Origin of the sequence: Neptuniibacter sp. 1_MG-2023, assembly GCF_030547185.1 — a bacterium.
Lineage (GTDB): Bacteria > Pseudomonadota > Gammaproteobacteria > Pseudomonadales > Balneatricaceae > Neptuniibacter.
Window position 1 is genome coordinate 230687 of record NZ_JAUOQR010000002.1, and the last position, 115343, is coordinate 346029.

The window sequence follows — 115343 nt, forward strand, 5'->3', positions numbered from 1 at the left end:
CTACGGCTTAGTTTTTTGATTTTATAGATTTGGTTATACAGAAAAGCACCTTAGGGTGCTTTTTTTGTGTAGAAGGCCAGCCCTCTGGCCGAAAGGTGGGTTTGAATCGGAGCGTAATTCATTCGCTCTGGCACCCGTTCCGGGTATAAAGGGTGAGCTCCTACATAGGTACGTAGGAGGCCAGCCCTCTGGCCGAAGGATGGGTTTGAATCGGAGCGTAATTCATTCGCTCACGGGGTGAGCTCCTACACCGGTGCGTAGGAGGCCGAAGAGGTGTTGTTGGGTTTTCGGGGCTGGTTCTAGGTTTATTGTAAATTTACCTTGCGATAGGGCGGGTCCATCTTTATAATGCGCGCTCCCAAGTTTAGGTGTTGCTTGAATTTTGGGCAAAAGAGAGTTGTCGAACTGTAGGTTGGGCAACAAATAATTATAAGTCAGGTCGGTATTTTCTAGCTAAGTTGGTTGGTTGATACGAGATTTGAGTAAAGTTGAAAGGCTATACAGATGAAAACATTCGTCGCTAAGCCAGCCGAAGTAAAACGCGACTGGTACGTTGTTGACGCAGAAGGTAAAACTCTGGGTCGTCTGGCTACTGAAATTGCACGTCGTCTACGTGGCAAGCATAAGCCAGTTTACACTCCGCACACTGATACTGGTGACTACATTGTAGTTATCAACGCTGAAAAAGTAGGCGTTACTGGTAACAAGCGTAAAGATAAAATGTACTACCACCACACTGGTTTCCCAGGTGGTTTGAAAGAAGCATCTTTCGAGAAAATGGTAGAAACTTTCCCTGAGCGTACTATTGAACTTGCTGTTAAAGGCATGCTACCAAAAGGCCCATTGGGTCGCGCTATGTACACTAAGCTGAAAGTATATGCTGGTGCAGAACATCCGCACCAGGCTCAGCAGCCTAAAGAACTGAACATCTAAGGGGAAGGAAGATTATGTCTACTACACAGTATTACGGTACAGGTCGTCGTAAAACGTCTACTGCACGTGTTTTCCTACGTCCAGGTACAGGTGTTATCACTATTAATAATCGCACAATCGAAGATTACTTCGGTCGTGAAACTGCTCGTATGATCGTGCGTCAGCCTCTAGAATTGACTGGCAACACTGAATCTTTCGATGCTGTTGTTACCGTTAAAGGCGGTGGTGGTTTTGGTCAGGCTGGTGCAATTCGTCACGGTATTACTCGTGCGTTGTTAGCTTTTGATGAAACCCTACGTCCTGCACTTCGTGAAGCGGGTTATGTAACTCGTGATGCACGTATGGTTGAACGTAAGAAAGTTGGTCTACGTAAAGCACGTAAGAAGCCACAGTTCTCCAAACGTTAATTCGATTTCTCTGCGGAGTTTTTCGAATTCAGAAAAAGCGCCTCTCTCATTTTTGGGATGGGCGTTTTTTTTGCGCTGCACCAAGTCAATACTTTGGCCTAATCTAGAGCGAAAAGCAGTAATTCACCTTGTAAAAATGGGGTGTTTTCATTACTATTTGGGCCATTTTACAGATACATGTTTCCGTAGTTTTATAATTCTTAGCGGCCAGGGCATTTCTGCACCTGCAGATATGCAAAATAAGGTCGATTGAGGGGAGATAGTCTTAATGAGCAATGATGGCGTGAATAAGGGTCGGCGCCGTCTCCTGATCGGTGCTACATCCGCAGTTGGTGCGGTTGGTGCTGTAGGAGCCGCTGTCCCATTCGTAGCTTCCTGGAATCCAAGTGCTAAAGCTCGAACTGCTGGTGCGCCTGTGAAGGTGGACATAAGCAAACTTGAGTTTGGACAGCAGATGGTTGCCAAGTGGCGTGGTAAGCCTGTGTGGATCGTTCGTCGTGACGAGGAAACATTGGCTAATCTAGCAAAGTTGGAAAACTTACAGGATCCAAATTCTGAAGTTCCACAGCAACCCGCTTATGTACCAACGACACCTGCGCGTGCTATCCGTGAGGATATTGCAGTGCTGGTTGGTATTTGTACGCACTTGGGTTGTTCACCGACATACCGTCCAGAGATTGCGCCTGCTGATTTGGGTGCTGATTGGGTTGGTGGTTATTACTGCCCATGTCATGGTTCTCGTTTTGACCTATCTGGTCGTGTAATGAATGGCTCCCCGGCGCCAACTAACCTTGTGATTCCACCTCATCGCTATGAAAGCGATAACGTGATCATTGTTGGTGTAGATCAGGAGAACGCATAATGGCTGGTTCACGTAATAAAGGTAACCCAGGTATCATGGGTTGGATTGACGATCGTTTCCCTGCGACAGCGATGTGGGAAGATCATCTTTCAAAATACTACGCACCAAAGAATTTTAACTTTTGGTATTTCTTTGGTTCTTTGGCGCTTTTGGTTCTTGTTAACCAGTTATTGACAGGTATTTGGTTGACCATGTCATATAATCCTTCTGCGGAAGGTGCATTTGCGTCCATCGAATACATCATGCGTGATGTGGAATATGGTTGGCTGCTGCGTTATATGCATTCTACTGGTGCTTCTGCATTCTTTGTGGTTGTGTATCTGCATATGCTTCGCGGCATGATGTATGGCTCTTACCGTAAGCCTCGCGAGTTGGTTTGGTTGTTTGGTATGACTATCTATCTTGCATTGATGGCTGAGGCATTCATGGGCTACCTATTGCCATGGGGTCAGATGTCATATTGGGGTGCACAGGTAATTGTATCGCTTTTCCAAGCGGTTCCTTTTATCGGTCCTGACCTTGCTGAGTGGATCCGTGGTGATTACCTGATTTCAGGTATTACTCTGAACCGTTTCTTCTCATTGCATGTTGTTGCTTTGCCTATCGTTCTTCTTGCCCTTGTTGTATTGCATATCATTGCGTTGCATGAAGTGGGTTCTAACAACCCAGATGGTATTGAGATCAAAGAAAAGAAAGATGAGAACGGTGTGCCATTAGACGGTATCCCATTCCACCCTTACTACTCTGTAAAAGATATTGTGGGTGTGGTTGTGTTCTTGTTTGTTTTCTGTGCGGTTATTTTCTTCTTCCCAGAAGGTGGCGGTTACCTAATTGAAGCGCCAAACTTTGAGCCTGCGAACCCGCTGAAAACACCACCGCATATTGCGCCAGTGTGGTACTTTACGCCATTCTATGCGATGTTGCGTGCGATTCCGCCTCTATTCGGTTCCCAGTTCCCTGGGGTGATTGTAATGGGTGGTGCGATAGCGATTTTGTTTGTTCTTCCATGGCTTGATCGTAGCCCAGTTAAATCTATCCGTTATAAAGGCATGCCTAGTAAGATTATGTTAGTAATCTTCTGCATTAGCTTTGTGATTTTGGGTTATCTTGGTGTTGTAGCTTCTACTCCGGGACGCACCATTGTTGCTCAGGTCTGTACAGCGCTTTACTTCGCGTACTTCTTCCTGATGCCGTTCTACACCAAAATGGAAAGTACTAAACCGGTTCCAGAAAGGGTTACAGGCTAATGAAAAAGTTTCTAATCACATTAGTAATGGCGGTGCTGCCTCTTACAGCTAATGCCGCTGGTGGTTCTGGTCACCTGGACCACATGGATGTTGATCTGCATAATCAAGCGTCATTGCAGCGCGGCATGAAAACATTTGTTAACTACTGCATGGGTTGCCACTCTGCTGAATATCAGCGTTATGAGCGCGCTGCTATTGATTTGGGTATGAATCCAGAAGTGGTTGCTGAGCATCTGATCTTTGGTGATCTGAAGGTTGGCGAGCAGATGACGATCTCAATGTCTAAAGAAGACGCTGGTAAGTGGTTTGGTAATCCTCCACCGGATTTGACGCTTGAAGCGCGTTTACGTGGTGGTGATTGGTTATACACTTATCTTCGTAGTTTTTATGCTGATGATTCGCGTCCATGGGGCGTAAACAATGCAGTGTTTAAAGATGTAGGTATGCCGAATGTGTTAGGCTCTCTACAGGGTGTTGTTAAAGCCAACTGTTCTTGGGATGAGATGAATGCCCATGGTTTGGCAGGTCATGGTATTGACCCTCTAACTAATACGCCTTTGAATAGTTGTGCAAGTGTTGTTGACGGTACTGGTGAGTTGTCGCCTCAGGAATTTGATAAGGTTGTTTATGATCTTGTGAATTTCATGGTGTATATGGGTGAGCCTTCTAAGTTGGATTCCCATCGCATTGGTACCTACGTATTGATCTTCCTATTCTTATTCTTCTTCTTAGCATATGCGTTGAAGAAAGAGTTCTGGAAAGATATACACTAATAGCGTTGTGGTATAATCACATCGTTTCATGCGCGGCTCCATTTTGGGGCCGCGTGTCTGTTTCTGAAAAGGGGAATAGTTAATGGGTGTCGTGGCAAAACGTTCTTCCATGTCGTTCTACTCTAATGGTGAAAACCAGTATAGTCATCGTGTTCGTATTGTTTTGGCTGAAAAGGGTGTGGCTGTAGAGATTCACGATTGTGATGAAGATAATCTTCCAGAAGATTTAACTTCGATGAATCCTTACAATAGCTTGCCAACATTGTTGGATCGCGATTTGGTTTTGTATGAGCCAAACGTAATGATGGAATATTTAGATGAGCGTTTCCCTCATCCACCTCTGTTACCTGTATATCCGGTAGCTCGTGCTGAAAGCCGTCTTTATATGTACCGCATTCAGCGTGATTGGTGTGATCTTGCAGATCAAATTATTGAAGCATCTTTAGCTGATGATGAAGAGACTGCAGAATCTGTTCGTAAAGAGTTGCGTGATAGTTTAGTAACAACGTCACCAATTTTTGATGATAAGCCTTTCTTTATGAGCGAAGACTTTACGTTGGTTGATTGCTGCCTTGCTCCGCTATTGTGGCGCTTGCCTCTATTGGGAATCGATATTCCTGAAGAGCAGTGTAAGCCTTTAGTGAAGTATATGGAGCGTTTGTTTGAGCGTGAATCGTTTCAGGTTAGCTTATCTGAAGCTGAGCGTGAAATGCGCGACTAGTCTTTACGCCTAGTCTATAAAAAGGGATGATGTTTCATCCCTTTTTTTGTGTCTGTTTAACTGATTGTGAGTATTGAAAATGAAACCAAGTCGTCCTTATATATTGAAAGCGTTGTACGATTGGCTGCTAGATAGTGATTTGACGCCCCATCTTTTAGTTGATGCAACTCAAGAGGGTGTCACTGTGCCAACGCAATTCGTAGAAGATGGTCAGATTGTAATGAATATTACACCTTCTGCCGTGCGTGATTTCTATATGGATGAGCAAGCTGTTTCTTTTAATGCACGATTTTCAGGGCAACCGATGGATGTTTATATTCCGGTACGAGCTGTATTAGCTATTTATGCCCGTGAAAATGGTCAAGGTATGGGGTTTGGCGGTGAGCCTGGGGTTGAGGTATATATGCAGGATCAGGTCGCTGAAAGAAAGCAGCCAGAGAGGGACGAGGTTGAGGCCAATAAAGAGAAGCCGAAGCGCCCTAGTTTAAAAGTAGTAAAATAGTTTTTAAAAAAGCGCCGCAAGCAAATGGCTGCGGCGCATCTCTCTATCTCTTAACGGCTAACGTATTCGAATACTTTTACGATTTTTTCTACGCCCGGAATTCCGCGTACAATGCTAATTGCGGTATCTGCTTCCTGTTGGCTGACGAGTCCCATTAAGTAAACTGTACTGCTGTCAGTTACAACTTTAATGCGTGAGCCTTCTACGCTTTCGTTGGTTAGTAATTCGGCTTTAACTTTTGTTGTTAACCAAGTGTCATTTGTTCTGGCTAATGCAGATGATACGCCGGAGAGCTTAATTTCATTGTGGATTTTTCGTACTTTTCGTACTTGGCTAACGATCTGCTCAGCTTCGCTGCGCGCAGCTTCACTTGGTGCTTGGCCTGTGAGCAGTACTACGCCATTGTAGCTGGTTACACTGATATTGGTGGCTTTCATCTGCTCTGAGCCTTTGGCTAGATTGACCATTGAGAGCGTTTCAATCACTTCGTCATCAAGGTAAGAGCCAACGGTTCGGTGCCCCGGATCTTCTTGGATCGGTTCTTCGCGGGCAACACTTATAACGTCAGAGCAGCCGCTAATAATAACTGATAGGCTTAGACCTGTAATTAGTACAAGAGTTTTGCTGTTAATCATCACTCGTCGCTTCCAAATAGTTGATAGTCAATTAAGTCACATAGTGCATGTAAAACTAGCAGTTGTGCATGATGAACTAAAGCACTGTCGTCGCTAGGCACGCAGATTTCAATCTCTTCTGGGCTCAAGAGTGCGGTAATATCACCGCCATCAGCGCCGTTTAATACAATAACGGTCATATCACGGTCATGTGCAGCCTGAATGGCTTGAACTAGATTACTCGATCGTCCGTGGGGGGTAACGAGTAATAGTATATCGCCAGGTTGCCCTAGAGCATGAATCTGTTTCGCTTGTGCATCCATGAAGCTAGTGTCTTCACATATAGCGCTAAGAGTTGAACCATCAGAATTTAAGTTGATCGCTGGAAGACCAGGTCGCTCGTGTCTGAAGCGGTTCATTAGCAGTGTAGTGAAATGCTGACCCAAAGATGATGAGGCTCCATTTGCACAGCAGAGAATCTTATTCTCACTGACAAGGCAGTGAAGTAAAAGTTCGCCAGCATGGGCTATTAACGGAGTATATTGTTCAATGGTAATCGCATTGATTTCCATTGAATTGTGAAACTGGCTGACAATGCGGTCTTCGAGTTCCATGCTGTCCTTAATTATGCCTTAAATTCTAAAAGCATCTTTATACCACAGAGGGTGTGAAGGTGCTGCATCATATTCAAAAGCGATCACATCAAAGCGACAATTTTTATTGGCCAGCCTTGGCTGTTGGCTTAAATAAAGTTGCGCTGCCTTGATTATCTTTGCTTGTTTCGTTGGAGTAACCGAAGCGGCGGCTCCTCCATATCTTTTTGTGTTTCTGTAGCGAACTTCGATAAAAACGATGGTTTGACCATCTTGCATTATTAGATCGATCTCGCCAAATCTGCAGCTGAAATTACGATTAAGCAGTTTTAGTCTTTGAGTCTGTAAAAATTTTTCAGCCTGTTTTTCGGCATCCTTGCCGGTTTTGTTTCTATCCATAGATTGTCTTACTCAATAATTGATGGAGTGCCTTCCCTGTATTCTGCCCATATAAGGTTGCGTTTAATGATGCCGTCGTGGCTAATGCTTAACTTACCGGTTTCACCTTCGATCTCAGTGCCGGGAAGCGCGCCAAGTTGCTGAAGGTAGGGGAATAGGCGATAAGCATCGAGACCTAGTGCATATAAGCGTCCAAAACGGGTGTTTGTATCCGCGCGCTCTTGTGCGATGAGTACTTTGTTTTGTGAGGGGGCGTTAAGGCTCCAGGGGGTGTCTAAGAATTTAATTCTATTTAGATCTTGATCTTGTATTGGGTCGCTATTACCGCTGTAAATATGTGATGTTGCATAGATCGGTAGATCTCCAGCGAAATGGAATGCAAGTATAGGCGTTAGCTGACGCGCATCATTAGGTAGTGCGGTCAATATGATGGCATCTATATCTTGCCTGCGATGCTCTTCAAATTCTATTTTTCGGGTGTAGATAGCTTGTCTGACTTTTTTGTAGCGCTCAGTGCTTTTGTCTGTGCTGAGAAAAGCGGCAATATCGGCGGAGAAATTGCTCGTTTCTCCAAACGCTTGTGTGCTGACGACTTTACCTCCGAGGGCAGTGAAATGCTCTGTGAATGATGTTGCTATGCGTTCGCCCCAAGCTCGGTTTGGAATTAGAATGGCTGCGTTTCTTATGCCATCATTCCATGCGGTTTCAGCAATTTGTCGTGTTTCATCATCGGCTGAAAGGCCAAATTGGTAAAGTCCTTCTCTGCTTATATTGTCTGTGTGGTTGAGTGCTAAGATCGGCGTGTTGATGTGTGTATCGCTGGCAATGTCGTTGACATACTCCTTAGATAGAGGGCCAATAACTAGATCAACCTGTTCCTGTTCCAATATTGCAGAGAGCTGAATCGGTGTGTTGATCTTTTCAGAATCAAGAAAAAGTAATTCAGGTGATGGGGTGTTAGGTTGCTGTTGGCGGAAGTGGGCCATCAGGATACCCTCTTTTATCGCTGCAGCGGGTTTGGCTAATTCTCCTTCGAGCGGCAATAAAATCGCAATTTTTCTAGCGTTTAGTGTTTGCGTGTTTAATCCACGGAGTGAGCTGGGTGGTAAACGTTTGGCTGGATGCCCTTCCCAGAGTACTGACCAATTGTTAATGGCTTGGTATTGAGTGTCGAGCTGTTTGTTGCTCGATAGTTCGTTAATCAGTTCTAGCCAACCTTGTTCGTAATAGCTATTGCTACCGCTTCTTAATAAAGAGGAGCGTGTAGTGTCGTCAAGCTGTATAAGGCGGTTCCAGATTTCGTCATGTATCTGTTGTTTTTCTTCATCATTGTCGAGTAGAAGGCTTAACTTTATAAGTGATTGTGCTTCTGAAAATAAAGCACTTTGCTGATTAAAGGCTTGTGCTTCTAAATGTAAAAATTGAATCTCTTGCTCTTTCGGAAGGCCTGTTTGGCTAAGCGCTTTAAGTTGAGCTAAGTTGTCTAATGCTTTTTCAGGCTGATTTTCTTCAATGGCTGCTTCGGCTTTGAGTTTTGCAATATCAAAACGCATAGTGGGAGGTAGTAGGCTGATATCAATATCATTCAGCACCTGAAATGCATTTTCTTTTTGGTTGATAGAAAGCAGTATTTGGGCGGCTTCTGCACGTAGTTCAGCAGCTTTGATCGGTTTTGCTTTCTTCGCTTTTTCGAGAAGTTCTGTTGCGCTATTTCTGCTCTGCTCAGTTGCACTGATCGGTGGTTTTGAAGGTGATTGTACCGAACAGCCCGAAATAATCGTTCCAAGGAGTATAGCTAAAAGAGGCAGGCGCCACTGAAATTTCATATACTTCACAACCCAAGTTTGAGGATGGTATCTGTAATGTTAGAACCGGCACTGTATGTTGTAGCAACACCGATTGGAAATTTGCAGGATATGACTCCTCGCGCAATTGAAGTATTGCAGCAGGTTGAGTTGATTGCTGCAGAGGACACGCGTCATAGTGCCCGTTTAATGGCGCATTGTGGAATCGATACCCGCCTTGTTTCCGTTCATGAGCATAACGAACGCCAGCGAATTGAGACGATTGTACACCAGTTGCAATCTGGTGCCAGTGTTGCGCTTATTTCTGATGCCGGAACGCCATTAATTTCTGACCCTGGGTATGTGGTTGTTAAGGGGGTAAGGGAAGCTGGATTTAGAGTGGTGCCTATACCGGGCTGCGTTGCTTTTATTACAGCGTTGTCGGCAGCTGGTTTGCCTACGGATCGTTTTGCTTTCGAAGGTTTTTTGCCGCATAAATCGAGTGGTCGTAAGCAGCAATTGAAAGGCTTGGTGGGTGAATCGAGAACATTAATTTTTTATGAATCTCCTCATCGTATATTGGCTTCATTAAAAGATATGCAGGAGGTGTTTGGGTCTGAGCGAGTTGTGGCGGTTGCCAGGGAACTTACAAAAACTTATGAAACCATTCATGTGGATCAACTATCGTCATTAATTGAATGGATGGAGGCCGATACAAATCAGCAGCGAGGGGAGTTTGTTGTACTCGTGCATGGGGTTGAAACTAAAGGCGAAGTCTTGCTGGATGCTAAAGCCTTAGAGGTGCTAGATATTCTTTTGGCAGAGTTGCCTGCGAGTCAGGCGGCGTCTTTAGCGGCTAAAATTACAGGGCTAAAGAAAAAGGTGCTTTATCAAGCAGCTTTAAGTCGTTAAGCATCGCTAAAGCTGAATCTCTCTGTTAGAATCCGCGCCGAGGAGTTTGCCAGGCAGTCGCTGTCCTTGTAAAAGGATGGAGGAAAGTCCGGGCTCCAAAGGGTAGAGTGCCAGATAACGTCTGGGCGGCGCGAGTCGACGGAAAGTGCAGCAGAAAATATACCGCCTAAGTATACTTCGGTATAACGGTAAGGTTGAAATGGTGCGGTAAGAGCGCACCGCGTGGGTGGCAACATTCCACGGCATGGTAAACCCCACTCGGAGCAAGACCAAATAGGGTTCCTATAGGCGTGACCCGCGCTGGAACCGGGTAGGTTGCTTGAGGTGCGTAGTGATGCGTATCCCAGATGAATGACTGTCCACGACAGAACCCGGCTTACCGGCAAACTCCTCAATTTTTATTTTTTCATCTTAGAAATCCTTTTCTTTCAGCTTTACTTATTGTTTTTCTCGTTAAACTTTCTAATTCCTTGTTTTTAAAGTGTCTTTCTTGATGCTTTTTCTGATGCTTGTTTCTCATTATTAAATTATCTAATAAACCATGTGATTAAACCCTTCTTGGATGCTTATTCTGTCTTGCTTTAATTGGGGTTCCTTTCTATAGTGTGCTTTAGTGGGATAAAGTGGGTAAAAGTGGGTAATTTTGTAAATCAAGTGGGTTTAGAGAGCGATAAATGTTTAGAGGCGTAAATCAAATCAATCTAGATGCTAAGGGGCGCATGGCGATCCCAGCACGGTATCGTGAGAAAATCACGACCTGCTGTGATGGGCAGCTCGTAGCAACGATTGATACTGAAGAGCGCTGTTTATTGCTTTATCCACTACATGAATGGGAAGAGATTCAAGAGAAAATTGAGGCCCTGCCTAGCTTTAATCCGGCAGCAAGACGTATTCAGAGGCTTTTGATCGGTCATGCTACTGATTTGGATATGGATGGTAATGGTCGTTTGTTGCTACCAGCGCCACTACGTGAATATGCAGAGTTAGATAAAAAAATTGTATTGCTTGGTCAAGGTCAGAAGTTTGAAATCTGGGATGAGTCCAGGTGGTTAGCTACACGTGAAGAGTATCTTCAAGATGTGGATGGTGGCATGGCAATGCCTGAAGAGTTACAGAACCTTTCATTGTAATAATGAAAGCTAACGAGATTTATCGATGAGCCAGGAATTTAAACACATTACCGTTCTGTTGCAGGAAGCTGTTGATGCTTTGGTGCAGGACGCATCTGGTTTTTATGTCGATGGAACCTTTGGTCGCGGCGGTCACTCAGCGTTAGTGCTTGAGCAGCTGGGAGCCGATGGTGAGCTTTTAGGTATTGATAAGGATCCGCAAGCGATCGCTCATGCGAAAGAGCGTTTTGCGGATGAGCCTCGTTTTTCGATTGCACATGGTAGTTTTGCGCAATTGGAGCAGTTTGTTACTGAGCGAGGTATGGCGGGGAAAGTTGATGGTGTATTGCTTGATTTAGGGGTTTCCTCCCCTCAATTGGATGATGCATCAAGAGGTTTTAGCTTTATGAATGATGGTCCGCTTGATATGCGGATGGATACTTCGTCAGGCGAAAGTGCCGCTGAGTGGATTGCGCGAGCAGATGAAACAGAGATCGCGGATGTTATTTATACCTATGGCGAGGAGAAGTTCTCCCGTCGAATGGCTAAAGCGATTGTTGCTAAGCGACAAGAAGAAGCTATTACAACTACGGCTCAGCTTTCTAAAATTATTGCTGAAGCTAATCCCGCTTGGGAAAAAGGTAAAAATCCAGCTACCCGCGCCTTTCAAGGGATTCGTATCCATATAAATAAGGAGCTGGAAGATCTGGAAAGTTGTCTAGATCAGGCTTTGGATATGTTGAAAGTAGGTGGGCGTTTAGTCGTGATCAGTTTCCATTCGCTTGAAGACCGTATTGTTAAACGCTTTATTCGTAAACATGTGAAAGGTGATGAGCATTTACCAAGAGGTATCCCTTTTACTAACGACATGCTTGAGATTCGTTTAAAGAGTGTCAGTAAAGCAGTTAAAGCGAGTGATAGTGAGACGCAAGATAACGTTCGTGCGCGTAGTGCTGTTATGCGTATCGCGGAGAAGGTGGCTTAAGTGCGGGTTGGTTTTTTTCAGCGGTTGTTGAAAAAAAAGCTAGCGCCTGAGGCTGATGTCGCTGAAGCCAGTGAATTTTGTAACTTAGAAACCTTGCTGAGGCCTTTTTTAACTGTTTTTGTTTTGGTCGTTTTGCTAGTGGCTACGTGTCTTGTTGTAGTGCTGAGTGCGTTTGAATATAGGACGCTTTTCAATCACCACCAAGAGCTAGTCGAGCAGAGAGATGAGTTGCAGGTTGAATGGGGGCAGCTTTTATTAGAACAAAGTGCTTGGGCGGCAAATAACCGTGTTGAGCAGCAAGCCGCAAGTAAATTAGGCATGAAGGTGCCTGAAGTGAATCAAATAGAGATTATTCGCAATGAGCGATAACAACGAAGTCAGTGATAGTGCTGAGGCTACAGTAGGACGAGGATGGCGCCTGTGGTTGGTGCTGATTCTTTTGCTGCTTGTTGCGGTCGGTATTACTGCGCGTATGTTGTCGCTCTATGTTGAAGATCAAGCGTTTTTACAGACGCAAGGGGATGAACGTACTTTACGAACGGTTCAAGTACCTGCGCATCGAGGGATTATAACGGATCGCAATGGCGAGCCTTTGGCTGTCAGCGCACCTGTCGCGACGATTTGGGCTGATCCTAAGATGATGGATTTACAGCATGCAGGTATAGCTAAATTAGCGGCCTTACTTAAGAGTAATAAGAAAAAACTGATTGCTAAGTTATCTGCCCATCGTACTAAGCGTTTTCTTTATTTACAGAGACAAGGGACTCCTGAACTAGCTGAGAAAGTAAGAGCGTTGCGGATTCCTGGTGTACATGTGGATAGAGAATATAAGCGTTACTATCCTGCGGCAGAAGTGACTACTCACTTAGTGGGTTTTACTAATTTAGATGGTAAAGGTCAGGAAGGGTTGGAGTTGGCCTATGAAGATTGGTTGAAAGCAGAATCAGGTAAACAGTTGGTGATGAAAGATCGACTGGGTCGAACAATTAAGCATGTTCGAGAAGTAAAGTCGGCTCAGCATGGAAACAATATAGAGTTAAGCATTGACCTGCGCTTGCAGTATTTAGCATATCGAGAGCTAAAAACGGCCGTAAAGGCGCATAACGCAGATGGTGGTTCGTTGGTTATGTTGGATGTTAAGACGGGCGAGGTATTAGCTATGGTTAATCAGCCATCTTACAACCCTAATGATCCGCGCCAGCGAGTCTCAACGGCTTTGCGTAATAGATCTTTAACCGATACGTTTGAACCGGGATCAACGGTTAAGCCTATGACGGTTGCAGCTGCTTTGATGAGTGGGCAGTACACACCGGATACTTTGGTTGATACATCACCAGGGTATTTTAGAGTTAAGCGTAAAACCATACGTGATCACCGTAATTATGGTGAGATCGATGTATCAACAATTATTACAAAGTCGAGCAATGTGGGTGTGACTAAGTTGACGCTCAGTTTGCCAGAGGGCTCCGTGCGAAACCTATTTCATAATGTAGGATTAGGTCAGGCAACAGGAATAGGCTTTCCCGGTGAAAGTTCAGGTTATTTGCCATATCTGAATCAGCGCCAAGTCGTTGAGCGAGCAACATTATCATATGGCTATGGCCTTTCTGTGACGCCTTTGCAGTTAGCGCAATCATATTTGGCTTTGGCGAATGATGGTGTGATGAGTCCGGTTAATCTTATTCGTCAGAAAGAAGCGGGTAAGCCTGTGCGCGTTATGCCGGCTAGTGTGGCGAAAGATGTACGCGTCATGATGGAGACTGTTATTAGCAATAAAGGTACAGGGCGTAGAGCCGCAGTACCTGGCTATAGGGTCGCTGGGAAAACAGGCACAGTGCATAAAGTCGGGCCCGGCGGTTACATTGATGACCAATATATGTCTACGTTTGCAGGTATTGCACCCGTTAGTAATCCGCGTTTAGTTACCGTCGTCATGATTGATAACCCAAAAGGGCAAGAGTATTACGGCGGTGAAGTTGCAGCGCCTGTTTTCTCAAGAGCCGTTGGGGGCGCGTTAAGGCTGTTGAATGTTCCGCCTGATAATTGGCCCGAAGTAAATAAGCAGATTGCTCACAGGCATTAAATAAGAGATTAATATGCTGAAAATAGAGAAGACGCTAGTTGAGATAATACCGGAGTGGGTTGATGAAACCTACGCCGATCTCATTGTGTCTGCTCTATCTCAGGATAGTCGTACCGTTAGTCCGGGAACGCTCTTTCTAGCGCGCTCAGGCTTACAGTATCGGGGTGTGGATTTTGTTATAGGTGCCGTGGCCGCTGGTGCTGTTGCTGTATTGCTTGATGAGAGTGAAAAAGATGATTGCCCATGTGTGAATGTGCCGATTATCTTCATCCCTAATTTAATGACTCAGCTAGGCACTATTGCTGCCCGTTTTTATGATGAACCTAGCAAAAGCATGACTGTGATTGGCATTACCGGGACGAATGGTAAAACCTCCTGTGCGCATTTTTTAGCTCAAGCGATGAATGCCTTGAAGGTTAAAACCGCGATTGTTGGTACGGTTGGGAATGGTTTTCCTAATGACCTAAATAAAGCAACACATACAACGCCGGATGCTATTGGTTTGCAGAAGCTGTTGGCTGAATTAAAAGCATTGGGTGCTGACGCGGTTGTAATGGAGGTATCAAGCCATGCTCTAGAGCAAAGGCGAGTCGATGCCGTTGAATTTGATTATGCAGTTTTTACTAATTTAACCCGTGATCATTTGGATTATCACGGTTCCATGGAATCTTATGGCATGGCTAAAGCTAAGTTATTTAGCAAGGCCTCTTTGAAAAAAGCGATCTTAAATATTGATGACGCGTTTGGACGTCAATTAATGTCAGATTCAGAGATTAAATGCCAGAAAATATCAGTTGGTAGAGTTCATGGTGAATACCGTTTAGCGGCTTACCGGTTAGCTTTACATGGTATTGAAGCGGAAATAAAAACAGATAAAGGTGGTTTTGCTTTTTGTAGCAAAGTGATCGGTGATTTTAATTTAGATAACTTATTACTAGTGGCTGCGGTGTTAGTTGAACAGGGCTTTAGTCATGAGCAACTAGTCGATGCACTGTCTAAATTAGAATCTGTACCTGGCCGAATGCAAGCAGTCGTTGCTGCTAATAAGCCGCTGGTTATTATTGATTATGCTCATACACCGGATGCTTTAGAAAAAGCGTTGCAAGCGGTTCGAGCGCATACCAGTGGGACTTTATGGTGTGTCTTTGGTTGTGGTGGCGATCGGGACATTGGTAAACGTGAGTTAATGGGCAAAATTGCGGACCGTTTTGCTGATCATCTGGTGGTGACGAGTGATAACCCACGTGGTGAACAGCCTCAGAAAATTATAGAGATGATTGAAAGCGGTATTAGTCAGCATATACCTGATATTAAAGTGGATAGAGCTGAAGCTATTCAGTTAGCCATTATGCAAGCGTCCCCAGAAGATGTTGTTCTGATCGCTGGTAAAGGCCATGAAGATTACCAAGAGATTGCCGGTAAACGTCACCCGTTTAGTGATTTAGTCATGACGCGGAAAATTTTAGGGGTGGCAGCATGATTGGTGAGTGGAACTTAGGTCAGTTACAACAGCAATTTGGTGGTGAAGTTACGGCCGATATTTTGTTTCAGGGTGTTAGTACAGATACGCGTACTATTAAGCAGGGTGATCTTTTTGTTGCATTGGTAGGTCCGAATTTTGATGGGCATGAGTTCGTGGAGCAGGCATTTGCTAAAGGTGCGGTAGCTGCAGTTGTCTCACGACCTCTTGATCAGCCTATTGCCCAGTGGCGGGTTAAAGATACGCATAAAGCGCTAGGAGAGATAGCACTGGCTAATCGACAGCGTTTCAATGGTTGCGTCTACGCTGTGACAGGGAGTAGTGGCAAGACGACTGTGAAAGAGATGCTACATAGTATTTTGTCCCAAAATGCATCGGTACTGGTGACACAGGGCAACCTTAATAATGATATAGGGGTGCCATTAACATTATTTCGTTTAAATGATGAGCACCAAATAGCTGTGATTGAACAGGGTGCAAGTGCGGGCGGTGAGATAGCTTATACGACAGCTCTATCTTTACCTGATGTAGCCATTTTAAATAATGCTATGGATGCCCACTTAGAAGGGTTTGGTTCTTTATTAGGCGTTGCTGAGGCTAAAGCGGAGATTTTCTCCCAGCTCACGAAAACCCATGGCTACGCCATTATCAATGCCGATGATAAATATGCCCAGTTTTGGCTCGGTGGTACTGAAGGGCAGAAGCGGAAAACATTCTCCGCTGAATCTGATTCTGCTGATATTTATGCATCTGATGTGAAAGCATCTGATACAGGCTGTTTCTCATTTGTGTTGCATCGTGGTGAACAAACGGTGCCGGTCCAGTTAAGTGTTATGGGGCAGCATAATATAGCTAATGCGCTGGCGGCGGCTGCAGCGGTAAGTACGCAAGATATTCCTTTGCAGCAGATTGCGGATGGTTTACATAGTTTTGTTGCGGTTAAAGGGCGCATGTGTCCGATGAAAGGGCCGCAAGGTGCACTCATTATTGATGATACTTATAACGCAAACCCAGGATCAGTGAATGCGGCAGTCGACCTATTGGTTAGTTTGCCGGGTGAATCTATCTTGGTTTTGGGGGATATGGCTGAGTTGGGGGCGGACGCCGTCAAACAGCATGAAAGAGTAGGCTGCCGAGCAGCGCAGAAGGGGGTTGGAAGCCTATGGGCGACCGGCGCGCTGTCTCGGCACTCTGTTTTGGCATTTGATGCCGAATCAAAAGATTGTGGTCAGTATTTTAAAACACAACAAGAACTAATCGCTGCGCTGTCGGGCGTAGCACGTCAGGGTATTAATATCCTGATTAAGGGCTCACGTAGCGCAGCAATGGAACGGGTTGTTAACAGCCTGTCTAAAGAGGAATAAGAAGAAATGCTACCACTAATAGCAGAATATCTATCAGAGTATTACAGCGGTTTCGCTGTATTTCAGTATCTGACGTTAAGAGGGATTTTGGGGGTGTTGACCGCTCTGCTGATATCCCTTTTGGTGGGGCCTTTTGTTATTAATAAGTTACGCAGCAATCAGATTGGGCAGGCAATTCGTGATGACGGTCCGCAAAGCCATTTGAGCAAAGCTGGGACCCCGACTATGGGCGGTGCACTGATTCTAGTTGCTATCGCTATTAGTACGTTACTTTGGAGTGATCTTAGTAATATTTATGTATGGATTACACTAAGTGTGACATTGATTTTTGGTGCTGTAGGTTGGGTGGATGACTACCGAAAAGTAGTTGAGAAAAACCCTCGTGGTTTACCTGCAAAATGGAAGTATCTTTGGCAGTCTGTAGGTGGTATAGGTGCCGCCGTGGTTTTATATTCAGTTGCTTCTACGCCGGTAGAGACTTCACTACTTATACCTTTCTTAAAAGATGTGTCGATTGAATTAGGCATTTTCTTCATTGTATTTACCTATTTTGTCATTGTCGGTAGCTCCAATGCGGTCAATTTAACGGATGGTTTAGATGGCCTCGCAATCCTTCCTACCGTTCTGGTTGCGGGCGCATTAGGCGTTTTTGCCTACCTGTCCGGTAATATTAAATTTGCTGATTACTTACTGATCCCGTACATCGAAGGTTCGGGTGAGTTGATTATTTTTTGCGGTGCAATTGTAGGTGCTGGATTAGGTTTCTTATGGTTTAACACTTATCCGGCTCAAGTGTTTATGGGGGATGTGGGGGCATTGTCTTTAGGCGCAGCTTTGGGTGTGATCGCTGTGATTGTTAGACAAGAGTTTATTCTCTTTATTATGGGGGGGGTCTTTGTCGCTGAAACTGTATCGGTCATTCTACAGGTGGCTTCATTCAAGTTAACAGGGCGTCGTATCTTTAGGATGGCACCTTTGCATCATCATTTTGAATTGAAAGGTTGGCCAGAGCCGCGCGTGATTGTGCGTTTTTGGATTATTACAGTTGTATTGGTGTTAATCGGTTTAGCATCGCTGAAAATTCGTTAAGAGTAAGGTTGAGTCATGGGATTAATCGCCAGTGATAATTTTAAAATTGTGATCGGTCTAGGACAGACTGGGCTGGCGTGCGCACGATTTTTGGCGACTAAAGGGATCTCTTTTGCTGTTGTAGATAGCCGAGAGAACCCTCCAGGTGCTGATGAGCTTAAGCAAGAGTTTCCTGATGTAGATCTACGTTGTGGTCCTTTTGACAGTGATTACTTAAAAAGAGCAACTGAGCTTATATTGAGCCCTGGCGTGACTCAGAAAGAGCCCGCAATTCAATCGGCGGTATCGCAAGGAGTACAGCTAAGTGGTGATATCGATCTTTTTTGCCGAGAGGTGAAAGCGCCGATTATCGCTATTACTGGCTCGAATGCGAAAAGCACAGTAACTACCTTAGTCGGTGAGATGGCTCAAGCAGCCGGTCTGGATGTAGGTGTGTGTGGCAATATTGGCACCCCTGTATTGGAGATGTTAGGCCAGCCAGAAAAAGATCTTTATGTGCTGGAGCTCTCGAGTTTTCAGTTGGAAACAACCCATGAGTTACGTGCCGAAGTTGCAACAGTTCTTAATGTTACACCAGATCATTTAGATCGTTATGACAACCATATACAGGGCTATTACCAAGCCAAGCATCGAATATTTCGCGGTGCTAAGCATGTCGTTATTAATAGGGATGATGCGTTAACAGCACCGCTCTTATCCAAAAATGTAGTTACACATTCTTATGGCTTAGATAAACCGGATATTAAAGCGTTTGGTTTGCTTGAGGAGCAGGGTGAGCATTGGTTGAGTCTTGGGTTTGAAAAACTATTACCCGTTTCTGAATTGAAAATACGTGGTAGTCATAATATTGCGAATGCATTGGCATCGATGGCTATAGGTCATGCTGCAGGACTGCCTATGGAAGCGATGATTAAGGCGCTGAAATTATTTTCAGGTTTGAAGCATCGTTGCCAATGGGTGTCTGATAAAAACGGTATTAGTTATTTTAATGATTCTAAAGGTACGAATGTCGGTGCAACAGTCGCAGCACTGGTTGGTTTAGGTGAAACATTGTCCGGAAGTCAAAAGCTAGTCCTGATTGCCGGTGGTGTAGGTAAAGGCGCAGACTTTTCTGATTTAGCGTCACCCTTGCAGCGTTTTGGGCGAGGGGTGGTGTACTTAGGTGAAGATGGCGAGCGTTTGGCCACTGCCTGTGGAAACCTTGAAAAAGTAGCGGCAATAAGCATGACTGATGCGGTTGAAAAAGCGGCTGACCTAGCTGAGTCAGGGGATATAGTGTTGCTCTCACCTGCGTGTGCAAGCTTTGATATGTTTAGTGGTTTCCCTGCGCGTGGTGATGCGTTTATTGATGCGGTAGCGGCACTCTGATGTTTAGTGCATTTTGGCCATCATCAAATCTGCCGCCGCAAACGAAATTGGGTGTTTTACCCTTTGATCCGTGGGTGTTGGGTTGCGCTATAGCATTAGTGCTAACTGGATTTGTGATGATCAGTTCTGCCTCCCTAGATGTTGCAATGGAGAATAATGGAACGCCTTATTATTACGTTATTCGTCAGGCTTCCTTTATGTTGATCGCTTTGCTTGGTGCTGTGATTGTGTGGAACTTCCCTATTAGTTTTTGGGAGCGAAGTGGACACTGGTGGATGCTTGCTGCGGGCTTTCTATTAATTTTGGTCTTAATCCCAGGTATAGGTAAAGGGGTTAATGGGAGTCACCGTTGGTTACCTTTAGGGCCTTTAAACTTGCAGGCTTCGGAAGTCGCGAAGTTTTGTATGGTGATGTACATGGGAGGGTATTTGGTTCGTCGCCTCCATGAAGTAAGAAGTAGCTGGAAAGGCATCGCTAAACCAACGCTACCTTTAGGTATTTTTTGTGTGCTGCTCTACTTTGAACCAGATTTTGGTGCACTGGTTGTGTTGATGGGTACCGTCATGGGCATGATCTTTTTAGGAGGGATGCGTTTTTCTCAGTTCCTAGTGGTTATTGTTAGTGTGGTGGGTTTGTTAGGTGCGGTTGTTGGTTTACAGCCCTATCGTGTTGCACGTTTACAAAGCTTTCTTGATCCGTGGCAGGATCCTTTTGGTACAGGCTATCAACTGTCGCAGGCGCAAATCGCTTTTGGTCGTGGCGAGTGGTTTGGAACAGGCTTAGGTAACAGCGTTCAGAAGTTATTTTATCTACCTGAAGCTCATACGGATTTTGTTTTTTCTGTATTAGCTGAAGAGCTTGGTTTTGTCGGTGCCGCTGCGTTGATTGTGCTATATGCGATATTAGTTGTGAATATCTTCCGCATCGGACGGCGTGCAGAGAAGATGAAGGCTTTCTTTAAAGCATACATCTGTTATGGGTTTGGAATTATTTTTGCTGGGCAGGCATTAATTAATATTGGTGTAAATGTTGGTGCCCTACCAACTAAAGGGCTAACACTGCCTTTAGTTAGTTATGGAGGAAGTAGTTTGTTGGTGAGTTGTGCCATGTTGGCTGTGATTTTAAGAGTCGATTACGAATTGAAGAAAAGCCAATTTTCACCATCTGCTGCAGATGGCGATAGCAAACTGAATAAAACAGGAAAAAGTTCTGGGAAGAGAACTCAGTCTAGATCTAAACCGGAGGCGCAAGTATGAATCAAAGTAAAGCGCCTGTTGCGCTAGTTATGGCGGGTGGTACGGGTGGTCATGTTTTTCCTGCGCTATCAACAGCGGAAAAAATGCAGGCTCAAGGGGTTCATGTGGAGTGGTTAGGTTCTCGCCATGGTATAGAAGCTGATTTAGTACCTGCGGCAGGCTTAAAACTGCACTCCATTGAAGTGAGAGGGTTGCGCGGTAAAGGTAAGTTAAGTCTTCTGTTAGCGCCATTTAAATTGCTTATTGCTTTTTGGCAGGCCCTAAAAGTTGTGCGAAAAGTAAAGCCCGATGTTGTGCTTGGTATGGGCGGTTTTGCATCAGGTCCGGGGGGCGCTGCTGCATGGTTGTTAGGTATCCCTCTTATTATTCATGAGCAGAATGCTGTCGCGGGGATGACAAATAAGGCTTTATCTCGATTTTCTAAACAGGTTCTGGAGGCATTTAAAGGGGCTTTTGGTCCATCTTTGAAAACCGAATCGGTGGGTAATCCTGTGAGGGGCGCCATACTTGACATGTTGCCTCCTTCTGAGCGAATGGATAATCGTAGCGGGAAGATCAGATTACTGGTTGTTGGTGGTAGCTTAGGTGCAAAAGCGATCAATGATCTTTTACCCGAAGTGCTATCTGAGATTCCAGAGGAACAGCGACCTGATGTTTGGCATCAGACGGGTAAACGTAATATTGAAGAGACGTTGGAGCAATACAGAAAATTCAATATCTCTGGTTGTAAAGTCGAGCCGTTTATTGATGCAATGGATGAAGCTTATGCATGGGCTGATGTGGTGTTATGCCGAGCGGGTGCTTTGACTATAAGCGAACTCAGTATTGCGGGTGTTGCATCAATTCTGGTGCCTTTCCCTCATGCTGTGGATGATCATCAGACCAAAAATGCAGCCTTTTTAGCAGATAATGATGCGGCAATTTTGATACAGCAAAGTGATTTGAGTCGAGATGTTTTGAAACGTTTACTTACAGAGCAGTTAAATCAGCGTGATCGATTGATTGAAATGGCGAATAAAGCGCGAGCTCTTGGTAAACCAGAGGCGAGTGAGAAAGTGGCAATGGTTTGTCTTGAGGCGATAAAAAAATGAAAGAGCAAAATGCTTTTACACGATTTGAAATACCTGAAATGCGTCGAATTAGCCGTATACACTTTATCGGTATTGGCGGTGTGGGTATGTGTGGTATTGCTGAGGTGTTACTTAACCAAGGCTATCAAATTTCCGGTTCTGATTTGAAAGCATCTGCCACAACGGATCGTCTTAAAAAATTAGGCATGTCTATCTTTATTGGTCACGGTACAGAAAATGTGGCTGGCGTTGATGTGGTTGTTGTATCGACTGCGGTAAATGAGGAAAACCCAGAAGTTAAAGAGGCCCGAGCGCAACGTATACCTATTGTACGCCGTGCTGAAATGTTAGCTGAATTGATGCGTTATCGCCATGGTATTGCTGTTGCTGGTACGCATGGGAAAACGACTACAACAAGCTTGCTTGCTTCTGTGTTTGCTGAAGGGAAATTGGATCCTACGTTTGTCATTGGCGGGCGTTTAAATAGCGCTGGTACAAACGCAAAAATGGGCACAAGTCGTTATCTAGTGGCAGAAGCTGATGAAAGTGATGCGTCCTTTTTACACCTACAGCCGATGGTGTCCATTGTTACTAATATAGATGCAGACCATATGGAAACTTATGGTAATGATTTCTCTGTATTGAAGAAGACCTTTATCGAATTCCTCCATAATTTACCGTTTTACGGTTTGGCTGTTATGTGTGTGGATGATCCTGTTGTGCGTGATATTTTGCCAGAAATTAGTCGTCCAATAATTACTTATGGCGTGTCAGACGATGCGGACTATCGCGCCGAAAATATTTGCCAAAAGGGAATGTATACCCGTTTTACAGTGAAGCGCCCAGAAGGTTTTGCTGATCTGGATGTGTCGTTAAATATGCCGGGTCATCACAATATGCTAAATGCACTGGCCACTATAGCGGTTGCTACAGATGAAGGTATTTCTGATGAAGCTATTTGTAGTGCTTTAGCAAAATTTGAAGGTGTTGGGCGTCGATTCCAAGTATTGGGTGATGTTGCTGTTAAGGGCGGAAATGCGATGCTGGTGGATGATTATGGGCATCATCCGCGTGAGGTTAGTGCGGTTATAAAAGCGATTCGTGAAGGGTGGCCAGACAAACGATTGGTAATGATTAATCAACCCCATCGCTATAGCCGTACACGTGATCTTTATGAAGACTTTGTTGAAGTGTTATCTGAAGTTGATGTGCTGTTGTTGTTAGAAGTTTATGCAGCAGGGGAAGAACCTATTGCTGGCGCCGACAGTAGAAGTCTATGCCGAAGTATTCGTCAGCGTGGTCGTATAGATCCAGTTTTTATTAGTGATAAAGATTTAGTGGCTGATGTTTTAAAAGGTATTTTGCAGCCTGGTGATCTGCTGCTGACACAAGGGGCTGGCGATATCACGGCGTTAGCACATCAATTAAATCAGTTGTCTTTAGTTGCTGAGGATTGAGATAGATGAGTTTTGTGATCGATTCGCATTTGAGAGAGTCTTTTGGACGTGTTGCGGTTATTTATGGTGGCAACTCATCTGAGCGTGAAGTGTCTCTAAAAAGTGGTGCAGCAGTGCTTGCTGGATTACAGCGTGCGGGTGTGGATGCTTTTGGGATCGATTTATACGGCCCGTCTGCGGACTTGGAACCATTACGCCAGCTGCAAGAGGAAGTATTTGATCGTGCTTTTCTTATTCTTCATGGCCCAGGTGGTGAAGATGGGACGCTTCAGGGTGCTCTAGAGATGCTAGGCAAACCTTATACAGGCAGTGGAGTAGCTGCATCCGCTATAGGTATGGATAAGTTACGAACTAAACAACTTTGGTTAGGCGCCGATTTACCAACGCCCCCTTTTGCTGTTTGCAGCGGAGAAGAGTCTTTCGAAGATGTAATCGAGCGTTTAGGTGTTCCTATCATTGTAAAGCCAGCACATGAAGGCTCGAGCATAGGCATGAGTAAGGTTGATAGTGTGTCGGGTTTAACTGAGGCACTAAAAACGGCTGCAAAATTTGACCGTACTGTCATTGCTGAGCGGTGGATGAGCGGTGATGAATATACAGTGGCTGTTTTAGATGGTGAAGCGCTATCCCCAATATTATTAGTCACTAATCATGAGTTTTATGATTTTGATGCTAAATACGTAGCTAACGATACAGAGTACCGATTTGATCATGGTTTAAGTATCGAGAAAGAGAAAGAACTGCGTGAGCTTGCGGAAAAAGCCTTCGCTGCAGTGGGGTGTGCCGGCTGGGGACGTGTCGATGTAATGCAAGATGAACATGGTGATTTTCAGCTGCTGGAGGTGAATACGGCGCCAGGAATGACGGATCATAGTTTAGTACCAATGGCAGCTAAACAGCAGGGCATCTCTTTTGAGCAGCTAGTTGTTGAAATTTTAAAGACGGCTCATTGAGATGAAGTTTTTTGACTTTTTTAAGTCTAAAGAGAATGTGCAGAGTGAAGAAGAGCCTGTTTTAGCGCCCCGTGGGGCCAGCCGTGAGGCAGTAGTATCTGATGTTAACAAGGGCTTTAAGAGAGAAGTTGATTTAGAAGGCTGGTGGAAGCCCTTTTGGACGATCTCATCGTTGATTATTTTTATCGGTGTTGTATGGGGTGTTAGTCATAATTTGTGGAAATGGTTAGATCAACCTGTAGAGCAGATTGTTGTCATTGGTACAGCTCAGCATTTAGATAGGAAAGGCTTGGCAGAAGATATTGCGGCAGGGTTAAAACAAGGCTTGCTTAGTACTGATATCGGGGTGATACAAGAGCTTGTTCGTGAATACCCTTGGGTGCGTGTAGCAGCGATTAAACGTGATTGGCCAAACCAGTTGATAGTTGAAATTGAAGAAGAAGTACCTGTTGCGCGTTGGGGTGAGCGGGGCTTATTAAATCATCAAGGTGATATTTTTTGGCCGGAGTTGAAAGAAGAGTACCGCTCTCTCCCACGATTAAGTGGACCAGCTCCTGAAACAGAACGAGTGATGGCTCAGTTTCATGATTTTAATCAGATGCTGAGGCAAGTTGGATTGAATGTGGTAAGCCTTAATTTAGAAGCTCGAGGTGCGTGGACATTCGAGCTTGATAATCAAATTAAGGTGATAGTGGGACGTGAAGCCATTAATGAGCGTTTGCGGCGGTTTTTGGATCTTTATCAGCTGAGGTTGTTAGAGCAAGTTGATGAGATAGAAGCAATTGATATTCGTTATACCCATGGTGTAGCGGTTAAGTGGCGAGAAAAACCCGAAGATGAAAATGCAGGGTAATGAAAATGAGTAATTCGATGGATAACAATATGATTGTTGCCTTGGATATCGGTACATCTAAGGTGTTATGCCTAGTAGGTGAGATCGGTGTTGATGGCGCCATCGAAATTATAGGCATAGGTTCTCATGCCTCAAGAGGTCTTAAAAAAGGCGTTGTTGTAAATATAGAGTCGACAGTTAGCTCAATCCAGCGTGCAGTTGAAGAAGCTGAATTGATGGCTGGGTGTAAAATTCATTCAGTGACTGTTGGTATTGCTGGTAGTCATATAAGCAGTTTGAACTCGCACGGTATTGTTGCTGTACGTGATCGAGAAGTAACTGAATATGATCTGGAACGTGTAATCGATGCTGCAAGAGCTGTAGCGATTCCCGCAGACCAGAAGATCTTACATATATTGCCTCAAGAGTATGAGATTGATAGTTCAGAGGGCATCAAAGAACCATTGGGGATGTCAGGTGTTCGTTTAGAAGCCAAAGTTCATTTGGTGACGGGATCCGTGAATGCTGCCCAAAATATTGAGAAATGCGTACGCCGTTGTGGTTTAGAGGTTGATAACTTAGTGCTAGAGCAATTGGCATCAAGTTACTCTGTATTGACCGAAGATGAGAAAGAGCTCGGCGTTTGTATGGTGGATATTGGTGGTGGGACGTCCGATATATCTATTTTTACTGGCGGTTCAATTCGGCATACCACAGTAATACCTATTGCCGGTGATCAGGTTACTAATGATATAGCTATGGCGCTGCGTACGCCGACTCAGCATGCGGAAGAGATTAAGATTAAGTATGCCTGTGCCTTAGCACAACTTGCGACGGGTAGTGAAACAGTCAAAGTTCCCGGTGTTGGAGATCGTCCTGCAAGGGATCTATCAAGGCAGGCACTGGCTGAAGTTGTTGAGCCCCGTTATGAGGAGCTGTTCAGCCTTATTCAGGCGGAGCTGCGTCGTAGTGGCTTTGAGGATCTAGTTGCGGCGGGCATTGTTTTAACGGGCGGCACATCAAAAATGGAAGGGGCTATTGAGTTAGCGGAGGAGATCTTCCATATGCCCGTGCGTTTGGCATCACCTCATGGGGTGCGAGGTATGGCAGATATTCTCAACAGCCCGATTTACGCCACTGGGATAGGGTTGTTGCAATACGCACAGCACGATCATGTCGGCGGTAGTGTAGAGACGATTAATCAAGATGTGGCTGCGGTTCCGCGGATAGGCGTTTTGGAAAAAATGAAAGCTTGGTTTAAAAGTAATTATTAAACCAGCTTAACTCGATTTTAATGTTTTGGCTGCCAACAATAATTGGTGGCGAATTAGGTGATAGTGCTTGGCTTGAGCACTCAAGGAGCTAACAATGTTTGAACTGTTAGATAGCGTTCCACAAAATGCAGTAATCAAAGTGATTGGTGTTGGTGGCGGTGGCGGCAATGCTGTCAAGCACATGGAAAGTGGTGATTTGGAAGGGGTTGAATTCGTATGTGCGAATACAGATGCGCAAGCGCTTTCATCAATGTCTTCTCAAACGGTTATTCAGTTAGGTAATACGCTGACAAAAGGCTTAGGGGCTGGGGCTAATCCTGAAGTAGGTCGTCAAGCGGCGATGGAGGACCGGGATCGTATCGGCGAGATGCTGAAAGGCGCGGATATGGTTTTTATTACAGCAGGAATGGGCGGTGGTACAGGTACAGGTGCGGCTCCTATTGTAGCTGAAGTTGCTAAAGATATGGGCATTTTGACGGTCGCTGTTGTAACTAAGCCGTTTCCGTTTGAAGGCCGTAAGCGTATGGCTATAGCTGCTGATGGCATTAAAGAGCTGCGTGAGAGTGTCGACTCGTTAATCATTATCCCTAATGAAAAACTGATGCAGGTTCTTGGGCGTAATTGCAGTTTGTTAAATGCATTTGAATCAGCCAACGATGTACTTAGAGGTGCGGTACAGGGCATATCTGACCTTATTACTCGTCCAGGCATGATCAATGTGGATTTTGCCGATGTGCGTACGGTTATGTCCGAAATGGGCATGGCGATGATGGGAACCGGTCATGCTAGAGGTGAAAATCGTGCTGCAGAAGCTGCAGAAAAAGCGATTAAAAGTCCTCTGCTGGATAATGTTGATCTTCGTGGTGCGAGCGGCATTTTAGTAAATATCACTGCTGGCATGGATCTGAGCTTAGGTGAGTTTACTGAGGTAGGTAATCAGATTGAAGAGTATGCCTCTGAGAATGCGACTATAGTCATTGGTACGGTTATTGAACCAGAGATGTCTGATGAGTTGAAAGTAACGGTAGTTGCTACCGGCTTAGATAAACCGCAAGAAACTGTACGTCCTGTGCAAGATAATATGAAAAAAGTGGACGGAAGTTTGAACTTAGAGCAGATTGACTTGCCTACTATTCTTCGTAGAAGAAAGAATGAAGCGCTTGATGGTCCAGCAGAGTTTACCGAAGACGTATTGAAGCAAACAGGTACTGAAGGCGATGCTGGTTATTTAGATATTCCTACATTCTTAAGGAAGCAGGCAGACTAAATTGCATAAGCGTAGAGTGGTAAAGGATTCACCTTTCTAAAAGGTGATTTTTTTGTTAATATTGCGCGGTAGTATGGCCCTTTTTATTTTTGGCAGATGGCATGATTAAGCAGAGAACGTTAAAAAACAGTATTAAAGCAACAGGTATCGGTTTACATACAGGTCAGAAAGTTTATCTGACACTTAAGCCGGCGCCCGTGAATACCGGTATAGTATTCCGTCGTGTTGATCTCGATCCAGTGGTTGAGATTTTAGCGCACGCACACAACGTTGCTGACACAACGCTGTCTACAAACTTAGCCAAAGATGGTGCACGTATTGCGACCGTTGAGCATCTGCTTTCTGCAATGGCTGGTTTAGGTATTGATAATGCGTATGTGGAGTTGAGTGCCGAAGAAGTGCCTATTATGGACGGTAGTGCTGCTCCATTTGTATTTCTTATTCAATCGGCAGGCCTTGAAGAGCAGAATGCGGCGAAAGAGTTTATCCGCATCACTAAAGAGGTCACTGTTGAATCGGACGGTAAGTCAGCTACATTTAAACCGTTTGATGGCTTCAAAGTCGGTTTTAAAATTGAGTTTGATCATCCTGCATTTGAAGGGCGTAAGATGGAGTCATCATTGGACTTCTCTAGTACCTCTTTTGTGAAAGAGGTGAGCCGTGCGCGTACTTTTGGTTTTATGAGTGATTATGAATACCTTCGTTCACAAAACCTTGCTCTGGGCGGTAGTTTTGATAACGCTATAGTTGTTGATGATTACCGTATTCTTAATGAAGATGGTCTTCGTTATGACGATGAGTTTGTTAAACACAAAGTACTTGATGCCGTTGGGGATTTATACTTGTTAGGAAAAAGCCTAATTGGCGAATTCTACGGTGATAAATCAGGCCACTATTTAAATAATCGTTTATTGCGTGAGCTGTTAGCTAATGAAGAGGCGTGGGAAATTGTCACTTTCGAAAATAATGAAGAAAGTGCTCCTATCTCCTATCAGAAGCCTGTTTTAGCTGTTTAAACTTCGAATTTTTGTGAAAACCGAACTCTATGTTCGGTTTTTTTTTTGCATTTTTATGTAAGGTTTTTATTTATTCGCCCTTTTAGATTCAATTTCTGCCCCAAATAAAGGTAGAATGCTGAGTTAATTTTTTCCTCCTCGAAGAGTTGAGGATCGTTTTAGACTTCATAGGTATAAGTCAAGATATGCTGACAGGATTGTTAAAGAAAGTTTTTGGTAGTAAGAATGATCGTGAACTAAAACGCATGGGTAAAATCGTTAAGGCGATTAATGCATTAGAAGTCGATCTTGAAAAACTAACAGATGAAGAACTGGCAGCAAAAACTGTTGAGTTTCGTCAGCGTCTTGATGAAGGTTCTGACCTTGATCAGTTGCTGCCAGAAGCGTTTGCTGTTGTTCGTGAAGCGTCCAAGCGTGTTATGGGTATGCGCCACTTCGATGTTCAGTTAATCGGTGGTATGGCTCTACACGATGGTAAAGTAGCAGAGATGCGCACGGGTGAAGGTAAAACACTAGTGGCAACTTTAGCTGTATATTTGAACGCATTGAGCGGTTTAGGTGTGCATGTTGTTACGGTGAACGACTATCTTGCGAGCCGTGATGCTGAATGGATGCGTCCATTATATGAAGCATTAGGTTTGACAGTCGGTGTTGCGCTTTCTGGACAGGATCCAGCTACAAAGCGTGCTGCTTATGCGGCTGATATTACCTATGGAACCAATAACGAATTCGGTTTTGATTACCTTCGCGACAATATGGCATTTAGTCTTGATGAGAAGGTGCAGCGAGACTTTAACTTTGCGGTTGTGGATGAGGTCGACTCGATTCTTATCGATGAGGCGCGTACACCTTTGATTATCTCCGGCCCTGCCGAAGATAGTTCACAGATGTATGTCACGATTAATCAATTAATTCCACAGCTTAAAAAGTTTGATGGTGAGATTGATCCGCAGGATGAGTCGCAAGATATTAGTGAGCACTTTGCGGTTGATGAGAAAAATCGTACCGTTGAATTAACAGAGGCCGGTCATGCTGCTGTTGAAGAGTTGCTAACAGAAAAAGGCTTGCTTAATGAAGGGGAAAGTCTTTATGCCCCTCATAATCTAAACTTGCTGCATCATGTTTTGGCGGGTTTACGTGCTCACTACTTGTTCCAGAAAGATGTGGATTATATTGTTCAAAATAATGAAGTTGTCATTGTTGATGAACATACCGGCCGTATTATGCAAGGTCGTCGTTGGTCTGAAGGCTTGCATCAGGCGGTAGAAGCTAAAGAGGGCGTGTCTGTACAAAATGAGAGTCAGACATTCGCATCTACAACATTTCAGAACTACTTCCGTTTATACACAAAACTGTCAGGTATGACAGGTACAGCTGATACCGAAGCGTTTGAGCTTCGTCAGATTTATGGCTTAGATGTTGTCGTAATTCCTACTAATAAGCCGATTGCGCGTAAAGATGAAAACGATCTTATCTACATGAGTGTAGAAGAGAAGTATGAAGCGATCGTTAAAGAGATCCGTGCCTGTCAGGAAGCTTTACGTCCTGTTCTAGTCGGCACAGCTTCGGTGGAATCTTCTGAATTAATCTCGACGCTCTTGAAGAAAGAGAAGATTGTTCATAATGTATTGAACGCTAAAAATCATGGTGGTGAAGCATCCATTATTGCTCAAGCAGGCCGTCCTGGAGCTGTAACAATTGCAACCAATATGGCGGGTCGTGGTACTGATATCGTTTTAGGCGGTAAGTTAGAGGCTGAGTTAGCTGAACTTGATAACCCAACGGATGAACAGATTGCAGAAGTGACTGCAGCTTGGGAAAAGCGTCATCAACAAGTTCTTGATAATGGCGGCTTACATATCATTGGTACAGAGCGTCATGAATCACGTCGTATCGATAATCAGCTGCGTGGTCGTGCAGGTCGTCAGGGTGACCCTGGTTCTTCACGTTTCTTCCTTTCGTTGGAAGATGATCTTATGCGTATCTTTGCTTCAGATCGTGTTCGTCAGCTGATGCAAGCGCTGGGTATGGAACGTGGTGAGGCGATCGAGCACAAGATGGTGAGTAACGCTATCGAAAAAGCACAACGGAAAGTTGAGGGGCGTAACTTTGATATTCGTAAATCGCTTCTTGAATATGATGATGTTGCTAATGATCAGCGTACAGTTATTTATGATCAGCGTAATGAAATTATGGCAACGGATGATATATCTGAAACCATTGATGCTGTTCGTGAAGAGGTTGTTGCTAACAAGTTTAGTGAATTTGTTCCTCCTCAAAGTTTGGAAGAACAGTGGGATATTGCTGGTCTTGAGCGCTCGCTTGAAGCTGATTTCTCAGTAAAACTGCCGGTTCAGGAATGGCTTGATCAAGACGATAGCTTACATGAAGAAACGCTTTATCAAAAAGTTCAGGACGAGATCTTAGCGGTTTATAAACAGAAAGAGCAGCAGGTGGGTGAATCCACTATGCGTAACTTTGAAAAGCAGGTAATGCTGCAAGTTCTTGATACGCTGTGGAAAGAGCATCTGCAAACTATGGATCACCTACGACAAGGTATTCACTTACGTGGTTATGCTCAAAAGAATCCTAAGCAAGAATATAAGCGCGAATCTTTCCATCTATTTCAGGAGCTATTGGATAATATTAAACGTGATGTTATTCGTATTATCTGTCATGTACAGGTACAGCAGCCTGAAGAGATTGAAGCGATGGAGCAGCTGCGCCGTGAGCAAGCAGAAAGTCTGCAGATGGATTTCACCCATGATCAAAGTTCAGCAATGTCTGATGATAGTGATGCTGAAGCAGTAGATGAGCAAGGTGAAACCTTTGTTAGAGAGGGACGAAAAGTAGGTAGAAATGAGCCTTGTCCTTGTGGCTCAGGTAAAAAATATAAGCAGTGTCACGGTAAACTATCTACATAATTTAGATGCAGTTTTAATACAGTTAAGAGAGCAGCCTGTTGGCTGCTTTCTGCGCTAAGGAGATTACTAAAATGGCTGTTGGTCCAGCAACTTTCCCAAGTACAATGCACTCTGTTAAAGGTTTTGAACTCGGCACTGCCTCTGCCGGTATTAAAACACCGGGCCGTAAAGATGTTGTGTTAATGCATATTTGTGAGGATGCCAGTGTAGTCGGTGTTTTTACCAAAAATGCTTTTTGTGCAGCGCCTGTTTCCATCTGTAAAGAACATCTAAGCAAAGCCGCGGCTCGCTATCTTATAGTCAACACAGGTAATGCGAATGCCGGAACAGGACAGGAAGGTTGGCAAGATGCTGTTGCTACTTGCTCTGCGGTAGCTGAGCTCTGTGATGTAGATGTGGCTGCAGTACTGCCATTTTCTACAGGTGTTATTGGTGAAAAGCTGCCGGTCGAGAAACTTATTTCTGCTTTGCCTAAAGCAAAAACCGTTTTATCAGAAAGTGGCTGGTTAGATGCGGCGGAAGGTATTTTAACGACAGATACGCGCCTTAAAGGTGCTTCGCTACAATACACGTATCAAGGTCAGACGGTTACTTTAACTGGAATATCTAAAGGCTCGGGCATGATTAAGCCCAATATGGCAACTATGCTAGGTTATGTAGCTACTGATGCGGATGTTGAACCTGAATTGCTGCAAAAATTATTGATAGAAGCGACGGACTGTTCATTTAATCGTATTACCGTCGATGGTGATACGTCGACCAATGACTCTTGCATGCTTGTGGCAACAGGGAAATCTAGCGTTGTTGTCTCTGAGAGCGACCAAGAGGGTCTTTTGACGTTCAGGCAGGCTTTGGCTTGCGTAATGCAAGAACTCGCTCATGCGATTATTAGAGACGGTGAGGGGGCGACTAAGTTTGTAACGGTTAAGGTCGAGTCGGCAGCGACTCAAGATGAAGCGCTACGTACAGCCTTTGATATTGCTCATTCGCCACTGGTTAAAACAGCGCTTTTTGCATCCGATCCCAATTGGGGCAGGATTTTGGCTGTTGTAGGTCGTGCGGGTATTGATAATTTAGATTTGAATGCATTGCAGATCTTTCTGGGCGACGTCTGTATTGTCAGTGAGGGAGGGCGCGATGCGGGCTATACCGAAGAGGCTGGCCAAGCTGTGATGGATGCTGAGGAGATACTGATTAGAGTTGTACTTAATCGCGGTGATGTCACTGAAACGGTATGGACAACAGATCTTTCTCACGATTATGTCAGTATTAATGCGGATTACCGCAGCTAAGTTGTTCTTTTGTGTCTTGCTATTGGTTACTAAACGGGCGTTGTAAATAGATGAAGCGTAAATTGATTCATGTTGCTGCGGCAGCTATTAAAAACTCAGCAGGAGAAATTTTAATAGCAAGACGCTCGGAAGATCAGCATCAGGGAGGCTTGTGGGAGTTTCCCGGCGGTAAAGTGGAGCAGGGTGAAAGTGCGCTGTCGGCGTTATCACGAGAGCTGCATGAAGAGCTAGGTATTGAGGTAAAAGAGGCTAGACCGCTGATAAAAGTACCCTATCATTACACTGATAAATCGGTTTTACTGGATGTGTTTGAAGTAAGCGCGTTCGATGGCGAGGCTTGGGGGAAGGAGGGGCAACCTATACGTTGGGTTGCTAAAGGTGAGCTTGATAGTTTTGCCTTTCCAGCAGCAAATGCACCTATTCTTAATGCATGCCTTTTACCTAAATGTATCGCGATAACACCTGATTTATCTGATGTCGATGCATTGGTTGACTTTGTTGAGCAGGCTTTATCTAACGGCGCTGAAGGGGTTATGTTGAGAGCTCATCATCTGCCTGTGGATGATTTTGAAGGCGCGTATAAGCGTATTAAAGGGATGCTTGAGGGAACAGCTATTCCGCTTATTGTGAACAGTTCACTTGCAGTTGCTGAAACGTTGAAAGCGGATGCGTTACATCTTAGCTCATCACGTCTTTTAGATCTTAATAAGCGTAGCCAATTTTCCGGTCGCTGGCTAAGTGCGTCATGTCATAGTTTAGAGCAGATTGAGATGGCGGTTACAAAAGATTTGGATTTTGTTAGCTTATCACCTGTATTAAAAACGCGCTCACATCCTCATGCGATCCCATTAGGTTGGGAGCTGTTTCAGCAGATTGTTGATAGTTGCTCTATTCCGGTTTATGCCTTAGGAGGGGTAAGTTCTCGTTTGCTTGGGCAGGCTGTTAACTGCGGTGCTCAAGGTGTTGCGGGGATTAGTGCATGGTCTCAGGATCTTGAGGAATAGGACCGTCTCGGTCTACATGTTCTTCATTTTCACCACTGCTATAGTCACTGGCGGATTTTGCTTCAGGAATTTGATACTCCTCATTTGCCCAGGCACCTAGGTCAATTAATTTGCAGCGTTCACTGCAAAAAGGTCTAAATGGGTTATCACTGCTCCATACCTTTTTTTTCTGGCAAGTTGGGCATTTTACTTGGGGCTTAGTCACTATAAGGGGCCTGTTTAGCAAGGGTAAGTAGTTTGGAATGTAAGGCGGCAACTTCTTTTTTAAGGGTTGCTAAGTCTGCGCTATTATCAATGATCGTATCAGCTTTTACTATCTTTTGGTCTCTAGGCATCTGTGTTTGGATGATAGATTTTACTTGTTCTGCATTGTTCTTGTCGCGAGAGATTGTTCGCTCGATCTGTATTGCCTCAGGCACATCAACAACCACGATATGATCGGTGAGTTGATGCTGATCTGTTTCAAGTAGCAGGGGAGAGGCGAGTACAGCATAGCTAGATTGTGTGTTGTCCAGTTGTTGAATAATGCGTGCCCGGATCACTGGGTGAAGTAGTTGCTCTAACCATTTTCGCTCTTTTGGATCGCTGAAAATTTTTACTCTCAGTTCTGCACGGTTTAGCTCGCCGGAATTTGTCAGTATTTGCGAGCCAAAGTGCTGAGCGATCTTCTGAAGCGCTTCTTCTCCCGGTGCTACTACTTCTCGCGCGACTATATCGGCATCAATAACGTTAATTCCGAACTGCTCTAATTGGCGAGTAACGGCGCTTTTGCCTGAGCCTATCCCGCCTGTGATCCCAACAATAAACATCTATAAGCCAGCAAATTGAAGGTAGAGACCGGTAATATTATCACCCCAGATTAAAGCAACCCAACCGGCAATGGCGAGATAAGGCCCAAACGGCATAGGGGCCTGCTGCTCATGTTTTTTCGCTGCGATCATAGCGATGCCTAATATAGCACCAACCAAAGAACTCAATAGAATAATAAGGGGTAACTGTGCCCATCCGGCCCAAGCTCCGAGCGCGGCTAGTAATTTAAAATCACCATATCCCATTCCCTCTTTGCCTGTTAGTAGTTTAAAAGCCCAATACACAGTCCATAAACTTAAATAGCCAGCGATAGCACCGTATACAGCACTTTCCAGTGAGGTAAATAAACCAAAGCTATTTACGAATAAGCCTAACCACAGTAAAGGTAGTGTAATGCGGTCAGGTAAAAGTTGATGGTCTATATCGATAAAGATAAGACAGATCAAGCACCAGGTTAACAGGGTGAGGCTGAAACTAACCTCGTTTAGGCCATAGATATAAACAATAGCAGCACCGCTTATAGCGGTTAATAATTCAATAAATGGGTAGCGAAAAGGGATATGTAGACCGCATGAAGCGCATTTTGCTTTTAGGTACAGGTAGCTAATAACCGGTATATTTTCATACCATCTGATTTTGTGCCCGCATTGTGGGCAAGTGGAGGCTGGTGCGGAAAGGTTAAATGTTTCTTTTTGTTCCGTATTTTCAGCTTCATGTTCAGATAGCCACTCCCGTTCCATCATAATAGGGATACGGTGAATAACCACATTTAAAAAACTGCCAACGCAGAGGGACAAAATAAAAGCGCAGGCTATAGCCCACGCTGGATCGATATTAAAGATCATTAGTAATCTTCTAAATGATTCGTTTGCTAGGGAGCTTTTTGTAATATTTCTCTCAAAAAGCGTTTTCTAAACCACATTACCCAGCTGGAAGATAGGTAAGTACATGGCGATAACTAAGCCGCCTACAAGTACCCCTAGAACAGCCATGATAAGAGGTTCTAGTAAGCTAGAAAGGTTATCAACAGCGTTATCAACTAGCTCTTCGTAGAAATCTGCCACTTTCTCTAGCATCATTTCCAGTGAGCCGGCCTCCTCACCGATGGCGATCATCTGCACAGTCATATTTGGGAAAACCCCTGTCATCGTGACTGCATCTTTTAGTGATTGCCCTGTTGATACCCCATTTCTGATCTGGAGTATGGCATCTCGGTAGAGTGCGTTACCCGAGGCCCCTGCAGCAGAGTCTAGTGCATTAACTAAAGGCACACCGGCAGCAAAGGTTGTAGCTAAGGTTCTAGAAAAGCGAGCAATTGAGGCATTGTGTAAAATTTGGCCAATAACGGGAATTTTAAGCATCGCTTTGTCGACGGCGTCCCTAAATTTCTTTGACTTTGTTTGGGCTTTGTTAAAGGCATACCCGGCGAAGCCTATAGCAATAAGTACAATCCACCACCATTCTTGGGCAACTTCGGATAGATGAATTACAAAGAGAGTAAAGGCGGGGAGGTCGGCGCCAAAGCTATCAAATACCGATTCAAATTGCGGCACCACTTTTACCAGCAAAATAGCGGATACGACAATACCAACAATAATAACGGCTGTTGGGTAGGTGAGGGCTTTTTTGATCTTGGCTTTTAGGCTTTCCAGTTTCTCTTTGTAGGTGGCAATACGGTCAAGCATCTGTTCTAAAGCACCCGATTGCTCACCAGCACTGACTAAACTGCAGTAAAGGTCGTCGAAGTGCTCAGGATATTTGGTTAAGGCTGTGGAGAAATCAAGCCCCCCATTTACATCATTTTTAATGCCATAAATAATATCTTTAAGCTTATCTTTCTCAACCCCGCCGGCGGTAATGTCTAGGCCTTGTAGTAGAGGAACACCAGATTTAAGCATAGTAGCCACTTGGCGAGTAAAAAAAGCAATATCTACAGGCTTAATTGGTTTGCCTTTCGCGCTAAAGAGGCCCGCTCCTCTCTCTTTGGCTACCTTGGAGGGTAATATACCCTGTTTACGTAGTTGAGCTTTAGCCATGGCAATATTGCTGGCATCAACTTTCCCTTTACTGGCATTGCCGCTTTTATCTTTTCCCTGCCAGGTAAATGTATGTAACTTGGCTTCTTTGGCCATAGCAAATATATCCTGTTATTAAACCTTAATGACGCGATTCATCTCTTCGAGGCTAGTCACACCTTCGGCAACTTTCTTTAGACCTGAACGTCTTAAGCTTTGGAATCCTTGAGTGTTGGCGACCTTTAGTATATCCAGAGAGTTTCCGTTTTGCATAATGACTTCAGCAATCTCTGGCGACATGGAAAGCATCTCATAGATACCAACCCTACCTTTATAACCTCTGTTACACTTATTGCAACCCTCATGATTTGCTTCGAAGAGGGTCATATTCTTGATCTCTTCGTCGGTAAAGCCCTCCTCACGTAGGGTAACTTCAGGTAGTGTAATGGGTTGTTTACAGCTTTCGCAGAGCCTTCGTCCTAAACGCTGAGCGATAATTAAACTCACCGAAGTGGCAATATTGAAGGCGGGTACTCCCATATTACGGAGTCGAGTCAGTGTTTCGGGTGCGCTGTTTGTATGGAGTGTGGAGAGAACCATATGGCCGGTTTGTGCTGCTTTAATCGCAATTTCGGCGGTTTCCAGATCTCGAATCTCACCCACCATGACAACATCAGGGTCTTGACGAAGGAAGGCGCGCAAGGCCTCTGCAAAGGTAAGGCCTACTTTTGAGCTTACATGAACTTGGTTGATCCCCTCCAAGTTAATCTCTACAGGGTCTTCAGCCGTAGATATATTACGCTCTTCCGTGTTAAGGATATTTAGACCGGTATAGAGGCTGACGGTTTTACCACTACCTGTCGGACCGGTGACGAGCACCATGCCTTGTGGTTTATGTAAGGTGGAAAGGTACATCTCTTTTTGGAAGTCAGCAAAGCCTAAAGCTTCAACGCCCATTTTAGCACTGCTCGGGTCTAATATACGCAGTACAATTTTCTCGCCCCAAAGGGTCGGTAGGGTGTTAACACGGAAATCGATCGACCGGTTTTTCGAAATTTTCATTTTGATGCGTCCATCTTGCGGGACGCGGCGTTCAGAGATATCCATCTGAGCCATAACTTTTAAACGTGCAGACAGGCGTGATGATAGATTAGAGGGGGGTCTAGCGATCTCCTGCAAGATGCCATCTATACGACTACGTATACGATAGGTCTTTTCGTAAGGTTCAAAGTGAATATCGGATGCGCCGTTTTTAATAGAATCTAAAAGTATTTTATTAACAAAACGAACTATAGGCGCATCATTGGCTGCTTCCTCAGCGGACTCCTCTTGCGCAGCGTTGGGTAGAGAATCATCGATCTCCAAATTATCAAGGTCGCTATCTTCCAAGTCGTCAAGGGCTGAATCTTGATTGTCGAGGAACGCTTCGATCGCTTTGGTAAGCTTATCCTCTTCAACAATAATCGCTTCAGTGGTAATACCACTTTGAAATTTAAATTCATCAAGGGCTTGGATATTGGTGGGGTCCGATATCGCCACAAATAAGCGATTGTCTCTTTTCTGTAACGGGAGCGCGTGATGTTTGCTAATCAGCGAGTCATTAATAAGGCCCTGTGGAAGCGTCGCCATATCCATGGCATCCAGATCTAGCAGTGGAATGCCAAACTCTTCGGATGCGGCGGCGGCGGCTCTATAGGCACTAACAAGGCGCTGTTCAATAACATAAGCGATAAAGGTTTGCTGTTTTTCTCGGCACTGAAGCGCCGCATCGGCCGCGACCTCTGCAGAGCAAACACCCTCATTAACTAACCTTTTTGCTAGTCCGCTTAATGGTTGGCTAGGCTGCAAAATATAACCCCTTACTATCATTCCATGAATTGACACATATCATACAGATAAAATAGCATTTGCATCATAGTTTGAAAATGCGCACTATAAGGTTTATAAGATAAAACTGATTTGGTAACTGGCGTGTCATAAAAAATACGCTACAATCAAAGGACTTGGTTGATCCCAAGGATTTTTTTTCGCTGGAGATAAATAATGAAAACGAATAAACAAGCACAAGGTTTTACCCTAATCGAATTGATGATCGTTGTGGCGATTATCGGTATTTTGGCTGCTATCGCATTGCCGGCTTACCAAACTTATACGCAAAAAGCTAAATTTACTGAGGTTGTTAATTCTACATCGTCCGTGAAAAGTGCAGTTGAAGTGTGTTATTCACGTGAAGGTACTTTTTCTGATTGTGATGGCGATGATAACTCTGTTAGTGCTGCATTAAGTGGTTCTGATGGTGGTCAGTACGTTAAGAGCGTTGGAATCAATGATAGTGCTGTGATTACTGCAACTGGGTCTGGAGCAGTTAATGATATTACCTATATTTTAACGCCAACTAGTACTGCGGGTGGACAACTTATTTGGGATGTATCTGGCTCGTGTGAAACTGAAGGCTTATGTGACTAATCACCTAAGGGTGTAAAGTTACCATTGATAAAAAGGCGCAAACTATTTGCGCCTTTTTTGTATCTTATATATTGATAAGTAGAAACGTTGTAAATGAAACGAACTATAATAATTATTTTGATCGCCGCTTGTGTGGGTGTGACTTGGTATATTGCAAATTCTACTGAGCCTTTATCACCGCAAACCAAAAGCGCTGTAGAAAATGCATTGCTGGAGTTGGAAGAGTTTCCTGCCCGTCCTGTTTGGTGGCAAGATGACTCAGTGTTAGCTATTGGTGTGGTTGCTGGGCAAACAAATCCGCATCATGCGGCTGATAAAGTCTGTAAGGTTTTAGCGGCTAAGGGTGTCAGCTCTGTATCTGTAGAAGTGTACGATATAGTTAAAATTCAGAAAGAGGACGAGTGGCGGAAACTAGCATCAAGTGCTTGTCAGTAGCTTTATTTGTTTGAGGTTTTTGCCGCTAGAGGCTGATCTGAAAAGGCTAAAGTAAAAACGTTAGCCTTTTTATTGGGTGATAAATTTAATCTGTTTAGTGTTCAATTAAGCGCATCGAAAGGTCAACCGCTTGGCAGTGCTTAGTTAACGCACCAATTGAGATATAATCGACACCCGTTTCAGCGATAGGGCGCAATGTCTTATCAGTAATATTGCCTGATGCTTCTAATTTGGCTTTTCCTTTTGTTAGTTCTACCGCTTTGCACATCTCATCGAGTGAAAAATTATCCAGCATGACAATATCTGCACCAGCGTCTAGGGCTTGTTTTAGCTCTGCCATAGATTCAACTTCGATCTCTACTGGCTTATCAGGTTCATTATTTTGTGCGGTCTGTATCGCTTCTTTTATGCCGCCGCAGGCCATAATGTGATTCTCTTTAATCAGAAAGGCATCAAATAATCCGATCCGATGATTAAAACATCCACCACAAGTCACTGCATATTTTTGTGCAAAACGAAGTCCCGGTAGGGTTTTTCGTGTATCGAGTAGTTTTACGTGGGTACCTATCACTTTATCGGCATAAAACTTACTAATGGTTGCGGTGCCAGAGAGTGTTTGTAGAAAATTTAAAGCCGCGCGTTCTGCGGTGAGCAGGTTACGAGCGGAGCCTTTCGCATAAAATAACACCTGATCCCGTTGTACTAGATCACCATCATCCACTTGCCATTCTAATGTTAAGTTAGGATCAACTTGTTTAAATACTTCATTAACCCAATCGACACCGCAGATTACAGCTTCTTGGCGACTGATAATGCGAGCGGTAGCGGTTTGCTCTTCAGGAATAAGTTGGGCCGTAATATCGCCGTTACCAATATCTTCACTAAGTGCATAAGTTACGGCGTCTGGAATAAGGTGCTGTATGTCGGCACGGTTCAACATAATAGGTTCCTGATGAGAATAAGGTCAAAGAGGGCTGGCCTCTGTTATTATTGGATAACGATGATTAATAGGTCGCTAATTCTAACGAATCTAAGTAATAGCGGATAGAGGATGATGGTTGTAAAAAACGAAAATGGTTGGTTGTTTGGTGTGAATCGGGTGTTGTCGCCTAATTTTAATGAAAGGCCTGAAGGCGAGAGTGTTTCGCTTTTAGTTATTCACAACATTAGTCTACCGCCGGGACAGTATGGTGGCGGATATATAGAGCAGTTTTTTACCAACCAGTTGCCTATAAGTGATGATCCGTTTTTCCAAGAGATTAAAGATCTACAAGTATCATCACACCTTTTAATAGAGCGCACGGGACGGATTGTTCAATTTGTGCCTTTGCATAAAAGGGCGTGGCATGCGGGTGTTTCTTGTTATGAGAATGTTGAAAATTGTAATGATTTTTCCATAGGTATTGAGCTTGAAGGTACAGATTCTGAGCCTTATAGCGCTGAACAATATAAGCAATTAGTCGATTTAACTTTAGCTATTCAAACTCAATTTCCGGCTATTTCGGATGACAGAATCGTTGGCCATTCTGATATAGCACCGGGTAGAAAAACAGATCCTGGGCCTGCTTTTGATTGGGATTATTTTTTCGGTCAGTTAAAAAATAGAAAATTAGACGGGGAATAGTCGGGAAAGCAGGGCGGGTACGGCATTTTCAACTCTTAAAATTCGCTCGCCAATATGGATGGCGTTAAATCCGCAGTCATTAAGTTTTTCGACCTCATAAGGGATAAATCCTCCTTCGGGGCCGATCGCTAATGTTGTTTTTATTGCTGCACTTTGAGGGCAGGGAGTGGCGTTATAAGGGTGGGCGATCAACGCCCTTGTGCCTTGTGCCAAAGAGGGAAGTTCATCCTCGATAAATGGTTTAAAGCGTTTTCTTAAATGAACATTGGGCATCACTGTATCGCCTGCTTGTTCCAACCCGAGTTGTAAATTTTCTATGATCTTTTTTTCTAAAATAGGGCTCCCCCAGTAGCTTTTATCAACACGATAGGAGTTGATAAGATAAAGCTCTTTAACTCCCATAGATGCAACGGTTTGTAAGATTCGCTTTAGCATTTTTGGCCGTGGTAGGGCTAAAAGAAGTGTTAAAGGCAATGGGAGCGGTGGTGTTTTGTCTAATGTTATTTGTAACCTGATAGCGCTTTCTGATAACTCAAGTACTGTTCCTGTGCCTATTAGCCCGTTTAACATGCCAACCTTTAATTGCGAGCCGATTTCGGGTTTATGGATCGTCTTAATATGTTGGAAGCGTCTGTCATTGAGTTTAACCTGCTCTTCCGCAATTAAATCATCTTCTGTGAGGAGTATTAGGTTCATATCTACCGCTGTGTGAGTTTGGCCGTTAGAGTTGGGTAGTTTATCGAGCAATATTAACAGATGCGACTATTAATCTAGATCAATGATTAGTGTTTTTAATCTAAATGAGAATGTTTATCGGTAGCATTATCTTTTGTGTTGTGGTAATTTTACCCCCCTAATTTATTTAAAGCTTCTCTATATGTTTTGTCTTTGTAAGGGGTTTACTGTGAAATTTACACGCGTTGTTTCTACAATGGCTATGACCGCTGTTTTTGCTACAGGGTTGTTGCCTTTATCTGTATCTGCCGATGATAACCTTGTTAATGTTTACTCTGCACGAAAAGAAGCGCTTATAAAGCCTTTGTTTGATCGTTTTACTGCGGAAACGGGTATTGCTGTTAATTTAGTAACAGGTAAAGCTGACGCACTTTTGAAACGTTTGGAAGTTGAAGGCGATGCGACACCAGCGGATCTTTTTGTCACTGTGGATGCAGGGCGTTTGTATAGAGCGAAGGACGCGGGTGTTCTTCAAGTAGCGACCAGTGAAACTTTAGATAAGCTGATTCCTGCTCATTTAAAAGATGTTGATGGTTATTGGTATGGCATGTCCCAACGTGCACGGACGGTGTTTTATGTTAAAGATAAAGTTGATCCTGCTGAGTTAACCTCTTATGAGGACCTTGCTGACCCTAAGTGGAAAGGACGTATCTGCATTCGTTCATCAAGCAATATCTATAACCAGTCACTCGTTGCATCGATGATCGATGCCAATGGCGTAGAGGCGACCGAAGCATGGGCTAAAGGGCTTGTAGCTAATTTTGCTAAGCCGCCAGCGGGTGGTGATACGGATCAATTACGAGCAGCCGCTTCAGGTGTTTGTGATCTGGCGATTGCGAATACCTACTATTACGCACGCTTAGTACACAGTAATAAAGAGAGTGATAACGAAGTCGCGGCTAAATTAGGTACAGCATGGTTAAATCAGGATGGTCGTGGTGCACATGTTAATGTGAGTGGTGTAGGTGTAACTAAATACGCTTCTAATGTGGAAAGTGCGATTAAACTGATGGAATTTATGGCTTCTGATGAGTCTCAAGTTTGGTATGGTGCTGAAAACAACGAATATCCAGTTGTTGAAGGTGTTGAGGTTTCACCCGTTTTGAAAGGCTTAGGTGAATTTAAAGCGGATGACCTTGAGCTAAGTAAATTGGGAACCAATAACCGTGCTGCTGTTGAATTAATGGACCGAGCTGGCTGGAAATAGGCTCAATTTCTACCATTCCATATTCTAATAAGTGTTAGAATTATGCTTTTAGCGCCCGCAGATATTAATGTGGGCGTTTTCTGTTTTTCTGAACGGGATAAATGTTTGTAGTGACTCCCTTAAAATCTCCCTACCGAGTAAACTGGCTGACATCTAGTTCGTTTGTCATCGCTGTATTATTAGCCCTGCCTATTTTTGTGATTGCGGGGTTTGTCTTTAGCGGTTCTGCTGATGTTTTTACGCACTTGTACCATACGGTGTTGTTCGATTATGTCAGTAATTCACTTTTACTTATGTTAGGTGTGGCTTTTGGGGTGTTATTGCTTGGCATCCCAACGGCTTGGTTGACGAGCGTTTGTGACTTCCCTGGGCGTAGAATTTTTGCTTGGGCATTACTCCTTCCTTTAGCGGTACCGGCTTATATCATCGCTTACACCTACACTGGGCTTTTAGATTTTGCTGGTCCTGTGCAAACCGCTATACGTCAGTTAACAGGTCTAGGCTATGGCGAGTATTGGTTTTTTGAGATCCGTTCATTAGCTGGTGCCATTTTGATGTTGGCGCTAGTACTTTATCCTTATGTTTATCTATTAAGCCGCGCAGCCTTTCTAGAGCAATCAGCAAGCACGCTCGAGGTTAGCCGGACGCTAGGTTATAACCAATGGCAAGGTTTGTTCAAGCTAGCACTGCCTCTTGCTCGTCCAGCGATTATTGCCGGTTTAACCTTAGCATTAATGGAGACCTTAGCTGATTACGGTACCGTACAATATTTTGGTGTAAATACATTTACGACCGGTATTTTTAGAACTTTTTATGGGTTTGGCGATGCGGTTGCGGCGGCTCAGTTGGCAGTTTGTCTTTTAAGTTTTGTGGCTTTATTAGTACTTGTTGAAAAATACTCAAGACGAAAATCCCGTTATCACTCGTCTGCAGAATTTAAAGCTAAAGCAAAATTAATCTCTTTATCTGGCTGGAAAGCTGCAGTAGCATTTTTGATCTGCTTGTTACCTATATTATTTGGATTTTTGATACCTGCAGGTCAGTTGGCTTTTTGGAGCTTAACGCAAGCAGATCTTTCCGATGGCTCTTTTTTCCAGTTGGCGTGGAACTCGTTTTACCTCGCCTTTTTAGCTGCCATCATTGCTGTGAGCTTTGCGTTAATTTTGGCTTATGCTTCCCGTTTGAATCCTAAAAAGGTGGTGAGGTTTTCAGTGGCTACGGCGGGATTAGGCTATGCTCTACCGGGTACTATTATCGCTATTGGGGTGATAATTCCATTTGCTTGGATGGACCATCAGTTAATTGCAATGGCAAAGAAATGGTTCAGTGTTGATATTGGTTTAGTGTTATCGGGCACTTTAGTGGCGCTTTTGTTTGCTTATACGGTACGTTTTTTGGCGGTATCTTTAGGTGCCGTCCAGAGTGGCCTTGATAAAATAAAGCCGAGTATTGATGGTGCTGCACGTACGCTTGGTTGCACACCTATGCAGGTTTTAAAACAGATACATGTTCCCTTGATGAAGAGTTCTGTATTAACCGCCTTACTTATCGTTTTTGTTGATGTGCTTAAAGAGTTACCCGCTACACTGATTCTTAGGCCTTTTAACTTTAATACCTTAGCCGTTAGGGCATTTGAGCTGGCATCTGATGAGCGTTTGATTGATGCGGCACCGGCATCGTTGTTGATTGTGGCGGTTGGATTGATACCTGTGATTTTATTAAGCCGTTCTATTGCAAAAGGGCGGGCGGGAAGTTGATTGAGATGAAGATAGAAAAACATCTAAATGTTGAGAGTGTCACCCTTGCTTATGGTGAGGAGGATGTTGTACATAATGCGTCTTTATCACTTGAAAAAGGTGAAATTGGCTGCCTGTTAGGGCCAAGCGGCTGCGGTAAATCAACATTGCTTCGAGCGATTGCAGGGTTTGAACCTGTGAAATCTGGGCGTATTTGTATGCGTGGACAGGTGCTGTCTGATGCGCACAATATACTGCCTACCGAACAGCGAAATATTGGTATGGTGTTCCAAGATATCGCACTTTTCCCGCATTTAACTATCGCAGAAAATATTGTTTTTGGTATTAAAAAATGGTCAAAAAAAGATCAAACTTTGAGAGTTCAGGAGCTTCTTAGTTTGATTGGTTTGCCAGATATTGCTGAGCGCTATCCACACTCCCTTTCTGGTGGTCAACAACAGCGTGTTGCCTTAGCGCGGGCAATGGCACCTAAGCCTGATCTTTTGTTACTCGATGAGCCGTTTTCTGGGTTGGATGCGAATTTGCGAGAAACGCTAGTACCCGAAATACGAGATATATTAAGAAAAGAACAGATGAGTGCTATTTTGGTGACTCATGACCAAATGGAAGCCTTTGCGATGGCTGATAAAATTGCGGTTATGCAGCATGGTAGGATTCAACAGTGCGGCTCTGCATTTAATATTTATCATGAACCTAAAAATCGTTTTGTAGCAGACTTTATAGGTTTAGGTGAGTTTTTGCAGGCTTCCATTAAAGATGAATACTCAGTGGATTCTGCATTAGGCTGTTTGGTAGGTGATGAGCCTTTAGGTTATGCACCGGGTACATCCGTTGAGCTGCTGATTAGGCCCGATGATATCCAGCACTCTGAACAGAGTTCCTTGACCGGTCGTATAGTGAGTAAATGGTTTAGAGGCTCTCACTATCTTTATCATGTAAAACTGGCCAATGGTGAGGTTTTACCTTGTATCACTGCCTGTCATCATGACCATGATGTAGGTGAGGATTTAGGTATCAGTATCGAACTTGATCATCTTGTTGTGTTACCTATCTGTGATCCAGAGACTGGGGTTTGCGATCTGCAAGAATCGGAAGTTGTTCAAACACAAGCTGTTGCTCGCTAGCCATAGCTTGTCCCCCTCGTTGCTTTTATAGTGACCTCATATCTCCTAGCAACATAATGTTCGAGAAAAGGAGATTTAGTTATTTCGAGTGATAGAGTAGGATTGTGCGCTATTTTATTTCTTCGGTGACTTATGTCCGTTCGTGTCAATCTGCTTGAAGATGATATTCGACCAACCTTAGTTAGAATGACATTCCCCATGATGCTTGGGATTGTTAGTTTGATGCTATTCAATCTTGCGGATCTTTATTTTGTCAGCCGATTGGGCACCGATGCGTTAGCTGCTTTAGGTTTTACTTTCCCTGTTTGTTTTACGGTTATCAGCTTAGCTATTGGCTTAGGGATAGGTACCTCAGCTATTTTGGCGCGCTTATTGGGTAAAGGGGAGAGTGAAGAAGCCCGCTCACTTGCTACGGATAACCTGCTGGCGATTGCTGTGATGATTGTGCTTGTTAGCTCATTGCTACAGTTACTGATTGAACCTGTATTTTTGGCTATGGGGGCGCGTGAAGCCTTAATGCCGCTTATTAAGACCTATATGAATGTGTGGCTAGTAGGATCTGTTTTTCTTGTTATTAATATGGTCTGTAATGCCTGTATGCGGGCCACAGGTGATACTAAAACGCCTGCATTAATGATGGCGGCATCGTCGTTACTCAACTTTATACTTGATCCTCTGTTTATTTTTGGTCTTGGTTCTTTTGATGGGTTTGGGATTCAAGGGGCGGCTATTGCTAGTGTTATCTCTTGGAGTTTGACGACTTTAGCGGCGATCTATCTGCTTTTTGCTCAAAAACGTTTGCTAGTTGTTCAGCCATTTAATTTCATCCGTTGGAAGAGGCACTCTTATGCGGTTATGAAAATAGCTTTGCCTGCCTCTTTATCTAATATGATGACGCCAATTGCACAAGCCGTTCTAACTTATATTGTGGCCCATCATGGCCCAGAAGCGGTAGCCGCTTTTGGTGTGGGGAACCGTATTGAGTCTTTAGCCTTACTTGTATGCTTGGCGCTTTCTATGACGCTTCCCCCTTTTATTAGCCAAAATGTGGGAGCTGGTAAAGTAGAACGAGTAAAATCAGCCTATCGCATGGTGATTGGATTTTCATTATTTTGGCAGTTTTTGGTGTTTATTCTCTTAATTTTCGTGGCTGAAGAGGTCGCATCTCTGTTTAGTGATAATAATCAGGTCCAATCACTAATTATTTTATGGGTTTTTATTGTGCCATTTGGCTTTGCTTTTCAGGCAATAATCTTCCTTACCGCCTCCAGTTTTAATGCATTGCACAAACCTTTTATGGCGATGAAGGTCAGCCTTGCACGCTTGTTTATTTTTACTGTTCCGTTCGCTTGGTTGGGTTCTCAACTGTTTGGTTTACAGGGAATGTTTGTATCTCTTGTGATGGCTAACTTATGTGTAGCTGTTATTGCTTGGTTATCAATGCGGGCTTACCTCAAGTCTTATTAATGCTGCATATGCGTTCAGTTTTATTTGATCCGTATGTGATGTAGCTCATTGTTCACGGGGGTGGAGTAAGCTAATGTTCTTCCACCAAAGTCATATTAATATCTATGAACGGATGGCATTATGATCGAGGTAAGGACGAGAGATTAATTATAAAATCATAATAAAAATAGATAACACCCAAACAAGCAAATACACGATATAAGGGGATGGAGCATGAGTCAGAAGATTGCACTCGTGACAGGTGGTACTGGTGGTTTAGGTACTGCAATTTGCCGCACATTGGCAGATAACGGTTTTCGCGTAGTTGCCGGCTATAATAGCGGTGGTGATCACAGTAAAGCGAAAGCATGGCAAGACAAACAGAAAGAAGACGGTTATGACATTCTAGTGTCTTATGGTGATGTTACAAACGCTGAATCTTGTGCGCAGTGTATCGCCACAGTTGAAGAGCTAACCGGTGGTGCTGTTGATATTCTTATCAACAACGCGGGTATTACCCGTGATGGGCAGTTCAAGAAGATGAGTTGGGAACAGTGGGATGAAGTTATGAGTGCTAACTTAGACTCTATGTTCCATATGACCCGTTTAGTGATTAATGGCATGATTGATAAGGGCTGGGGGCGAGTTATAAATATCTCCTCTGTAAATGCTCAGAAAGGTCAATTTGGTCAGTGTAACTACTCAGCAGCTAAAGCAGGGATACATGGTTTTACTAAAGCACTTGCGCAAGAAGTAGCGCGTAAAGGCGTAACAGTAAATACAGTGTCTCCTGGTTATATCAAAACAGCGATGGTTGCTAAAATTGCTCAGGAAATTCAGGATCAGATCTGTGCGGGTATTCCGGTAGGTCGTTTTGGTACACCTGAAGAGATTGGTCGTATGTGTACTTTCTTATGTGATGACGAGTCTGGTTACATCACAGGTGCAGATATGTCAGTCAATGGTGGTTTACATATGTCTTAATTGACTATGTTTAGCATTTAAAAAAACCCGCTATTTGCGGGTTTTTTTGTATTTGATGATCAGCATTGTATAAATAATGGGTTTAAAAGATATGTTCAAGTTTGCTTTCAAATCTATCATTAAACTCTTCAATATGTGCCGCGAATGGGATGCATAACCATTCATGTTCTAATTGTTTTATTTCCGATAGGTTAAAGGCTTGTTTTTGTTCTGCAAGGGCTTGCTGTAAGCGCTCCATCTGGTACTCCATACGTAATGCTTGATCACATAACGGAGAGGGTTGTGATGAGGCTATCTCTAAACGGATACAGATCTGTCTGAGTTTTTGTTCTTGATCGCTCAGTATGGATTCCAAAGCATCGGGGTTCTTAGCGATTGTAAGCAATGTGGCGAAGCGTTCAGCAATCTCGCGACTCATAGGGTGTTCTGATGTTGTCTCTTGCTCCCAAGCTTGCTGGATGCTTTCTAGTTGTTCCATCGCACATTGATCTAATATGGCGTGCTCTAATTGCTCACAGATTCTCGCTTTACGTTCAAGTGCTATATAAGGCTCTGTTTCAAATGTTCGCAACTCTTCCTGCAGCTGTTGCAGGGCATCTATGGCTGATTGAACGGTTTCTTGATTAAAAGCTGGGACTAAAGAGTTTTGGCTTTCTAGCTCTGTAATCAAAGACTGGGCTTGATCTATCGCAGCTTCTAGGGACTTTACGCTGCAGCCAGAACTTATCATCTCTTTCAGTTGCTGGCAGGCATCATCTAATAATGGCTGGATCGAGTTTGAAGCGGCGTTAGGTTGTTTGCCTTCGTAAAAAGCTTCAAAGATTTGGCTACAATTTTCTCGGAATTGGTTCCAAAGCTTTCGTTCTTGATTGCGTGGAGCAGGCCCAATCGTTTTCCACTGTTGCTGAAGAGACTTAACCGTGTCAGTGGCTTCAGCAAAGTTGTTTGAGTTGAGAAGGCGCGTAGTTTCATCAATTAAGCTTTGTTTTCTGATAATGTTTTCGGCACGAAAAGTTTTAAGTGTTTCTTCACATCTTGACAGGATCAGATCTAAGGTTGCTTGAAGTTTCTTCCCTGGTGCGCGATCAACTGGAGAGTATGTGCGCCAATCTTGTTTAGCTTGGCGGATCTGCTCTTCATATAGCTTCCACTCTTCAGCACTGTCTCCCTCCGGGGGGGATAGCTTGTCTAGCTTTTCGCATATAAGTTCGCGTTGTTTTAGATTGGTAATGCGAAGCTCTTTCTGTTCTGAAAAGTGTTGATCGCAAGGCGCATAGGCGCTATCCGATGCTTTTTTGAAGCGTTTCCATAGTTGTTGCGAGTGTACTGAATCGGTTGCGTCGAGTAGTTTCCACTCTTTCTGTATTCTACGGACTTCATTTGCGCGCTCTTGAACGGTTAGGTCAGAGTCTGACAGAGCTTCCATCTCTTGGCATAAGTTTTCTTTCTTAGGTTGAACCGCATAGGCTTGCCAGTCTCGCATCTCTTGTAGTTCAGCACTGAGTATTTTAGCTCTATGTGCTAGGTCGGCTGGTAGGTTGCCATTTAAGCGTTTATTGATCTGTTCAACTTTTTTGATGTATTTGTCTGCGTTACGAATCTCACCCTGTTGGATCGATTCAGTAAGATTATCTAATAGTGTTTTGAACTCATTATGTAATTGAGTTTGCTGATGATCTTTACGATCAATTTTGGTTTGGGCGGAAGCTAAAGCTGTTTCTAATTGGTGTAACTTGGCTGGTTTTTCATGCTGTGTTGGCCAGCTGAGCTTATTCAGTAGTTGGCGAGCTTGCTTCGCTTGTTTGTTAAGCGTTACAGGTTTTATATTTTCATCGGTAAGGCTAGAAAGAAACTTCTCTATCTGCTCAGCGGCATTGTTATAGATAGTGTAGCAAGCGATCAAATTTCCAAGCTGAGATTTTATTTTATTAAAGCTTTGTAGTTCTTGTTCGGAGCTGAAAGATTTAAGCGCTTCCCATTGATCGCTTATGGTTTGCAGTTGGTTTTCGACTTCAGCTAGACGGGATTCATCAAGAATGTTTTCTGAGCTCTCTTTAAGTACACAAAGCTCTGAATAAAGATGGTGGCTTTGATTTACTTTCTCTTGTTTGAGAGCTTCTTCTGCTTCTAGCTGTTTAATGCGTGCTTTTTCTGCTGCTAAAATAGCTTCGCATTGCTGTTGATGGGTTTTGAGTCTGGCATTTTGCTCAACACTGGTGTGCTCTGACAACGTTTCGTATTCGCTGATTAGGGAGCATAGCTTAGGGCTAAATAATGGGAAAAAGGCTTGATGGCTCAGCTGTTCTGTATTGTGAATAAGCTGCTCTATGGATGCTTGAATGCGTTGGGCTTCTGCCTTCTCATCTTCTATTGTTTGAAGCTTGTCTCTAGCTGCTTTGAAGACGCCTTTATCTTTGTTGCGTGATGTTTTGCAAATTTTGTTCAGTGTTTCTTCACGGCTAATTCGCTGCGCTGCTTGGATTCTATCCGCAGCTCGCTGACTTTTTTCGGCAATAACGGAAAGGCTATAATCATCGTTTAGCTGTTGAATTGCTTGCTCACGAATCTGTTCATTACTGCTATTTAAAGCAATGTGGGTGAGGAAATTACACTCTGTAATAGTCTTCAGCGCACTGAGCTTTTCATCTAATGAACAGTCTGGGGAAGAGCCTAATATCAGCTGACTAATACGATGCAAAGATTGCTGCTGTATCGTATCAGATGATGTTTTTTTACTGATTTTAATCAATAAGCTGAGACTGTTTAGTTTCTCTATTGCTGCCAAGCGCACAAGCTCATCATTATCTTCCAATGCTAACTGGGATAAGATGGTTTGTGATTGGGGATCAGTATCACGTAATTTTGCAATAGCTTTAATACGTTTGTCTGATTTGCTGTGTTGCCAACTGGGCTTAAAAAATCTTACTAACATAACTTCCTAAACATCTCTGGCAGAGGCGCATATTAAAAAGGTAGATATTCGATGGAGCTCCACCTGCCTTAAGGGCACATATTCTAACGTAGATTTGAAACGCTGACAGCGTTGACATTAACTGAAAAAGCCTAAGTTGCACGATTTTTGGTAAATTTTATACTGCGATAGGGCGTAAAACCCCAGAATACCTGGCTTTGAGGTTAAAAACGGCGTGTATGAAAATCTTTAATAATAATTAAGATAAAGGGTGATGATTCCCATCTTCTTAGGAATGGGTTTACATCGGCCTTGAAATTATTTTAAGGCCGTTGTCATACTGTGCCTAAAGGGGATCTTATCGTAAGTATTAAGCGAGTTAATACTAAGTTTTGACCTCTACTTCCCCATCTACATAAACCCAGAAACCATTTTCTTTTCTGAAATTAGATTTTTCATACAAAGTACCGGTCTGATCTTCAGTTTCAAAGTGTGCTTCAAATTCGACCATGCCGATCTCGTCACTTTTAGTACCTTGATCAGTATCTAAAATTTTTAAACCGGTCCAGTTAGTATATTTAACTTGATCGGCTAAAATTTCAGCATCATTTGGCCCTCGTTTTTCAGGGGCTGTAGTATCAATTAGGTAATCGATAGCGCCTAATGAGAAAGCGCAATAACGAGAGCGCATAAGTGCTTCTGCCGTTGGGGCAGCTTTTTGGCCTTGAACGAGAGGCTCACAGCAATAGGCAAATGGTTTGTTGGAACCACAAGGACATGGTTTCTGCATCGCTTCCTGATGATGTGACATGGGTGAACCCTTAACAGTGAAATGTTAATCTGCATGATAGTGAGTTAATTAATGACATGTTAGTACTTATATAGCTTTAAATCTCGTTCTAACTATCAGATCTGTTGGTTTTTCAAGGATATTTATATGGCTAAGGCGCCTTTGACATTTTTTTGGCACGATTATGAGACTTTTGGTATAGACCCTAAACGTGATTGGCCTGTTCAGTTTGCAGGTATCCGCACAGATGAGAATCTCAATATCATTGAAGAACCTGTGATGTTTTACTGTAAGCCAAGTGACGATCAGCTACCTCATCCCGAAGCGTGTTTAGTTACAGGAATTACCCCTCAGAAAGCGATGGACGAGGGGGTGTGTGAAGCTGATTTTTTTGCTCAGATTATGGAACAATTAGGGCGGCCAGGTACGTGTGGTGTGGGCTATAACAGCATTCGCTTTGATGATGAAGTGACCCGCTACGGCTTGTATCGTAACTTTTATGATCCTTATGCTAGAGAGTGGCAGAATGGATGTTCCCGTTGGGACATTATCGATATGCTGCGATTAACTCGCTCCCTGAGACCGGAGGGGATTAATTGGCCCGTTTATGAAGATGGCTCGCAGAGTCTTCGTTTAGAGGATCTGACTAAAGCGAATAATATAGATCATGGGCACGCCCATGATGCTCTATCGGATGTGTACGCCACTATAGCTATGGCAAAGCTGGTGCGTGAGAAACAGCCTAAACTCTTCGATTATCTACAAAAGAATCGTTCAAAACAGGCAATTCAAGCTCAACTGGATCCTATTAGCCATAAGCCAGTATTACATATCTCCTCACGTTACCCAGTCCAACATGGCAATGCAGCTATCGTCGCGCCGCTAGCAACCCATCCTGTTAATAAAAATGGGGTGCTAGTTTGGGATCTACGCTATAACCCCGAGCCTCTAATGAGCTTGCCTGTAGAGGAGATTCGTCGGCTTTTATATACCAAACATACTGACTTAAATGAGAATGACCCTAAAATAGCGCTCAAGCAGGTGCATGTTAATAAGTGTCCAATTATTGCCCCCGCGGGGATGTTAAATAAGGATGAAGCCGCAAAATTAGAGATCGACGGTGATACGTGCCGTACTCATCTGCAAATGTTGAGAAATTTTACTGGTCTTTCCAGCAAGATTGCCGATATCTATAGTGAGAGTCCATTTGAGGCTGAAAGTGATCCCGATATGATGCTGTATAGCGGTGGTTTTTTCTCACCAACGGATCGTAAATTAATGGATCAAGTGCGGATGGCAAGTCCGAGTGAGCTAGCAGAGATCGATCTGCCTTTTCAGGATGGCCGCTTGGAGGAGATGTTGCTGCGTTATAAAGCACGAAACTGTCCATCTGTGTTGACCCATGAAGAGCAGATGCAGTGGGAAAGTTATAGAAGACGGAAGTTGATCAAAGGCGAAAATGGTCATTTGACGATGGAGCAGTTCTATAATCGTTTAAATGAACTCTATACAGAGCATAATCAGGACGAAACTAAACAGCATATACTTGAAGAGTTATCGGTTTATGCTGAGGCTATTTATCCGATGGAAGAGGAATTTGATGAAGCCTACTAAGTGGCTTATACCTATTTTTTTGACGAGCACGAGCGTTTTTTCTCCATGGGGACATGCCAAGGAAGAGTTTTTCTCGACCCTAGAATATAAAGTGACGTCACCCAAGGGGGATTTTTACGGTACGGTTGATGGTGAAACTGCTTACCGTAATTGGCAGCGAGGGGCGTTTGATCGAGAGCAGATGGTTGAGATTCGCCCTAAAGAGTTGCCGAGTGATCTTCCGCCTGCTGTCGTGGTGCATTTTGCTGAAAATAATATAAATGATAGCGCGAAGGGTCAAGTTAAAGCACCGATTTTAACGGGCGAAGAAAAGGTCTTTATGCGTATAGCTAAAGATGAGCAGCGGGCGCGGTGTGTGTTATTAGGGCAAAAATGTGAGGCCTTTTTGAAGCCAGAAGATACTGATTCGGTTTACTATAGGCCGATTGAAATGCAGCAGAAAAACAGGAAAGTTATTACGCCTGAGGAAAAATAAGAGGACACTTAGTTGTAGTAGCTTAGTATCCTCTTATTCTGAGACTTTAAGCCTCAGGTACGTTTACATGTTGAGCTTTTAGTTGATTGAATAGTTCACTGGCTGTATTCGGTTTCTCTGGAGCGTCTAAGGTGAATTTCTTACCTGTATTACTCACAATTAAACGTCGATTTTGAAGTGCGTTAAAACACTCAACAAGCTCATTTAACGTTATTTTCTCGACCGATTCAGCTAAGCGCTCACGTGTATCAAAGTTGGTTTCCTGCCAATCCAATTCTCTCCAATAGCGATTGGTTTGTGCCGACAGTGTATTATCTTTACGGGTGATGCGAGAGATTACACTACGCTTAAATTGGGAGAGATCCTGATCGCTAACCTCTAGTAACTTCTGATCCCATTCATCCAGAAATTGATCGATATTCTTTTCTAAGGTATGCGCATTTGCGATTGGAGATTGAACAATAAACGCTATAGCGGGTGTTTTGTTCATCTGTAATGAGGTGGCAAAAACAATATAACCTAACTGTTTTTCTGTTCGGATCTGATTGTAGAAAGGGGAGGCCAGTATCTCAGTTAATAAAGAGATTTCTGCTCTTGTTTTAACGCTGTTTGATTCCCCTTGTAGCAGCATGGAGATCGCTGAGTCGTTGTGATTAATAGTGAGACTTTCTTTTATCGCTGGGCCTTTAGGTATCTGTGTTACTTCAACCGAGGGAACGGCCTGAGGTTTTTCTTTTAGCAGTTTTTCTTTAATCAATGCACCCATTGATATTGCAGTGGCTTTATCCAAGTTTCCGTGTGTTAAAACCTTTAGTCGCGGTGCGGCGGTTAGTTTGGTCGCAAATGCTTTCAGTGTATCTAAATTTACGTTTTTCAGTGCCGTTGTTTGGCTGTGGTTATCCCATTGCGGTAGTAGGAGCTCATATAGACGTCCGGTGGTTTGGTTATATGGCTTATCTTTACGTGCATTAGCTAAACTGTCAGCGTATTTTTTCTTGAATATTTCAAAGCGTTCGGCTTGAAAGTCAGGTTTTTGAATCGCGTTGATAACACTGCTTAATAACAGATCTAATTTGTCGTTGTAGCCTGATAATCGAACAGTGAAACCTTTCATATGCGGGTATATTGTCGTACTTAATCCAGCAAGATGAGCATCATAAAGTGTTTCATTAAGCTGCTCTTGTAATAGCTCGGTATAAAGTTTATTCATGGTCCAGTTTTCGGGGCTGGCATTAGCGATCGGTGTTTGTAATGTGAAATAGAGATCGGCTTGTGGGATGTTAAAACTGGTTTCTGTTTTGTGCCACAGGCTAAAACCTTCGCGACTGTCGATCTCTTGTGGAATAGTTGCCGTTCCTTGAGTGGTTAATAATTCTAAATCTTCAGCAATAAATGGATTAGGCGCTCTGACCGTCATCGCAGGGTCAATTTTATCAACTTGTAGTTGTGCCAACATGTCTGTCGTAAAAGGAATTTCAGTATAAGGAACATGGTAATAATGTTCTATTTTACCGGTTTGTTCTTTATTAGATTTCAAACTTAATAACATGTTTTCAGGGGTCAACCGATTTAAAAATGTCTGGATCAGTTCTGGATCAAAGTCAGCAAATAGGTAATTAGCTGAGATCGCCAATTCGGTTGGAAAGCGCTGCATCTGGCTCGCTAGACTGCTGACTAGATGAATCGGCTCAGCTTGTTCTTGGAAACGAAAAGCTATTTCACTGAGTTGTTTTTCTTCTTGATAAAGGGTCGCTTGAACCCCTTGCTGTTTAAGAAGTTCGATGTATTGGAAGACCGTTTGCGTTACCGCTAGGTATTGCTCTTCCCCCTTATCCGTTAGCTGAATATTGATCATCACGCTGGATTCAGTAGGTAGATCGTGCCCTTGAGATGCGGAGAGTCCCGTAGCCCAACCCTTCTCCTTAAGGAAGGAGAGGAGACTTCCTTGGCCCTCATAACCCATTAAACTGCTAATGTAATAGATAGGTTTGGCTTTCCAATGGCTACGTGTCTCTGGGGTTGGAAATGTCAGCGTTAGGGAATGGATATCTTTAACCGTTTGAATGTTAATTTGTAGTGGCAGCTTAGACTGATCAAACAGCGGCGCGTTAGTTTTGAACTCAGTCACTTGCCTATTTTTTACCGGCGAGAATTTACTGCGAACGAGTGCTTCTAACTGGTCAAGAGGTTCCTTCCCTAGCACGACTAAGGTCATTACATTTGCTGAGTAATACTGATTGTAGAAGTCGATAAGTTCGTCGCGGATCGGGCGGGTTTTATCGTTATGTAACGTCTCTAAATTACCAACAGCAAAATGGTTATAGCTATTTTCTTGATTCATTACCTGTTTGGTTGCGGCATAAATGCGGCGATAGTCATCTTTTATTTTGGCTTTGTATTCGGAATGGACCGCATGGCGCTCACGATCGACGTACTTCTCATTAAAAAGCGGAGCGATAAAAAATTGTGCGAAGCGATCAAGAGCCGGTTCCAAGCTATCAGAGGTCACGTCAAAGAAGTAATTTGTATTCTCTTGTGATGTATAAGCGTTATGACCGCCGCCATGGGAACGGATATAGTTTTGGTATTCATCTGCTTCAGGATATTTTTCAGTGCCTAAGAACAGCATATGCTCTAAAAAGTGAGCAAGACCTGCACGATCTTTTGGGTTTGCGCTTGAGCCAACAGCCACGTTCATAGATGCGGCCGCTTTATCAGTTTCAGGATCGGAGATAAGTAAGACTCTGAGCTGGTTGTTTAAGGTTAGAGCGGAATATTGTTTAGGATCAATTGGGCTCTTATCAACCTCTGCATAGAGATTTGTCGACAATAGAAGACAACTTATAAGGGCGAATAAAAAAGGGGCTTGTACTCGTTTAATTGAAGCTAACAACATATAACAACGCCTTATTTTGCTTACACTAAAGAAAAAACAGTTACAGATAAAATTAAGTGACCAAGAATAGCGGCTAGGGTTCCCAGTGGAAAGTAGGTTTTTATGCAGTTGAAGTGATCTCGATGGTATTAACTACTGCCAGTGTTACAATCATCACAACTATTATCGTTCAGTTTGCAGGAAGGATGCTATGAACAAAGAGAAGGTTATTTTCGCATTTTTCATCGTATTAGCGTTAACACTTAATTTTGGCTTTTTCATAGGAGATCTGACTGATCCCGAACATCATAATGTTTTTGAGTTTTTTGCGGCGCTTGTTGTAAGTTTAATCTGTACGGTCATTAAGTTTGGTGATCGAACTCATCTTGGTGCTCTAATGCTGGCAACCTCTTTGGTTGTTGATCTACAGCTTATTGTTGCTGCGGGTGTTTGGGGGTATGCAGAGCATATTAGTGGTACAGGAATGGATCCGTCTACGATGTCGAGCATTATTTCGCTGAGTGGCGGTGCATTACTCGCCAATATTATTTCAGTGGTCTTGCTGGTGGTCGAAACGGCTTTATTGCGTCGTTAATGGTGTTTACGTTTAATGGTGATGTTGAGTATTCACGATGAATAATGTGATCTACCTTTTTTTGCGGCGCTTAAAAACGCCGCTGATTACGATGATCGTGGTGTACTCCATATCGATCTTAGGCTTTGTATTAGTTCCAGGCCAAGATGATCAAGGCAATGTTTACCATATGGATTTTTTCCATGCGGTGTATTTTGTCTCCTTTATGGGCTCCACGATTGGTTTTGGTGAGATCCCTTATGCGTTTACCGCTGCCCAGCGCATGTGGACGTTATTCTGTATCTACGCAACGGTTATCTCTTGGTTATACGGCATAGGTACAGCACTAGCCCTGTTACAAGAACCTATATTTGGTCGTATGCTTCGCCGCCGCTCATTTACCTCCACTGTAAAAAAGATGAATGAGCCTTTCTATTTGGTCTGTGGTTATGGTGTGACAGGGCGGGTTGTTGTTCGTCAATTGGTTAAGCGAGATGTTCGGGTTGTGGTATTGGATATTGAACCTGATCGGATTGATGAGTTAGAAATGGACGACCTTTCCATTTCAGTACCGGCTCTTTGTGCCGATGCTTCGTTGCCTGACCTCTTAGATGCGGCAGGATTGCAGCATGAGAAATGTATAGGGGTGATGGCGCTGACGAATGATGATCACGTTAATCTATCTATAGCGATTGCCAGCAAGCTTTTGAGCCCTGATCGTATGGTTATTAGCCGCACCGAATCGGATATAACAACTTCTAATTTACACTCGTTTGGGACCGATTTAGTGGTCGATCCGTTCCGCACTTATGCGCAATATCTCTCTTTAGCCGCGCATGAACCGTATATGCATCTGGTGTATGACTGGATACATAACCCTTTCCATCGACCACTATCAAGTGTGTATCAACGTACGAAAGGGCGTTGGATTATCTGTGGCCATGGACGGTTTGGGCGCGCACTCTATCGAGCGTTTGATGAGGGAGAGGTCGATCTGACGGTAGTGGATGTAGATGCGGTGAGTATCGAGGATATTCCACATCAGGTAACCGGTGTTGGCACGGAAGCGAGTACTTTGCTGGAAGCGGGAGTCATGGATGCGGTTGGTATTGTGGCGGGTACCCCTAATGATGCAGATAACCTATCGATTATCATGACCGCACGAGAACTGAATCCAAAGATTTTGACGGTTGTTAGGCAGAATATCCATGAAAATAGCTTAGTCTTTAAAAATAGCCGTGCTGATTTTGTGATGGAGCAGGGACGTATTATTGCTAACCGTGTTTTGGCTCATCTCAAATCGCCTTTAGTTCCTATATTTATTGAAGAGATGCAAAACCGTTACGATGATGTATGGGCGCATACATTAATCAACCGTATGAGTAGTGTTGTTGGCCAGAATGAACTGGATTGCTGGGCTTTTGTTGTAGGCGAAGAGGAAACACCTGCTTTAATAGAGGCTTCACAGCAAGGGATTGAATTAAAGTTATCCCTGTTTTTTAAAGATCCTCACGATAGGAAACGGAACCTACACGCGTTTCCTTTAATGCTTCGTCGTGGCGAGTTGGTCGATATGTTACCAGGTGAATTGGATATTATTCAGCCGGGGGACGAAATCTTAGTCTGTGGGCTAAATAAGGCAAACAAGCGTATGCAATGGACGGTGAATAATTATAATGTATTGCACTACATTTTAACGGGGAACGATGCGAATAATAATTTGCTATCTCGGTTCCTACTAAAATATTTTTAATGGTGTGAGGCGTTTCTTCTGGCTTATTTTCTTCTTGTTTTAACCACGCTTTTTTGGGCGGGTAACTTCGTTTTGGCCCGTGCCTTTTCGGTTGATATTTCCCCTGTCACTTTAGCATTTATTAGGTGGTGCTGTGCGCTGCTGATTCTATTGCCTTTTGCTGTGCCTGCAATCTATCGTCATCGCGGTATTATTCTTAAGCATTGGCCTATACTTGTGTTTCTAGGTGCTTTAAGTGTTGGTAGTTTCAATACCTTAGCTTATATAGGTCTGCAATCGACAACTGCCTTAAATGGCACTTTAATGCAATCAACTATGCCGATTATGATTCTATTATTAAGTACTATATTTCTACGTGAAGCGGCATCAATGAAGCAGTGGTTAGGGGTTTGTCTCTCATTGATGGGGGTCTTGCTACTTGTCTGTCAGGGGCAGTTATCGATTTTAAAAACCTTAAACTTCAATGTAGGTGATCTTTGGATCATAACCGCGATGTTCATTTGGGGGGGGTATAGTGTCGCCCTGCGCTGGAAGCCAAAAGAGATGAGTGGCTTTGCCTTTTTCTCCGTGACTCTGGTTGTTGGGATCATCTGTTTAGCACCTTTTTCGTGGTTGGAAACACAAAATCAGCCACCGATCGAATGGAATCAAGATCTCTATTTATTAATAGCGTATTTGGCGGTGTTTCCCTCTATACTGTCCTATCTTTTTTGGAACTATGGGGTAGAAAAACTCAGCGCGCAACGGGCGGGTTTATTTATTCATTTGGTCCCATTATGGGGAATGTTGCTTTCTGTTATGTTTTTAGGCGAGCAGGTTCAAGCTTTTCATTTATGGGGTATGACATTAATATTTAGCGGGATCTATTTCGCTGTAATTTCCAGTAATTCATCATCAAAAAAACAACAAGCTTAGGAGTAACGATGCGGACATTTTTTATCACACTGATGGCGGTATTTTTTATTACACTTCCACTCGCAGAAACGGCAGATGCAAAACGTTTAGGTGGAGGCTCATCTTTTGGTAAAAGCTTTTTTTCATCCAAAAAAACACAGCCAGCACCTACTCAAAAACAACCTTCTGCAACCAATACACAAAATAAAGCAGCAGGAACAGCGCCTAAACGTAGTGGTTTTGGTGGCATGATGGCCGGTCTGTTAGCGGGTGGAATTTTTGGGGCTTTATTGTTTGGTGGTGCTTTTGATGGCATTCAATTTATGGATCTGTTGTTGATCGCGGGTGTGATTTTTATTATTTATAAGATTATGTCTATGCGGAAACAATCGAGACCGCAGCAGTCAGCGTATACAAACGGTGCTCAACAATATGAGATAAACCCTCATACACAGCCTATGGAGCGAGAAGCTCGAGCTGATCCTGAAGCTGAGTTCAAACCTATGCCTTCTTTTAGCTCCGGTTGGGGTGAATCAAACGAGATAAAAGTACCAAGTTGGTTTAATCAAACTGCTTTTCTGGCCGGTGCTCAAGAGCATTTTGTGAATCTACAAAAAGCATGGGATGCGAATAATTGGGATGAGATTGAAACGTATACCTCGCCTGAAATGTTTGCATTATTAAAGGCTGAGCGCGCTAAATCTCCAGAGCAACAAACAACGGAAGTTGTTTCAGTAATGGCTGAAGTGGCGAACTTTATTGAAGAAAAAGATGAAGCTATTGTGAGCATCAATTTTTATGGTTGGTTGAAAGAAAACACAGACGAGGCGACTGAGTTCAATGAAACTTGGCATCTATCTCGTGATATGCGCCAACCGGATGCGGATTGGTTTATCGTAGGTATCCAGCAGAACTAATCAATAGATATTTTTAATATGAAAAAGCCAAAGCATATGCTTTGGCTTTTTTGTATATAGTTTGCACTTTATTCTTCGTGATCTCGAATAAAGGTCCAGTTATCTCCCTCTGACATGCTTTCTGCAAAGCGATAACCTTCTATATCAAAGTTTTTAAGCAACTCAGGATCTTCGATCTGGTTTTGGATGATATAGCGGGTCATTAAGCCGCGTGCTTTTTTTGCATAAAAGCTAATCATCTTATATTGACCATTCTTCCAATCTTTAAAGGCTGGTGTAATGATTCGGCCTTCAATGCTTTTCTCTTTAGCAGCTTTGTAATACTCGTTGGAGGCTAAATTTACTAGTACAGGGGTGTCGCTGCTGGCTAAAGCTTGGTTTAAATCATCGCAGATGGTTGTGCCCCAAAACTCATAGAGATTTTTCCCGCGGCTATTGGCCAGTTTTGTACCCATTTCAAGCCGATAGGGTTGCATAAGATCTAAGGGTTTTAAAACACCGTAGAGGCCGGACAAGATGCGGAGGTGATCTTGGGCAAACTGCAGATCTTTTTCGCTAAGGGATTCGGCATCGAGTCCAGTATACACATCGCCTTTAAAAGCTAAGATAGCTTGTTTGGCGTTGTCAAAAGTAAACTCGGGTTGCCATGATTCATAACGAGCTACGTTTAAGCTAGCCAGCTTGTCACTCAGTTTCATTAACTCAGCAATATCTTGGACAGAAAGTTTCTTTAAGTCGTCGATCAGCTCCTGTGAGTGCTCAACAAAACGGGGCAGTGTATGACTACGGGTGATAGGTGCAGTTTCGTAATCAAGAGTTTTTGCGGGGGATACGACAATCAGCATAGGAATCAGTCTGTATTAAATAAAAATATTATTGAGATCATAACCTTCTACGCGAGTACAAAAAAGGCCATTTTTTACAAGGTCTTTTACAACGCTGCCAATTAGGTTCATTGCTTAACGCAACACTGCATCCAACTCATCGATTAGCTTAGAGAGGTTCTGCTGTATCGCGATTGGAAGCAGATTTTTTATTTTGATAAATAGTATGGGCTAATACGCATAATGCCGTACCGATACAGACCAACAGAGCAGGTATGAGTGCATTATCAAATTTGCCAACTACCTTCATTATAGCTCCAGAGAAGAGTAGCCCACCAAATAGACATAAAATGCCTGACATTACTGAGGTAACTATATTGTTTATATTGTACTCAGTTTGACGGTATATATACCATCCAATGCTGGAAAGTACTGCGGCAAGGGTGATCCAAGAAGCGATTGATTCGGTCATAATTATCTCGAAAATATTATTATTGTCTGATGCTTTTTAGCACTTTACCTCAAGTGAGGTCATCACGACATTATATTGATAGTCCAATGGCTAGGGATTGGGCGAAATCAATAAAAATTTTCGGTATTATACTCAGCATTCAAATGGTTTAACGGCCATGCTGCCAAAAATAAGCCTATTTCAGGCAGATTCAGGTGTAAGAGACGATAATTAAATGGAAAAGAAAACGGTTCTAACGGGTATCACTACAACAGGCACACCGCATATTGGTAATTATTTAGGTGCAATAAAACCAGCTATTGATTTGAGCCGTGGTGACACCTACAACAATTTTTATTTTCTTGCGGATTACCATGCGTTAATTAAGTGTCATGATCCTGAGCGTGTTGCTCAATCTACACGTGAAATTGCCGCCACCTGGTTGGCTTTAGGTTTAGATACAGATAAGGCAACGTTTTATCGTCAAACAGATGTGCCTGAAATTACAGAGTTAACATGGATCTTAACCTGCATGTGTTCAAAAGGGCTGATGAACCGTGCTCATGCTTACAAAGCGTCTGTCGATGCGAATCGTGATGCCGGTAATCCGGACCTTGATGACGGCGTGACTATGGGGTTATTTAGCTATCCAATATTGATGGCAGCGGATATCTTGATGTTCAATGCTGACCTTATTCCTGTAGGTAAAGATCAGATCCAGCATATAGAGATGGCACGTGATGTAGCGGGCCGCTTTAACCATACTTATAAAAAGTTATTTACTCAGCCAGAAGCTGTTGTGGATGAGCAAACTCAGCTTATTCCGGGCCTAGATGGCCGCAAAATGTCAAAAAGTTATAATAATACGATCCCTCTCTTTGGCACAGCGGATGAGTTATACAAGTTGATCAAGCAGATCAAAACAGATACCCGTGAGCCTGGTGAACCTAAGGACGCAGATAGCAGCACCCTCTTCCAACTTTATAATTGTTTTGCTAATGAGCAAGAGAGCTTGGCGTTGCGTCAGCAGTTTGAGAACGGTATTGGGTGGGGTGATGCGAAGAAAGAGTTATTTGAATTTTTAGACAGTAAGTTGTCCGCGCCACGTATTCTATATAACGAATTAATGAATGATCTTGGCAGTGTCGAAGAGGTTCTGCTTAAAGGCGCTGATAAAGCTCGTGCTGTTGCTGCACCAATGCTTGAACAGGTTCGCATTGCTGCGGGTATTCGCCCATTAACTTATGTGGCAGAAGAGCAGTCCGAAGAGAAGCAGAAAAAAGAGAAATCAGCTGAAGCGATTGCTCGTGCAGAAGAGGGGCGTCGTCGTGGCATTTTGATGCAATTAAAGCCGCTATTGGCGCGTGTTGAGTCTGCGGATGATAAAGCATCAGTTGCACAAGAGATTGTCACTGACAAAATGGCTGAAGTAGAGAGCTTAAAGAAAAAAGCAAAACAGAAGGCACAGAATGAGCTGGACGTTTTACAGGAAGAGCTTGCAGCGTATCTTTAACTGCAGAAACAAAGAGAGGGAATATGTACACCACTATTATTAGCGGGCCCGATTTAAAAGAGCACCTGTCTAAGGACTGGGTTGTTTTTGATTGCCGGTTTAATTTAGCGGACACTAGTGCAGGCGAAGCGGCCTACATAGCTGGACATATTCCTGGTGCTACTTATCTTCATTTGGATAACGACCTTTCATCTAAAGTTACCCCAGAAAGTGGCCGACACCCGCTTCCGGATATGGAGCAGTTAGTTTCGCGGCTAGCCAAAGCAGGAGTATCTAATAACTCTCAAGTTATTGTTTATGACGATTGTGGCGGTGCTATGGCTGCCCGTGCTTGGTGGTTGCTCGGTTGTTTAGGCCATAAAAAAGTCGCTGTTTTAGATGGTGGCTATGCTGCATGGTTAAATGCGGGTGGCGAAGAAAGTCAATTTAGGGAGCCGGGTACAGAAGGCGACCTTTCTGGACAGTTTCAACCTGAATACAGTTTAACGGTTGATCAGTTGCAAACCGAGCTGTCTCAAAACTCGATCAGTTTAGTGGATGCGCGGGGGGAAGAGCGCTTCCGTGGTGAGGTTGAACCTATTGACCCCGTTGCTGGCCATATTCCAGGTGCTGTTAATCGTCCTCTTACAGATAACCTTGACCAAGGTGTGTTCAAATCTCCAGATCGTTTGCGGGCTGAATGGCAATCGATAATAGGAGATCTGGCACCTTCGCATGTTGTTCATATGTGTGGTTCTGGTATTACTGCATGCCATAATCAACTAGCGATGACGATTGCTGGCTTAAAAGGTAGCCGTATTTATGCTGGGTCATGGAGTGAGTGGATTCGTAACCCTGAACGGCCTGTGGCAACAGATTAGCTGTTCAAGTTGATTATTCGGCTTGTTCGACTAGCCCTCTTAACCAGCTGCAAGCTGGATCATGATGGCAATGGGCATGCCAATAGAGGCGGTGTTCTATCTCCGGTAACTGAATCTCTTTAGGTAGATTTTGATAGGTTAAGGTTCTCCCTTTAATGAGTTGCTGTGCGATCACTTCAGGCATAGTGACAATAAGGTCACTTTGTTCGCAGAAGTTAGCAGCTACTTCAAAACTCGGCAAAACGGCGGCCACATTGCGTGACTTATCTAAGCGTTGCAGGCTCTGATCAATAAAAGTGGTTCCTCTTCCTGTTAAAGCTGTGTAACCGTGATTAGAGGCTAGATAACGATCTAATGTTAGCGTTTCCCTTGCGAGAGGGTTTGAACATCTCATCAAGCACACCATCTGCGAACTTTTTGATAAAAACTTCATATAAAACTGATCTAACCCTTTATCTGGAGTTAAGCCACTCATTACGAAGTGAATCTGTCCTGATGCTAACAAGTCAAAAGGGTTTTCCGATTCTCCTAGTACCTCTAAGCGTAGATTCGGTGCTTGCTGATGTAGCTTTTTAAATAATGCAGGCATAAAGAGCTGAACCTCTAAAGGGCCAGCGTATATGCGGATTGTCTGTTGACATGAAGCGGGTTCAAACTGCTTATCCGTCAGCATTGATTCGATGTTATCAATAACACAGTTAAGATTGCTTGTAATTCTTTCAGCGCCCGCTGTCAGAATGTAACCCGACTGGGTGCGTGCCAGCAAGGGATCATTAAATATTTCCCGTAGCTTCTTTAAATCCCTGCTAACTTTCGATTGGCTTAAATTCAGCCTTTGCGCAGCCCGCGTGACGTGCCTTTCTTCCAGTAGGGCTTGTAGTACACGTAACAGGCTCACATTCAATGCAGTAACATTCACATTTTGCATAACTATTATTCCAATATCGCCTTTTATAAAGCTAACAAGTTCACGTACTATCCCGCCGAAACAAAGCGTTAATCTTAATGCGATTGTAAATGATAATTGTTAATGTTTGTACTGAAAATGGTATTTGAATGAACTCAAGCACAAATTCAAGCATAGAAAATCATGACATAAGCCCTAATGGGGGAGCTGTAGAGATTCCAGCTACAGAGGTGGTTGATGCATCGGTTCATTCTGAAATAGTCCAAAGTGCAGGCGGTAAGGTTCCTTCCTTGGACGCTTCAGCTACTGAGGTGCTGAAAGAGGATGCAGCTAATGCAGATTCTTTGTTAGATATAGCAGAGGATGCATCTACCCTTGGTCTGCCGGGGAGTGAGGTGTCTGCCACTAATACTCTGTTGCCTGATACTGGGTTAGACCAACTGGATTCATTAATACAGATGTTGGATGTAGGTGGGCCTGTTGTCTGGATCTTGATCATTTTATCTATAGTTTCGGTCACCATTACACTGCTCAAACTATGGCAGTTTGCTGTGCTGCGACCTGAAAAAACTGATCTAGTTAATAAAGGTTTAGAACATTGGAAGGCGGGGAACGCCGCGTTTGCCATAAGTGCGCTTGAGGGTGCTCGCCCAGTGCCTAGTATTGTTCGCTCTGCTATGTGTGGTTTGAGTGAGGGTAAAGATCCGCACATGTTAAAAGAGGAGCTAACACGACGTGCGCAGGGTTATGTTAATCAACTGACTGCGTTGCTTCGTCCATTGGAATTAATAGCGAACTTGAGCCCTCTACTCGGTTTGATGGGTACTGTATTAGGAATGATTGTAGCTTTTCAGCAGATGGAAGCTGCCGGGAGTCAAGTTGATCCAGCGGTTCTGTCTGGTGGTATTTGGCAAGCGCTACTGACAACGGCTGCAGGTTTGGCCGTTGCTATTCCTGTTGCTGCAATCCATAGCTGGCTTGAGCGTAAAGCTGAGCGCTCTGCTTGGTTGTTAGATGATGCGGTAACACAAGTATTTACCTTTTATTTTAATCCCTTAGTGGCTGTGCCTAGTGATACGAGAGCGGATGCTGGTTGTGTTGCTGAATAATATCGCCCCGAGGAAAAAAACTATAAGCATCACCCCATTGATCGATGTGGTTTTTATCTTGTTGCTGTTTTTTATGTTGTCATCAACCTTTAGTCAAAAGAAACAGCTCGAAATAAAACATGCCACTTCAGGTGCTTCACAGGTTGAAGCTGAGGTGGTCCGGATTGTTTTACAACCTAAAGGGATCGTTGAGGTTGATGGTGCTCAATATATTGTAGGCGAGCAAAGCTTTATCCAATTGCTCAATACTCTGGTTGAAAATGATAGTCATGTGAGTTTATCCGCTGGGGCGAATGTCAATATTCAAAAGGTTATCGAGTTAATCGATATGAGCTATCAGGCCGGTATTACTCAGCTGAATTTAAGTGAGTCTGTTGAATTATGATTTTAACAGATGCTACTAAAAAGCAGAGTCGCCCCAAGCGCCAGCTCGATGACAGTATGGTTCCGGCAATTAACATCGTTTTTTTATTGCTGATCTTCTTCATGATTGCCGGCCATATAGAGGCAAGAAATGCAGATTTGCAGATTCCCGCTTCAAGCAGTGAAGGTGGACTTGTTGCAAGAGATATAGAGATTCAGATATTGCTGAATGGCGATCATTACCTCAATGGTCAAAAGATAGATAAGCCATTGCTTGAATCTTTGCAGGCGTTAGAGTCCTCAGCGGAACCTATAGTGATCTCAGAGGAATCTATAGTGACCTGCCATATAGATCGTAACTTGCCTTTCTCGGCATTAGATCCGGTCTTAAGCGCTGTTCGTCAACTAAAAATTAAGCGTTTGCAGATAGCGACTGAACATAAATGATGATAGCTAAAAAACAGGTATTACTCTGCCTAATAGTCGCGGTATTTATCCATATAGCGTTAATAACGCCTTGGATTTTAGGTGAAGATAGCGAAGGTGCAATCGCTGAAGGGCAGGATGGTTTGTTGGTCAGTGTCGGTATTGCAGGCAGTTTCACTGAAACTGCAGAAGTGCGTGATGAGATCGTTGAGAGCAATTTAGTCGAAGAAAAAAACAGCGATAAGCCTGATCTAGAAAAGGAACAAGAGCAAGAAGAAGTAGTTGAACCAGAGCCGGTTGTTGAAGCGAAGCAGGAGGAAATCGTTGAGCCAGAGCCAGTTGTTGAACCTGAGCAGGAAGAAACGATTGAACTTGTACCAACGCCGAAACCAAAAACAAAAAAAACGCTCAAGCAAGAACCGGTAAAACAGCCGGAGAAGAGACCTGATATAACAAAAAAACCTCAGCCTCAAAGTGAATCCACTAACGATCTTAAGGCAAAAGAGGCAGATAGCAGCGCAAAATCAACACCGATTGCAACTAAAGCAACGGGTGTTGGAACGCGTGTAGAAACGGGTGGTAATCCAGCAGCAAAGCAGAGCTATTTAAGCAAAGTTTTGCTGCGCATTGCACGGGTTAAACGTTACCCACGCAGTGCTCGAAAAGATGGAGTCACCGGTACGGTAGTGGTTAGTTTTGTGATTCAGAAAAATGGTCGGGTAAAAAGTTCGAGAATCGTCACAAGTTCAGGTGATTCTCGGCTGGATAAGGAAGCAACAGATATGCTGCTGCGAGCAAGTCCATTCCCGAGCATTCCTTCTGATCTAGGTGAGGGCCCACTAGATTTAACACTACCGATTGAATTCTCATTGAACCCAACACGTAAGTTATTTTAAGGACAGACAATGTATCAAGCCAATACAAAAAAGCCCTCTAGCATAGAGCGAAATATAGGAAAGAAAAGCGCCTTTACCCCAGGTACTTTAGCCTTAGCAATTTCAGGTACCTTGATGGCTGGTGTAGCTACTGCAGAGGAAACAATCTCCCTCGATAAGCTGACCGTTGAAGAATCCGTCACTCCAGATACTAATCCTTATGCAGTACCAGGCTCTCCTTATTTGGCTGAACGACTATCAGACCCTCGCCGTACGCGTGACCTAGCGGAAACACCGCAAACAATTACTGTACTTACAGCAACAGAGCTTGCTGATACTGGGCGCACAGATCTGCGCGAGATCCTTGATGGACAGCCGGGTATTACTGTAGGCACGGGTGAAAATGGTAACGCGTTTGGTGACCGTTATGTGATTCGTGGTCATGAAGCCCGCAGTGATGTTTTTGTCGACGGTATGCGTGATCCTGGCATGACAATCCGTGAAAGCTTTGCAACTGAACAGGTTGAGATTAGTAAAGGGCCAAGTTCTAGCTTTGCTGGCCGTGGTACAACGGGTGGTGCTGTGAACTCTGCGACTAAACGTGCAAGTTCTGAATACGACTTCACTAAACTTTCAGCCGGCATTGGTACTGATAACCAGCACCGCCTATCTTTAGATACGAACCAAGTTATTAACTATGATACGGCAATTCGAGCTAACATCCTGCATGCAGAAGAGGATGTGCCCGATCGTGCGCCCGCTGATCGTCAGCGTAAAGGTGCAGCCTTCTCGATTACTCATCAACCAAGTGATGATTTAGAAATTACTGCTGATTATTACCACTTTGAAGGTAATGATAAACCGGATTTAGGTACCTACCTTGATACCTCAGGGGATGGACAACCGGTAGCTAATATCCCTGTGTATCTTCAAAATGAAGACTTTCTTGATTCCGAGGTTGATACAGCAACACTACGTATAGGTTATGAACTTAATCCGGATACACGTATTGTTAACTTGACCCGTTACGGCACAACCGATAACGGTTATGTAACAACCGGCGCGCGTGGTACTACCGCTTACCCTACACTGCTCGATGCAACGAACGACACTAATGGATATAGTTCAGCTACTTTAAGTACCCACCAAGGTTGGCAGGAAGTTGAGTATTTTGCTAACCAGTTTAACCTGTTGATGGACCGTGAGCTGGGTGGTTTAAACCATGAGCTTGTATTTGGCCTAGAGTATACCGATCAGCAAGTACTTAATGGTGTGTATGATAATACGGCCACAGGAGCGTCGAACTGTTTCGCCTCTGGTCGTGGAGGCCCCGGTGCTGCATATTGCCTAAACGATGCTAGTGGTGCTGAAGTTTCGGATGTTAACTCATTGCTCCAGCGCGATATATCTAAAGGTGATTGGGATTCCGATTGGAATATAAAAACCATCTCCCTTTCCATGATGGATACAGTAGATATAACGGATAAGTGGACAGTGTTTGGTGGTTTGCGTTACGACTACTATGACTACAAAACGACAGCCAATTATGATCCGGGCACAGGTCGTGAGTTGACAGATTTCATCAATGAAGATGGTTTCTGGAATGGTCATGTAGGGGCAAGTTATAAAATTAACCCTAAAGCGAATGTTTATGCGAGTTTCTCAACTGCGACTAACCTCAATGGTGGTGAATCGGACGTAGGTACAAGTTGTGGTTATGGTGGTATCTGTGCCGAAGGCGCTAATCCTGTTTTGGGTAATCCAGAAAAAACAGACAGCTGGGAACTTGGTACTAAATGGCGTTTTAATGATGATAAATTGCTAGCAACAGCAGCGCTCTTCCGTATCACAAAGAGTGATGTGATGGAGTCTTCAGACGGTGATTCGTATTCAACTGTCGGTACTTTAAATACAGGTAAAAACGAAGTAGAAGGTATTGAGCTTGGCATTGCCGGTAATCTTACCGATAAACTGAGTGTTCAGGCCGGTATCGCATTGATGAATGCTAAAGTGAAAGAATCTATTATCGAAGATAATGTAGGTAAAACTTTAGCTAACTTTGCTGATAAATCTGCCTCTTTACATCTTAGATATCAAGCGACTCAAGCTTTTGCTTTCGGCGGTACAGCAACTTACGAAAGTGTTCGTTATACAGGTCAGCCAGATACCGCGGCTAACGAAGAGATGGGTGTTCCTGGATACACTGTATTAGATGCGTTTGCGTCTTATAAAGTTAATCGCGATATGCTGCTTAGATTAAATGTAGGCAATCTTCTTGATGAAGATTACTACCTAGCTGCTTATCGTTCAGGTGCATTCACTTACATTGGTGATAAAAGGAATGTTCAGCTAACGATGGAATATAGCTTCTAAAGTTAGTATCCCCCCCTTCGGATATTTCCTTTGGCAGGGCTACTATAGTAGCCCTGTTTTTTATAAGTGATGATATATGTACGAACCCAGAAAAATTCTAGAAACGCTTAACTATATTCCCCCTGAGATTTTATCTGCTCAGGATTATGAGTTACTCGCACCGGACTTTATCCCCCAAGATCGCTTTGCTTATATCTCGGGAGGCAGTGGGCATGATGTCACTTTAACCAAAAACCAGCAGGCCTTTGCTAAGGTCGCTTTTATTCCACGCGTTCTACGTGATGTTGAGCAAGGCTCTACAACAACTGAGTTGCTGGGACAGAGTTTTAAGCACCCCATATTATTAGCCCCTGTTGCTTATCAAACCTTAGTTCATCCTCAAGGAGAGCAAGCAGCAGCTTATGCAGCCCAAGCGACGGATAGCTGCATAGTGGCGAGCACACTATCTTCCATGACCTTGGAGCAGATAGCGGAACAGGCTGGGTCAGAACGCTGGTTTCAGCTCTATTTTCAGCCGGGTTTTAAAGATACCCAACACTTATTAAAGCGGGCTGTGGCGGCAGGTTATAGAGCTATAGTTGTGACTTTAGATGCCGCTATTCAGCAGCCCAGTATGCGAGCCCAGCGGGCTAGATTCACATTTCCTGCCGACCTTATTGCCGCCAATTTAGTTGATCAGAAAGCGGCTAGTAGATCATCCTCTGTGGGAAATCAAAGTCATATTTTTCACAGTTATATGCAAAACCTCCCTTCGCGAGAACAATTACAGTGGCTTCTTGAAAACAGCCCTGTACCTGTATTGATAAAAGGGGTTTTGCATAGTGAGGATGCCCTCGAATTAAAAGCCTTAGGCGCTGCCGGTATTATTGTATCTAACCATGGCGGTCGAACATTAGATGGTGTGCCTGCTAGCCTCTCCATGTTGCCTGCTATCCGTTCAGCGGTCGGTGATAGTTTTCCATTGTTGTTAGATAGCGGTATTCGCTCTGGTGGCGACATATTTAAAGCCATTGCTTTAGGCGCTGATGCAGTGCTTATCGGGCGGTTACAGGTTTATGCACTTAGTGTCGCCGGCGCTTTAGGTGTTGCGCATATGATCAAGTTATTAAGAGAGGAGCTTGAGCTCACTATGGCGATGACCGGTTGCGCCACGATCAATGACATTAGGCTGGCCGATCTTACGACGGAATCATCAAATTTAAGCCGGAGAAATGAATGTTAATTACCATTCCAGAGTTGCTGTCTAAGGCTGAAGTAGAGCAGATCAGAACACATCTAGATAGCGCTAATTGGCAAGCGGGCAGTCAAACTGCGGGCAGTATTGCGCGTAAGGTAAAAAAGAACCAGCAGCTAGATGATAGTAGAGAGCCGGCTATCAGCTTAGGGCATCATATTGTGCGTGCCTTATCGCAGCATCCGACCTTTATTTCGGCTGCGCTGCCGGACAAAATCTACCCACCTAAGTTTAACCGTTATAGCGAGAATGAGACTTACGGTGCACATGTAGATGCGGCGTTAATGCAGATACCTGAGACCAACCAAACTCTACGAACCGACCTTTCTGCAACGATTTTTCTTGCTGAACCTGATGAGTATGAGGGAGGCGAGCTCAGCATTGAAACGCAATATGGCGCACAAACCGTAAAGCTCGCAGCGGGTGATATGGTGCTTTATCCTTCCACCAGTTTACATCAGGTCACGCCGGTCACTAAAGGTGTGCGGGTCGCTTCATTCTTCTGGATTCAAAGCTTAGTGAGCGATATCCAGCAACGGGAAATGCTCTTCGACTTAGATCAATCGGTACAGCAGCTTTCAGTTGAGCTGGGCCAAACTCATCGGGAAGTGGTAAAGCTAAGTGGGATTTATCACAACTTGCTACGCCAATGGGCAAAACCTTCTTAACTTTTTGATTTTCTTATAGGCGATTTAATAATGCGATTTAAATATAGCTTACTTGCTACGGCCTTAGCGCTACCTCTACTTTCAACTGCTAGTCTGGCGGCAGATCTCATGGTGTATTCATCACGTAATGCCAGTTATATAAAACCTCTATTAAATGAATATGCATTAGAAACTGGCGTAGCCGTTAACTATCTTGTCAGCCCTGCAGTGGAGCTGATTTCACGTCTAGAAAATGAAGCGCAAAGTACGCAAGCAGAGATTAAAAAAGCTGATCTGATGATCGCTTCAGGAGCTGAGTATTTCTGGATGGCGTCAGAGAAAGGGTTGTTAGCGTCGGTTCAATCAAGCACTCTTTCAGAGAACGTACCTGCCCATCTTACATCACCAAAACAGGATTGGTTTGGTTTTGCCAGTAGAGCCCGTACAATTGTTTACAACCCAACCAAAGTTAAGGCCAGTGAGCTAAGCAGTTACAGTGATTTAGCATCTCCTAAATGGAAAGCTAAACTCTGCTTGCTCACTTCTCAGTCAGCTTATACTCAAGCCTTCGTCGCGATGTTAGCTAAGCATGAAGGGGAAGAAAGAACTGCTCAGATTATGCGCGGTTGGGTGGATAATTTAGCCGTGGCGCCTTTCGGCGAAGATATACAGGTGCTTGATGCGATTAACCAAGGTCGTTGTGATGTAGGTATTGTGAACTCTTATTACTTTATACGGTTTAAAAGACAGGAGCCGGATACTAAGCTAAAACTCTTTTGGACGGATCAAAAGGGGACGGGCACTCATGTAAATATTACGGGCGCGGCGGTAGTCGCCAATACGCCTAATCAAGCCCAAGCAATCGACTTTTTAGAGTGGCTAACCACTAAAGAGCCGCAAGCTACTTATGCCAAGCTAAGCATGGAATACCCAGCTAATCCAGATGTCTACCCAGCAAGGGAAGTGGCGAGGCTCGGAAAATTTAAGATGGATACAACCAATCTATCTAATATAGGTATGCATCTACACACAGCCCAAAAACTAGCAAAAGAAGCAGGCTATCCATAACAGGTTTTGGGCAGTCTTACTGTACATAATAAAAGCCCAGAATGGGCTTTTATTTGTTTTAGCGAGAGAGTGTTTAATTCCACCTTTCCTGCTTTATCTGCAAGCGATTGCTATAGCGCTGGGCTTAGCTTTTTTGTCTAAGGGTGACAGTATGTGAAATCTGTTTTATGCGCTGGACAGCGTAAGTAAACGACCTCTGCGGTACATCTCCCAGATTGTTTGTTATCAGATGTTATACGTAGGTTAATGAGAACCGCGGGGGTTTCTACTGCGCTAACAGGAACCTCATTCACATTAGCGATCATCATTTGATGTCCCTTGAGTGGTGCGGGATATGCTTTGGCGGCGGCAAGAGTGATCCGATCACAATGCTTAGAGGCTTGAGTATTGTTTGTGGATATAAGTTTCCAACCGAGTTGCGGCGTATAGTCAATGGTTGCCGTAATTCGGGCAATTGGCTTATCAAATGTTTTTAAAATCGACTGCCACGAAATTGTTCTACTTGCTCCGGACTCATGCCTGCATGGGAAAAGGGAGCGAGAGTTATGCAAGCAAGGATAAGTGCGCGTGTCATACAATATTCCTTTTGATAGGCATTTAAATTACATTGATCCTCAATGTAGCTTTTCCGATCATTTTAACTAAAAGTTACTTATCGTTTTAGCATGAAACAACTTTCTGTGTGCTCTAAAAAGTCTGAGTAATTTAGGATAGGCTGGTTTTAAAAAAAGATCTATTCAATAGATTTACTTTGAAGAGAAGATGATGAAGACGTTTTATTGCTCAACTTTGCTGTTGTTTATCGGTTTAGTGTATTCATATTGGTTTGGTTATACGCCAGTGTTGCTAGGTTTGATCTATTTGCTGGCAAGTTTGGTTGCTTATTATTTGTATGCAAAAGATAAAAAAGCGGCGATCAATGGAATGTGGCGAGTACCTGAAAATACCTTACATTTATCAGCTCTCTTTGGAGGGTGGCCTGGCGCTATGGTTGCACAGCAGCGGTTGCGTCATAAAACTAAGAAGATGAGTTTTAGGCTGATGTTTTATATTACGTTTTTGATCAATATAGGTTTTGTTTTTTGGCTGCATACGCCTGATGGGTCAACTCAGTTACATATCTATCTTTATAGGTTTGAGTATTTTTTGGTTGATCAGTTCGGCAGTAATGAGGTTGTCACTATGTTGTTAGTGTTAACTAAGTTTCATTCTGCACTTTAAGTCTGTTTGAACTTAATTTGATCAGGGTTTCAGATTGTCTGCTCTCAATATAGGAGTGCTAATTGGATCTGAAATTTTTGAAAATATCGAATTCGCTGGCAGGAACAGGTTTTTGGAATAGGTAACCTTGGCCATATTGGCATTTTAGGTTGTTTAAAAACTCGTAACACATCTCGGTTTCGATCCCTTCAGCGATAATTTCCATATTTAACTCATGCCCCATTGCAATAATTGTGGATGCAATTGTGTTATTTGCAGGCATAAAGCTTTTGTCGATTTTCAATACATCAAAGGGTAGGTCTTTCAAATAGCTCAAGCAGGAGTAACCGGTACCAAAATCATCGAGTAGTAGTTTAGTACCTAGTTCGGCTAGCTCGTGAAGTGTGGTAACACTGTTCTGATCTTCGGTAATAACGCTATTTTCTGTAATTTCAATATGAATGGATGAAGCCGGTAAGGATAAGCGGGTTAAGATATCCGACAGTCGTTTAGAAAATAATGGGTCTTTTAATTGCTGAGATGAGACATTAATAGCCATTGCGTGGTTGATGGCTCCAGCATCGTGCCAAACTTTACACTGCAGGCAGGCTTGTTCGAGTACCCAGTTACCTATATCAATAATCTGTCCTGAGTTCTCGGCAATGGGTATAAATTCATCGGGCCCAATAGTTTCACCATTAGCGGTTGTCCAGCGTAAAAGTGCTTCACTGCCTACAGTGCTGCCATCTGTAAGTTTAACGACTGGTTGATAGGCAAGGCTGAACTCATTATTTTTAATGGCATGGTGCAGTTGGTGAACGATGCTGAGTTTACGATTTTGTTTAGTTGCTGAGCGCTTGTCATAAGGTTGGTACTGATTTTTACCCGCATTTTTAGCTTGATACATCGCTGTATCTGCATGCTTTAGAAGTACGGTGCTGTTTCTACCATTTTGTGGATAGCAGGCAATACCTATACTGGCTGTAATATATGATTCAACGGTGTCTAGTTTAATGGGCTTGCTAATGGCATCGATAATTCTATGGGCAATAGAGTCGATAATCTCAATATCTACAAAGCAGTCGGTGACAGCAACAAACTCATCTCCACCAAAACGTATGACTGAGTCGTTTGCTCGTACAGTATTGGTAATACGTTTTGCCATCTCAATGAGTAACTTATCACCTACGGTATGACCTAATGTATCGTTGATGTCTTTAAATTGGTCTAGATCTATAAACATGACCGCAAACTGTGAGTTATTGCGAGATGATTTAGCAATCGCTGTATTAATTTTGTGGTCTAGTGAGTTTCTATTGGGCAAGCTTGTTAAGCTGTCGTTGTAAGCGAGTTGTTTATTACGCTCCTCGCTCTTTGCGAGGGCCTTCATTGCCTTTTCCTTATTAGTCAGTACGATCGCGACTGCACGGGATATCAATATGGTTAAAAGCAAAACGATGATTGAAGAGAGTATGATCAACCAGATGGTAACGTTGGCTATAAGGTTGATTGTTGTTTCTACAGGGTGTTCAAATTTGACGGAGTTGCTTTGAAACTCAGAAACGGCTTTTGTTAACTGGTTTTGTAGCACTTGTGTGCTGACTGTGCCATTTTTGTAGCCTGTCAAAGCATCGAGTGTTTCGTTAGCGATTATTAGGTCATTTTCACAAATAGCGATTATAGAATCGGTACCAATCAATTTCATTAGTACTCGGTCAGACCAGCGGGTTATTGATAAACACTCAATAGGTTGCCTGCGAATATCAATAATAGTTTGACGTATTTTCTCAAGATTTAGAGGTTCTTCGGTTGGAAAAAGTTTTATAGGCGCAGAAATAAGCCCCGTTAATTCAGCGGTATGTTTGAAGTGACGGATATTTAGCTGGTGAAAATAGTTGCTGTGGTTGAGAGTGAAAAAGCTCCATACCAATACTAAAGAAAATAAAAAGAAAATAAGTGTTAAAAAGGGCAGTGCCTTTCTGGTCCCGCTATTTGTCAATGTCATTTATGATTGTGCCCTAGAATTCGTGCGCACTTATAAGTGTGTTTTTTGAATGTTAACGGGCTTATAACGAGCTCTCTATTATTTATAGCATAGTATGAGTGAAAAGCGAGAATAGGTTGCTTTTAAAAAGCAATTCATTCTAAGAAGTAAATAGCACCTACTATAGATCTAGCACGGTCTAGAGGTGCTGAGTGTGTATCGTTGGCCTTTGCCTCAAATCACGGGAGGCTGAGCCTTTACTTTTCAGGGTAATGGCTCGGTTCTTTACTTTTATGGTTACCGAACTTCATTTAATTGCCAATTATATTGATCATCAAAAATGCTTTGTACCGTTGATAACTGATGCTTGAGAGGTTCTTTAGCGTACTGTTCTAAGTGTTTAATTACCTGAGTGTCATCGCCTCCAAAATCCTCTTTAAACCAGTTGTAAATACTTGATACGATCAACGTACCGTCTTTGATTTCTACGCCTCTTGGATGGTTGATAAAAGCAGTTGCTGCTTGTTCTAGCTGTTGTTCCATGTTTTCTGCTGTATAAGCTTGTGTGCTTAAATTTGGGCAGCCAAGGGATGCGCAGTTAACGGCATAATGGGTTCTAGGATCTTTCCAAATAGGGCGAAGAATTCGATGCTCTATATCGTTGAGACTTAACGGTTGCTGCTCAACACTAATCAGTTCTTTCTTCCATGGCCCTCGGGTGAATAAGCCTGAGAGTTTGATATCCATAATAGATTTGATGGGGTAGTGGTCGAGTACCACATCAACGGTCAGTGCATTGTATAAGTTTATCCAGTAAGCCCGCTGTTGATTACGATTATATTGGCTAATGGGTAGGGCTGTGAGTGTAGCAATATAGCTTTTTAGGGCCTGTTTATCCGCTGCTGTTACGCTCGCATATTTGAGGGTATTAATACCCTTTACGGCGGTATTGCTGTTGCTATTTGTTTCTACATAGGTTGAAAGAAACTGATTCCATGGATTATGACTAATAACCATCTTGCTCTGTGGATCGTGCTGCAACCAGTATTCCCAGAGCTCTGACTTTGGTGCGGCATAAGTGTTTATGGAAAGTGTGGTGGTTAGGGCTACTAGGCATAGTAGCGCTGTCTTTATGAATCTCATGGGGTGAACTCTTCTATTTAACTATTCATTTGTACTTAAGACTCTATTTTGATGACAAAATTCAAAATTTTTTAATGATTTTTTATAGTCTGTCACTAGGTAGTAGCTGTTATTAGTGAATTAATCCATGATCTTTAATGTGACTTGGTGGTATTGGTTTTATACTTAAACGAAGTTGTTTTGATAAAGAGGTGAGTAATGGCGTTGTATCAAAAGGGGATAGTGGCTGAGGCGAATCGTTCAGCACTTTTTTTAACGTTAAATCAAACGCGCAACGAAGGTGCTAAACAGCGTGTTAAGCAGGTCTTAGCGGATGTTACAGCGCTTGAGGAAAAGTATAACCAGTTAGAACCTGAGGCGGGGTTGTGCTTAGTGGCGGCGATAGGCAGTAGTTATTGGTCACAAATCATCGATACTGGGGCGCCGGCGGAGTTAGCTGCGTTTCCTAGTTTTGAAAATGGTGAGAATGTTGCACCTAATACGCCGGTGGATCTGCTTTTCCATATACGCTCAGAAAGGAAAGATCTCAATTTTCAGCTAGCACGGGAGCTCTGTGCTGAGTTAGGGGATGCGGTTCAGGTAGTTGAGGAGGTCGATGGGTTTAGATATTTTGATATGCGCGACTTCACCGGTTTTGTCGATGGAACTGAAAACCCACAAGGTGATGATCGAATAGGGGTTGCCGTTGTTGGAGAGGAAGATCAAAACTTTGCGGGTGGTTCCTATATTCATCTGCAGCGTTATGTTCACAATATGGCCTATTGGAATAAACAGCCGGTAAAAAAGCAGGAAGAGACATACGGTAGAACAAAAGAGGATAATGTGGAGTTCGCCTCTACAGATAAGGCACTTACGGCTCACACTAAAAGGACGTCCTTAAAAGACAGCGATGGAAATTCTATTGAGATTCTTCGCCATAGCATGCCCTATGGTGATACACAGGAGTGTGGGCTTCTTTTTGCGAGTTACTGCTGTACGCCGAAAAACTTTACGCTCATGTTAAAAAGTATGGTGGAAGGGGATGGTGAAGGTCATACCGATCACCTGTTAAAATATACCCGAGCGGTAACTGGGCAGGCATTCTTTGCGCCTTCACGTGTGTTTTTAGAAAATATTAACGGATAAGGTTATAGTTCTCTGTAATTTTACTACATGCGGCTTATTTGTTTGTCTGTTTTTTGTTCTATTTCTTGCAATTTGTAGGATTTGTACTAGGGTGTCAGTATAAAAATTACAATACGGGTCAGAGAATAAAATGCAGACGGATATACATGTACGCACTATCGCTATTTTAGCGGTAGATGGCGAGAATTATGAAGTAAATGGGTGCTATCAGGGACAGCAGCGTAGAGCGAAGTGGTACAACGTATTTAAAAGTAGTGACCATGAAGTGCATGCGGATCATTTAGAGGTGTTCCCTTCCCATGCGGATATTCGGAAATTGCTTAATTAGGTAGTTGTTAGTAATTAAGCGATCGTAGATATCTTTGAAATGATAGTAAAAAGCCGGATCTGTTATCTCATCCGGCTTTTTTGTGTCTGCAAGTGTGCTATGGCCGTTTTATTTATTGAACCGATTCGTTATCGCTGAACATGCCTTCAAATAGGGCAGAAGATAGGTAACGTTCACCGGAGTCCGGTAAAATAACGACTATGTTTTTATTGGCGTGTTCTGGTTGTTCTGCCACACGCATAGCTGCACAAACCGCTGCGCCGCAAGAGATGCCTGCCATAATACCTTCTTTTTCCATTAACAGTTTAGCGGTTGCAATTGCATCTTCATTGCTGACTTGTTCGACCTGATCAATCAATGCCAAATCTAGATTTTTAGGCACAAAGCCAGCGCCAATCCCTTGAATTTTGTGGGGAGAGGGTTTTACGGTTTCGCCATTAAGTGTCTGCGAAATAACGGGTGAATCAACCGGTTCTACCGCAACAGAGGTGATTGCTTTACCTTGCTGGTTTTTAATATAACGAGAGATACCGGTAATGGTTCCGCCGGTTCCTACACCTGCAACAACAACATCCACTGTACCATCGGTGTCGTTCCAGATTTCAGGACCTGTTGTTTTTTCGTGGATCTCTGGATTGGCTGGGTTCTCAAATTGTTGCAGCATGATATGAGTATCAGGGTTTTTATCTACAATCTCTTGTGCTTTATCAATAGCACCTTTCATGCCTTTTGCTGGTTCAGTTAAGACAATGTTGGCGCCGAGTGCCTTCATGATTTTACGGCGTTCAAGGCTCATGGAGGATGGCATCGTAAATATAATATCGTAACCACGGGAGGCTGCTACGAATGCCAGCGCGATACCGGTATTGCCGCTGGTGGGTTCAACCATAGTTATCCCTTGTTTAAGAACGCCGCTTTTTTCTGCAGACCAGATCATGTTAGCGCCAATACGACATTTTACAGAACCTGCAGGGTTGCGGGACTCAATTTTACCGAAAATATTTAGCCCAGGAGCGAGGCGCTTAAGATGTACTAGCGGCGTATTACCAATGGTAAGGGAGTTATCTTCGTAAATTTTCATTTTGCTACCCTAGAATCCTTTTGATGGCCTATATATCTAAAATGAATATAAGCGCTGATTTTTATGTTTGATTGATAATATAAGTTTTAGCGTAGAAGCATATATTGTATCAAGTGGTTTTTAGATGAAGTTTTTCTCCATAAGATTACCGGTAGTTGATATTATGGCTTTTTAATTGCTGTGATAGTTGTAGTAGGAGAAGGTTATGCGCTTTATTTCGAGGCTGTTAGCGCCGCTTGTTTTTGTGGTCGCTTATGCTTTATTTCGTTCGTCTATACAGCAAAAATCCCTTAAAAAACACAACTTCGTTATGAAACTGTTTCGCTTCTGCGCTGATAATGGTCATAAAAAAGCATTGAGCGTTTATGGGCATCTTTTGCACTTTAAAGGGGATGGTATACAAAACCGGATTCAGGGTGGCATATATTTGCAACAAGCTGCGGAAAAGGGTGATGAAAAAGCGCAGTATCAGATGGGGCGTATCTTTGAGAATGGATATGAACATTATTTTCAGCCGGATGCTGAAAAGTCGCTAAGTTTCTACACTAAAGCGGCGGAGCAGGGACACCAATTAGCTATAAAACGTTTAGTCGATACTTATGCTCAAGGAGAGCTAGAGCAGGTAGCTGATCCCCTTAAAGCCGATTATTGGCGAGCGAAGCAGTCGCTGTTATAAAAGGCGGTTTTACCCTTAATGACGCTTTGATTGTTTATAGTGCGTGATAAATGCATCGAAGGCTTGGGTCAGCTGTGTGGCAGGGCTAAGTTCATCGCACAGCTTTAGCAGTTCGATGATAGTTTCTGCTGTACATAAATGATCCGTATCGGGATTTCGCCTTAGGTCATATCTACTGGGTGTTTTTGGATCAAAGGCTAGAAGAGGTAATTGATCTAACCAAGGGCTTTTTCGGACAATTTTTCGGACCTCCTTCCATGTGCCATCGGGCACAATAATTAGGGTTTCACGCCCAGTATTCAATTTTATTTCCTGTTGCCGAACTTTAAGTTCTTCCCTGTCGGCGGGAAAGAGTAGCCAAGCATCAGTGTTTTTATCTTCGATCTGTTGGATTAGCTCGAGTGGTGGTTCATTTCGTTTCCACAGATAAGCTTGGGTGTTTTGAATGGTATTTAAGATGATCTTGCTAGTGGTAGTGGGTCTTGAGGATTCGTTCTCGTGGAGAAGGAGCACAAGCTTTACGCGACTGGTTGTAGGGTTGCTCTGGCTGCAACAGCACCAGTTTGAGATAAGGCCGCAGCCAGAGCAGTAATGAGTCAGCAAGGCTTATCGTTTCTCCATCTTAACGTGGAAGCGAAGAACCTTTTCTCCTTTTGCAGGGACTTTTATTTTCCATTGGGCACTGCCGCCAAGTACTTTTTCGAACTCGATGTTGCTGCTTTCCATCTCCCAAACGAGAGGGAAGTTTGCCGTCATAACTAAATCCGCAGGGGTGGAGCGGCTGTTAGTAATGCGAAGTTCTTGTCCCACTTTAAAACCATTAAACACTGTGCTGAAGTGGATCTGTTTACGGTGGATCGATAGGTCAAAGGCTTTGCCTTGAGTTACTTCGACTTCATCCCCTTCCCCTGTATGGTTGATACTGCTGCCGCCCATAAACTGAAGTTGGCCTTTGCTATCAGGGCTGAAGGTTCTGATTTTTCCTGCCGGTAGCGGCATACCTAAGTGAGATTTTTGATCATTCAAAAATTTGAGGGTTAAGTTCGGTTTAACGCGATGCTGGTTACGTTCCAGTGTTGGATAAACCAAAAATTCATAATCATAACTACGGCTGACGGGCACTTTTTCTGCGGTGAGGAAGGATACCTGTTTCACTTGGCCATTTAATAGATCTACTTTGCGCGGCAAACTAAACAGATGGAAATCGCCAATGCTTTCTCCACTTAGTGATTTAGGTGCGGCGGCTCCGCGAGCCATTACCATATTAGAGAAATCTTCTTGCAGTGCGGTTGCATGGCGAGCGCCTGGATTATTTAAGTCTCCTGCCACTAAAGAGATCTGAGCGTCTTTAAAATCAGCACCAGTGTTGTTTGTTAGGCTGGCTAAACCATCAAGGGTGACTTGTGTGCCCGCTTCGTTAAGCGTCATAACGTAATCCATGTCCCAACTTAATCCGCTCGTTAGGTAGCTTATACCTGTTAGTTGGGCTTTAGATGTGCCAGACGAACGGAAACTTACGCTTGGTTTAGCGAGCAGTTGGCTTGGCAGGTTTGGAAAAATAAAACGCCAGCCGTTATTTAGAGGGATGCTTTCAAAACTGTTATTACGTTTAATCAATGCGCGGCTTCCATCGATGCTCAGCAATTTCACTGAGCTGATAATCTCTTTTCCGGATACGGGGTTTAAGCGTGCAAGTTTTAGCTCTTTGCCAACAAAATGTTGCAGTAAATTCTGTTGGTTAAGCAGGTTGGTATTCAGGTTTTGCTCAAGTATTTTACCGGCATTGTCTATGCGTAAGCTTTCGACTTGTAGCTGTTTGCTTACATCTTCAAGGGTCACCGATTGTCCGGTTTTTAAAGGGGGTAATTCGCGAGTTTCACGGACTAAACCTAAATTTTGGTTGTATAAGGTTAGGTCGATAGATTCTCTCTGTTCAGAGCTTATCTGTAATGTAGTGGCTTGCGCGGATAAAACGGTGAATCCCGCGAGGCAAAGAGCAAGACTGATTTTGTTAATTGGCATATGGAATATTCCCTGAGAACGAGTCCCTAATCTATCAATGTTAGAATGAACCTAGGCTTTCTGGTTGTTGCTCTAAAGCGTTCCGTTCTTTATTCAAAGTCTAGTGCGACTCTAAAGCCCCAGCTGTTACGTTTTGAGTCTACTGGATGTCGGTAGCGGCTGGCGGGTCGAATTAAACGATCAATCTCAAACCAAGAACCCCCTCGCATAACTCGGCTTTCACAAACTTTTTCCGTATAAGCTGAGCCATTTCTAGGTGTTGTTTTGTAGCTGTTGGTGTAACAGTCTGCCACCCATTCATCAACATTTCCTGTCATGTCGTGTAGACCCCAATGGTTAGCGGGGAAGCTGCCGACTGGGATAGGCTTAACGCCATCAAATTCACTACCGCATCCGGAGCAGACTGCCATGTTAGGTTTGAGTTCATCACCCCACCAGTAAGTGCTCAGGGTTCCAGCTCGTGCCGCGTATTCCCACTCTGCTTCGGTTGGGAGGCGATAAGGGTGGCCTGTCTCGTGGCTAAGCCATTCGACATAGGCAGAGGCGTCCCGCCAAGTTACATTGATTACTGGCTGGTTGCCTCGGCCCCAGCCTTCATCGTCAGGTAGAGGGCGTTTAGTTGCTTTGGCGAAGGTATCGTATTCAGCAAAAGTCACTTCAAAACGTGATAAGGCAAAAGGTTTACGGATTTTAACAAGATGTACAGGTTTTTCGTTATCGTCTCCAATCCCTGCTTGATCACCCATACGAAATTCGCCGGAGGGCAGTAACACCATTTCAGGGCCGTAGGTTGTGTTGTCGATCTGATCTTTAAAAATCTGTTGGCCCGGTGTGTCAGGTTCTGCTGCTTTTAGCATTTTCTGGGCAGATAATAATTTTTGTTCAAGTAATGAGTTGTTTTGTAATGCGTCGTTTAGCTCTTGCTCGGCTCGGTTTTGTATCTCTTGTTGAGCTTGTAGAGAGTCGTACATTTGCTGTAAAGCTTCTTGTTGTTTGGCTATTTGTAAAGTTTGGAAGTCTTTTTCTTTAAAGTTGATTAACTCTGAAACAGCCCAGCCTGATAGATAACCAGCAATAAAAATACAGCAGCCGATCAGTGTATAAATTACAAGCTTGGGAGGTGCAGTTAATAGCTTTATCGATCGTTTAGCTGTGCTTTTTAGCTTGTCTTTTATAGATGAGGGTGGGCTATTTTCGTCGTTTGTTTCACTTTCCATTGCTGCGTTAGGTTGTTCCTTTGCTGACTTATCGTTGCTTTCTTCTTCAGTCTTGGGTGGGAAGATAGCCTTCATTAACTCTGTGCAGCTAGCGAAACGTTCCTCGGTATCAGTGGAAAATGCTTTTTGGAGTTCTTCCCATTGTTCATCGTCTAAATCTGTTGGTTGTTCTAACTGCTTCCGTACCCGATCTGCTTCCGACTCATTGACATCAAAGGGGGGCTTGCCGGTAAAGACTTCGTAAATGATAGCGGCAAAAGCATATACATCAGTTTTGCGTGTCAGTTTGCCCGGATGGAAGGCTTCAGGAGATTGGTATGCTTTGTAGCTGGGAGGTGCTGGTAGTAGATCTGCAATTGATTCTAGTGCTTCTCTTAAGGCAGATAAGGTCAGTTTAACCCCGCCTTTACGATTTATATAAATAGCATCAGGCGATAAACATGCGTGTGGGCTTCGTAGTTTTTGGAAGTTCATATCGACAGCGTAAGCGACCTGTCGGAGTAGACCTAGCCGTTGAGCTAGTTGAAGCTGCTGTCCCGCTTTAATGAATCCGCTAAGTGTTAGGCCATCCAGTTTTTCATAGGATAGGAGTAGTAGTCCGCCTTTGTGAGGGAAAAACCCATAGCATTCTGCGATATGTTTATTTTGCAGTTGTTTGCTTAGAGCTGCATGCTTTTTAATCCCTTCGGCAAAACTGGTTTGTTTTAGGAGGGTGGGGTTGATAATCAAGAGGGTAACAAGCGGATTACCGGCAACATCAATATCCTTGGCCTGCCATAGTTGGCCAACGAGGTGTGTTGAGCTATTACCTATCAGTTGAAAGCGGTGATGCTCAGGCCCCAGTATAGTGCCTTCCTGTAACGACTGATAAATTGAATCTGCAGTATCACTCATGGAAAATTAAAACCTATCCTTAGTTTTCATACGCTTATCATCGATAAGAGTGTAGCAATAAGTCAGTAGCTAATAGTCTGGTGCTGAGTTGGATAAGAGGTTTATTAGCTAACCAATGAATTATAAAAGAGTAAGCCCATAGTTCAATAATGGGCTTATTTCTTTGTCATATATAGGACTTATAGCAAGGTCAGGCGCTTTTATATAGAGGTATCTAAGTGGGGGAAGCTTTTTACTAGTTCATCCACCGCTTTCATTTGCGCTAAATAAGGTTCAAGTGTGCTGAGAGGAAGAGCGCAAGGGCCGTCGCATTTAGCTTGATTTGGATCTGGGTGAGCTTCTAAAAAGAGCCCTGCAATACCTTGCGATAAACCTGCACGAGAAAGTTGCGCAACCAGTGCTCGGCGGCCACCGGCGGAATCGGCGCGCCCACCAGGCATTTGCAATGCATGGGTGGCATCAAACATGACTGGATAGCTGAACTCTTTCATTATGGAGAAACCGAGCATATCCACTACTAAGTTGTTATAGCCAAAGCTTGAACCGCGCTCGCAGAGAATTAGTTGATCATTACCGGCTTCTTCGCATTTATGCAAAATGTGTTTCATCTCTTGAGGTGCGAGGAATTGTGCTTTTTTTATGTTGATTACTGCATTGGTTTTAGCCATTGCTTCAACAAGGTCAGTCTGACGAGAGAGGAAGGCTGGTAGCTGGATAATATCGCAAACTTCTGCAACAGGAGCGGCTTGATAGGGCTCATGCAGATCGGTAATTAAGGGAACGTTAAAGGTTTCCTTAATTTCTTGTAATATTTTTAGGCCTTCATCAAGGCCAGGGCCACGAAAAGATGTGAGAGATGAGCGGTTGGCTTTGTCGAAAGAGGCCTTAAATACGTAAGGGATGTTGAGTTTTGTCGTAACTTCCACGTAGTGCTCGGCAATTTTCATTGCTAAATCACGGGATTCTAAAACATTCATACCACCAAATAGCACCATAGGTTTGTCATTGGCTATTTCAATGTTTGCGACCGTTATGGTTTTTTGCTGCATAGCTATCAATCGTCCATCATCACTGGAAAAGAAGCATTATAACCCTATCTATAATGACAACAACTGATCTAGTTGTTATGAGTCGACTGGATCTTCTACGCAGGGGAAAAGATGCGCATATTTCCCTATCCACTCCAAAGCTGCATCTTGATTGGAGATTGTGCGCCCCTCAACCTTGAGTACATGGTTGCGATAGCGTTGTATGTAGCATAGTTGTTCAAGCATGCGAATTCTATTTAGAGCATCAGAACCATTAAATGTGATGCCTAGTTCGTAGCCATTAGGTGTGTTTTCACAGCTATCAATTGTTCCACTTACTTCCAGTTGTGATGCAATGCTGGGTATTTTTATGGCGATAGCTTCACCTGAGTGGAAAGGTTTTTCTGAGTGGCAAACTAATTGGAGTTGAGATGTATCAGATATAGCCTGATGTGACTCTTGTAAATCAAGTTCTATAGGAAACTCATCTGGATGGCGGATAAACATTTTTTGCTCGCCCATGACAAACACCTTGATCAACACTGTCTGCGTAGTTGTTGATAGCAACCCTACACGATTAATGAACCTGCGGTTTCTTTAAGGTTTAGACCGAAAACAATGTAATCGTTCAAAAACCTAGCAGGACTTCTTCATGTGTTCCACTTATAGTATCGACCATAATGGAGGAGTTTTAATAGTAAATTCTTTTTTTATAAGAGATTTATGGTTTTAAGTTGAATTGGAGAGCGGGCAATGAGCGATGTTGAGTCTGACAAGTTAATGTTGCTGGAGACTAATTGTAGAAATTTACAGCAAGCAAATAGTACCTTATTACTCTCAACTTTGGGGGAGGATTTTCCAGAGATTAGCTATGCGCCTTTTGTGCGTGATGAGGAGGGGAGTTTTTATATTTTCATAAGTGAGCTGGCAGCCCATACACAAAACCTATTACGTAACCCTTTAGCCTCTGTGATGTTTATTGCGGATGAGGAAGGAAGCCGGAACTTATTTGCTCGCGAACGTCTGACGTTTAAATGTGAAGCCCATGAAATGCTCTCGAGTGAGAGTCATTATCCATTGCTGCTCGATAAGTTAGAAAAAAAGTTTGGTAATGTCGTTGGTATGTTAAGAAGTTTGCCTGATTTTCACCTTTTTTGTCTCCGGCCTATTGAGGGGCGGTATGTGGTTGGCTTTGGTAGTGCTTACGTGGTTAAGCCGAAGACAGGTGAGCTGGAACATATATCAGAAGCTGTGTTGAATAAACCTTAGCTGCCAGTGTCGCAAGGGGTTCTTGGTTCTTTCTGCTATCACTCTATTGATAGCGACGCTTTAGAAAGAGCCACCCTCCATCAACTCTACAATAATTGTTTTAACTAAGAAGGCTGCTAAGCCTAAACCAAGCGCAAAAAATAAGATGATGGTGCCAAACTTACCTGCTTTCGATTTTTTTGCTAAGTCGTAGATAATAAAAAAGATAAAGCCTGCAAAGACAACTAGACCTATATTCAGTGCAATATTTTCAATTTCTGCCAAGCGCATATAACTACCTCATTGCTTAAGCTAAAAAGTGGGCCCAAATTATATAATAAAGATAGTGTGAAGGGTACTTGGGTTGACTTCGGTAGCTAAATAGGATCAGTGCTATAAACCTGAATTAGTTGTTTGATCAAGGTTTAAATATGGTGATTGCTCTGATAAATTACACTAAAAATAGTGCATAAAGATCCAGCAAAAAGTTTGGGGAAATACATTATTTTTTGCTTGCTTTTGGCACGTATTTTGATGCTGCTTTTTTGATTAATTTTTTTTTAAAAAATGTCATCTAGGTGGTTATGTAATGGATTCGCTGTAAGCCCCGTTATATGGATGTTTTAGCATTTATTTGATGGTTCCTACACCCTCCAAAGCCCAAAATCAAGTATTGCAATAAACACTGGGATCACTATATTTAGTGTCTTGAGCCATTGTCGCTACTACATGTTGTGTCTGGCTGGATAAATAGAGTAGAAAAGCTGAGAGCTGCACTATTATAGGCTCCGCTTTTTAAAGGGATGATTTTTTGCCCCATTATGAAGCGTAATACAGCGTACTAACTAACAATTATAAAGTCTTCAAATTGGAAGGTCGCATGCAGCAAGATCTGATGGTAACGAAAAGGGATGGACGCCAAGAACTGGTTGATCTGGAAAAGATTCATAAGGTTGTTATCTGGGCTGCGGAAGGACTAAATGCCGTATCACCTTCTGAAGTAGAATTAAAAGCACATTTACAGTTTTTCGAAGGTATGCGTACTTTCGATATCCACGAGACACTTATTAAGTCCGCTGCGGATTTAATCTCAGAAGACTCTCCCGATTATCAGTATTTAGCCGCACGTTTAGCTATTTTTCATCTGCGTAAACGTGCCTTTGGCCAGTATGAGCCTCCTCACCTGTATGCCCATGTTAAAAAACAAGTTGAAGACGGGCGTTATGATAAGCATCTGCTAGAAGATTATTCAGAAGCAGATTGGGATGTTCTTAATGGCTACTTAGAACATAAGCGTGATATGAACTTTTCCTATTCAGCTGTTAAACAGTTAGAAGGGAAGTATCTTGTACAAAACCGAGTTACTGGTGAAGTTTACGAAAGCCCACAGATTCTTTATATGCTGGTGGCGGCTTGTCTTTTTGCCGATTATCCAGCTGATACACGTTTGGATTATGTCAAACGTTTCTATGATGCGACGTCTTTATTTAAAATATCACTGCCTACTCCTATTATGGCTGGTGTGCGTACGCCAACACGTCAGTTTAGCTCTTGTGTCTTAATTGAATGTGGCGATAGCTTAGACTCAATTAATGCTACGTCTGCATCGATTGTGAAATATGTTTCTCAGCGTGCAGGTATTGGTATTAATGCGGGTCGTATTCGAGCTCTAGGTAGCCCGATTCGCAACGGTGAAGCCTATCACACGGGTTGTATACCTTTTTACAAGCATTTTCAGACTGCGGTTAAATCCTGTTCACAGGGTGGTGTTCGTGGTGGAGCTGCGACGCTGTTTTACCCTATTTGGCATTTAGAAGTGGAATCACTTCTGGTATTGAAAAATAACAGAGGCGTTGAAGAAAACCGTGTTCGCCATTTAGATTACGGTGTGCAGATTAATAAGTTGATGTACACCCGCTTGATCAAAGGCGGTGATATTACACTGTTTAGTCCCCATGAAGTGCCAGGTTTGTATGAAGCATTCTTTGCTGATCAAGATGAGTTTGAACGTTTGTATGTTAAGTATGAAAACGACCCATCCATTCGTAAAGAAACCATTAAAGCGGTTGAACTGTTTGGTATTTTAGCGGCAGAACGTGCACAAACGGGCCGCATCTACATTCAGAACGTGGATCACTGTAATACACATAGTCCGTTTGATCCGGCTGTCGCGCCTGTTAAACAATCCAACCTATGTCTTGAAATCGCATTGCCAACTAAGCCTTTGCAGCATGTAAATGATCCAGAAGGTGAAATTGCGCTTTGTACTTTGTCTGCTTTTAATTTAGGTGCTCTTAATGACCTTAGTGAGCTAGAGAATCTTGCTGATCTGGTTGTACGCGCCTTAGATAACTTATTGGATTATCAAGATTATCCGATTCCTGCGGCCCATACATCGACAATGAATCGCCGTCCTCTAGGTGTAGGTGTGACTAACTTTGCTTATTATTTAGCGAAGAACGGTGTTAAGTATTCAGATGGTTCAGCTAATGGTTTAGTGCACAAAACATTTGAAGCAGTACAGTACTTCCTGCTTAAGGCTTCCAATGTATTGGCTAAAGAACGTGGTGCGTGTCCAAAATTTAATGAGACAGTTTACTCGAAGGGTATTCTGCCTATTGATACCTATAAGCGTGAAGTGGATGAGTTCTGTGAAGAGCCGTTACATTACTTCTGGGAAACCTTACGCGAAGATATACGTGAGTTTGGCCTGCGTAACAGTACTCTAACGGCGTTAATGCCATGTGAAACTTCCTCTCAGATTACTAATTCGACAAATGGTATCGAGCCACCGCGTGGTTACGTTTCTGTGAAGGCAAGTAAAGATGGGATCATGAAACAGGTTGTTCCTGGATATACTGAGTTGCGTGAACAGTATGAACTACTTTGGGATCTTCCTAATAATACAGGCTATCTACAGTTGGTGGGGATTATGCAGAAGTTTGTCGATCAATCGATCTCTGCAAATACCAACTATGATCCTTCCCGTTTCCCAAATGATAAAGTGCCGATGAAGCAGTTGTTACAGGATTTATTGACGGCTTATAAATACGGGGTTAAGACTTTGTATTATCACAACACGCGCGACGGTGCTTCAGATCAAGCGGATGATACTGGGTGTGAAGGTGGAGCATGCAAGCTTTAATCCGCATGTATTCCCCGATCAGATAGGTAGAGCTCGCCTGTAATCCTTATATTGCAGGCGCCATAATTATAAAATTTCAGGAACGAATATATCGATGGCGTACACCACGTTCAGTCACAGTACTCATGATGCAACTAAAGAACCGATGTTTTTTGGCCGAAGCGTCAACGTTGCTCGATATGACAAGCAGAAATATCCAATTTTTGAAAAGTTAATTGAAAAGCAGCTTTCATTTTTCTGGCGTCCTGAGGAGGTAGATCTATCTACTGACCGTAAAGACTTTATAAATATGCCGGAACATGAAAAGCATATCTTTTTGAGTAACTTGAAATATCAAACCTTGCTAGATTCTGTACAAGGGCGCTCACCTAATATTGCATTTTTGCCTGTTGTGTCTTTGCCCGAGCTAGAGACATGGTTTGAAACATGGGCATTTAGTGAAACGATCCACAGTCGCTCTTATACTCATATTATTCGTAATATCATTACTGAGCCTTCAGAGGTTTTTGATGAGATCGTAACGAATCCCGAAATTATTCGCCGCGCTGATTCCGTTACACGTTTATATGATGAGTTTATTAACCTTTCCAGTGCCTACAGTATTCATGGCGAAGGTTTGCACACCATTAATGGTAAAGTGTTTGACACCTCGTTACGTAATTTGAAGAAAAAGCTTTACCTAACTTTGGTCTCTATCAATGTACTTGAAGCGATCCGTTTCTATGTAAGTTTTGCCTGCTCTTTTGCTTTTGCAGAGCGAGCTATTATGGAAGGTAACGCTAAAATTATTAAACTGATTGCTCGTGATGAAGCACTTCATCTAACGGGGACTCAGCATATGTTGAATATTATGGCATCTGGTGCAGATGATCCTGTGTTTAAAGAGATTGCGAAGGAATGCGAGCCTGAAGTTTATGGGATTTTTAAGGAAGCTGCCCAACAAGAGAAAGATTGGGCAACATACTTATTCCGTGAAGGTTCAATGATTGGTCTAAACGCTAAAATCTTATCGGACTATGTAGAGTACATTACAAATGTTCGTATGAAAGCGCTGAATTTAGAAGAGATCTTCCCTGCTTGTCAAAACCCACTCCCTTGGATGAATGCTTGGTTGGTGAGTGACAATGTTCAGGTTGCACCGCAGGAAGCAGAAATAAGCTCATACTTAGTTGGTCAAATTGACAACGAAATGGGCGATGATGATTTTGACGGCTTTGATCTATAAGGACGTATTACATGGCTGGCCCATCAAGGATCAAAGTTAATAACCACCATACTTTTTATTATCAGTATGAAACTACGTTGTTGGATGCGCTAGAGGTTCAAGAGATACCTGCACCTTACAACTGTCGTGGCGGTTATTGTGGTTGTTGCAAAGTGCGCTTAATCGAAGGTGAAGTTGAATATGTGCAAGAAAGCTTACTAGACCTTCAGGATGATGAAATTCTAACTTGCTGCTGTATTCCTAAAACGCATATAGAACTAGAACTGCCGGAAGACTGATTTTAGCCTTCACGATTATAATTTTTTAAGTTGTCATTTATTTAGCGGTGTTACTCTCGGGTTTCACCGTTTTTCTCGTTTCTTTTGCACAGGCTAAAAAATAAACTGTCAAGTGTGCTGGTCTTACTTTTAAAAAATAGATAAATTTTTATTGATTTGTTTAACTTGTTGAAATTAAAGGTTTAATTTTTGTTGGATTAAAAAGTAAACGATTGGCTAGAAACAAGGTAATTTGTGCGTTTGAGCAATCTACCCCAAAACTATGCACTAAGTTATCCACAGTATGTGTGGGTAAAAAAGTCATATAATAATTTATATATAACTTCCAAATTTATGGCTTTTTTGAAGATGAGTTGTGCGCAGTTCGGCTATTCATCTGAATTACAGCTAAGCCCCTAACTTCATATTTAATGAAGAAAACAGTTTAGAGGAAATAGCTATAAATGCTTTAGCCTATTATTTATAATAGTGCCCGCACTTAGATACGATACAGCGCTTTCATAAGATTAATATGGAAGCGGTATGTAAATCTGAGCTGAGAAGGCTCCGCGACCTTTAGTTAAGAGGCGCTTGGTGAGTATTTTTCATGCATAAATTTAGGTAATTAATTGAGTTTCTTAAGTAAAAGAGTACTCTGTACAATAAATGTTCAGTAAGCTCGTTGATTCGCTTTTAATCACCACATTTTTTAACCAATTATCACTGCCCGCATAGGAATTTAAGGATGAAGTTCCCCTGTATTCAATACCGCCTATTTTTTGTCTTCTTTATGGGTTTGTTGGTTTATCCAGCAACCTCTAATGCCGAGCTTATTGCTCAAGGGTTTACAAACCTGACCGGTACTGCAGAGCGAATGATCTCTTATCGTCATCAAGAACGTTTTTTTATTACTGATGATGGTGCTCAGCATTTATTGCTTAACTTAGGCGACCGAGAGAGTGAATCTAAAGGTGCCCTTGCTTTAATGGCTAAGCAGGCAGATCAAGCTGATTGGGAAGAGGCTGTTGATTTAAGTTGTAGTAATAATGAGTCTACTGCCGATATGGTGTTAGAGAATAATCGACTTCATATTGTTTACAGTTGTAATAAAGAGGTTTGGTATTCCCGTTTGAGCTACGATGCTTTAACGTCCACATGGTGGAATTTAAAGAAAAAAAGAATTTTTAAAAGTTTAACCCAGACGCCGAGCGCGCCAACTATTGCCATCAGCTCGGATCAGAAGCTGCATGTTGTTTTTACTCGGACTGCTTTAAATAAAGTTGTGCAGCTGGTTGGTTATTCAAGTAACAACCCTTTGTTTAGATGGACATCAAGCGGTACCTTTGGCTCTGAAAATAAACGGCCAGGTAAAGCTGGACGTATTTTGAATATTGGGGCGGATATCGCTTTAATTTATACCGATGTTTCTTTTGTTAGTGGTACTGCGCGTAGCACGTTGAACTTTATTCAATTAGCTGAAGATGGCTCTTGGAGCGATCCGGTAGTCTTGGAATCAACCGATGCTGGTTTTCATGACCCTTACGGAAGCCACTATAGTGCCGCAGTTGATGACCAAGGAAATATCCACTTAGTTTGGCCGGTTGAGAAACGCTTAGTGTATTACCGTTATGATCAAGGCAACTCAACTTGGAGTGCAGATTATATTTTAGAAAACCCACATAATGCGGTATATAGCCAAGTTGCCAAACATATTGATGGCCGTATATTTCTTGTTTTCAATGTAGGTGAGCAGTTACAAGTGGTCGAAAGTGATGATTATGGTCTTACTTTTAGTCATACCGCTTTTTTAATTCATCCTACAGGTGATCCTGTTTATGATTGGGCGCAGCCACGTGTTGAGACTCCTGCTGTATTTTCTGGCGTGCTAGATGTTTTACAGCAGTTATCTACAGTGCCGACTGAAACTACAGAGGCGGTTGAACGGTTGTATCTATTTTCACTAACGCCGTAATCTGTTGATTCACTCTCTATTCAGTTGATAAATCTGATACTGGTGGCGTTATTATGGTTTTTTGTAGTTGTAGACTCCATAAATAGAGAACTTTTAAGCCAAATTCATGTCTAATTAGTGTGGATTGGCTATGTTTTTGGGTTCTTTAACATCAATTGTTATTGATATGCACTTTATATTGGCCCGTGTAGGGATGAAGATTCATTTTGATACACAGGTTAAAAGATTAGGAGTTATTAGATGCTTTTCAAGAATATAGTAATCCAGCGATTGATCTTATTATTTAGCTTTCTCAGCTTGAGTGCTTGTGTGACTGGGCAAACATCTACAGATTATGGGACTAGTGATATAAAAACATTTAAAAATATATCCTACGGTCCTGATCGAGCTAATAAGTTTGATGTCTATACACGTGATGGTTTAAGTAATGCTCCTGTTGTTTTTATGGTGCATGGTGGTGCGTGGAAAATGGGCGATAAAGAATCAAAAAGCGTAATTCAGAATAAGTTAGAGCGTTGGCTCCCTGCTGGATTTATCTTTATCTCGGTGAACTATCGTTTATTACCTAGAGCTACAGATCCTGTGCAGCAGGCGGACGATGTACGTAACGCGTTAATCTATGCTCAAAATAAAGCTAAAAGTTGGGGTGGAGATCCAGAAAAGTTCATCTTAATGGGTCATTCTGCCGGTGCTCACCTTCTTGGTTTAGTATCATCTTCTATCAGTGCGCACAAAGCGATGGGTGGTCAGTCTTGGTTAGGCACCATTTTGTTGGATAGTGCTGTGTTAGATGTACCTACTATTATGGGTGCAAGACATTATGGCTTTTATGACGATGCCTTTGGTGCAAGTTCAGATTTTTGGGTTAAGGCATCGCCTTTACATCAGTTGAAATCAGATGCACCACCTTTCTTAATTACTTGTTCTTCAAGCCGTAAGGGGGCATGTACTCAAGCTAATGCCTTTGCTGCTAAAGCGAGTTCGATAGGCGTTAAAGCCTCTGTGGTTAGTAAGAAGTTATCCCATAAAGAGATGAATGAGACTTTGGGTGATAATAATGACTATACATCTAAGGTTGAAGCTTTTATGAGTGGCTTAGATGCTAATGCGAAGGCGATGATTATGAGTGAGCCAGCGATTACAGCTGAAGAACCTCGCAAAGGATTGTTGCAGCGCTGGAGAGAGAAGCGCCAAGCTGCGCAATAATCTGTTTCTTTTTCGCATCATAAAAAAACCAGACATAAAATGTCTGGTTTTTTGTTTTTAGGCTGCTGGTTCAATCTTAGTTTCTCTATCTAGTTTTAGGATTTCCTTGTTATCAATAGGCTTATCATAGGGCCCATCTGTACAGGCTTTTTGTAATGCGAGTGAATATCTAATAGATAAAGGGTTGAGGTTTAATGTGTCAGTATTTAAAACGCTGCGTTGTTGAGAAGAGATAAGGTAAAATAAGATTCAAATGATTTTCTGGATGGTTTCTACCTGAATGAGCGATGTAGCCTCTTTTTCTGATTTAGCTTTGTGTCCTGAACTGCAAGCAACCTTGCAGATGCTTGGTTATAAAAAGCCAACGCCGATTCAAGCAAAGGCGATCCCACTGGTTTTACGAGGTGAGGACCTTCTTGCGGAGGCACAAACGGGTACTGGGAAGACAGCGAGTTTTGCCTTACCGATTATTGAGATGCTTAGCAAGACGGCTCCGTCACCTGAGTACAGGCATGTTAGAGCTTTAGTGCTTGCGCCTACACGAGAGCTCGCTATTCAGGTTGGTGATAGCACGCTGGAATACGGGCGGGCTTTAGGCATGCGAGTGATCTCTATCTATGGTGGTGTGCGGGTTGATAATCAGATTCGAAAACTAAAACGTGGGGCGGATATACTGGTCGCAACTCCCGGTCGTTTATTGGATCTTATCCAGCAAAAGGTGATTAGCTTAGCTCATTTAGAATTTTTGGTTTTAGATGAAGCTGATCGTATGTTGGATCTAGGTTTTATCGAACCGATTAAGAAAATCATGGAGTATGCGGCAGAGCCCCGCCAAACCTTGTTGTTTTCTGCTACCGCTGACGAAAGCATCGAAGTGCTAGCTGATTTTTATCTCAATAACCCCAAAAAAGTTAAAGTAAACCCCCGTAACTCGACGGCGAGTCAGATCAAGCAGTTTGCATATGCGGTTGATAATAGTGATAAAGCCGATGTGTTGAGTTACTTAATTAAAGAGGGTAAATGGGGACAGGCTTTAGTATTTGTTCGCACTAAAAAGCGGGTCGATGAAGTAACTGATTACCTGAAAAAAGAGGGAATCGATGCAGCGGCTATACATGGGGATAAAACCCAGCGGGAAAGAATCCGCATGTTGGGTGAATTTATCTCAGGGGAACTGCAAATTTTAGTAGCTACAGATGTGGCTGCCCGTGGTCTTGATATTGAATCTCTGCCTCATGTAGTGAACTATGATCTACCTAATGTTCCTGAGGCTTATGTTCATCGTATTGGCCGTACAGGACGAGCGGGGGAGAGGGGTGAAGCTATCTCCTTAGTGTCCCCAGCTGAGCGCGAATTTTTGAAACGAATAGAAGGGTTGATTAAGCAGAAAATAAAACTACGCCCAGTTCCTTATATAGAGAATGGAGCTTTTATCGAGTCCTCTGAAAGTTTAAGGCCTCCTAAGAAAAAGCGTTCGAAGCCACAGCGCAATAAAGACAAATACCCGCCACAAGAGAGGTATGAAAGCACATTGTCTGTCAAAGCGGTAAGACCTTCTTTGTTTAAAAAATAGCCATCAATATCGGATTGAATTTGCTCTTATTTACTGGTCTAGTGGGGATGTGTTAGATTGTGAACATATTTCTATAGCCCTTGTTAATAGGGCTTTTAAGCGTCATCCCCCCAAGCAATGCACAGAGTTATCAACAGAAAAAATGGATAACTCTTTATTGTTTCTTAGGGTTATTCTTCCGCTTGGTTTATCTTTATGTCGGCGTATAATGCTCGGCTTCGCAATATAGTTTTATAGAGTGGTGTAAAGAATGGCAGAAAAACTAGAGTGGGAACCGGCAGCCAAGGAACGAGTTGATGCAGCACCTTTTTTTGTACGAAAACTTATTCGCCACAAGGTTGAAAAAGCAGCGCGGAATAATGGTTTAACTAAGGTAACGGTTGAGCTACTTGATCAAGTTAAACAAAAACAGATGGATTCACAGAGCAAATAATCGCCCCTAGTCCGATCTCTATTTTACTCTAAATAGAGTGACTAAGGGTTTCTATCGGGTGGCTATGCCAATCTATTGAATGGATAGCCCCTATTAAGCAGCGTAGTGTATCCTGATCACAGCGCTTTAGTGCTGCTTACTCCTCTGCCTTTACTGGTGTTAGATTTTGCGCCAGTACCTCTTCACCAAACCAGCTAAGGTTCTCATGAAGGGAAACAACCTCTCCTACAATAATTAATGCGGGAGCGGGTAATTGGGCTTTCTCTTGTAGCTCAGGTAATGTGTCTAACGTGCCTGTTAAAACCTTCTGATCTGCCAATGTCCCACGGGAAACAATCGCTGCTGGTGTATCTCCAGGCTTGCCATGTTCGATAAGTTTTTTGCTTAGAATCGGTAAGGTATGAAGACCCATATAGAAGACGACAGTTTGATTAGGATGAACCAGTTCATGGAAGTTTAGATCGGTAGTGCGGTTTTTGAGCTGACCCGTAACAAACTTGACCGATTGCGCATAATTTCTATGGGTTAACGGAATGCCTGCGAAGGTGGAACACGCGCTCGCTGCGGTTATACCGGGTACAACTTGGAAAGGGATGTTATTGGCTTTAAGGGTTTCTAGCTCTTCACCGCCACGGCCAAAGATAAAGGGGTCACCTCCCTTTAAGCGTACAACTCGTTTCCCTTGTTGTGCATGGTTTACCAATAGATCGTTGATACCTTCTTGAGGCAGGGCGTGGTTATCACGTTTTTTACCAACAAAGATAAGATCAGCATCGCGTCGGCAGAGATCTAATACGGCCTCAGAGACAAGAGCATCGTAAAGCACTACATCGGCTTGCTGCATTAAACGTAAAGCTTTAAAGGTGAGCAGCTCAGGATCACCTGGCCCCCCACCTACAAGATAAACTTCGCCGACTTGGTGATCAGGGTCATCATGTGCGATTTTATTTTCTATGAGCTCTATAGCTTCAGCATCTCGGCCAGCAAATACCTTTTCAGCGATTTGTCCTTGTAGAACGTTTTCCCAAAAGACGCGGCGATGATTCACCGTACTGAACTTTGCTTTTACACGATCCCGGAAATGATTGGCAATGCTTGCTAGTTTGCCGTAAGACTTAGGAATCCATGTTTCTAAGCGCGCTCTTAACAGTCTTGCAAGTACAGGGGCGCTACCCCCAGATGATATACCTATCACGACTGGAGAACGGTCAACGATCGCTGGGAAGACAAATGTACATAGTTTTGGGCTGTCTACGACATTGACGGGTAGGTTGCGATCAACCGCATCAAAATGCACGCGCTCATTTAGTTTTTGGTCATCGGTTGCGGCGATTACAAGAATCTTATCTTTAAGTAGATCTGCGTGGTATTCGCCTATAATGGATAGCCCTGAGGACTCATCCAATAGTTGTTGGAGTTCATCGCATACATGGTGGGCTATGACCGTTACACTCGCACCTGATCGACAAAGCAGGCGGGCTTTGCGTAAAGCTACATTGCCGCCGCCGACGAGTAGTACATTTTGATCAGTGAGTTTGAAAAAAAGAGGTAAATAATCCACAAATGTTACTCCAGCATTAAAGCAGATTCTCAGTCTCTATAGTTTAACAGTAGAAGCCAAATTAGGGGTTATCAAACTGAGAGACTCAATGGAGAATACGAAAATATATAGTATAGGGAAGATGCTGCATGGGGTCTTTATATAATCTAATAAGATATTGTTATTTTTACTGCTGTATTCATAGGAGCAGATGGGTTTATTAGATTTAAGCTGTTATTAGCGAACTGTAAGATATAAATCTGCAACCTATCTAATAATAGAGCAGCGTCTTTAAATTTAAAGGCGCTGCAATTTTGTGAGTTGTAAGATAGGTGCAGAATGGTCTCCTGTCCAAGTCAAACTCCGTTTGACCTAGAGCCGGTTTAATTCTTAAAATTCAAGGGGGTAGCTGGGTGTAAACCACATTCGCGATTTTCAGGGTTTTCCCACCACCAGCGACCCGAACGAACATCTTCACCCATAGATATGGCACGGGTACAAGGTGCGCAACCAATACTCGGATAATGTTTATCGTGTAGTTCGTTGTAAGGAACGTTGTTGGCTTTTATATAGGCCCAAACTTCTTTTTCTGACCAATCAGCTAGAGGGTTGAGTTTGTGCATATTATTGCCTTCATCCCACTCTTCAAATTGAATCTCGTCACGGGTTACAGATTGCTCGCGGCGTAAACCTGTAATCCATGCTTTTTTGTCTGCTAAAGCGCGTTTTAGCGGCTTGATTTTACGAACAAAGCAGCAGCCTTTACGCAGCGCTTGTGATTCATAAAAAGCATTGACTCCGTTTTCAGCAACAAAGCCTTCCACATCCGCAGATTCTGGGTAATACACATCAACCTTTAGGTTGGGGTAGTGGGCTTGAACATCCGTCAAAAGTTTAAGCGTTTCTTCAGGTAGGCGGCCTGTATCTAACACGAAGTTTCTGATGTTAGGGCAGTTCTTGCTGATTAAATCAGCGATAACAACATCTTCGGCGCCAAGACTGTTAGCAAAGACAATTGAACCATCATAGTCGCTTAAGCCTTTGTTGAGTAAGGCCGCTGCTGCGATGACTTTGCTTTGTAATTCGGAACTGATTTGTTCACTCATGATAGGGACCCTCACCGTCACTATTATTCGGCCAATGCTTATTGGTGATATACCGCACGAATATTATCGGTAGCGCTCTGGTAAAAATTACTGATCTCACCAAATGCATCTAGCATCTCAGGTTTAAATTGATCATCAGCAACTTGTATAGCGGTAAAACCGCAGCGTTCCATATAAGCAAGTCGATCTCTGCCAATATCACCGGTCGCACGAATTTCACCTTTATAGCCCGCGCGAACGAGTATGCGAGCAATACTAAAACCTCGGCCATCGCGGAAAATAGGAAAGTCGATCGCAATCATAGGAAATTGATCAAGGTTTTCCAGAAGCTCGGTTAGGTCGTCATCGCCATTTACTTGAAGTGCGATTTGTCCATCATGCTCGGCGAGTCGCGCTTTATGTTCTAAATACAAAGCATAAGGTACGATAATATCGCCTGAGCTTAGTGTTGCTTCTGGTGCGAAACTTTCTTCATTTAGTAAAGACCAGTTATCTGCAACTACTTCACGATTAATTAGCAGGGGCATATACGTACTCCTTAAATGGTGCCATTCCAATACGTTGGAATGTGTCGATAAAGCGTTCATTCTCAAAACGATTTTCAACGTAAACTTCAATTACTTTTTGGAGAGTATCTGCGACTTCGTCTGAGGCAACAGATTTACCCATTACTTTACCTAAGGCTGCATTGGAGCCATCATCACCACCTAAGGTGATTTGATACCAATCTTCACCTTTTTTATCTACACCTAGAATGCCGATGTGGCCAACGTGGTGATGAGAACAGGCATTGATACAACCGGACATATTAAGTTTCAGATCACCTAGATCGTAGACATAATCCATATCTTCAAATTTACGGTTGATCTGGTCTGCAATACCGAGTGTTTTAGCGTTAGCTAAGGCGCAGAAGTCACCCCCTGGGCAAACGGTCATATCGGTTAATGTGCCAATATTAGGTCGTGCAAGGTTAGCGTCTGTCAGTATCTGCCAAACGGCGTATAAATCACTGTTTTTAACATCAGCCAAAACTAAGTTTTGGTTGTGTGTCGCACGAATTTCACCAAAGCTATATTTATCTGCCAAATCAGCAATAAGGTCCAACTGTTGGTCAGTGACATCGCCGGCTGGTTTTAGATAAGGTTTTAGCGATATATAAGTAATGCGGTAGCCTGCTACTTTATGGTTAACCGTATTACGTTCATACCAAGTCCGAAACGCATCATCCTCAACAAGCTTTTGCTCAAGTGTCGTATCGTCCTTAGCTGTTTGATCATACTCAAACGGAGTAAAAAACGTTTTTACCCGATCAATCTCAGTGCTAGGTAGTTTTAAATCTGTATCACGTATCTGTTCCCATTCAGCGTCGACTAGCTCACGGAACTGATCAATACCCATGGTTTGAACTAATATTTTGATACGGGCTTTGTATTTGTTATCACGGCGACCGTTTAGGTTGTACACACGTACAATCGCTTCTAAGTATGACAACAAATCTTCTTTCGCAAGGAACGGACGAATCTGTTTACCGATAACTGGTGTACGGCCTAAACCACCACCAACAAGTACTTCAAATCCTACTTCGCCAGCTTCGTTCTTGACGATGTGTAAGCCGATGTCGTGTACTTGTGTCGCTGCTCGGTCAGTAGGGCTTGCTGATACCGCAATTTTGAATTTACGTGGTAGATAAGCAAACTCTGGATGTAGAGAAGACCACTGACGAATAATCTCACAGTAAGGGCGAGGGTCTTCAATCTCATCTGCAATTACGCCAGCAAATTGGTCTGTTGTTGTGTTACGGATACAGTTGCCGGATGTTTGGATAGCGTGCATCTGTACGCTAGCTAATTCGGCTAGAATATCAGGCACTTCCTCTAACTTAGGCCAATTGAACTGAATATTGGTCCGTGTTGTAAAATGTGCATAACCTTTGTCGTAAGTGCGGGCAATATGTGCCAGTTTACGTAGTTGGGTTGAGTTATACATGCCATATGGGCCTGCAACACGCAACATAGGTGCGTGGCGCTGTACGTATAGTCCATTCATTAGGCGAAGTGCTAAGAAATCATCTTCTGATAGCTCTCCGGCCAAATAACGGCGGGTCTGATCTCTATATTGCTCAACGCGTTCATTAACCAGTTGTTGGTCAACTTCGTTATACTGATACATAACTAACTATTTCCCTTGTTTAGCTGATTTATCAGCTAAACACCTCACTTTTAGGGTTTATTTAACCTGCAATTACGAAACGCAGGCCGATGGCTAACAGAACTGATCCCATAATAGGTTGTATGACCGTTGGAGATAGGCGAGTGCCAATATGGCTACCTAAAAATACTCCCGGTAACGAACCTAGTAATAGGTAAACCAGTAGGCTTAGATCTACACTGCCCATCTGGTAGTGACCTGCGCCCGCAATTGCTGTTAGTACAACTGCGTGAACGAGATCTGTGCCCACAATGTTTTGCATGCTCATTCGTGGGTATAAAACGATTAATAATGCGGTGCCTAATGCGCCAGCGCCTACAGACGATAGCGTTACTAAGCAGCCTAAAATAAGACCCATTGTTATTGTGAAAAAAGGGCGCCATTTTTTTGCATGTTTGGCCGCGGCGCTATGTTGCCACTTTATGGCTTGATTGCGAATCTTATTTCTTAAAAAAACTGCAATAGAGGTTAAGACAAGAGAGATACCTAATGTCAGGTTCATTAGATGTTCTATCTTTTCTAGTCCGCCTAGTCCTTCTAAGTAATTTAATGTGAATAGACTTCCTGGAATACTTCCCGCAAGTAGAAATAAGACAACTTTCCATGCAATTAGTTTCTTGCGGGCATAAGTTATTGCGCCACCAAATTTAGTTACTGCTGCGTAAAGTAAATCGGTGCTGACGGCTATAATTGGTGGAATGCCAAATACTACGATAAGTATAGGCGTCATTAGTGCGCCCCCACCAATACCGGTGAGTCCCACAATAAAGCCAACAACCAATCCAGCAAAGCTGTATGCAAGTTCCATGAGTATACCTGTCCACGAATAACTGGCGGCATGATATAGCTGTTTTGTTATAACTCAAAATACTAATTAGAAATCTTATTATATCAAAAAGGAATAAATAGCCTAGTGGTGAGGTTGGTAATATAAAGAGGCTTAATTGATGTTCTCTTTATTCTATTTGGTTATTAAAAAGTAATTATATATTCTTTTGTGTTTTATCTGGGGAGCTGCCATAATGCGCCGCAATATTGGATAGCTATACCTGTGCATTCAGGTTCTAGTCCATACCGTTTAATAGAAAGAGTATTTACTGATGAGTGCCTTACCTGAACATCGCTTAACGCACCTGAAACAATTGGAAGCTGAAAGCATCCATATCATCCGTGAAGTAGCCGCAGAATTCGATAACCCAGTCATGCTTTATTCGGTTGGTAAGGATTCTGCAGTGATGCTGCATCTGGCACGTAAAGCGTTTGCGCCAGGTAAACCTCCTTTTCCGCTTATGCATGTGGATACCACATGGAAATTCAAAGAGATGATTGAATTTCGCGACAAGATGGCTGCGGAAGCGGGTATGGATCTGATTGTTCATGTTAATCAGGAAGGGGTTGATATGGGTATTAACCCATTTGTTCATGGCTCCTCTAAACACACAGATATCATGAAGACTCAAGGCCTTAAGCAGGCTTTAGATAAGTATAAATTTGATGCTGCTTTTGGTGGCGCCCGTCGTGACGAAGAAAAGTCTAGGGCGAAAGAACGTGTATTCTCCTTCCGTGACCAAAACCACCGTTGGGATCCTAAAGTTCAGCGTCCAGAGCTTTGGAATGTATTTAATACCCGTGTTGATAAAGGTGAAAGTATTCGTGTATTCCCTCTATCGAACTGGACTGAACTAGATATTTGGCAGTACATCTATTTAGAAGATATCTCGATTGTTCCTCTTTATTACTCAGCAAAACGTCCTGTTGTTGAGCGTGATGGCATGATGATTATGGTGGATGATGATCGCTTACCTTTAAAAGAGGGTGAAGTGCCAGAGATGAAGAGCGTGCGTTTCCGTACATTGGGTTGTTACCCTCTAACCGGTGCTGTGGAGTCAGAAGCTGTTACTTTGCCGGATATTATTCAAGAGATGTTGCTAACGACTACCTCTGAGCGCCAAGGTCGTGCAATCGATCACGATAGTTCAGGTTCAATGGAGAAGAAAAAGATGGAAGGCTACTTCTAAACTTTCTTCATCTTGATAGCTTTGTGACGACTGGCGCTGTGTGTTTTTACCCGCGCTAGGGTGTTAATACTGAAATGATTATTTAGGTGTTATGTCTGTATAGACATAGGGCTTCTCCGAGGAGAAAAAAATGAGTTACCACAGTGATCTGATTGCCACTGATATTCAAGAGTATCTGCATCAGCATGAAAATAAAGAACTGCTACGCTTTTTGACCTGCGGTAGTGTAGATGACGGTAAATCTACATTGATTGGGCGTTTGCTACATGATTCAAAAATGATCTATGAAGATCAACTTGCAGCGATTCAAAAAGATAATGAACGTGTGGGTAATGCAGGCGAAGAATTGGATTTAGCGCTGTTGGTTGATGGCCTTCAAGCGGAGCGTGAGCAAGGGATCACTATTGATGTAGCTTATCGTTACTTTTCTACCTCAAAACGTAAATTTATCATAGCGGATACACCGGGGCATGAGCAGTACACTCGTAACATGGCGACCGGTGCCTCTACTTGTGATCTAGCGATCATTTTGATTGATGCTCGTTACGGTGTGCAGGTCCAGACACGACGTCACAGTTTTATTGTTTCTTTGTTAGGACTCAAGCATACCATTGTTGCTATTAACAAAATGGATCTAGTGGATTACAGCGAAGAGCGCTTTGAAGAGATTAAAGCCGAATATTTGGCATTTTCCGAGCAGCTTGATCTGCCTGATATTCAATTTGTGCCAATTTCTGCACTTAAAGGCGATAACGTTGTGACTGCATCAGAGCCAATGAGTTGGTTTGATGGCAATCCTCTAATGGAAACTCTAGAAAATGTTGAGATTGCAAACGATAAAAACTTCGATGAACTTCGTTTCCCTGTACAGTATGTAAACCGTCCTAACTTAGATTTCCGTGGTTATTGTGGTACGTTGACCTCTGGTATCGTGCGTCCAGGGGATGAAGTGACCGTTTTACCATCAGGCAAATCGAGTAAAGTGAAGTCGATTGTTACCTTCGAAGGCGAGATTGAAGAAGCTTTCCCTCCAATGGCAGTAACGCTGACATTGGAAGATGAAATTGATATATCACGTGGTGATATATTGGTTCATACCGATGCAGTACCAGCAAGTACGAATCGGTTTGATGCCATGGTTGTTTGGATGTCAGAAGAGGCGATGCAAGCCGGCCGTCAATATGAAGTTAAATTGAATACAACCCGTGTTGCGGGTGGTATTAGCAATGTTCGTAACCGCATCGATGTTAATACGCTTGAAGAAAGTGCTGTTAGTACCCTTGAGTTAAATGAAATTGGTCGGTGTGAAATTACGCTTGAGCGTCCAGTAGTTGCCGATGATTATCGCTCTCATCACGGCACAGGATCATTTATCATTGTTGATCGTTTAACCAATGCAACGGTTGCTGCGGGAATGATCATTAATGATGGTTCGCAGCAAGTGATAGATCTAGACAGTAACCTTGTTAGTGAGTCAAAAGTATCAGCTGCAGATCGCGTAATTCGTTTAGGCCAGCAGGCGGCTACTATTACTGTATCTGGTGGTACTGACGAACAGCGTCAAACGATACTATTTAGTTTGGAAGCAGTATTGTTTGAACAAGGGCGTGCTGTTGTGGCCTTTAATCAAGCTCAACTATCGAGCTTGAATGGTAATCTATCGGCATTAGATGGGTTATTAAATAAAGCAGGTTTGATTTCAATACTTGAAACTGATGCACGTCTTGAGGGGGCACTTAACCTTCAATTAGATCAGTTAGCGGGTGATACAGCATCTGCTCAGTTGGAAGCCGCGATAGAGAAGCTGAAGCAGCAAGCATTGATCTAAATAGTGTATAAAGGGAGGTTATTTGACCTTCCTGTTCTTTGCGCTAAGTCAGGATTGCCCTATACCTAAATTTTATCAGAAGCGGTAAACTTTAGAGTATTCTGGTTTTATTTTAAGTGGTCGCTTTCGAGCGTGAGCCTTCGATTGCATTTCGTAAATGCTATTTAGTTAGTTATAGGTTTATGACAGATTATCTTCTGATTGTTATCAGCACGGTACTGGTGAATAACTTCGTACTGGTTCAGTTTTTAGGGCTATGTCCTTTTATGGGGGTTTCCAATAAGTTGGAGACTGCTATGGGCATGTCTCTGGCAACGACCTTCGTACTGACTCTGTCATCGGTATGTAGCTATTTGGCATTCACTTATTTGCTTCAGCCTTTAGACTTAGCGTTTTTGCAAACAATTACCTTTATTTTAGTGATAGCGGTCGTTGTGCAGTTCACTGAAATGGTTGTACGTAAAACGAGCCCTTTACTCTATAAAGTTTTGGGTATCTTTCTGCCATTGATTACGACTAACTGTGCTGTTTTAGGGGTCGCTTTACTTAATATCAAGAAAGTGAACGGCTTTATTGATTCCATTGTCTATGGCTTTGGAGCAGCGGTTGGTTTTTCTTTAGCGTTAATCCTGTTTTCAGCGATGCGTGAACGTATCGCTGTAGCTGATGTGCCAGTACCTTTCCAAGGTGCAGCTATTGGTATGGTGACAGCGGGTCTAATGTCTTTAGCCTTTATGGGCTTCACTGGTCTGGTTCAGATTTAGGGAGCACATAATGGATTACATCTTAATTGCCGTTCTTGCTTTGTTGGGGCTGGCTTTAGCTTTCGGTTTATTGCTTGGTTTTGCTTCGGTGCGTTTTCGTGTTGAAGGAAATCCTATTGTCGATCAAATTGATGCTATCCTGCCGCAGACGCAATGTGGCCAGTGCGGCTATCCAGGCTGTCGACCTTACGCAGAGGCGATCGCTAACGGAGATGCCATCAATAAGTGCCCTCCCGGTGGGCAAAGCACAGTGGAAGCGCTGGCGGATCTACTTGATGTCGAAGCGATTCCTCTTGATGGTGGTGTGGAAGAAGAGCCGGTCAAAACGGTTGCTTATATTCGTGAAGATGAATGTATTGGTTGTACTAAGTGTATTCAGGCGTGCCCTGTAGACGCTATTTTAGGTGCGGCTAAACAGATGCATACAGTGATTGTCTCGGAATGTACGGGGTGTGATCTCTGTGTTGAGCCTTGTCCTGTTGATTGTATAGATATGTTGCCAGTTGAAACGACCCTGAATACTTGGAAGTGGGATATGCCTAAGCCGGGTGTACAGCTTATTGTAACTGACCTTCGTGGCGAAGTAGCGGAAGAGGGGACAGCTTAATGAGTACTCAGTTCTCTTTTCATGGTGGTGTGCATCCTCCTGAAAATAAGCAACGTAGCACCGGACTAGCGATTCAAACGGCCCCGATTCCTGCTGAGCTTATCGTTCCGCTGTCACAACATATAGGTGCGCCATCCGAGGTTGTTGTTGCTGTCGGTGATTCTGTCCTAAAAGGGCAAGTGATTGCTGAAGCGGTTGGGCGTATCAGTGTTAATGTCCATGCGCCAAGTTCAGGTAAAGTTATAGCCATTGAAAAACGGCCTGTTCCGCATATTTCAGGAATGCAGGCTCCCTGCATTGTGATTGAAACGGATGGGAAGGATCAGTGGGGCGATCATCAAGGTTTAGATGATTATACGGCTATATCTAAGCAGGCGCTGATTGACTTTATTCGGCATCATGGCATAAGCGGTATGGGCGGTGCAGGCTTTCCTACTGATGTGAAACTACACCTGGGTGATGATCATATAGTTAATACACTTGTGCTTAATGCCATGGAGTGTGAACCTTATATCACCGCTGATGATATGTTGCTGCGAGAGCATGCCGACAATGTAATTAAAGGTATTGAGATTATTGCTCATCTTCTAAACCCTCATCATGTGATGATTGGTATTGAAGATAATAAACCTCAAGCTATTCGCGCATTAGAGTTAGCGGCTAAAAATACCTCTTTGAATCTGGATATTATAGTTGTTCCTACTATCTATCCATCAGGTGGTGAAAAACAACTGATTAAACTGCTGACGGGTATTGAAGTACCTAGTGGCCGCATTCCTGCTGATGTAGGTATTGTTTGTCAAAATGTTGGTACTGCAGCAGCGATCTATGAGGCGGTGTATGAAGGTATGCCGTTGATCTCTCGTATTGTGACGCTAACAGGAGAAGCCTTAGCCCATCCACACAATATGAGAGCGTTAATTGGCACACCTTTGAAAACACTGCTGGACGCTGCGGGAGTGAATAAGCAAGCGCTGTATCGGATGGTTATTGGTGGGCCAATGATGGGGTTCACTGTAGATGATCAGTCTATACCCATGATTAAAACAACTAACTGTATTATCGCTGCCACTTATGCTGAGATGCCGCCAGCACCGCCAGCTAATCCATGTATCCGATGTGGTATGTGCGAACAGGTTTGCCCCGCTGAGTTATTGCCGCAGCAGCTCTATTGGTTTGCTAAAGGGAAAGAGTTTGAAAAAGCGAAGCATCACAATCTGTTTGATTGTATTGAATGCGGCGCTTGCTCTTATGTTTGCCCCAGTAATCTACCTTTGGTGCAATATTATCGTTTTGCAAAAGCTGAGATTCGTGAAGAGGAGTCTGAGCAGCGGAAAGCTGATCATGCAAGACAGCGCTTTGAGGCAAGGCAAGCCCGTCTAGAGCAAGAGAAGATAGAAAAAGAACTGCGCAGAAAGCAGCGAGCAGAAGATGCGGCTAAAGCCCAAGCAGTGAAAAAAGATAAAGCTGAGCTGCATTCAGAATCTGAACAGACGGTTTCAGCCGAGCCTGATCTTAAAACATTAAAAACGGCTGCAGCTGTTTCTCGAACTAAATTAAAGAAAGCGCAAAAAGCTTTACAAAATGCCGAAGAAAAAGGGCTTGAAGGTCAAGATAAGCTCAAAGTTACAGTGACTGAGCTAGAAGCAAAAGCGCAAGCCGCTCAGGAAGCTTATGATCAAGCGTTGAATGCCCCAGCCGTTTCCGAACCAGTAGTAGATATCAAACAGCTTAAGACCAATGCAGCGGTCGCACGGACAAAGTTAAAGCAAGCGGAAAAAGCGCTCGCGAAAGCTGAGGAAAGTGGTGAAGGTGATTTAGCTGATCTTAAAGCTAAACTAGTCGAGCAGAAAGCTAAAACTGAAACGGCTCAAGCGGCTTATGATGCAGCTGAATCAGGTGGCCAGTCGCCGGCTCAGGATAGTGCTAAGCTCGATGAGCTTAAAGCTGAAATGGAAGCTGCATTAGGTAAAGTTGAAAAAGCACGTAAAGCTCTTGATGTTGCCATTGCTGGAAGTAGCCCCGCTGTTGAAAAAATGAAGTTAGGGGTCGAAAAACTTCAGTCTAAATATGAAGCTTGTAAAGCGGAGTATGAGAAAGAGACGTCTCAAAATAGCTCAGTTACCATCAAGCCACTTTCTGCAGAACAGATTGCAGCGTTGAAAGTTGATGCGGAGGCATTACAGGCCAAAGTAGCTAAAGCTCAAACAGCCTTAGATCAAGCAGTAGCATCTTCTAGTCCAGCGGCAGACAAAATGAAAGCTGGAGTGGAAAAACTACAAGCTAAGTATGAAGAAGCTCAAGCCTGTTATGAACAAGCGCTAGCTCCTTCTACTGAGAGTAATACTTCCCAGTTAGACGAGCTAAAGGCAGAGATAGAAACACTCTCCACTAAAGTCGAGAAGGCTAAAAGTGCATTAGTTAATGCACAGGCGTCAAATAGTCCTGCAGCAGAAAAAATGCAGGCAGGTGTTGAAAAGCTTCAGTCAAAGTTGGATCAGTTAACGCAGGCGTTTGTACAGGCTGGTGGTGTGCCTGTTGAGCTGGAACCTATTGATCCTAAAGTGTTAAAACAGCAAGTCTCTATTATGAGAACTAAACTGAAGAAAGCACAAACTGCTTTAGATGAAGCGGAAGATGATAATCAGTCTGAACTTAAAGCTGAAGTAGAGCGTCTTACTCTTGCGCATGAAGAGGCGAAAGTTAAGTTGGATGAATATGAGAAGATCCAGCTCGATAAAGCCGCTGCAGAAGGGGTTGATCTCAAACAGTTGAAAGTCGATGCCGCTATGGCGCGAGCAGCGGTGACTAAAGCTGAAAGAGCCGCAGAGAAAGCGCGAGAAGAACAAACGGATGATCTGACAGATATAGAGCAGCAGTTAATCGTTGCACAACAGAAATCTGAACAATTGAACCAGACACTAAGTCGTTTTACTGATTGAGGAAGATTTAACCAATGGCGCTGATACGTACCAGCTCACCTCATCTTCATAAAGCTGTTAACGCTACAGATGTGATGCGTTTAGTTGTGCTTGCTACTTTGCCAGGCTTGGCCGCAATGACCTTCTTTTTTGGCTGGGGTACCTTAATTAACGTCATTTGGGCTTGTTTGTTAGCGGTCGTATTTGAAGCTATTGTGGTTAAAATGCGTAAGCGCCCATTGGGTTTCTATCTTAAAGATTACAGTGCTGTAGTCACTGCGTTATTGCTAGGACTTGCTTTACCTCCTTTCCTGCCGTGGTGGGTGACGATGGTCGGGGTGTTTGTTGCTATTGTGATTGCTAAGCATTTGTATGGAGGGTTAGGGCAAAACCCTTTTAACCCCGCTATGGTTGCTTATGCGCTATTACTTATTTCCTTTCCTGTCTCTATGACAAGCTGGACTATGCCATTTTTGATGGTTGAGGATGGTCAAAGCTGGCATGTTATGGGATTTGTTGACACGTTTAAGCTTATCTTCTCAGGTATCGAACCCGCCATGATCGATAGTTATTCAGGGGCAACGCCTTTGGATGCCATGCGTCATCGAGGTGGACAAACTACAGAAGAGGTATGGGCGAATGCGCCTGTGTTAGCGCAAGGTATGGGCGCTTGGCATGCGGTTAGTGCGGCTTACTTTATGGGTGGGGTATTTTTGATATACCGTAAAGTATTAACGATTCATACACCTTTAGCTATTCTTGCGACCTTAGGGCTTATAGCAGCAGTATTTTATGCTATCGATCCCTATCAATTTGCTGATCCATTTTTTCACCTTACCGCAGGCGCAACAATGCTGGGGGCTTTCTTTATTGCCACTGATCCTGTGACATCCGCTACAAGTAACAAAGGTAAGGTTGTCTATGGTATAGGCATAGGTCTTTTGATTTTTGTTATTCGTGATTGGGGAGGCTATCCAGATGCGGTTGCTTTTGCCGTATTGTTGATGAACCTTTCAGCGCCATTTATTGATCAATACACTCAGCCTCGTTCTTATGGGCATGCAAAAGCTAAACGTGGCATGAAAGGAGGTGCCTAATGCAGATGTTAAGTGCTCTCCGTACTAGCACTATTGCGATTAGTTTGTTTGCTGTCGTTTGTGCTGCTGTTATAGCAACGACACAAGTAACAACCGTTGACCGTATTGCTCAAAATGAGAGAGAGCAGAAGGCAAAAGCACTATATGAAATAGTGCCTCGCTCATCTATAGATAATGATCTACTTGAAGATACTGTTGAAATAGTCGCACCAACTTTGCAGGGCCACTCAGATCCTGTAACTGTTTATCGAGCGCGTAAAAATGGTGTAGTTACCTCGGTTATTTTACCTTTAGTTGCCCCTGATGGTTATAGTGGAATCATTACGTTGATCGCAGGCATTAATGCAGATGGCTCTGTGGCGGGGGTTCGTGTATTAACCCATAAAGAAACACCCGGGTTAGGTGATAAAGTTGATACTAAAAAATCTGATTGGGTGTATAGCTTTAACGGATTGTCTAAACAAGGTAGCAGTGACTCGCGTTGGGCCGTTAAGAAAGATGGTGGCGAATTTGATCAGTTTACAGGTGCAACGATTACACCGAGAGCGATTGTTGGCGCGGTATCGCGCGCACTTGATTATTTTGCCGAACACCGCACAGAGTTATTAGATCTAACTGAAGACAAAATTACAGAGGTCGCTCGCTAATGGCTACTGATTATAGAAAAATCACTCATGATGGATTGTGGGGCAATAACCCTGCACTGGTTCAGTTACTTGGCCTATGTCCGCTTTTAGCTGTAACCGGCTCTGTTGTTAATGCTATAGGTCTAGGGGTAGCAAGTACCTTGGTTTTGATGGGATCTAATCTGACGGTTTCTGCTTTCCGTAAATTTGTCCCGGATTCTGTTCGCTTGCCTATTTTTGTGATGATAATTGCTTCGTTTGTAACGGCGATTGAATTACTAATGAAGGCCTTTACTTATGAGCTCTATCTTATCTTAGGGATTTTTATTCCCCTGATTGTGACTAACTGCGCAATTATGGGGCGTGCGGATGCTTTTGCTTGTAAAAATCCAGTTAAGGCCTCACTGCTTGATGGCTTAATGATGGGGTTGGGGTTTACCGCAGTATTAGTACTACTGGGTGCAATGAGGGAAGCATTAGGCTTAGGAATGATTTTTAGTGACATGCATCTTCTTTTTGGCCCTATAGCTGAAAATTGGAAAATAATTTTAGTTGAAGACTATCCCGGTTTTCTTTTTGCTATTTTACCGCCCGGTGCTTTTGTTGGTATGGGGCTGATTATAGCGCTAAAAAATATTATCGATGCGCGTATACAAGCACGTAAAGCTGAACGGGAAACTGGTCCAAGCCCGCGCCGTGAGCGAGTGCGTGTGACTGGATAATGTAATAAGTTATATATGCTATAATGATTGAGCGTTCAGTAATTATACGTAGAGTTAATTGTGTTCTTTTAGGCTATCCTTTAGGCTTACCTACTAAAGCATTTTCTTAAGTTGTATCTAAGGTGTAATGTGAGCCAGCCTGTTCCGGTTGTAATTTGTGATGATTCGAGCTTAGCACGTAAGCAAATGGCTTCTGTCCTGAGTGAATGGAATGTTGAGGTGACGTTTGCTGAACATGGTTTGGCAGGGCTTGAAGCTGTTCGGGCAGGAAAAGGCGATATTCTATTTCTTGATTTAACTATGCCGCTTATGGATGGTTATCAGGTTTTAGAACGCATCCGTAAAGATGACTTACCCACCATGGTTATCGTTATTTCTGGTGATGTCCAATCAGAAGCCAGAGAGCGTGTACTGGCATTGGGTGCCCTTGAATTCATCAGTAAGCCAACAACCCCAGAGAAGATTGCTGAAGTTTTAAATCGTTTTGGGCTTCTGACTGAGTTAGAGCAGACCGCTGAGACCTCCTCTGAAGAACCGTCTGAGATCGGACTACCTGAATATTATAAAGAGATAGCCAATATAGCGATGGGGCAAGCCGGAGAGATGCTTGCTAGGCTACTGAATACATTCGTCCATCTTCCAATTCCCGTTGTAGCTATGGTTGACCCGCAAAGCTTACAGAGCAGGCTTGTCACTGCTCAAGATAATGAGTATGAGCTGATTAGCCAAGGTTTTATCGGTGGCGGCGTTGCAGGAGAGGCGTTTTTATTAATTGAAAAAAGTAATTTTGATAAAGTTGCTACACTTATGGATCTCCAAGATTCAGGGACGTTCCGAACGTCTGAGCTTCTTATGTCATTATCAAATGCCTTGATCGGTGCTTTCCTAACCAGTTTTGCAAAGCAGCTCGATATTGAATTTAGTAAAGCAACTCCTTATATCCTACGTGACTTTCTTGGGTTCGATGAGCAAGCAGAGAATTGGGATGAAAGCTTGATGATCACAATCGATTATCAGATGGATGAGCATGATACCCGCTGTGAGCTTATGTTAGTGTTTACACAGGACTCACTCGTTAAACTACAAACTATAGCGAGTTACTTCTCATGAATGGGACCGCCTTAAATGAGATTGACGATCTGCACTGGACTTTAGGTTTAATCCAGAATTTGGAGGTAGGTTTAGTTGTTATTGATCGTCAAGCCTGCATTAAATTGTGGAATGGCTTTATGGCAAACCATTCAGGTATCCCAGCTCAAAATGTTGCAGGTGAAAACCTTTTTAAAAGGTTTCCAGAATTGCCAGCGAATTGGTTAAATCAGAAACTCGAGTCAGTTTTTTTATTAAGAAATCCCGCTTATATTTCGTGGGAGCAGCGTCCTTATCTTTTTCATTTTAAGAATAACCGTCCTATTACAGGTTATTCTAAATTTATGTATCAAAATATTACCTTGATTCCGCTAACCTCTCCAACAGGCGATGTTGATCATATAGGTATTTTGATCTACGACGTAACAGATACCGCAACAGGGCAAATTGCATTAGAAGACGCTAACAAAAAGCTGAAAAAATTAAGCCGCGAAGACCGGCTAACCGGTTTATATAACCGTGGGTACTGGGAAGAGTGTTTAAACCAAGAGTATGCGCGTTATAGCCGAACAGAGTCTGTGAGCTCACTCGTTATGTTTGATATTGATCACTTTAAGAAAGTGAATGATACCTATGGCCATCAGGCGGGTGATGAGGTTATTCGCGTAATATCTCAGGCCTTACAGGCGCAGGCACGTAAGACTGATATTGCCGGACGTTATGGTGGTGAGGAATTTGGGGCTATCCTCACTGGTACTAACGGTATCAATGCGATGATCTTTGCTGAAAGGTTACGTGAAAATGTTGCGTCACTCTGCGTGCAATATGGTGAGCATCAGATTAACTGCTCTATTAGTTTAGGTGTGTCTGAAATTGATCTAGAAGTTCAGAGTGCTACTGCTTGGTTAGAGCAAGCAGATAAGGCCTTATATAAATCCAAACAAAATGGACGCAATAAGGTTACCCTTTTTGACTCATAAAATTTTTAATGCCTAATTACAAATAATGAACCAACAAAAGCGATACGAAATATTTTCTCGTTGGCGAGACGAGAATCCTCATCCCACCACTGAGCTAGAGTATAGCTCCCCTTTTGAGTTGCTGATTGCTGTTATTTTGTCTGCCCAATCCACCGATGTTGGGGTCAATAAAGCGACTCGAAAGTTGTATCCCGTTGCCAATACTCCCGAAGCAATCTATGCCTTAGGTGTTGATGGCTTAAAGGAATATATAAAAACCATTGGCTTATTTAATACCAAAGCTGAAAATGTAATCAAAACCTGCAAAATGCTGGTGGAGCTACATGATTCAGTTGTACCTGATACGCGTGAAGCCTTAGAAGCCTTGCCAGGTGTGGGGCGTAAAACCGCCAATGTCGTTTTAAATACTGCTTTTGGGCAGCCTGCGATGGCTGTTGATACGCATATCTTCCGA

106 protein-coding genes and 1 other RNA gene (2 of these 107 running past the window's edge) are annotated in these 115343 nt (G+C 43.2%); 76 read left to right on the plus strand and 31 right to left on the minus strand.

Translation table 11 applies throughout. The annotated features are described in order from the left end of the window. From zapE to Q4492_RS03805, 8 genes are all read left to right on the plus strand, one after another. On the plus strand, positions 1–11 hold the final stretch of the coding sequence (zapE, locus tag Q4492_RS03770) for a cell division protein ZapE (protein WP_303415929.1). 1105 nt of this gene lie to the left of the window's left edge; 11 of the gene's 1116 nt are visible here — the last part of the coding sequence; its start codon lies beyond the left edge, outside the window; its stop codon occupies positions 9–11. 493 nt (positions 12–504) lie between these two features. Further along, the gene (rplM, locus tag Q4492_RS03775) at positions 505–933 is read left to right on the plus strand and encodes a 50S ribosomal protein L13 (protein WP_067982781.1); all 429 of its coding nucleotides are present in this window, start codon (positions 505–507) and stop codon (positions 931–933) included. A 14-nt stretch (positions 934–947) separates the two neighbouring features. Further along, entirely contained in the window at positions 948–1340 is a 393-nt protein-coding gene (rpsI, locus tag Q4492_RS03780) for a 30S ribosomal protein S9 (RefSeq protein WP_067869639.1), read from the plus strand. A gap of 268 nt (positions 1341–1608) precedes the next feature. After that, positions 1609–2202 carry a ubiquinol-cytochrome c reductase iron-sulfur subunit gene (petA, locus tag Q4492_RS03785; RefSeq protein ID WP_303415931.1) on the plus strand — a complete coding sequence of 198 codons (594 nt, stop codon included), beginning with the start codon at positions 1609–1611 and terminating at the stop codon, positions 2200–2202. Continuing rightward, on the plus strand, positions 2202–3449 hold the full coding sequence (locus tag Q4492_RS03790) for a cytochrome bc complex cytochrome b subunit (protein ID WP_303415932.1): 1248 nt from the start codon (positions 2202–2204) through the stop codon (positions 3447–3449). The genes petA and Q4492_RS03790 overlap by 1 nt, the downstream gene beginning before the upstream one ends. Further along, the gene (locus Q4492_RS03795; protein WP_303415933.1) at positions 3449–4222 is read left to right on the plus strand and encodes a cytochrome c1; all 774 of its coding nucleotides are present in this window, start codon (positions 3449–3451) and stop codon (positions 4220–4222) included. Before Q4492_RS03790 ends, Q4492_RS03795 begins: the two co-directional genes overlap by 1 nt. Before the next feature lie 82 nt (positions 4223–4304). Beyond that, positions 4305–4943, plus strand: a complete 639-nt coding sequence (locus tag Q4492_RS03800) for a glutathione S-transferase N-terminal domain-containing protein (RefSeq protein ID WP_067982799.1) — start codon at positions 4305–4307, stop codon at positions 4941–4943. A 79-nt stretch (positions 4944–5022) separates the two neighbouring features. Further along, the gene (locus Q4492_RS03805; RefSeq protein ID WP_303415934.1) at positions 5023–5445 is read left to right on the plus strand and encodes a ClpXP protease specificity-enhancing factor; all 423 of its coding nucleotides are present in this window, start codon (positions 5023–5025) and stop codon (positions 5443–5445) included. 50 nt (positions 5446–5495) lie between these two features. On the opposite strand, the gene Q4492_RS03810 is transcribed toward Q4492_RS03805, so the two are convergent. The 4 genes from Q4492_RS03810 to Q4492_RS03825 are packed head-to-tail and all read right to left on the minus strand — an operon-like array spanning position 5496 to position 8877. Continuing rightward, the gene (locus tag Q4492_RS03810; RefSeq protein ID WP_303416067.1) at positions 5496–6080 is read right to left on the minus strand and encodes a BON domain-containing protein; all 585 of its coding nucleotides are present in this window, start codon (positions 6078–6080) and stop codon (positions 5496–5498) included. After that, positions 6080–6673: an SIS domain-containing protein gene (locus tag Q4492_RS03815; RefSeq protein WP_067869618.1), complete on the minus strand. Its 594-nt coding sequence runs from the start codon at positions 6671–6673 to the stop codon at positions 6080–6082. The genes Q4492_RS03810 and Q4492_RS03815 overlap by 1 nt, the downstream gene beginning before the upstream one ends. 18 nt (positions 6674–6691) lie before the next feature. Next, complete coding sequence (locus Q4492_RS03820) at positions 6692–7051, minus strand: YraN family protein (RefSeq protein WP_303415936.1); 360 nt, start codon at positions 7049–7051, stop codon at positions 6692–6694. Positions 7052–7059: 8 nt separating this feature from the next. Next, positions 7060–8877 (minus strand): penicillin-binding protein activator, encoded by a 1818-nt coding sequence (locus Q4492_RS03825; protein WP_303415937.1) that lies wholly within the window; start codon positions 8875–8877, stop codon positions 7060–7062. 36 nt (positions 8878–8913) lie between these two features. Between Q4492_RS03825 and rsmI the strand changes: the two genes are divergently transcribed. The 21 genes from rsmI (at position 8914) to Q4492_RS03930 (ending at position 33570) form a co-directional block, all read left to right on the plus strand. Beyond that, positions 8914–9747: a 16S rRNA (cytidine(1402)-2'-O)-methyltransferase gene (gene rsmI, locus Q4492_RS03830; protein ID WP_303415938.1), complete on the plus strand. Its 834-nt coding sequence runs from the start codon at positions 8914–8916 to the stop codon at positions 9745–9747. 41 nt (positions 9748–9788) lie between these two features. Beyond that, an RNA gene (gene rnpB / locus Q4492_RS03835) (RNase P RNA component class A) lies at positions 9789–10142 on the plus strand. Positions 10143–10421: 279 nt separating this feature from the next. Continuing rightward, positions 10422–10877, plus strand: a complete 456-nt coding sequence (gene mraZ / locus Q4492_RS03840; RefSeq protein ID WP_303415939.1) for a division/cell wall cluster transcriptional repressor MraZ — start codon at positions 10422–10424, stop codon at positions 10875–10877. 25 nt (positions 10878–10902) lie between these two features. Continuing rightward, on the plus strand, positions 10903–11841 hold the full coding sequence (gene rsmH, locus Q4492_RS03845) for a 16S rRNA (cytosine(1402)-N(4))-methyltransferase RsmH (RefSeq protein WP_303415940.1): 939 nt from the start codon (positions 10903–10905) through the stop codon (positions 11839–11841). Further along, complete coding sequence (gene ftsL, locus Q4492_RS03850; protein WP_303415941.1) at positions 11842–12210, plus strand: cell division protein FtsL; 369 nt, start codon at positions 11842–11844, stop codon at positions 12208–12210. Further along, positions 12200–13924 carry a penicillin-binding protein 2 gene (locus Q4492_RS03855; RefSeq protein WP_303415942.1) on the plus strand — a complete coding sequence of 575 codons (1725 nt, stop codon included), beginning with the start codon at positions 12200–12202 and terminating at the stop codon, positions 13922–13924. Before ftsL ends, Q4492_RS03855 begins: the two co-directional genes overlap by 11 nt. A 13-nt stretch (positions 13925–13937) precedes the next feature. Continuing rightward, positions 13938–15404: a UDP-N-acetylmuramoyl-L-alanyl-D-glutamate--2,6-diaminopimelate ligase gene (locus Q4492_RS03860; RefSeq protein ID WP_303415943.1), complete on the plus strand. Its 1467-nt coding sequence runs from the start codon at positions 13938–13940 to the stop codon at positions 15402–15404. Further along, complete coding sequence (gene murF / locus Q4492_RS03865; protein WP_303415944.1) at positions 15401–16768, plus strand: UDP-N-acetylmuramoyl-tripeptide--D-alanyl-D-alanine ligase; 1368 nt, start codon at positions 15401–15403, stop codon at positions 16766–16768. The genes Q4492_RS03860 and murF overlap by 4 nt, the downstream gene beginning before the upstream one ends. 6 nt (positions 16769–16774) lie before the next feature. Further along, a complete protein-coding gene (mraY, locus tag Q4492_RS03870; RefSeq protein WP_303415945.1) occupies positions 16775–17857 on the plus strand; it encodes a phospho-N-acetylmuramoyl-pentapeptide-transferase in 1083 nt (360 codons plus the stop codon). Between the two features lie 15 nt (positions 17858–17872). Beyond that, positions 17873–19225, plus strand: coding sequence for a UDP-N-acetylmuramoyl-L-alanine--D-glutamate ligase (gene murD, locus Q4492_RS03875; protein WP_303415947.1), 1353 nt, complete (start codon positions 17873–17875; stop codon positions 19223–19225). Continuing rightward, positions 19225–20481 carry a putative lipid II flippase FtsW gene (gene ftsW / locus Q4492_RS03880; protein WP_303415948.1) on the plus strand — a complete coding sequence of 419 codons (1257 nt, stop codon included), beginning with the start codon at positions 19225–19227 and terminating at the stop codon, positions 20479–20481. The genes murD and ftsW overlap by 1 nt, the downstream gene beginning before the upstream one ends. Next, positions 20478–21572: an undecaprenyldiphospho-muramoylpentapeptide beta-N-acetylglucosaminyltransferase gene (murG, locus tag Q4492_RS03885; RefSeq protein ID WP_303415950.1), complete on the plus strand. Its 1095-nt coding sequence runs from the start codon at positions 20478–20480 to the stop codon at positions 21570–21572. Before ftsW ends, murG begins: the two co-directional genes overlap by 4 nt. Next, on the plus strand, positions 21569–23008 hold the full coding sequence (gene murC, locus Q4492_RS03890; protein ID WP_303415951.1) for a UDP-N-acetylmuramate--L-alanine ligase: 1440 nt from the start codon (positions 21569–21571) through the stop codon (positions 23006–23008). Before murG ends, murC begins: the two co-directional genes overlap by 4 nt. Positions 23009–23013: 5 nt before the next feature. Beyond that, positions 23014–23961: a D-alanine--D-alanine ligase gene (locus Q4492_RS03895; protein ID WP_303415952.1), complete on the plus strand. Its 948-nt coding sequence runs from the start codon at positions 23014–23016 to the stop codon at positions 23959–23961. A 1-nt stretch (position 23962) separates the two neighbouring features. After that, positions 23963–24814, plus strand: coding sequence for a cell division protein FtsQ/DivIB (locus Q4492_RS03900; protein WP_303415953.1), 852 nt, complete (start codon positions 23963–23965; stop codon positions 24812–24814). Between the two features lie 5 nt (positions 24815–24819). Next, entirely contained in the window at positions 24820–26067 is a 1248-nt protein-coding gene (gene ftsA / locus Q4492_RS03905; protein WP_303415954.1) for a cell division protein FtsA, read from the plus strand. Between the two features lie 94 nt (positions 26068–26161). Next, positions 26162–27334 carry a cell division protein FtsZ gene (gene ftsZ, locus Q4492_RS03910; protein WP_303415955.1) on the plus strand — a complete coding sequence of 391 codons (1173 nt, stop codon included), beginning with the start codon at positions 26162–26164 and terminating at the stop codon, positions 27332–27334. A 101-nt stretch (positions 27335–27435) separates the two neighbouring features. Beyond that, complete coding sequence (lpxC, locus tag Q4492_RS03915) at positions 27436–28350, plus strand: UDP-3-O-acyl-N-acetylglucosamine deacetylase (protein ID WP_067862461.1); 915 nt, start codon at positions 27436–27438, stop codon at positions 28348–28350. Between the two features lie 185 nt (positions 28351–28535). Continuing rightward, positions 28536–31274 carry a preprotein translocase subunit SecA gene (secA, locus tag Q4492_RS03920; RefSeq protein WP_303415957.1) on the plus strand — a complete coding sequence of 913 codons (2739 nt, stop codon included), beginning with the start codon at positions 28536–28538 and terminating at the stop codon, positions 31272–31274. Positions 31275–31345: 71 nt separating this feature from the next. Continuing rightward, entirely contained in the window at positions 31346–32566 is a 1221-nt protein-coding gene (gene argJ / locus Q4492_RS03925) for a bifunctional glutamate N-acetyltransferase/amino-acid acetyltransferase ArgJ (protein WP_303415958.1), read from the plus strand. 50 nt (positions 32567–32616) lie between these two features. Next, positions 32617–33570, plus strand: coding sequence for a Nudix family hydrolase (locus tag Q4492_RS03930; protein ID WP_303415959.1), 954 nt, complete (start codon positions 32617–32619; stop codon positions 33568–33570). Here Q4492_RS03930 and yacG read toward each other — a convergent pair. From yacG to pilB, 5 genes are all read right to left on the minus strand, one after another. Then, positions 33539–33775, minus strand: coding sequence for a DNA gyrase inhibitor YacG (gene yacG, locus Q4492_RS03935; RefSeq protein WP_303415960.1), 237 nt, complete (start codon positions 33773–33775; stop codon positions 33539–33541). The two genes, Q4492_RS03930 and yacG, sit on opposite strands and share 32 nt — an antisense overlap. Continuing rightward, complete coding sequence (gene coaE / locus Q4492_RS03940) at positions 33768–34379, minus strand: dephospho-CoA kinase (RefSeq protein WP_303415961.1); 612 nt, start codon at positions 34377–34379, stop codon at positions 33768–33770. The genes yacG and coaE overlap by 8 nt, the downstream gene beginning before the upstream one ends. After that, positions 34380–35225, minus strand: a complete 846-nt coding sequence (locus tag Q4492_RS03945; RefSeq protein WP_303415962.1) for an A24 family peptidase — start codon at positions 35223–35225, stop codon at positions 34380–34382. A 66-nt stretch (positions 35226–35291) separates the two neighbouring features. Next, the gene (locus tag Q4492_RS03950; protein ID WP_303415963.1) at positions 35292–36512 is read right to left on the minus strand and encodes a type II secretion system F family protein; all 1221 of its coding nucleotides are present in this window, start codon (positions 36510–36512) and stop codon (positions 35292–35294) included. 18 nt (positions 36513–36530) lie between these two features. After that, entirely contained in the window at positions 36531–38243 is a 1713-nt protein-coding gene (gene pilB, locus Q4492_RS03955) for a type IV-A pilus assembly ATPase PilB (protein WP_303415964.1), read from the minus strand. Between the two features lie 195 nt (positions 38244–38438). Between pilB and Q4492_RS03960 the strand changes: the two genes are divergently transcribed. Beyond that, entirely contained in the window at positions 38439–38861 is a 423-nt protein-coding gene (locus tag Q4492_RS03960) for a prepilin-type N-terminal cleavage/methylation domain-containing protein (RefSeq protein ID WP_303415965.1), read from the plus strand. 93 nt (positions 38862–38954) lie between these two features. After that, positions 38955–39296 (plus strand): hypothetical protein, encoded by a 342-nt coding sequence (locus Q4492_RS03965; RefSeq protein ID WP_303415966.1) that lies wholly within the window; start codon positions 38955–38957, stop codon positions 39294–39296. Between the two features lie 94 nt (positions 39297–39390). Here Q4492_RS03965 and nadC read toward each other — a convergent pair whose 3' ends face one another. Beyond that, on the minus strand, positions 39391–40236 hold the full coding sequence (gene nadC / locus Q4492_RS03970) for a carboxylating nicotinate-nucleotide diphosphorylase (protein ID WP_303415967.1): 846 nt from the start codon (positions 40234–40236) through the stop codon (positions 39391–39393). A gap of 114 nt (positions 40237–40350) precedes the next feature. Between nadC and ampD the strand changes: the two genes are divergently transcribed. Then, the gene (gene ampD, locus Q4492_RS03975) at positions 40351–40920 is read left to right on the plus strand and encodes a 1,6-anhydro-N-acetylmuramyl-L-alanine amidase AmpD (protein WP_303416069.1); all 570 of its coding nucleotides are present in this window, start codon (positions 40351–40353) and stop codon (positions 40918–40920) included. Here the strand turns inward: ampD and Q4492_RS03980 are convergent. Next, complete coding sequence (locus Q4492_RS03980) at positions 40906–41616, minus strand: 16S rRNA (uracil(1498)-N(3))-methyltransferase (RefSeq protein ID WP_303415968.1); 711 nt, start codon at positions 41614–41616, stop codon at positions 40906–40908. The genes ampD and Q4492_RS03980 overlap by 15 nt on opposite strands. A 208-nt stretch (positions 41617–41824) precedes the next feature. On the opposite strand from Q4492_RS03980, the gene Q4492_RS03985 reads away from it, so the two are divergent. The 5 genes from Q4492_RS03985 (at position 41825) to phbB (ending at position 48173) form a co-directional block, all read left to right on the plus strand. Next, positions 41825–42862, plus strand: coding sequence for a Fe(3+) ABC transporter substrate-binding protein (locus Q4492_RS03985; protein WP_368389429.1), 1038 nt, complete (start codon positions 41825–41827; stop codon positions 42860–42862). 101 nt (positions 42863–42963) lie between these two features. Further along, on the plus strand, positions 42964–44619 hold the full coding sequence (locus Q4492_RS03990) for an iron ABC transporter permease (protein WP_303415969.1): 1656 nt from the start codon (positions 42964–42966) through the stop codon (positions 44617–44619). 5 nt (positions 44620–44624) lie between these two features. Continuing rightward, positions 44625–45743, plus strand: coding sequence for an ABC transporter ATP-binding protein (locus Q4492_RS03995; protein ID WP_303415970.1), 1119 nt, complete (start codon positions 44625–44627; stop codon positions 45741–45743). A gap of 132 nt (positions 45744–45875) precedes the next feature. Continuing rightward, positions 45876–47210, plus strand: a complete 1335-nt coding sequence (locus tag Q4492_RS04000) for an MATE family efflux transporter (protein ID WP_303415971.1) — start codon at positions 45876–45878, stop codon at positions 47208–47210. A 213-nt stretch (positions 47211–47423) separates the two neighbouring features. After that, complete coding sequence (gene phbB, locus Q4492_RS04005; RefSeq protein WP_303415972.1) at positions 47424–48173, plus strand: acetoacetyl-CoA reductase; 750 nt, start codon at positions 47424–47426, stop codon at positions 48171–48173. An 82-nt stretch (positions 48174–48255) separates the two neighbouring features. Here the strand turns inward: phbB and Q4492_RS04010 are convergent, their stop codons facing one another. Further along, positions 48256–51105 carry a DUF349 domain-containing protein gene (locus Q4492_RS04010; RefSeq protein ID WP_303415973.1) on the minus strand — a complete coding sequence of 950 codons (2850 nt, stop codon included), beginning with the start codon at positions 51103–51105 and terminating at the stop codon, positions 48256–48258. A 364-nt stretch (positions 51106–51469) separates the two neighbouring features. Beyond that, a complete protein-coding gene (locus Q4492_RS04015; protein ID WP_303415974.1) occupies positions 51470–51895 on the minus strand; it encodes a YchJ family protein in 426 nt (141 codons plus the stop codon). 126 nt (positions 51896–52021) lie between these two features. Between Q4492_RS04015 and sbcB the strand changes: the two genes are divergently transcribed. Both sbcB and Q4492_RS04025 read left to right on the plus strand, forming a co-directional pair. Then, on the plus strand, positions 52022–53488 hold the full coding sequence (gene sbcB / locus Q4492_RS04020; protein ID WP_303415975.1) for an exodeoxyribonuclease I: 1467 nt from the start codon (positions 52022–52024) through the stop codon (positions 53486–53488). Next, positions 53475–53963: a hypothetical protein gene (locus tag Q4492_RS04025; RefSeq protein WP_303415976.1), complete on the plus strand. Its 489-nt coding sequence runs from the start codon at positions 53475–53477 to the stop codon at positions 53961–53963. Before sbcB ends, Q4492_RS04025 begins: the two co-directional genes overlap by 14 nt. A 46-nt stretch (positions 53964–54009) precedes the next feature. Here Q4492_RS04025 and Q4492_RS04030 read toward each other — a convergent pair whose 3' ends face one another. Continuing rightward, positions 54010–56859, minus strand: a complete 2850-nt coding sequence (locus tag Q4492_RS04030; RefSeq protein ID WP_303415977.1) for an insulinase family protein — start codon at positions 56857–56859, stop codon at positions 54010–54012. 190 nt (positions 56860–57049) lie between these two features. On the opposite strand from Q4492_RS04030, the gene Q4492_RS04035 reads away from it, so the two are divergent. The 4 genes from Q4492_RS04035 to Q4492_RS04050 are packed head-to-tail and all read left to right on the plus strand — an operon-like array spanning position 57050 to position 60976. Then, the gene (locus Q4492_RS04035; RefSeq protein WP_303415978.1) at positions 57050–57433 is read left to right on the plus strand and encodes a DUF6394 family protein; all 384 of its coding nucleotides are present in this window, start codon (positions 57050–57052) and stop codon (positions 57431–57433) included. A gap of 37 nt (positions 57434–57470) precedes the next feature. Then, positions 57471–59165 carry a TrkA family potassium uptake protein gene (locus tag Q4492_RS04040; RefSeq protein ID WP_303415979.1) on the plus strand — a complete coding sequence of 565 codons (1695 nt, stop codon included), beginning with the start codon at positions 57471–57473 and terminating at the stop codon, positions 59163–59165. Between the two features lie 18 nt (positions 59166–59183). After that, positions 59184–60080: a DMT family transporter gene (locus Q4492_RS04045; RefSeq protein ID WP_303416071.1), complete on the plus strand. Its 897-nt coding sequence runs from the start codon at positions 59184–59186 to the stop codon at positions 60078–60080. Between the two features lie 8 nt (positions 60081–60088). Then, complete coding sequence (locus Q4492_RS04050; RefSeq protein ID WP_303415980.1) at positions 60089–60976, plus strand: Tim44 domain-containing protein; 888 nt, start codon at positions 60089–60091, stop codon at positions 60974–60976. 68 nt (positions 60977–61044) lie between these two features. Here the strand turns inward: Q4492_RS04050 and yaaA are convergent, their stop codons facing one another. Together yaaA and Q4492_RS04060 are read right to left on the minus strand one after the other, a co-directional pair. After that, positions 61045–61821 carry a peroxide stress protein YaaA gene (gene yaaA / locus Q4492_RS04055; RefSeq protein WP_303415981.1) on the minus strand — a complete coding sequence of 259 codons (777 nt, stop codon included), beginning with the start codon at positions 61819–61821 and terminating at the stop codon, positions 61045–61047. A gap of 148 nt (positions 61822–61969) precedes the next feature. Next, the gene (locus Q4492_RS04060; protein WP_303415982.1) at positions 61970–62272 is read right to left on the minus strand and encodes a hypothetical protein; all 303 of its coding nucleotides are present in this window, start codon (positions 62270–62272) and stop codon (positions 61970–61972) included. Between the two features lie 214 nt (positions 62273–62486). Between Q4492_RS04060 and Q4492_RS04065 the strand changes: the two genes are divergently transcribed. Beyond that, entirely contained in the window at positions 62487–63764 is a 1278-nt protein-coding gene (locus tag Q4492_RS04065) for a tryptophan--tRNA ligase (RefSeq protein ID WP_303415983.1), read from the plus strand. 23 nt (positions 63765–63787) lie between these two features. Beyond that, positions 63788–64624: a sulfurtransferase gene (locus Q4492_RS04070; protein ID WP_303415985.1), complete on the plus strand. Its 837-nt coding sequence runs from the start codon at positions 63788–63790 to the stop codon at positions 64622–64624. Between the two features lie 13 nt (positions 64625–64637). On the opposite strand, the gene Q4492_RS04075 is transcribed toward Q4492_RS04070, so the two are convergent. After that, complete coding sequence (locus Q4492_RS04075; protein WP_303415986.1) at positions 64638–65552, minus strand: LysR family transcriptional regulator; 915 nt, start codon at positions 65550–65552, stop codon at positions 64638–64640. A gap of 128 nt (positions 65553–65680) precedes the next feature. On the opposite strand from Q4492_RS04075, the gene Q4492_RS04080 reads away from it, so the two are divergent. The 9 genes from Q4492_RS04080 to Q4492_RS04120 all read left to right on the plus strand — a co-directional run bounded on the left by Q4492_RS04080 (position 65681) and on the right by Q4492_RS04120 (position 74847). Further along, entirely contained in the window at positions 65681–66640 is a 960-nt protein-coding gene (locus Q4492_RS04080; RefSeq protein ID WP_303415987.1) for a MotA/TolQ/ExbB proton channel family protein, read from the plus strand. Then, positions 66627–67025 carry a biopolymer transporter ExbD gene (locus tag Q4492_RS04085; RefSeq protein ID WP_303415988.1) on the plus strand — a complete coding sequence of 133 codons (399 nt, stop codon included), beginning with the start codon at positions 66627–66629 and terminating at the stop codon, positions 67023–67025. Before Q4492_RS04080 ends, Q4492_RS04085 begins: the two co-directional genes overlap by 14 nt. After that, a complete protein-coding gene (locus Q4492_RS04090; RefSeq protein WP_303415990.1) occupies positions 67022–67450 on the plus strand; it encodes a biopolymer transporter ExbD in 429 nt (142 codons plus the stop codon). The genes Q4492_RS04085 and Q4492_RS04090 overlap by 4 nt, the downstream gene beginning before the upstream one ends. Continuing rightward, positions 67447–68325: an energy transducer TonB gene (locus Q4492_RS04095; protein ID WP_303415991.1), complete on the plus strand. Its 879-nt coding sequence runs from the start codon at positions 67447–67449 to the stop codon at positions 68323–68325. Before Q4492_RS04090 ends, Q4492_RS04095 begins: the two co-directional genes overlap by 4 nt. Before the next feature lie 9 nt (positions 68326–68334). After that, positions 68335–70677 (plus strand): TonB-dependent siderophore receptor, encoded by a 2343-nt coding sequence (locus tag Q4492_RS04100; protein ID WP_303415992.1) that lies wholly within the window; start codon positions 68335–68337, stop codon positions 70675–70677. Positions 70678–70753: 76 nt separating this feature from the next. Then, a complete protein-coding gene (locus tag Q4492_RS04105; protein WP_303415993.1) occupies positions 70754–71899 on the plus strand; it encodes an alpha-hydroxy acid oxidase in 1146 nt (381 codons plus the stop codon). Next, positions 71893–72579: a Fe2+-dependent dioxygenase gene (locus tag Q4492_RS04110; protein ID WP_303415994.1), complete on the plus strand. Its 687-nt coding sequence runs from the start codon at positions 71893–71895 to the stop codon at positions 72577–72579. Before Q4492_RS04105 ends, Q4492_RS04110 begins: the two co-directional genes overlap by 7 nt. Before the next feature lie 30 nt (positions 72580–72609). Beyond that, positions 72610–73626, plus strand: coding sequence for an extracellular solute-binding protein (locus Q4492_RS04115; RefSeq protein ID WP_303415995.1), 1017 nt, complete (start codon positions 72610–72612; stop codon positions 73624–73626). A gap of 765 nt (positions 73627–74391) precedes the next feature. Continuing rightward, on the plus strand, positions 74392–74847 hold the full coding sequence (locus tag Q4492_RS04120) for a DUF1294 domain-containing protein (RefSeq protein ID WP_303415996.1): 456 nt from the start codon (positions 74392–74394) through the stop codon (positions 74845–74847). A 58-nt stretch (positions 74848–74905) separates the two neighbouring features. Here the strand turns inward: Q4492_RS04120 and Q4492_RS04125 are convergent, their stop codons facing one another. Together Q4492_RS04125 and Q4492_RS04130 are read right to left on the minus strand one after the other, a co-directional pair. Beyond that, positions 74906–76831: a bifunctional diguanylate cyclase/phosphodiesterase gene (locus tag Q4492_RS04125; protein WP_303415997.1), complete on the minus strand. Its 1926-nt coding sequence runs from the start codon at positions 76829–76831 to the stop codon at positions 74906–74908. Between the two features lie 276 nt (positions 76832–77107). Next, positions 77108–77953, minus strand: coding sequence for a DUF547 domain-containing protein (locus Q4492_RS04130; protein ID WP_303415998.1), 846 nt, complete (start codon positions 77951–77953; stop codon positions 77108–77110). A gap of 198 nt (positions 77954–78151) precedes the next feature. Here Q4492_RS04130 and Q4492_RS04135 point away from each other — a divergent pair, with 198 nt between their 5' ends. Together Q4492_RS04135 and Q4492_RS04140 are read left to right on the plus strand one after the other, a co-directional pair. Beyond that, the gene (locus tag Q4492_RS04135) at positions 78152–79078 is read left to right on the plus strand and encodes a Dyp-type peroxidase (RefSeq protein ID WP_303415999.1); all 927 of its coding nucleotides are present in this window, start codon (positions 78152–78154) and stop codon (positions 79076–79078) included. A gap of 130 nt (positions 79079–79208) precedes the next feature. Continuing rightward, positions 79209–79406: a hypothetical protein gene (locus Q4492_RS04140; protein ID WP_067862320.1), complete on the plus strand. Its 198-nt coding sequence runs from the start codon at positions 79209–79211 to the stop codon at positions 79404–79406. Positions 79407–79518: 112 nt separating this feature from the next. Here Q4492_RS04140 and cysK read toward each other — a convergent pair whose 3' ends face one another. Next, positions 79519–80487, minus strand: coding sequence for a cysteine synthase A (gene cysK, locus Q4492_RS04145; RefSeq protein WP_303416000.1), 969 nt, complete (start codon positions 80485–80487; stop codon positions 79519–79521). Between the two features lie 205 nt (positions 80488–80692). On the opposite strand from cysK, the gene Q4492_RS04150 reads away from it, so the two are divergent. Next, positions 80693–81163, plus strand: coding sequence for a tetratricopeptide repeat protein (locus Q4492_RS04150; RefSeq protein ID WP_303416001.1), 471 nt, complete (start codon positions 80693–80695; stop codon positions 81161–81163). A 15-nt stretch (positions 81164–81178) separates the two neighbouring features. Here the strand turns inward: Q4492_RS04150 and Q4492_RS04155 are convergent, their stop codons facing one another. The 5 genes from Q4492_RS04155 to Q4492_RS04175 form a co-directional block, all read right to left on the minus strand. Further along, on the minus strand, positions 81179–81766 hold the full coding sequence (locus Q4492_RS04155; protein ID WP_303416002.1) for a tRNA-uridine aminocarboxypropyltransferase: 588 nt from the start codon (positions 81764–81766) through the stop codon (positions 81179–81181). A 3-nt stretch (positions 81767–81769) separates the two neighbouring features. Continuing rightward, positions 81770–83185, minus strand: coding sequence for a DUF4139 domain-containing protein (locus Q4492_RS04160; protein WP_303416003.1), 1416 nt, complete (start codon positions 83183–83185; stop codon positions 81770–81772). A gap of 89 nt (positions 83186–83274) precedes the next feature. Continuing rightward, positions 83275–85296: an SUMF1/EgtB/PvdO family nonheme iron enzyme gene (locus Q4492_RS04165; RefSeq protein ID WP_303416004.1), complete on the minus strand. Its 2022-nt coding sequence runs from the start codon at positions 85294–85296 to the stop codon at positions 83275–83277. A gap of 200 nt (positions 85297–85496) precedes the next feature. Further along, complete coding sequence (gene kdsA / locus Q4492_RS04170; protein WP_303416006.1) at positions 85497–86345, minus strand: 3-deoxy-8-phosphooctulonate synthase; 849 nt, start codon at positions 86343–86345, stop codon at positions 85497–85499. Positions 86346–86420: 75 nt separating this feature from the next. Then, positions 86421–86846 carry a hypothetical protein gene (locus Q4492_RS04175; RefSeq protein ID WP_303416007.1) on the minus strand — a complete coding sequence of 142 codons (426 nt, stop codon included), beginning with the start codon at positions 86844–86846 and terminating at the stop codon, positions 86421–86423. A 231-nt stretch (positions 86847–87077) separates the two neighbouring features. On the opposite strand from Q4492_RS04175, the gene Q4492_RS04180 reads away from it, so the two are divergent. Next, positions 87078–87593, plus strand: a complete 516-nt coding sequence (locus tag Q4492_RS04180; protein ID WP_303416008.1) for a HugZ family protein — start codon at positions 87078–87080, stop codon at positions 87591–87593. A gap of 60 nt (positions 87594–87653) precedes the next feature. On the opposite strand, the gene Q4492_RS04185 is transcribed toward Q4492_RS04180, so the two are convergent. Next, complete coding sequence (locus Q4492_RS04185) at positions 87654–87863, minus strand: DUF2788 domain-containing protein (protein ID WP_067862302.1); 210 nt, start codon at positions 87861–87863, stop codon at positions 87654–87656. 589 nt (positions 87864–88452) lie between these two features. On the opposite strand from Q4492_RS04185, the gene nrdA reads away from it, so the two are divergent. The 7 genes from nrdA to Q4492_RS04220 all read left to right on the plus strand — a co-directional run bounded on the left by nrdA (position 88453) and on the right by Q4492_RS04220 (position 97383). Beyond that, a complete protein-coding gene (nrdA, locus tag Q4492_RS04190; RefSeq protein WP_303416009.1) occupies positions 88453–90717 on the plus strand; it encodes a class 1a ribonucleoside-diphosphate reductase subunit alpha in 2265 nt (754 codons plus the stop codon). A 73-nt stretch (positions 90718–90790) separates the two neighbouring features. Beyond that, on the plus strand, positions 90791–91942 hold the full coding sequence (nrdB, locus tag Q4492_RS04195) for a class Ia ribonucleoside-diphosphate reductase subunit beta (protein ID WP_231867914.1): 1152 nt from the start codon (positions 90791–90793) through the stop codon (positions 91940–91942). An 11-nt stretch (positions 91943–91953) separates the two neighbouring features. After that, a complete protein-coding gene (gene yfaE, locus Q4492_RS04200) occupies positions 91954–92220 on the plus strand; it encodes a class I ribonucleotide reductase maintenance protein YfaE (RefSeq protein ID WP_303416010.1) in 267 nt (88 codons plus the stop codon). Between the two features lie 724 nt (positions 92221–92944). Next, positions 92945–94171, plus strand: a complete 1227-nt coding sequence (locus Q4492_RS04205; protein WP_303416011.1) for a hypothetical protein — start codon at positions 92945–92947, stop codon at positions 94169–94171. A gap of 240 nt (positions 94172–94411) precedes the next feature. Further along, the gene (locus Q4492_RS04210; RefSeq protein WP_303416012.1) at positions 94412–95377 is read left to right on the plus strand and encodes an alpha/beta hydrolase; all 966 of its coding nucleotides are present in this window, start codon (positions 94412–94414) and stop codon (positions 95375–95377) included. A gap of 280 nt (positions 95378–95657) precedes the next feature. Further along, a complete protein-coding gene (locus Q4492_RS04215) occupies positions 95658–96950 on the plus strand; it encodes a DEAD/DEAH box helicase (RefSeq protein ID WP_303416013.1) in 1293 nt (430 codons plus the stop codon). A 250-nt stretch (positions 96951–97200) separates the two neighbouring features. Then, the gene (locus Q4492_RS04220) at positions 97201–97383 is read left to right on the plus strand and encodes a PCP reductase family protein (protein ID WP_067862288.1); all 183 of its coding nucleotides are present in this window, start codon (positions 97201–97203) and stop codon (positions 97381–97383) included. A gap of 136 nt (positions 97384–97519) precedes the next feature. Here the strand turns inward: Q4492_RS04220 and cysG are convergent, their stop codons facing one another. The 5 genes from cysG to Q4492_RS04245 all read right to left on the minus strand — a co-directional run bounded on the left by cysG (position 97520) and on the right by Q4492_RS04245 (position 103045). Beyond that, the gene (gene cysG / locus Q4492_RS04225; protein WP_303416015.1) at positions 97520–98944 is read right to left on the minus strand and encodes a siroheme synthase CysG; all 1425 of its coding nucleotides are present in this window, start codon (positions 98942–98944) and stop codon (positions 97520–97522) included. A 362-nt stretch (positions 98945–99306) separates the two neighbouring features. After that, positions 99307–100029, minus strand: a complete 723-nt coding sequence (locus Q4492_RS04230) for a phosphoadenylyl-sulfate reductase (RefSeq protein WP_303416016.1) — start codon at positions 100027–100029, stop codon at positions 99307–99309. Between the two features lie 38 nt (positions 100030–100067). Beyond that, complete coding sequence (locus Q4492_RS04235) at positions 100068–100556, minus strand: DUF934 domain-containing protein (protein WP_303416017.1); 489 nt, start codon at positions 100554–100556, stop codon at positions 100068–100070. Then, complete coding sequence (locus Q4492_RS04240; protein WP_303416018.1) at positions 100540–102198, minus strand: nitrite/sulfite reductase; 1659 nt, start codon at positions 102196–102198, stop codon at positions 100540–100542. Before Q4492_RS04240 ends, Q4492_RS04235 begins: the two co-directional genes overlap by 17 nt. 61 nt (positions 102199–102259) lie before the next feature. Beyond that, positions 102260–103045, minus strand: coding sequence for a sulfite exporter TauE/SafE family protein (locus Q4492_RS04245; protein WP_303416019.1), 786 nt, complete (start codon positions 103043–103045; stop codon positions 102260–102262). 292 nt (positions 103046–103337) lie between these two features. Between Q4492_RS04245 and cysD the strand changes: the two genes are divergently transcribed. From cysD to nth, 11 genes are all read left to right on the plus strand, one after another. Next, a complete protein-coding gene (gene cysD / locus Q4492_RS04250; RefSeq protein ID WP_303416020.1) occupies positions 103338–104255 on the plus strand; it encodes a sulfate adenylyltransferase subunit CysD in 918 nt (305 codons plus the stop codon). Between the two features lie 130 nt (positions 104256–104385). Continuing rightward, positions 104386–106083: a sulfate adenylyltransferase subunit CysN gene (cysN, locus tag Q4492_RS04255; RefSeq protein ID WP_303416021.1), complete on the plus strand. Its 1698-nt coding sequence runs from the start codon at positions 104386–104388 to the stop codon at positions 106081–106083. A gap of 182 nt (positions 106084–106265) precedes the next feature. Continuing rightward, positions 106266–106847, plus strand: coding sequence for an electron transport complex subunit RsxA (gene rsxA / locus Q4492_RS04260; protein ID WP_303416022.1), 582 nt, complete (start codon positions 106266–106268; stop codon positions 106845–106847). Positions 106848–106857: 10 nt separating this feature from the next. Beyond that, positions 106858–107454: an electron transport complex subunit RsxB gene (rsxB, locus tag Q4492_RS04265; RefSeq protein ID WP_303416023.1), complete on the plus strand. Its 597-nt coding sequence runs from the start codon at positions 106858–106860 to the stop codon at positions 107452–107454. Then, complete coding sequence (rsxC, locus tag Q4492_RS04270; protein ID WP_303416025.1) at positions 107454–110396, plus strand: electron transport complex subunit RsxC; 2943 nt, start codon at positions 107454–107456, stop codon at positions 110394–110396. Before rsxB ends, rsxC begins: the two co-directional genes overlap by 1 nt. Positions 110397–110410: 14 nt before the next feature. Then, entirely contained in the window at positions 110411–111472 is a 1062-nt protein-coding gene (gene rsxD, locus Q4492_RS04275; RefSeq protein WP_303416027.1) for an electron transport complex subunit RsxD, read from the plus strand. Then, complete coding sequence (rsxG, locus tag Q4492_RS04280; RefSeq protein ID WP_303416028.1) at positions 111472–112119, plus strand: electron transport complex subunit RsxG; 648 nt, start codon at positions 111472–111474, stop codon at positions 112117–112119. The genes rsxD and rsxG overlap by 1 nt, the downstream gene beginning before the upstream one ends. Then, complete coding sequence (locus Q4492_RS04285; protein WP_067862261.1) at positions 112119–112820, plus strand: electron transport complex subunit E; 702 nt, start codon at positions 112119–112121, stop codon at positions 112818–112820. Before rsxG ends, Q4492_RS04285 begins: the two co-directional genes overlap by 1 nt. 129 nt (positions 112821–112949) lie before the next feature. Further along, positions 112950–113930, plus strand: a complete 981-nt coding sequence (locus Q4492_RS04290; protein ID WP_303416030.1) for a response regulator — start codon at positions 112950–112952, stop codon at positions 113928–113930. Then, positions 113927–114889, plus strand: a complete 963-nt coding sequence (locus Q4492_RS04295) for a diguanylate cyclase (protein ID WP_067862257.1) — start codon at positions 113927–113929, stop codon at positions 114887–114889. The genes Q4492_RS04290 and Q4492_RS04295 overlap by 4 nt, the downstream gene beginning before the upstream one ends. A 25-nt stretch (positions 114890–114914) precedes the next feature. Then, positions 114915–115343, plus strand: the 5' portion of a protein-coding gene (gene nth / locus Q4492_RS04300; RefSeq protein WP_067862255.1) for an endonuclease III. It continues 207 nt past the right edge of the window; the window shows 429 of its 636 coding nt (coding positions 1–429); its start codon is at positions 114915–114917; the stop codon falls past the right edge of the window.

What these genes read in the sequence shown, in the direction of transcription:
- nadC (WP_303415967.1), bottom strand. Translation starts at nt 40,236, where the DNA reads ATGTTGAACCGTGCCGACATACAGCACCTTATTCCAGACGCCGTAACT.
- Q4492_RS03795 (WP_303415933.1), top strand. Translation starts at nt 3,449, where the DNA reads ATGAAAAAGTTTCTAATCACATTAGTAATGGCGGTGCTGCCTCTTACA.
- ftsW (WP_303415948.1), top strand. Translation starts at nt 19,225, where the DNA reads ATGTTTAGTGCATTTTGGCCATCATCAAATCTGCCGCCGCAAACGAAA.
- Q4492_RS03990 (WP_303415969.1), top strand. Translation starts at nt 42,964, where the DNA reads ATGTTTGTAGTGACTCCCTTAAAATCTCCCTACCGAGTAAACTGGCTG.
- mraZ (WP_303415939.1), top strand. Translation starts at nt 10,422, where the DNA reads ATGTTTAGAGGCGTAAATCAAATCAATCTAGATGCTAAGGGGCGCATG.
- Q4492_RS03980 (WP_303415968.1), bottom strand. Translation starts at nt 41,616, where the DNA reads ATGAACCTAATACTCCTCACAGAAGATGATTTAATTGCGGAAGAGCAG.
- Q4492_RS04235 (WP_303416017.1), bottom strand. Translation starts at nt 100,556, where the DNA reads ATGCCCCTGCTAATTAATCGTGAAGTAGTTGCAGATAACTGGTCTTTA.
- mraY (WP_303415945.1), top strand. Translation starts at nt 16,775, where the DNA reads ATGCTACCACTAATAGCAGAATATCTATCAGAGTATTACAGCGGTTTC.
- rsxG (WP_303416028.1), top strand. Translation starts at nt 111,472, where the DNA reads ATGCAGATGTTAAGTGCTCTCCGTACTAGCACTATTGCGATTAGTTTG.
- Q4492_RS04185 (WP_067862302.1), bottom strand. Translation starts at nt 87,863, where the DNA reads ATGCGCTTGGCAGAAATTGAAAATATTGCACTGAATATAGGTCTAGTT.
- cysK (WP_303416000.1), bottom strand. Translation starts at nt 80,487, where the DNA reads ATGAAAATTTACGAAGATAACTCCCTTACCATTGGTAATACGCCGCTA.
- murG (WP_303415950.1), top strand. Translation starts at nt 20,478, where the DNA reads ATGAATCAAAGTAAAGCGCCTGTTGCGCTAGTTATGGCGGGTGGTACG.
- Q4492_RS03820 (WP_303415936.1), bottom strand. Translation starts at nt 7,051, where the DNA reads ATGGATAGAAACAAAACCGGCAAGGATGCCGAAAAACAGGCTGAAAAA.
- murC (WP_303415951.1), top strand. Translation starts at nt 21,569, where the DNA reads ATGAAAGAGCAAAATGCTTTTACACGATTTGAAATACCTGAAATGCGT.
- Q4492_RS04180 (WP_303416008.1), top strand. Translation starts at nt 87,078, where the DNA reads ATGAGCGATGTTGAGTCTGACAAGTTAATGTTGCTGGAGACTAATTGT.
- Q4492_RS03810 (WP_303416067.1), bottom strand. Translation starts at nt 6,080, where the DNA reads ATGATTAACAGCAAAACTCTTGTACTAATTACAGGTCTAAGCCTATCA.
- rsxC (WP_303416025.1), top strand. Translation starts at nt 107,454, where the DNA reads ATGAGTACTCAGTTCTCTTTTCATGGTGGTGTGCATCCTCCTGAAAAT.
- Q4492_RS04080 (WP_303415987.1), top strand. Translation starts at nt 65,681, where the DNA reads ATGAACTCAAGCACAAATTCAAGCATAGAAAATCATGACATAAGCCCT.
- Q4492_RS03825 (WP_303415937.1), bottom strand. Translation starts at nt 8,877, where the DNA reads ATGAAATTTCAGTGGCGCCTGCCTCTTTTAGCTATACTCCTTGGAACG.
- Q4492_RS04120 (WP_303415996.1), top strand. Translation starts at nt 74,392, where the DNA reads ATGAAGACGTTTTATTGCTCAACTTTGCTGTTGTTTATCGGTTTAGTG.
- ftsA (WP_303415954.1), top strand. Translation starts at nt 24,820, where the DNA reads ATGAGTAATTCGATGGATAACAATATGATTGTTGCCTTGGATATCGGT.
- Q4492_RS03900 (WP_303415953.1), top strand. Translation starts at nt 23,963, where the DNA reads ATGAAGTTTTTTGACTTTTTTAAGTCTAAAGAGAATGTGCAGAGTGAA.
- Q4492_RS04110 (WP_303415994.1), top strand. Translation starts at nt 71,893, where the DNA reads ATGTTAATTACCATTCCAGAGTTGCTGTCTAAGGCTGAAGTAGAGCAG.
- Q4492_RS03950 (WP_303415963.1), bottom strand. Translation starts at nt 36,512, where the DNA reads ATGGCCAAAGAAGCCAAGTTACATACATTTACCTGGCAGGGAAAAGAT.
- Q4492_RS04240 (WP_303416018.1), bottom strand. Translation starts at nt 102,198, where the DNA reads ATGTATCAGTATAACGAAGTTGACCAACAACTGGTTAATGAACGCGTT.
- Q4492_RS04135 (WP_303415999.1), top strand. Translation starts at nt 78,152, where the DNA reads ATGGCGTTGTATCAAAAGGGGATAGTGGCTGAGGCGAATCGTTCAGCA.
- Q4492_RS04210 (WP_303416012.1), top strand. Translation starts at nt 94,412, where the DNA reads ATGCTTTTCAAGAATATAGTAATCCAGCGATTGATCTTATTATTTAGC.
- Q4492_RS04050 (WP_303415980.1), top strand. Translation starts at nt 60,089, where the DNA reads ATGCGGACATTTTTTATCACACTGATGGCGGTATTTTTTATTACACTT.
- Q4492_RS04000 (WP_303415971.1), top strand. Translation starts at nt 45,876, where the DNA reads ATGTCCGTTCGTGTCAATCTGCTTGAAGATGATATTCGACCAACCTTA.
- Q4492_RS04215 (WP_303416013.1), top strand. Translation starts at nt 95,658, where the DNA reads ATGAGCGATGTAGCCTCTTTTTCTGATTTAGCTTTGTGTCCTGAACTG.
- phbB (WP_303415972.1), top strand. Translation starts at nt 47,424, where the DNA reads ATGAGTCAGAAGATTGCACTCGTGACAGGTGGTACTGGTGGTTTAGGT.
- Q4492_RS04025 (WP_303415976.1), top strand. Translation starts at nt 53,475, where the DNA reads ATGAAGCCTACTAAGTGGCTTATACCTATTTTTTTGACGAGCACGAGC.
- Q4492_RS04035 (WP_303415978.1), top strand. Translation starts at nt 57,050, where the DNA reads ATGAACAAAGAGAAGGTTATTTTCGCATTTTTCATCGTATTAGCGTTA.
- Q4492_RS04285 (WP_067862261.1), top strand. Translation starts at nt 112,119, where the DNA reads ATGGCTACTGATTATAGAAAAATCACTCATGATGGATTGTGGGGCAAT.
- Q4492_RS04040 (WP_303415979.1), top strand. Translation starts at nt 57,471, where the DNA reads ATGAATAATGTGATCTACCTTTTTTTGCGGCGCTTAAAAACGCCGCTG.
- secA (WP_303415957.1), top strand. Translation starts at nt 28,536, where the DNA reads ATGCTGACAGGATTGTTAAAGAAAGTTTTTGGTAGTAAGAATGATCGT.
- Q4492_RS04105 (WP_303415993.1), top strand. Translation starts at nt 70,754, where the DNA reads ATGTACGAACCCAGAAAAATTCTAGAAACGCTTAACTATATTCCCCCT.
- rsxD (WP_303416027.1), top strand. Translation starts at nt 110,411, where the DNA reads ATGGCGCTGATACGTACCAGCTCACCTCATCTTCATAAAGCTGTTAAC.
- Q4492_RS04220 (WP_067862288.1), top strand. Translation starts at nt 97,201, where the DNA reads ATGGCAGAAAAACTAGAGTGGGAACCGGCAGCCAAGGAACGAGTTGAT.
- yfaE (WP_303416010.1), top strand. Translation starts at nt 91,954, where the DNA reads ATGGCTGGCCCATCAAGGATCAAAGTTAATAACCACCATACTTTTTAT.
- Q4492_RS03805 (WP_303415934.1), top strand. Translation starts at nt 5,023, where the DNA reads ATGAAACCAAGTCGTCCTTATATATTGAAAGCGTTGTACGATTGGCTG.
- Q4492_RS03860 (WP_303415943.1), top strand. Translation starts at nt 13,938, where the DNA reads ATGCTGAAAATAGAGAAGACGCTAGTTGAGATAATACCGGAGTGGGTT.
- Q4492_RS03945 (WP_303415962.1), bottom strand. Translation starts at nt 35,225, where the DNA reads ATGATCTTTAATATCGATCCAGCGTGGGCTATAGCCTGCGCTTTTATT.
- argJ (WP_303415958.1), top strand. Translation starts at nt 31,346, where the DNA reads ATGGCTGTTGGTCCAGCAACTTTCCCAAGTACAATGCACTCTGTTAAA.
- ftsZ (WP_303415955.1), top strand. Translation starts at nt 26,162, where the DNA reads ATGTTTGAACTGTTAGATAGCGTTCCACAAAATGCAGTAATCAAAGTG.
- ampD (WP_303416069.1), top strand. Translation starts at nt 40,351, where the DNA reads ATGGTTGTAAAAAACGAAAATGGTTGGTTGTTTGGTGTGAATCGGGTG.
- yaaA (WP_303415981.1), bottom strand. Translation starts at nt 61,821, where the DNA reads ATGCTGATTGTCGTATCCCCCGCAAAAACTCTTGATTACGAAACTGCA.
- cysN (WP_303416021.1), top strand. Translation starts at nt 104,386, where the DNA reads ATGAGTTACCACAGTGATCTGATTGCCACTGATATTCAAGAGTATCTG.
- Q4492_RS04070 (WP_303415985.1), top strand. Translation starts at nt 63,788, where the DNA reads ATGTACACCACTATTATTAGCGGGCCCGATTTAAAAGAGCACCTGTCT.
- Q4492_RS03965 (WP_303415966.1), top strand. Translation starts at nt 38,955, where the DNA reads ATGAAACGAACTATAATAATTATTTTGATCGCCGCTTGTGTGGGTGTG.
- nrdA (WP_303416009.1), top strand. Translation starts at nt 88,453, where the DNA reads ATGCAGCAAGATCTGATGGTAACGAAAAGGGATGGACGCCAAGAACTG.
- Q4492_RS04015 (WP_303415974.1), bottom strand. Translation starts at nt 51,895, where the DNA reads ATGTCACATCATCAGGAAGCGATGCAGAAACCATGTCCTTGTGGTTCC.
- Q4492_RS04140 (WP_067862320.1), top strand. Translation starts at nt 79,209, where the DNA reads ATGCAGACGGATATACATGTACGCACTATCGCTATTTTAGCGGTAGAT.
- Q4492_RS04205 (WP_303416011.1), top strand. Translation starts at nt 92,945, where the DNA reads ATGAAGTTCCCCTGTATTCAATACCGCCTATTTTTTGTCTTCTTTATG.
- Q4492_RS04115 (WP_303415995.1), top strand. Translation starts at nt 72,610, where the DNA reads ATGCGATTTAAATATAGCTTACTTGCTACGGCCTTAGCGCTACCTCTA.
- Q4492_RS03895 (WP_303415952.1), top strand. Translation starts at nt 23,014, where the DNA reads ATGAGTTTTGTGATCGATTCGCATTTGAGAGAGTCTTTTGGACGTGTT.
- murD (WP_303415947.1), top strand. Translation starts at nt 17,873, where the DNA reads ATGGGATTAATCGCCAGTGATAATTTTAAAATTGTGATCGGTCTAGGA.
- Q4492_RS04175 (WP_303416007.1), bottom strand. Translation starts at nt 86,846, where the DNA reads ATGGGCGAGCAAAAAATGTTTATCCGCCATCCAGATGAGTTTCCTATA.
- rpsI (WP_067869639.1), top strand. Translation starts at nt 948, where the DNA reads ATGTCTACTACACAGTATTACGGTACAGGTCGTCGTAAAACGTCTACT.
- Q4492_RS04130 (WP_303415998.1), bottom strand. Translation starts at nt 77,953, where the DNA reads ATGAGATTCATAAAGACAGCGCTACTATGCCTAGTAGCCCTAACCACC.
- Q4492_RS04065 (WP_303415983.1), top strand. Translation starts at nt 62,487, where the DNA reads ATGGAAAAGAAAACGGTTCTAACGGGTATCACTACAACAGGCACACCG.
- Q4492_RS04100 (WP_303415992.1), top strand. Translation starts at nt 68,335, where the DNA reads ATGTATCAAGCCAATACAAAAAAGCCCTCTAGCATAGAGCGAAATATA.
- Q4492_RS04230 (WP_303416016.1), bottom strand. Translation starts at nt 100,029, where the DNA reads ATGAGTGAACAAATCAGTTCCGAATTACAAAGCAAAGTCATCGCAGCA.
- lpxC (WP_067862461.1), top strand. Translation starts at nt 27,436, where the DNA reads ATGATTAAGCAGAGAACGTTAAAAAACAGTATTAAAGCAACAGGTATC.
- coaE (WP_303415961.1), bottom strand. Translation starts at nt 34,379, where the DNA reads ATGTTTATTGTTGGGATCACAGGCGGGATAGGCTCAGGCAAAAGCGCC.
- Q4492_RS03800 (WP_067982799.1), top strand. Translation starts at nt 4,305, where the DNA reads ATGGGTGTCGTGGCAAAACGTTCTTCCATGTCGTTCTACTCTAATGGT.
- Q4492_RS04010 (WP_303415973.1), bottom strand. Translation starts at nt 51,105, where the DNA reads ATGTTAGTAAGATTTTTTAAGCCCAGTTGGCAACACAGCAAATCAGAC.
- murF (WP_303415944.1), top strand. Translation starts at nt 15,401, where the DNA reads ATGATTGGTGAGTGGAACTTAGGTCAGTTACAACAGCAATTTGGTGGT.
- Q4492_RS03995 (WP_303415970.1), top strand. Translation starts at nt 44,625, where the DNA reads ATGAAGATAGAAAAACATCTAAATGTTGAGAGTGTCACCCTTGCTTAT.
- Q4492_RS04160 (WP_303416003.1), bottom strand. Translation starts at nt 83,185, where the DNA reads ATGCCAATTAACAAAATCAGTCTTGCTCTTTGCCTCGCGGGATTCACC.
- Q4492_RS04090 (WP_303415990.1), top strand. Translation starts at nt 67,022, where the DNA reads ATGATTTTAACAGATGCTACTAAAAAGCAGAGTCGCCCCAAGCGCCAG.
- Q4492_RS04075 (WP_303415986.1), bottom strand. Translation starts at nt 65,552, where the DNA reads ATGCAAAATGTGAATGTTACTGCATTGAATGTGAGCCTGTTACGTGTA.
- rsxA (WP_303416022.1), top strand. Translation starts at nt 106,266, where the DNA reads ATGACAGATTATCTTCTGATTGTTATCAGCACGGTACTGGTGAATAAC.
- kdsA (WP_303416006.1), bottom strand. Translation starts at nt 86,345, where the DNA reads ATGCAGCAAAAAACCATAACGGTCGCAAACATTGAAATAGCCAATGAC.
- Q4492_RS04125 (WP_303415997.1), bottom strand. Translation starts at nt 76,831, where the DNA reads ATGACATTGACAAATAGCGGGACCAGAAAGGCACTGCCCTTTTTAACA.
- petA (WP_303415931.1), top strand. Translation starts at nt 1,609, where the DNA reads ATGAGCAATGATGGCGTGAATAAGGGTCGGCGCCGTCTCCTGATCGGT.
- Q4492_RS03790 (WP_303415932.1), top strand. Translation starts at nt 2,202, where the DNA reads ATGGCTGGTTCACGTAATAAAGGTAACCCAGGTATCATGGGTTGGATT.
- rsmH (WP_303415940.1), top strand. Translation starts at nt 10,903, where the DNA reads ATGAGCCAGGAATTTAAACACATTACCGTTCTGTTGCAGGAAGCTGTT.
- Q4492_RS03855 (WP_303415942.1), top strand. Translation starts at nt 12,200, where the DNA reads ATGAGCGATAACAACGAAGTCAGTGATAGTGCTGAGGCTACAGTAGGA.
- Q4492_RS04095 (WP_303415991.1), top strand. Translation starts at nt 67,447, where the DNA reads ATGATGATAGCTAAAAAACAGGTATTACTCTGCCTAATAGTCGCGGTA.
- Q4492_RS03960 (WP_303415965.1), top strand. Translation starts at nt 38,439, where the DNA reads ATGAAAACGAATAAACAAGCACAAGGTTTTACCCTAATCGAATTGATG.
- Q4492_RS04060 (WP_303415982.1), bottom strand. Translation starts at nt 62,272, where the DNA reads ATGACCGAATCAATCGCTTCTTGGATCACCCTTGCCGCAGTACTTTCC.
- Q4492_RS04150 (WP_303416001.1), top strand. Translation starts at nt 80,693, where the DNA reads ATGCGCTTTATTTCGAGGCTGTTAGCGCCGCTTGTTTTTGTGGTCGCT.
- Q4492_RS04165 (WP_303416004.1), bottom strand. Translation starts at nt 85,296, where the DNA reads ATGAGTGATACTGCAGATTCAATTTATCAGTCGTTACAGGAAGGCACT.
- rplM (WP_067982781.1), top strand. Translation starts at nt 505, where the DNA reads ATGAAAACATTCGTCGCTAAGCCAGCCGAAGTAAAACGCGACTGGTAC.
- Q4492_RS04245 (WP_303416019.1), bottom strand. Translation starts at nt 103,045, where the DNA reads ATGGAACTTGCATACAGCTTTGCTGGATTGGTTGTTGGCTTTATTGTG.
- cysD (WP_303416020.1), top strand. Translation starts at nt 103,338, where the DNA reads ATGAGTGCCTTACCTGAACATCGCTTAACGCACCTGAAACAATTGGAA.
- Q4492_RS03930 (WP_303415959.1), top strand. Translation starts at nt 32,617, where the DNA reads ATGAAGCGTAAATTGATTCATGTTGCTGCGGCAGCTATTAAAAACTCA.
- Q4492_RS04295 (WP_067862257.1), top strand. Translation starts at nt 113,927, where the DNA reads ATGAATGGGACCGCCTTAAATGAGATTGACGATCTGCACTGGACTTTA.
- rsmI (WP_303415938.1), top strand. Translation starts at nt 8,914, where the DNA reads ATGTTAGAACCGGCACTGTATGTTGTAGCAACACCGATTGGAAATTTG.
- sbcB (WP_303415975.1), top strand. Translation starts at nt 52,022, where the DNA reads ATGGCTAAGGCGCCTTTGACATTTTTTTGGCACGATTATGAGACTTTT.
- rsxB (WP_303416023.1), top strand. Translation starts at nt 106,858, where the DNA reads ATGGATTACATCTTAATTGCCGTTCTTGCTTTGTTGGGGCTGGCTTTA.
- Q4492_RS03815 (WP_067869618.1), bottom strand. Translation starts at nt 6,673, where the DNA reads ATGGAACTCGAAGACCGCATTGTCAGCCAGTTTCACAATTCAATGGAA.
- Q4492_RS04030 (WP_303415977.1), bottom strand. Translation starts at nt 56,859, where the DNA reads ATGTTGTTAGCTTCAATTAAACGAGTACAAGCCCCTTTTTTATTCGCC.